The 115,343-nt window shown below is 57.7% G+C and carries 99 protein-coding genes and 2 tRNA genes (2 of these 101 cut by a window edge); 66 read left to right on the top strand and 35 right to left on the bottom strand.

Features of this window, described 5'->3' with window-relative positions:
* From serS to OXE05_11125, 4 genes are all read right to left on the bottom strand, one after another.
* Positions 1 to 741: the 5' portion of a serine--tRNA ligase gene (gene serS / locus OXE05_11140; protein MCY4437875.1), read on the bottom strand. The gene continues 543 nt to the left of window position 1, outside the view; 741 of the gene's 1,284 nt are visible here — the first part of the coding sequence; its start codon is at positions 739 to 741; its stop codon lies beyond the left edge, outside the window.
* Positions 741 to 2,252, bottom strand: a complete 1,512-nt coding sequence (gene lysS / locus OXE05_11135) for a lysine--tRNA ligase (protein MCY4437874.1) — start codon at positions 2,250 to 2,252, stop codon at positions 741 to 743. Before lysS ends, serS begins: the two co-directional genes overlap by 1 nt.
* Positions 2,249 to 2,713: a transcription elongation factor GreA gene (greA, locus tag OXE05_11130; protein MCY4437873.1), complete on the bottom strand. Its 465-nt coding sequence runs from the start codon at positions 2,711 to 2,713 to the stop codon at positions 2,249 to 2,251. Before greA ends, lysS begins: the two co-directional genes overlap by 4 nt.
* Positions 2,714 to 2,987: 274 nt before the next feature.
* A tRNA-Glu gene (locus OXE05_11125) sits at positions 2,988 to 3,060 on the bottom strand.
* A gap of 269 nt (positions 3,061 to 3,329) precedes the next feature.
* Here OXE05_11125 and OXE05_11120 point away from each other — a divergent pair.
* Complete coding sequence (locus OXE05_11120; GenBank protein MCY4437872.1) at positions 3,330 to 4,724, top strand: extracellular solute-binding protein; 1,395 nt, start codon at positions 3,330 to 3,332, stop codon at positions 4,722 to 4,724.
* 286 nt (positions 4,725 to 5,010) lie between these two features.
* Here the strand turns inward: OXE05_11120 and OXE05_11115 are convergent.
* Positions 5,011 to 5,086 (bottom strand) — tRNA-Glu (locus tag OXE05_11115).
* 343 nt (positions 5,087 to 5,429) lie between these two features.
* Here OXE05_11115 and OXE05_11110 point away from each other — a divergent pair.
* The 9 genes from OXE05_11110 to OXE05_11070 all read left to right on the top strand — a co-directional run bounded on the left by OXE05_11110 (position 5,430) and on the right by OXE05_11070 (position 17,628).
* On the top strand, positions 5,430 to 6,824 hold the full coding sequence (locus tag OXE05_11110; protein ID MCY4437871.1) for an extracellular solute-binding protein: 1,395 nt from the start codon (positions 5,430 to 5,432) through the stop codon (positions 6,822 to 6,824).
* Between the two features lie 92 nt (positions 6,825 to 6,916).
* Positions 6,917 to 8,185 carry a DegT/DnrJ/EryC1/StrS family aminotransferase gene (locus OXE05_11105; GenBank protein ID MCY4437870.1) on the top strand — a complete coding sequence of 423 codons (1,269 nt, stop codon included), beginning with the start codon at positions 6,917 to 6,919 and terminating at the stop codon, positions 8,183 to 8,185.
* 318 nt (positions 8,186 to 8,503) lie between these two features.
* Positions 8,504 to 9,409: a polysaccharide deacetylase family protein gene (locus tag OXE05_11100; protein MCY4437869.1), complete on the top strand. Its 906-nt coding sequence runs from the start codon at positions 8,504 to 8,506 to the stop codon at positions 9,407 to 9,409.
* A 168-nt stretch (positions 9,410 to 9,577) separates the two neighbouring features.
* Complete coding sequence (locus OXE05_11095) at positions 9,578 to 11,029, top strand: CehA/McbA family metallohydrolase (GenBank protein MCY4437868.1); 1,452 nt, start codon at positions 9,578 to 9,580, stop codon at positions 11,027 to 11,029.
* Positions 11,030 to 11,080: 51 nt separating this feature from the next.
* A complete protein-coding gene (locus OXE05_11090; protein ID MCY4437867.1) occupies positions 11,081 to 12,331 on the top strand; it encodes a pyridoxal-phosphate dependent enzyme in 1,251 nt (416 codons plus the stop codon).
* 19 nt (positions 12,332 to 12,350) lie between these two features.
* The gene (locus OXE05_11085) at positions 12,351 to 13,856 is read left to right on the top strand and encodes a M81 family metallopeptidase (protein MCY4437866.1); all 1,506 of its coding nucleotides are present in this window, start codon (positions 12,351 to 12,353) and stop codon (positions 13,854 to 13,856) included.
* Positions 13,857 to 13,876: 20 nt separating this feature from the next.
* Positions 13,877 to 15,283 carry an FAD-binding oxidoreductase gene (locus OXE05_11080; protein ID MCY4437865.1) on the top strand — a complete coding sequence of 469 codons (1,407 nt, stop codon included), beginning with the start codon at positions 13,877 to 13,879 and terminating at the stop codon, positions 15,281 to 15,283.
* Between the two features lie 296 nt (positions 15,284 to 15,579).
* The gene (locus OXE05_11075) at positions 15,580 to 16,239 is read left to right on the top strand and encodes a hypothetical protein (protein MCY4437864.1); all 660 of its coding nucleotides are present in this window, start codon (positions 15,580 to 15,582) and stop codon (positions 16,237 to 16,239) included.
* A gap of 111 nt (positions 16,240 to 16,350) precedes the next feature.
* Positions 16,351 to 17,628 carry an MFS transporter gene (locus OXE05_11070; protein MCY4437863.1) on the top strand — a complete coding sequence of 426 codons (1,278 nt, stop codon included), beginning with the start codon at positions 16,351 to 16,353 and terminating at the stop codon, positions 17,626 to 17,628.
* A gap of 180 nt (positions 17,629 to 17,808) precedes the next feature.
* Here the strand turns inward: OXE05_11070 and nuoF are convergent, their stop codons facing one another.
* The 6 genes from nuoF to OXE05_11040 form a co-directional block, all read right to left on the bottom strand.
* Positions 17,809 to 19,164 carry an NADH-quinone oxidoreductase subunit NuoF gene (nuoF, locus tag OXE05_11065; GenBank protein ID MCY4437862.1) on the bottom strand — a complete coding sequence of 452 codons (1,356 nt, stop codon included), beginning with the start codon at positions 19,162 to 19,164 and terminating at the stop codon, positions 17,809 to 17,811.
* Positions 19,165 to 19,203: 39 nt separating this feature from the next.
* Complete coding sequence (locus tag OXE05_11060; GenBank protein ID MCY4437861.1) at positions 19,204 to 19,698, bottom strand: NAD(P)H-dependent oxidoreductase subunit E; 495 nt, start codon at positions 19,696 to 19,698, stop codon at positions 19,204 to 19,206.
* Between the two features lie 33 nt (positions 19,699 to 19,731).
* Positions 19,732 to 20,769: an NAD(P)/FAD-dependent oxidoreductase gene (locus tag OXE05_11055; protein ID MCY4437860.1), complete on the bottom strand. Its 1,038-nt coding sequence runs from the start codon at positions 20,767 to 20,769 to the stop codon at positions 19,732 to 19,734.
* Positions 20,770 to 20,884: 115 nt separating this feature from the next.
* Positions 20,885 to 22,246 carry a (Fe-S)-binding protein gene (locus OXE05_11050; GenBank protein ID MCY4437859.1) on the bottom strand — a complete coding sequence of 454 codons (1,362 nt, stop codon included), beginning with the start codon at positions 22,244 to 22,246 and terminating at the stop codon, positions 20,885 to 20,887.
* Positions 22,247 to 22,281: 35 nt separating this feature from the next.
* The gene (locus tag OXE05_11045; GenBank protein MCY4437858.1) at positions 22,282 to 23,622 is read right to left on the bottom strand and encodes an FAD-binding oxidoreductase; all 1,341 of its coding nucleotides are present in this window, start codon (positions 23,620 to 23,622) and stop codon (positions 22,282 to 22,284) included.
* A gap of 14 nt (positions 23,623 to 23,636) precedes the next feature.
* Complete coding sequence (locus OXE05_11040; protein ID MCY4437857.1) at positions 23,637 to 25,088, bottom strand: FAD-binding protein; 1,452 nt, start codon at positions 25,086 to 25,088, stop codon at positions 23,637 to 23,639.
* Positions 25,089 to 25,423: 335 nt separating this feature from the next.
* Between OXE05_11040 and OXE05_11035 the strand changes: the two genes are divergently transcribed.
* The 3 genes from OXE05_11035 (at position 25,424) to OXE05_11025 (ending at position 28,061) form a co-directional block, all read left to right on the top strand.
* Positions 25,424 to 26,350, top strand: coding sequence for a hypothetical protein (locus OXE05_11035; GenBank protein ID MCY4437856.1), 927 nt, complete (start codon positions 25,424 to 25,426; stop codon positions 26,348 to 26,350).
* Between the two features lie 14 nt (positions 26,351 to 26,364).
* Positions 26,365 to 26,634 carry a DUF5069 domain-containing protein gene (locus OXE05_11030; protein MCY4437855.1) on the top strand — a complete coding sequence of 90 codons (270 nt, stop codon included), beginning with the start codon at positions 26,365 to 26,367 and terminating at the stop codon, positions 26,632 to 26,634.
* Between the two features lie 212 nt (positions 26,635 to 26,846).
* The gene (locus tag OXE05_11025; protein ID MCY4437854.1) at positions 26,847 to 28,061 is read left to right on the top strand and encodes a zinc-dependent metalloprotease; all 1,215 of its coding nucleotides are present in this window, start codon (positions 26,847 to 26,849) and stop codon (positions 28,059 to 28,061) included.
* 78 nt (positions 28,062 to 28,139) lie between these two features.
* Here OXE05_11025 and OXE05_11020 read toward each other — a convergent pair whose 3' ends face one another.
* The 3 genes from OXE05_11020 to OXE05_11010 form a co-directional block, all read right to left on the bottom strand.
* Positions 28,140 to 28,805, bottom strand: a complete 666-nt coding sequence (locus OXE05_11020; protein ID MCY4437853.1) for an HAD hydrolase-like protein — start codon at positions 28,803 to 28,805, stop codon at positions 28,140 to 28,142.
* Positions 28,806 to 28,826: 21 nt separating this feature from the next.
* Positions 28,827 to 30,446 carry a citramalate synthase gene (cimA, locus tag OXE05_11015; GenBank protein MCY4437852.1) on the bottom strand — a complete coding sequence of 540 codons (1,620 nt, stop codon included), beginning with the start codon at positions 30,444 to 30,446 and terminating at the stop codon, positions 28,827 to 28,829.
* Positions 30,447 to 30,557: 111 nt separating this feature from the next.
* Positions 30,558 to 31,253, bottom strand: a complete 696-nt coding sequence (locus tag OXE05_11010) for an aquaporin (GenBank protein ID MCY4437851.1) — start codon at positions 31,251 to 31,253, stop codon at positions 30,558 to 30,560.
* A gap of 545 nt (positions 31,254 to 31,798) precedes the next feature.
* Between OXE05_11010 and OXE05_11005 the strand changes: the two genes are divergently transcribed.
* The 7 genes from OXE05_11005 (at position 31,799) to OXE05_10975 (ending at position 42,622) form a co-directional block, all read left to right on the top strand.
* Positions 31,799 to 33,781: a DUF3604 domain-containing protein gene (locus OXE05_11005; GenBank protein ID MCY4437850.1), complete on the top strand. Its 1,983-nt coding sequence runs from the start codon at positions 31,799 to 31,801 to the stop codon at positions 33,779 to 33,781.
* Positions 33,782 to 33,966: 185 nt separating this feature from the next.
* Entirely contained in the window at positions 33,967 to 35,856 is a 1,890-nt protein-coding gene (locus tag OXE05_11000) for a CocE/NonD family hydrolase (protein ID MCY4437849.1), read from the top strand.
* A gap of 206 nt (positions 35,857 to 36,062) precedes the next feature.
* Entirely contained in the window at positions 36,063 to 37,958 is a 1,896-nt protein-coding gene (locus OXE05_10995; protein MCY4437848.1) for a CehA/McbA family metallohydrolase, read from the top strand.
* Positions 37,959 to 38,066: 108 nt separating this feature from the next.
* Positions 38,067 to 38,459 carry a glutaredoxin gene (locus OXE05_10990; GenBank protein ID MCY4437847.1) on the top strand — a complete coding sequence of 131 codons (393 nt, stop codon included), beginning with the start codon at positions 38,067 to 38,069 and terminating at the stop codon, positions 38,457 to 38,459.
* Positions 38,460 to 38,902: 443 nt separating this feature from the next.
* Positions 38,903 to 40,228: a uridine diphosphate-N-acetylglucosamine-binding protein YvcK gene (yvcK, locus tag OXE05_10985; GenBank protein MCY4437846.1), complete on the top strand. Its 1,326-nt coding sequence runs from the start codon at positions 38,903 to 38,905 to the stop codon at positions 40,226 to 40,228.
* Positions 40,229 to 40,302: 74 nt separating this feature from the next.
* Positions 40,303 to 41,322: a type I glyceraldehyde-3-phosphate dehydrogenase gene (gene gap / locus OXE05_10980; GenBank protein MCY4437845.1), complete on the top strand. Its 1,020-nt coding sequence runs from the start codon at positions 40,303 to 40,305 to the stop codon at positions 41,320 to 41,322.
* 118 nt (positions 41,323 to 41,440) lie between these two features.
* Positions 41,441 to 42,622: a phosphoglycerate kinase gene (locus OXE05_10975; protein ID MCY4437844.1), complete on the top strand. Its 1,182-nt coding sequence runs from the start codon at positions 41,441 to 41,443 to the stop codon at positions 42,620 to 42,622.
* A gap of 162 nt (positions 42,623 to 42,784) precedes the next feature.
* Here the strand turns inward: OXE05_10975 and OXE05_10970 are convergent, their stop codons facing one another.
* Both OXE05_10970 and OXE05_10965 read right to left on the bottom strand, forming a co-directional pair.
* Positions 42,785 to 43,750: a 3-hydroxyacyl-CoA dehydrogenase NAD-binding domain-containing protein gene (locus OXE05_10970; GenBank protein MCY4437843.1), complete on the bottom strand. Its 966-nt coding sequence runs from the start codon at positions 43,748 to 43,750 to the stop codon at positions 42,785 to 42,787.
* A 14-nt stretch (positions 43,751 to 43,764) separates the two neighbouring features.
* On the bottom strand, positions 43,765 to 45,864 hold the full coding sequence (locus OXE05_10965) for an AMP-binding protein (protein ID MCY4437842.1): 2,100 nt from the start codon (positions 45,862 to 45,864) through the stop codon (positions 43,765 to 43,767).
* A 93-nt stretch (positions 45,865 to 45,957) separates the two neighbouring features.
* Between OXE05_10965 and OXE05_10960 the strand changes: the two genes are divergently transcribed.
* Both OXE05_10960 and OXE05_10955 read left to right on the top strand, forming a co-directional pair.
* Positions 45,958 to 47,991: a GAF domain-containing protein gene (locus tag OXE05_10960; GenBank protein ID MCY4437841.1), complete on the top strand. Its 2,034-nt coding sequence runs from the start codon at positions 45,958 to 45,960 to the stop codon at positions 47,989 to 47,991.
* Positions 47,992 to 48,242: 251 nt separating this feature from the next.
* Positions 48,243 to 49,121, top strand: coding sequence for an MBL fold metallo-hydrolase (locus tag OXE05_10955; GenBank protein ID MCY4437840.1), 879 nt, complete (start codon positions 48,243 to 48,245; stop codon positions 49,119 to 49,121).
* A 134-nt stretch (positions 49,122 to 49,255) separates the two neighbouring features.
* Here OXE05_10955 and OXE05_10950 read toward each other — a convergent pair whose 3' ends face one another.
* Positions 49,256 to 50,038, bottom strand: coding sequence for an aldolase/citrate lyase family protein (locus OXE05_10950; GenBank protein MCY4437839.1), 783 nt, complete (start codon positions 50,036 to 50,038; stop codon positions 49,256 to 49,258).
* A 217-nt stretch (positions 50,039 to 50,255) separates the two neighbouring features.
* On the opposite strand from OXE05_10950, the gene OXE05_10945 reads away from it, so the two are divergent.
* Complete coding sequence (locus OXE05_10945) at positions 50,256 to 51,200, top strand: MoxR family ATPase (GenBank protein ID MCY4437838.1); 945 nt, start codon at positions 50,256 to 50,258, stop codon at positions 51,198 to 51,200.
* A gap of 137 nt (positions 51,201 to 51,337) precedes the next feature.
* Positions 51,338 to 51,850 carry a methylated-DNA--[protein]-cysteine S-methyltransferase gene (locus OXE05_10940; GenBank protein MCY4437837.1) on the top strand — a complete coding sequence of 171 codons (513 nt, stop codon included), beginning with the start codon at positions 51,338 to 51,340 and terminating at the stop codon, positions 51,848 to 51,850.
* Positions 51,851 to 51,875: 25 nt separating this feature from the next.
* Here OXE05_10940 and OXE05_10935 read toward each other — a convergent pair whose 3' ends face one another.
* From OXE05_10935 to nadB, 3 genes are read right to left on the bottom strand one after another with little or no spacing between them, the layout of a single operon-like run.
* On the bottom strand, positions 51,876 to 52,238 hold the full coding sequence (locus tag OXE05_10935; protein ID MCY4437836.1) for a hypothetical protein: 363 nt from the start codon (positions 52,236 to 52,238) through the stop codon (positions 51,876 to 51,878).
* A 4-nt stretch (positions 52,239 to 52,242) separates the two neighbouring features.
* A complete protein-coding gene (gene nadC / locus OXE05_10930) occupies positions 52,243 to 53,097 on the bottom strand; it encodes a carboxylating nicotinate-nucleotide diphosphorylase (protein MCY4437835.1) in 855 nt (284 codons plus the stop codon).
* Between the two features lie 54 nt (positions 53,098 to 53,151).
* Complete coding sequence (nadB, locus tag OXE05_10925) at positions 53,152 to 54,759, bottom strand: L-aspartate oxidase (GenBank protein ID MCY4437834.1); 1,608 nt, start codon at positions 54,757 to 54,759, stop codon at positions 53,152 to 53,154.
* A gap of 241 nt (positions 54,760 to 55,000) precedes the next feature.
* Between nadB and OXE05_10920 the strand changes: the two genes are divergently transcribed.
* Together OXE05_10920 and OXE05_10915 are read left to right on the top strand one after the other, a co-directional pair.
* Positions 55,001 to 55,198 (top strand): hypothetical protein, encoded by a 198-nt coding sequence (locus tag OXE05_10920; GenBank protein MCY4437833.1) that lies wholly within the window; start codon positions 55,001 to 55,003, stop codon positions 55,196 to 55,198.
* A gap of 136 nt (positions 55,199 to 55,334) precedes the next feature.
* The gene (locus tag OXE05_10915) at positions 55,335 to 55,775 is read left to right on the top strand and encodes a (2Fe-2S) ferredoxin domain-containing protein (protein ID MCY4437832.1); all 441 of its coding nucleotides are present in this window, start codon (positions 55,335 to 55,337) and stop codon (positions 55,773 to 55,775) included.
* 68 nt (positions 55,776 to 55,843) lie between these two features.
* Here OXE05_10915 and queG read toward each other — a convergent pair whose 3' ends face one another.
* Both queG and OXE05_10905 read right to left on the bottom strand, forming a co-directional pair.
* Positions 55,844 to 57,046, bottom strand: a complete 1,203-nt coding sequence (gene queG / locus OXE05_10910; protein ID MCY4437831.1) for a tRNA epoxyqueuosine(34) reductase QueG — start codon at positions 57,044 to 57,046, stop codon at positions 55,844 to 55,846.
* A gap of 47 nt (positions 57,047 to 57,093) precedes the next feature.
* On the bottom strand, positions 57,094 to 57,324 hold the full coding sequence (locus OXE05_10905; GenBank protein ID MCY4437830.1) for a hypothetical protein: 231 nt from the start codon (positions 57,322 to 57,324) through the stop codon (positions 57,094 to 57,096).
* 259 nt (positions 57,325 to 57,583) lie between these two features.
* Here OXE05_10905 and mraZ point away from each other — a divergent pair, with 259 nt between their 5' ends.
* The 10 genes from mraZ to ftsZ all read left to right on the top strand — a co-directional run bounded on the left by mraZ (position 57,584) and on the right by ftsZ (position 68,280).
* Positions 57,584 to 58,015 carry a division/cell wall cluster transcriptional repressor MraZ gene (gene mraZ / locus OXE05_10900; protein ID MCY4437829.1) on the top strand — a complete coding sequence of 144 codons (432 nt, stop codon included), beginning with the start codon at positions 57,584 to 57,586 and terminating at the stop codon, positions 58,013 to 58,015.
* Between the two features lie 85 nt (positions 58,016 to 58,100).
* Entirely contained in the window at positions 58,101 to 59,042 is a 942-nt protein-coding gene (gene rsmH, locus OXE05_10895) for a 16S rRNA (cytosine(1402)-N(4))-methyltransferase RsmH (protein MCY4437828.1), read from the top strand.
* A 17-nt stretch (positions 59,043 to 59,059) separates the two neighbouring features.
* A complete protein-coding gene (locus OXE05_10890; GenBank protein ID MCY4437827.1) occupies positions 59,060 to 59,533 on the top strand; it encodes a hypothetical protein in 474 nt (157 codons plus the stop codon).
* Complete coding sequence (locus tag OXE05_10885) at positions 59,523 to 61,280, top strand: penicillin-binding protein 2 (GenBank protein MCY4437826.1); 1,758 nt, start codon at positions 59,523 to 59,525, stop codon at positions 61,278 to 61,280. Before OXE05_10890 ends, OXE05_10885 begins: the two co-directional genes overlap by 11 nt.
* A gap of 5 nt (positions 61,281 to 61,285) precedes the next feature.
* Entirely contained in the window at positions 61,286 to 62,515 is a 1,230-nt protein-coding gene (gene ftsW, locus OXE05_10880; protein MCY4437825.1) for a putative lipid II flippase FtsW, read from the top strand.
* A 10-nt stretch (positions 62,516 to 62,525) separates the two neighbouring features.
* Positions 62,526 to 63,947, top strand: coding sequence for a UDP-N-acetylmuramate--L-alanine ligase (murC, locus tag OXE05_10875; protein ID MCY4437824.1), 1,422 nt, complete (start codon positions 62,526 to 62,528; stop codon positions 63,945 to 63,947).
* Positions 63,944 to 64,918, top strand: coding sequence for a UDP-N-acetylmuramate dehydrogenase (gene murB, locus OXE05_10870; GenBank protein ID MCY4437823.1), 975 nt, complete (start codon positions 63,944 to 63,946; stop codon positions 64,916 to 64,918). The genes murC and murB overlap by 4 nt, the downstream gene beginning before the upstream one ends.
* 4 nt (positions 64,919 to 64,922) lie before the next feature.
* Positions 64,923 to 65,720, top strand: a complete 798-nt coding sequence (locus OXE05_10865) for a hypothetical protein (protein ID MCY4437822.1) — start codon at positions 64,923 to 64,925, stop codon at positions 65,718 to 65,720.
* 110 nt (positions 65,721 to 65,830) lie between these two features.
* Positions 65,831 to 67,072: a cell division protein FtsA gene (ftsA, locus tag OXE05_10860; protein ID MCY4437821.1), complete on the top strand. Its 1,242-nt coding sequence runs from the start codon at positions 65,831 to 65,833 to the stop codon at positions 67,070 to 67,072.
* Between the two features lie 20 nt (positions 67,073 to 67,092).
* Positions 67,093 to 68,280 carry a cell division protein FtsZ gene (ftsZ, locus tag OXE05_10855; GenBank protein ID MCY4437820.1) on the top strand — a complete coding sequence of 396 codons (1,188 nt, stop codon included), beginning with the start codon at positions 67,093 to 67,095 and terminating at the stop codon, positions 68,278 to 68,280.
* A gap of 262 nt (positions 68,281 to 68,542) precedes the next feature.
* Here the strand turns inward: ftsZ and OXE05_10850 are convergent, their stop codons facing one another.
* The 3 genes from OXE05_10850 to OXE05_10840 all read right to left on the bottom strand — a co-directional run bounded on the left by OXE05_10850 (position 68,543) and on the right by OXE05_10840 (position 71,018).
* On the bottom strand, positions 68,543 to 70,216 hold the full coding sequence (locus OXE05_10850; protein ID MCY4437819.1) for a CocE/NonD family hydrolase: 1,674 nt from the start codon (positions 70,214 to 70,216) through the stop codon (positions 68,543 to 68,545).
* Positions 70,217 to 70,394: 178 nt separating this feature from the next.
* On the bottom strand, positions 70,395 to 70,727 hold the full coding sequence (locus OXE05_10845; protein MCY4437818.1) for a HigA family addiction module antitoxin: 333 nt from the start codon (positions 70,725 to 70,727) through the stop codon (positions 70,395 to 70,397).
* 9 nt (positions 70,728 to 70,736) lie between these two features.
* Positions 70,737 to 71,018: a type II toxin-antitoxin system RelE/ParE family toxin gene (locus OXE05_10840; GenBank protein ID MCY4437817.1), complete on the bottom strand. Its 282-nt coding sequence runs from the start codon at positions 71,016 to 71,018 to the stop codon at positions 70,737 to 70,739.
* A 340-nt stretch (positions 71,019 to 71,358) separates the two neighbouring features.
* Between OXE05_10840 and metG the strand changes: the two genes are divergently transcribed.
* The 11 genes from metG to OXE05_10785 all read left to right on the top strand — a co-directional run bounded on the left by metG (position 71,359) and on the right by OXE05_10785 (position 83,666).
* Positions 71,359 to 72,906: a methionine--tRNA ligase gene (gene metG, locus OXE05_10835; GenBank protein ID MCY4437816.1), complete on the top strand. Its 1,548-nt coding sequence runs from the start codon at positions 71,359 to 71,361 to the stop codon at positions 72,904 to 72,906.
* Between the two features lie 21 nt (positions 72,907 to 72,927).
* Positions 72,928 to 73,707 carry a TatD family hydrolase gene (locus OXE05_10830; protein MCY4437815.1) on the top strand — a complete coding sequence of 260 codons (780 nt, stop codon included), beginning with the start codon at positions 72,928 to 72,930 and terminating at the stop codon, positions 73,705 to 73,707.
* 34 nt (positions 73,708 to 73,741) lie between these two features.
* Complete coding sequence (locus OXE05_10825; GenBank protein ID MCY4437814.1) at positions 73,742 to 74,686, top strand: polyprenyl synthetase family protein; 945 nt, start codon at positions 73,742 to 73,744, stop codon at positions 74,684 to 74,686.
* A 31-nt stretch (positions 74,687 to 74,717) separates the two neighbouring features.
* A complete protein-coding gene (locus tag OXE05_10820; protein ID MCY4437813.1) occupies positions 74,718 to 76,187 on the top strand; it encodes a M81 family metallopeptidase in 1,470 nt (489 codons plus the stop codon).
* Positions 76,188 to 76,253: 66 nt separating this feature from the next.
* Positions 76,254 to 76,973, top strand: coding sequence for a bifunctional demethylmenaquinone methyltransferase/2-methoxy-6-polyprenyl-1,4-benzoquinol methylase UbiE (gene ubiE, locus OXE05_10815; GenBank protein ID MCY4437812.1), 720 nt, complete (start codon positions 76,254 to 76,256; stop codon positions 76,971 to 76,973).
* A 52-nt stretch (positions 76,974 to 77,025) separates the two neighbouring features.
* Entirely contained in the window at positions 77,026 to 78,198 is a 1,173-nt protein-coding gene (locus tag OXE05_10810) for a hypothetical protein (GenBank protein MCY4437811.1), read from the top strand.
* Positions 78,199 to 78,228: 30 nt separating this feature from the next.
* The gene (locus tag OXE05_10805) at positions 78,229 to 79,272 is read left to right on the top strand and encodes a peptidoglycan bridge formation glycyltransferase FemA/FemB family protein (GenBank protein MCY4437810.1); all 1,044 of its coding nucleotides are present in this window, start codon (positions 78,229 to 78,231) and stop codon (positions 79,270 to 79,272) included.
* 39 nt (positions 79,273 to 79,311) lie between these two features.
* The gene (locus OXE05_10800; GenBank protein ID MCY4437809.1) at positions 79,312 to 80,361 is read left to right on the top strand and encodes a peptidoglycan bridge formation glycyltransferase FemA/FemB family protein; all 1,050 of its coding nucleotides are present in this window, start codon (positions 79,312 to 79,314) and stop codon (positions 80,359 to 80,361) included.
* A gap of 95 nt (positions 80,362 to 80,456) precedes the next feature.
* Positions 80,457 to 81,827, top strand: a complete 1,371-nt coding sequence (gene melA / locus OXE05_10795) for an alpha-galactosidase (GenBank protein ID MCY4437808.1) — start codon at positions 80,457 to 80,459, stop codon at positions 81,825 to 81,827.
* A gap of 113 nt (positions 81,828 to 81,940) precedes the next feature.
* Positions 81,941 to 82,324 carry a hypothetical protein gene (locus OXE05_10790; protein ID MCY4437807.1) on the top strand — a complete coding sequence of 128 codons (384 nt, stop codon included), beginning with the start codon at positions 81,941 to 81,943 and terminating at the stop codon, positions 82,322 to 82,324.
* Between the two features lie 232 nt (positions 82,325 to 82,556).
* Positions 82,557 to 83,666: an ABC transporter ATP-binding protein gene (locus OXE05_10785; protein ID MCY4437806.1), complete on the top strand. Its 1,110-nt coding sequence runs from the start codon at positions 82,557 to 82,559 to the stop codon at positions 83,664 to 83,666.
* Between the two features lie 348 nt (positions 83,667 to 84,014).
* Here OXE05_10785 and OXE05_10780 read toward each other — a convergent pair whose 3' ends face one another.
* Both OXE05_10780 and htpX read right to left on the bottom strand, forming a co-directional pair.
* The gene (locus tag OXE05_10780) at positions 84,015 to 84,584 is read right to left on the bottom strand and encodes a hypothetical protein (GenBank protein ID MCY4437805.1); all 570 of its coding nucleotides are present in this window, start codon (positions 84,582 to 84,584) and stop codon (positions 84,015 to 84,017) included.
* The gene (htpX, locus tag OXE05_10775) at positions 84,584 to 85,486 is read right to left on the bottom strand and encodes a zinc metalloprotease HtpX (GenBank protein MCY4437804.1); all 903 of its coding nucleotides are present in this window, start codon (positions 85,484 to 85,486) and stop codon (positions 84,584 to 84,586) included. Before htpX ends, OXE05_10780 begins: the two co-directional genes overlap by 1 nt.
* Positions 85,487 to 85,780: 294 nt before the next feature.
* Here htpX and OXE05_10770 point away from each other — a divergent pair, with 294 nt between their 5' ends.
* Genes OXE05_10770 through hisS form a run of 4 tightly spaced genes read left to right on the top strand, consistent with a single transcriptional unit; the run spans position 85,781 to position 88,383 of the window.
* Positions 85,781 to 86,509 carry a YggS family pyridoxal phosphate-dependent enzyme gene (locus OXE05_10770; GenBank protein MCY4437803.1) on the top strand — a complete coding sequence of 243 codons (729 nt, stop codon included), beginning with the start codon at positions 85,781 to 85,783 and terminating at the stop codon, positions 86,507 to 86,509.
* A 17-nt stretch (positions 86,510 to 86,526) separates the two neighbouring features.
* Positions 86,527 to 86,787, top strand: coding sequence for a YggT family protein (locus OXE05_10765; protein MCY4437802.1), 261 nt, complete (start codon positions 86,527 to 86,529; stop codon positions 86,785 to 86,787).
* Positions 86,788 to 86,790: 3 nt separating this feature from the next.
* The gene (locus tag OXE05_10760; protein MCY4437801.1) at positions 86,791 to 87,105 is read left to right on the top strand and encodes a DUF167 domain-containing protein; all 315 of its coding nucleotides are present in this window, start codon (positions 86,791 to 86,793) and stop codon (positions 87,103 to 87,105) included.
* A 3-nt stretch (positions 87,106 to 87,108) separates the two neighbouring features.
* The gene (hisS, locus tag OXE05_10755) at positions 87,109 to 88,383 is read left to right on the top strand and encodes a histidine--tRNA ligase (GenBank protein ID MCY4437800.1); all 1,275 of its coding nucleotides are present in this window, start codon (positions 87,109 to 87,111) and stop codon (positions 88,381 to 88,383) included.
* A gap of 52 nt (positions 88,384 to 88,435) precedes the next feature.
* On the opposite strand, the gene OXE05_10750 is transcribed toward hisS, so the two are convergent.
* Together OXE05_10750 and chrA are read right to left on the bottom strand one after the other, a co-directional pair.
* The gene (locus tag OXE05_10750; protein MCY4437799.1) at positions 88,436 to 89,203 is read right to left on the bottom strand and encodes an aldo/keto reductase; all 768 of its coding nucleotides are present in this window, start codon (positions 89,201 to 89,203) and stop codon (positions 88,436 to 88,438) included.
* 77 nt (positions 89,204 to 89,280) lie between these two features.
* Complete coding sequence (chrA, locus tag OXE05_10745) at positions 89,281 to 90,513, bottom strand: chromate efflux transporter (protein MCY4437798.1); 1,233 nt, start codon at positions 90,511 to 90,513, stop codon at positions 89,281 to 89,283.
* A gap of 199 nt (positions 90,514 to 90,712) precedes the next feature.
* Here chrA and OXE05_10740 point away from each other — a divergent pair, with 199 nt between their 5' ends.
* Genes OXE05_10740 through OXE05_10725 form a run of 4 tightly spaced genes read left to right on the top strand, consistent with a single transcriptional unit; the run spans position 90,713 to position 95,379 of the window.
* Entirely contained in the window at positions 90,713 to 91,648 is a 936-nt protein-coding gene (locus OXE05_10740; GenBank protein ID MCY4437797.1) for a carbon-nitrogen hydrolase family protein, read from the top strand.
* Positions 91,649 to 91,654: 6 nt separating this feature from the next.
* The gene (locus OXE05_10735; protein MCY4437796.1) at positions 91,655 to 92,944 is read left to right on the top strand and encodes an aminotransferase class III-fold pyridoxal phosphate-dependent enzyme; all 1,290 of its coding nucleotides are present in this window, start codon (positions 91,655 to 91,657) and stop codon (positions 92,942 to 92,944) included.
* Positions 92,945 to 92,986: 42 nt separating this feature from the next.
* Complete coding sequence (gene lgt, locus OXE05_10730) at positions 92,987 to 93,796, top strand: prolipoprotein diacylglyceryl transferase (GenBank protein MCY4437795.1); 810 nt, start codon at positions 92,987 to 92,989, stop codon at positions 93,794 to 93,796.
* A gap of 38 nt (positions 93,797 to 93,834) precedes the next feature.
* Positions 93,835 to 95,379 carry a fused MFS/spermidine synthase gene (locus tag OXE05_10725; protein MCY4437794.1) on the top strand — a complete coding sequence of 515 codons (1,545 nt, stop codon included), beginning with the start codon at positions 93,835 to 93,837 and terminating at the stop codon, positions 95,377 to 95,379.
* 145 nt (positions 95,380 to 95,524) lie between these two features.
* Here OXE05_10725 and trxA read toward each other — a convergent pair whose 3' ends face one another.
* Positions 95,525 to 95,863, bottom strand: coding sequence for a thioredoxin (gene trxA / locus OXE05_10720; protein MCY4437793.1), 339 nt, complete (start codon positions 95,861 to 95,863; stop codon positions 95,525 to 95,527).
* A 369-nt stretch (positions 95,864 to 96,232) separates the two neighbouring features.
* Here trxA and dnaA point away from each other — a divergent pair, with 369 nt between their 5' ends.
* The 4 genes from dnaA to OXE05_10700 all read left to right on the top strand — a co-directional run bounded on the left by dnaA (position 96,233) and on the right by OXE05_10700 (position 100,719).
* Positions 96,233 to 97,621: a chromosomal replication initiator protein DnaA gene (gene dnaA, locus OXE05_10715; GenBank protein ID MCY4437792.1), complete on the top strand. Its 1,389-nt coding sequence runs from the start codon at positions 96,233 to 96,235 to the stop codon at positions 97,619 to 97,621.
* A gap of 361 nt (positions 97,622 to 97,982) precedes the next feature.
* On the top strand, positions 97,983 to 98,606 hold the full coding sequence (gene rdgB / locus OXE05_10710; protein MCY4437791.1) for an RdgB/HAM1 family non-canonical purine NTP pyrophosphatase: 624 nt from the start codon (positions 97,983 to 97,985) through the stop codon (positions 98,604 to 98,606).
* Positions 98,607 to 98,686: 80 nt separating this feature from the next.
* Positions 98,687 to 99,790 carry a M24 family metallopeptidase gene (locus OXE05_10705; GenBank protein ID MCY4437790.1) on the top strand — a complete coding sequence of 368 codons (1,104 nt, stop codon included), beginning with the start codon at positions 98,687 to 98,689 and terminating at the stop codon, positions 99,788 to 99,790.
* Between the two features lie 11 nt (positions 99,791 to 99,801).
* Positions 99,802 to 100,719: a CPBP family intramembrane metalloprotease gene (locus OXE05_10700; GenBank protein ID MCY4437789.1), complete on the top strand. Its 918-nt coding sequence runs from the start codon at positions 99,802 to 99,804 to the stop codon at positions 100,717 to 100,719.
* Between the two features lie 256 nt (positions 100,720 to 100,975).
* On the opposite strand, the gene OXE05_10695 is transcribed toward OXE05_10700, so the two are convergent.
* The 3 genes from OXE05_10695 to OXE05_10685 are packed head-to-tail and all read right to left on the bottom strand — an operon-like array spanning position 100,976 to position 105,050.
* Positions 100,976 to 102,817, bottom strand: coding sequence for an ABC transporter ATP-binding protein (locus OXE05_10695; GenBank protein ID MCY4437788.1), 1,842 nt, complete (start codon positions 102,815 to 102,817; stop codon positions 100,976 to 100,978).
* On the bottom strand, positions 102,810 to 104,600 hold the full coding sequence (locus OXE05_10690) for an ABC transporter ATP-binding protein (protein MCY4437787.1): 1,791 nt from the start codon (positions 104,598 to 104,600) through the stop codon (positions 102,810 to 102,812). The genes OXE05_10695 and OXE05_10690 overlap by 8 nt, the downstream gene beginning before the upstream one ends.
* 21 nt (positions 104,601 to 104,621) lie before the next feature.
* A complete protein-coding gene (locus OXE05_10685) occupies positions 104,622 to 105,050 on the bottom strand; it encodes a DUF2203 domain-containing protein (protein ID MCY4437786.1) in 429 nt (142 codons plus the stop codon).
* A gap of 130 nt (positions 105,051 to 105,180) precedes the next feature.
* Between OXE05_10685 and OXE05_10680 the strand changes: the two genes are divergently transcribed.
* The 3 genes from OXE05_10680 (at position 105,181) to OXE05_10670 (ending at position 107,831) form a co-directional block, all read left to right on the top strand.
* On the top strand, positions 105,181 to 106,476 hold the full coding sequence (locus OXE05_10680) for an AAA family ATPase (GenBank protein ID MCY4437785.1): 1,296 nt from the start codon (positions 105,181 to 105,183) through the stop codon (positions 106,474 to 106,476).
* The gene (locus OXE05_10675; GenBank protein ID MCY4437784.1) at positions 106,477 to 106,947 is read left to right on the top strand and encodes a hypothetical protein; all 471 of its coding nucleotides are present in this window, start codon (positions 106,477 to 106,479) and stop codon (positions 106,945 to 106,947) included.
* A gap of 71 nt (positions 106,948 to 107,018) precedes the next feature.
* A complete protein-coding gene (locus OXE05_10670) occupies positions 107,019 to 107,831 on the top strand; it encodes an ion transporter (GenBank protein ID MCY4437783.1) in 813 nt (270 codons plus the stop codon).
* A gap of 155 nt (positions 107,832 to 107,986) precedes the next feature.
* On the opposite strand, the gene OXE05_10665 is transcribed toward OXE05_10670, so the two are convergent.
* Entirely contained in the window at positions 107,987 to 108,517 is a 531-nt protein-coding gene (locus OXE05_10665; GenBank protein MCY4437782.1) for a gamma carbonic anhydrase family protein, read from the bottom strand.
* Between the two features lie 543 nt (positions 108,518 to 109,060).
* On the opposite strand from OXE05_10665, the gene OXE05_10660 reads away from it, so the two are divergent.
* The 4 genes from OXE05_10660 to OXE05_10645 all read left to right on the top strand — a co-directional run bounded on the left by OXE05_10660 (position 109,061) and on the right by OXE05_10645 (position 113,282).
* Positions 109,061 to 110,509, top strand: coding sequence for an aldehyde dehydrogenase family protein (locus OXE05_10660; GenBank protein MCY4437781.1), 1,449 nt, complete (start codon positions 109,061 to 109,063; stop codon positions 110,507 to 110,509).
* 416 nt (positions 110,510 to 110,925) lie between these two features.
* On the top strand, positions 110,926 to 112,524 hold the full coding sequence (locus OXE05_10655; GenBank protein ID MCY4437780.1) for a molybdopterin molybdotransferase MoeA: 1,599 nt from the start codon (positions 110,926 to 110,928) through the stop codon (positions 112,522 to 112,524).
* 148 nt (positions 112,525 to 112,672) lie between these two features.
* Positions 112,673 to 112,915: a DUF1640 domain-containing protein gene (locus OXE05_10650; GenBank protein MCY4437779.1), complete on the top strand. Its 243-nt coding sequence runs from the start codon at positions 112,673 to 112,675 to the stop codon at positions 112,913 to 112,915.
* A 205-nt stretch (positions 112,916 to 113,120) separates the two neighbouring features.
* Positions 113,121 to 113,282: a hypothetical protein gene (locus OXE05_10645; GenBank protein MCY4437778.1), complete on the top strand. Its 162-nt coding sequence runs from the start codon at positions 113,121 to 113,123 to the stop codon at positions 113,280 to 113,282.
* Between the two features lie 141 nt (positions 113,283 to 113,423).
* Here the strand turns inward: OXE05_10645 and OXE05_10640 are convergent, their stop codons facing one another.
* A protein-coding gene (locus OXE05_10640) for an ABC transporter substrate-binding protein (protein ID MCY4437777.1) crosses the window boundary here: on the bottom strand, positions 113,424 to 115,343 show its 3' portion. The gene runs 15 nt beyond the window's last position; 1,920 of the gene's 1,935 nt are visible here — the last part of the coding sequence; its start codon lies beyond the right edge, outside the window; it ends in the stop codon at positions 113,424 to 113,426.

Below are 115,343 nucleotides of genomic sequence, written 5' to 3'. Positions count from 1 at the left end.
CGCGGCGTCGAGGATCTCATCGCGGTGAATGTTCGTCACCGGCACCTCAGCCGTGGGCACGAGGAAGAGATCATCGGGATCGGTACGGTACATATCGTCTTCGAACTTGGGAAGCTGCCCGGTGCCCGTCATCACCTCGCGCCGCACCACAAACGGCGGCCAGACTTCCTGATACCCGTGCTTCTGGACGTGTAAGTCCAACATCCAATTCGCCAGCGACCGCAACAAGCGCGATCCATCACCCTTGAAGAGCGGAAATTGCGCCCCCGCAATCTTTGCGCCTCGCGGAAAATCGAGAATATCTAAGGCCGCGCCGATGTCCCAATGAGCCTTGGGCTCAAAGCCAAACTGCGGCCGGTCGCCCCACTCCGCATGCACGAGGTTCTCTTCTTCCGTTGTCCCGGAAGGCACACTGGTGTGCGGAACATTAGGTATCTCAAGCACCGCTGCCGAAATGCGCTGTTCGATTTCCGCCACGTCGCTATCGAGGCTCTTGATCCGCTGGCCGACCGCGCGCATCTGCTCTCGCAGCGCACTCATTGCTTCTCTATCCTTGGCGGCGCCAATAGTCTTAGACGTCCGATTGCGTTCCGCTTTCAAAGATTCGCTCTCTTGCAACAGCGCCCGGCGCTCGCCATCCCATGCCACAAGCTGATCGATGACGCTGGGATCTTCACCGCGCCGCGCAAGGCCGGACTTCACATCTTCTGTCTGCTCTCGTATGCGGCGAATGTTCAGCATCACTCAGCCTCCTGGGTGCGGACAGGTGGAAAGAGTATGACATCACGAATCGAGGCGCTGTTCGTAAAGAGCATGGCCATGCGGTCGATGCCGATACCGATGCCGCCGGTTGGGGGCATGCCGTACTCCAACGCCGTGAGAAAGTCTTCATCGAGGGGCTGCGCCTCTTCATCCCCGGCTGCGCGCTCCTTTACTTGCTCTTCAAGTCGCTGGCGTTGGTCAAGGGGATCGTTGAGTTCGCTAAAGGCATTGGCAATTTCCAGGCCGCCTACAAACGCCTCGAACCGCTCGACAAGGCGGGAATCGTCTTCTCTGCGCTTCGCCAGCGGCGAAAGCGCTACGGGATAATCCAGCAGCAAGGTTGGCTGCATGAGTGTCGGCTCCACACATTCGGCCAAGAGTTCATCTACAAGTGTAGACCACGTAACGCGCTCCGGCACGCCGATGCCGCGTGATTGTACCTGCGCAAGCAGCGCATCGGTATCGGGGTACGCGTATATGTCGATGCCGGTTGCGGACTCGATGGCCTCATGCAGTTTGATGCGCCGCCACGGCGGCGTGAAGTCCAGCGTTTCATCACCGTAAGGCATCTGCGGCGAACCATGGACGGCCAGGGCAACTCGGTAGTAGAGCTCTTCAAGGAGTGACATCATGTCGGAATAATCGGCATATGCCTGGTACGCTTCCAACATGGTGAACTCGGGGTTGTGGTCGCGGTCCATGCCCTCATTGCGAAACGTGCGGCCGATTTCATAGACGCGCTCGAACCCGCCTATGAGGCAGCGCTTGAGATAAAGCTCCGTGGCGATTCGCAGGTAGAAGTCCTGGTCGAGGGCGTTGTGGTGCGTGATGAACGGGCGGGCAAAAGCGCCGCCGTAGAGCGGCTGGAGCACCGGGGTTTCAACTTCCAGGTAGTCGCGCGCGTCAAAGAATGCGCGCACCTCCCGCACCACGTGGCTGCGCTGCGTGAACGCGTGCCGCACTTCAGGATTGGTGGCCAGGTCCAAATAGCGCTGGCGCAGGCGTGTCTCTGTATCCCGTAGACCATGATACTTTTCCGGCGGGTTCTGCAGTGCCTTGGCAAGCATGACGATGCGGTGGACCTCGAGGGTCGCCTCGCCGGTGCGGGTGCGGAACAGCACGCCTTCTGCGCCGATAATGTCGCCGAGGTCATACAGGTCTACGACCGTCTTGTACGATTCATCGCCAAGGATGTTGAGGCGGAGATAGAGCTGGATGCTGCCGGAAGCGTCGTTGATGTGAGCAAACGCCGCCTTACCCATCTTGCGCACCGTATGGATGCGACCCGCGAGGCGAACCGTTTCCTTTGAAGTAGAAAGCGCTTCAAAGGAGTCGAGTGCAGCGTGCGCCGTATGGGTGCGATGAAAGCGCAGGGGATACGGATCAATGCCCTTTTCGCGCAAGGCATTGAGCTTGCGGAGGCGGAAGTCAACTGGCGACTGGCGTGAGCGATCTGCGTCTTTGACGAAGTCTGACGATTCCGTAGCTATTTTACCTCTTGAATCGTATAAGTCAGCGTGCCGGCGGGCACTTCGACAGTTACCCGATCACCGATACGGTGACCCATCAAGGCATGGCCTACCGGGCTCTCATTAGATATGCGGTTTTCCAGGGGATCGGATTCCGGTGCACCGACAATGGTAAATGTCTCACTATTGCCGTCATCATCCGTGACGATGACCGTTGCTCCCAAATCAACCTCGGCACTGGCATGGTGTTCAGAGACTACCGCATCGCGGAGAATGTGCTCGATCTCTATGATGCGGCCTTCAACGAAGGCCTGCTCTTGCTTGGCCTCGTTGTATTCGCCCATATCGGAGAGATCTCCGCCAAATTCCATCGCCTCATGGATCCGCAGGACGATTTCAGGACGTCGTACGGTCCTAAGTTGCGTTAGCTCTTGGAGAAGCTTGTCTCTGCCTTCAGGCGTCAGCATATGCTGCTCCGCCATGACCGCACCCTCCTATAAAAGAATATGACGGAAAAGAGGCTATCCACTGGTCGCTCTTTTCCAGTCACCTCAATAATAGCAGGTTCAACTGTCGCCGGTCAACGGTTTGAGCGCGGCCGGTTAGCGGCGGACCATTTCCCAGAATCTACGTGCGGCCGTTTACATTACAGGCTGCGCGGTCACCGCTCGTAAAGAGGTATCGCATGGGACACGACGGTAGTGCTTGGCAATCAGGGGCCTGGAAACAACTGCGTTCCACAAAAGGCAAAAAAGGCGCCCCCAGAGGGAATCGAACCCTCGTTACAGGCTTGAAAGGCCTGCGTCCTGGTCCACTAGACGATGGGGGCGAGAGAGGCGCGTTTCACTCTCTCAGTATACCGCAAATCGAAGCTTCTGCGAAGATTAGCAGCGCCTCGAACGCCATTCGAGAGGCGAATTTCTCACTCACAGCTTCCGGCAATTGACCCCGGGCACGCCTGCTCTTGAAGCCATTACTGTTCCCACGTGGCACATCGCGATAATTCTGTGACACATGCCTTATCGCTAGGCTTGACAGAATCTATGATGAGAGGTACGATGCTGGCAATAGTATGTATTGGAAGGCAAGGAGACCGCAATGGATGCAGTTCGCAAGTTATCCCGCCGATCCATAATGACCGGCATGGCAAGTCTGGGCTTTGGCGCCGCGGCCCTGGCCGCCTGCGGTCAAGTAGCTACGGCTCCTGCAGATGCTCCACAACCAGAAGAGGAGGCACAGCCGGAGGCGACGGCAGCGCCGGAGGCGATGGAGCCCAATGTCATCAAATACATGCACTACACCACCCAGCAGCAGGTGTGGGACGACACATACGGCGCGGTCATCAGCCGTTACGAGGAGCGCAACCCGGACGTTAAGGTTGAGCTCGACCTCATTTCGGGCGCGCTGACGAACATGGCCGAGAAAGCCGTGTCATCCCACGCGGCGGGGATTCCGTACGACATGTACTACGGCTGGTTTGGCTATATCAGCCAGTTTGCCACCGCCGAAATCATTCAGCCGCTCGATGCTCTTGTCTCGAAAGATGCCGCTTTCGATCTATCGGAGTATTACGACTTTGCCTTGGAGCGGATCAACGGCAGGCTCTACGGCATTGCGTGGTTCATGGGGGCCCGCACGATTTGGTACAACGCCGACCTCATGACGAACGCAGGTGTCGATTCGCCAAGCAAGTTGGATGCCGAAGGGAAGTTCACCTGGGACGCGCTGGCGGAACTCTCCACGAAATTGACGACCCACGAAGGGGCAAACGTCTCCCAATGGGGCATCGCTTTTGGCGGCAATCGCACCGACCGCATCCTCATTGCGCTCAAGTCTTGGGGCGCGGACTGGTGGAACGAAGCATTCAGTGCCGCGGCAATCAACTCGGCCAGTGCCGGGGACGCAGTGCAGGCAGTGCTGGACCTCGTCGTCAAGCACCAGGTGCATCCCCCCATTAATCGCAAAGAGACCGACGTTGCGCCATCGTTCAATGAGCAGAAACTCGCAATGGTCCTAAATGGGCCCTGGTATACGCGTTCCATCAATCAGCAAATCTACGAAGGCGAAACGCCGTTCAACGTCGAGCTGGCTTCAGTGCCGGTCGGCCCTGGCGGCCGCGGCACGCCCATGCTCCTCAACGCGTTTTGGATTGCCAGCACCTCGCCGGATCCCGACACTACCTGGGATTTCTATAAGTACCTCATCAGCGAGGAAGTGCAGCCGGACTGGGCCAACCTGGGCGGCGGCCGTTTCCCAGCAAACCGCACCTACGCCCCAGTCGTGCAGTATCCCTTCGAGAGTGTGGAGACCTATCAGGCGATCGCGGAAGTTGGAGTCCCATTGCGGCAGGTGGTGAAGCAATCGGATGTCAACGGCGCGTGGAGCGAACTTTGGGGCCAATTGGAAGAGGGCCAGAAAACGGTTGCTGAATCTCTAGCCGAGATCCACCAAGTTGCCGATAACGCGTTGCAAGAGGGCGGCTGTATCTGCTAAATCAGCGCAGTGTGAGTCACGACTGGTCTCCGACTGAGCGCAGGGCGAACGGCACATAGGGCGCAGCCCGTTTGCCCCGCGCCAGCCACAGTTCACTAGTTTGGCCGCCTTGCGCCACGTTACAGAAAAGCGTATCTCCGCCTACGACGTTGTGGCGCAAGGCTGCGATAGCAGTCCTGACGGAGAGCCGGTTCTACCCAAATTTGGGGCCAATTTCCAGGCAACGAATGCTGCGGTTACGGTCCGTCGCATAGTGTTCACACCCTGCCCTGTTTGACTAGAGAGATGGCACCCCCAGAGGGAATCGAGCCCTCGTTACAGGCTTGAAAGGCCTGCGTCCTGGTCCACTAGACGATGGGGGCAAGAGAGGCGCGTTTCACTCTTTCAGAATACCGCAAATCGAACCTTCTGCGAAGATATCCAGCGCCCCGGGATTAGCCGAATGGTGCTCGGTGCCTACAGGATGAACCGCAAATACCTTCGGGCGAAATCTTCGCTTGACTTGGTCACTTTCACCATCCGATTACTCCCGTTCTCCGTTCTAGCCAACTAGAAGCGATACTCGTTCAGGTTGACCCGATTACTCGAAAGATGTGGCAAGCCGCAACACCTCTGCGAGACAAGCTCCTTGGCAAAGATTGACAGATTAGAGGGGGGGGTATATTATGCTGGGAATACTGTAAGTAGGTAGGCAAGGAGAGAGGTATGGAAGGTCTGGGTAGATTCTCCCGCCGATCGATTCTCGTCGGCATGGCAAGTCTGGGCGTAGGTGGCGCAGCTTTGGCTGCCTGTGGCCAAGTGGCGCCTGCTCCCGCTGATGCGCCCGAAACGAAAGAGGAGCCGGAACCGGAGCCCACGGCGGCGCCGGAGGCCATGGAGCCGACGGTCATCAAGTACATGCACTTCACCACACAACAGGAGGTGTGGGACAACACCTATGGCGCGGTCATCGACCGCTACGTAGAGCGCAATCCGGACGTGCAGGTTGAACTCGACATTGTAACGTGGCCTCTGACAGACGTGGCGGTGAAAGCGGTCGCGGCTAGCGCCGCCGGCATCTCATATGACATGTACTACGGTTGGTTCGGCTACATCAGCCAGTTCGCCACGGCAGACATCATCCAGCCGCTCGACCCCTTCATCGCGAAGGATGCCGACGTCGATCTATCCGAGTACTACGAAGGCGCCCTCGAGCGGATCGGCGGCAATTTGTATGGTATCGCCTGGTTCCTGGGCGCCCGGTCCATTTGGTACAACGACGATATCATGACCAACGAAGGACTGACGTCTCCGGCCGACCTGGATGCCGCGGGCAACCTGAATTGGGATTCCCTGACCGAGTTGGCAACGAAACTGACTACCCGCGAGGGCGCGAACGTGACACGCTGGGGACTGAGTTTCAATGGAAACGCCCATTCCAGCATCGTGATCGCGTTGAAGTCATGGGGCGCCGGCTGGTGGAATGAGGACTTTACCGCACCGGCCATTGATTCCCCCGCAGCAGCCGAGGCCGTGCAAACCGTGCTGGACCACGTTATCAAGCATCAGGTGCACCCGCCGCTCAACCGGAAGGAAACCGACGTTGCACCGAACTTTACCGAGCAGAAACTCGGCATGGTCCTGACCGGACCTTGGTATACGCGGACCATCAACCAAGAGATTGTTGAGGGGCAAACGCCATTCAACGTCGATCTGGCGAATGTGCCACTGGGTCCCGGCGGTCGCGGCACACCGTTGTTGATTAATGCCTTCTGGATCGCCAGGAGTTCGCCGCAGCCCGATGCGACGTGGGACTTCTACAAGTACCTCATCAGTGAAGAGGTGCAGCCGGACTGGGCGAACCTGGGCGGCGGCCGCTTCCCGCCCAACCGCACCTACACGCCGGCCGTGCAGTATCCTTTCGAGAATGTGGAGACGTACAAGGCGATTGCCGATGTCAGCATTCCTCTGCGCCAGGCGGTAAAACAGTCCGACATCAACGGCGCATGGTCAGAGCTTTGGGGACAGATGGAAGCGGGCGAAAAGACCGTTGCGGAGGCCGTAGCTGAGGCCCAACAGGTTTCCGCGATCGCGCTGCAAGAAGGCGGCTGCATCTGCTAAGCTGCCATCAGAAAATCTAAGTGACAAGTGTGGTGACAGGCGCCACGGTAGTGGGTGCCTGTCACCTGTATGGTCAAAAAGGAGCAGCAGCCATGGCAATTAAGACCCCCGTTGATACGCGGCTCGCAATTGAAGGCGGCACGCCGGTCCGGTCGGCGGACGACCCCCTGCCGGGAATCTTCCCCCGCGACGTGCCGCAAGAGTCCTATGACAACATTCGCGAAGTCCTGGAAAAGGGCTTGTCTTCCGGCTACTTGCCGCGCTTCGAGCAGGAATTCGCGGAAGTGAACGGCGCAAAATACTGTGTCGCTCTCGCCAACTGCACCGCTACCTTGCATACCATCATTGCGGCGATGGACATTGGGCCGGGTAAGGAAGTCATTGTGAACCCCATTACCGACCTTGGCTCGGTTGCCGGCATTATGGCACAAGGCGCGATTCCCATTTTCCCGGATGTAGACATCCGCACCGGCAACGTCACCGCCGAGACAATCGAGAAGGTCATCTCGGAACGTACGGCGGCCATCATCGCCGTTCACTGGTACGGGCTGCTCTGCCCCATGGACGACATCGTGGCGCTGGCCCAGAAGCACAACATCCTTTTGATTGAAGACGTGTGCCAGGCGCCGTTGGCAAAGTATAAGGGCCGCAACGCGGGCACCCTGGGCGACGTGGGCGCGTTCTCATTTGACGCCGAGAAGCATCTCTCAGGCGGCCACGGCGGCGCGCTGCTGACCGACAACAAAGACATCGCCGACCGGGTACACCTGTTTGGCGTTATGCGCGGCGGCGTGCCAGTGGAACGCTACGGGCGCAAGCACGTGCGCTTCGGCCTGAACATGCGCTTTGGCGAACTGGAAGCGGCATTTGTGCTCGGCATGCTCCATATACTGGAAGAGCAGAATCAACGCCGGCGCGAGACCACCGCTGCACTAAGCCAGCGGGTTGAAGAAGACATTCCCGGTCTGATCCCGCCCTACATCCCCGAGGGGGCCGACCACATCTACTGGTACTACTACCTACGCGTGGACCCCGATGCCTTTACCTGCGGCTTGTGGGACCTCTCCGACGCGCTCATGGCCGAGGGTCTGAAAGCTGAGCCCGGTCCCTGGCAACTGGTGCCCGACAGCCACACGTTCCTGCACACCAAGACAACCGTGGCCGGTGAATCCCACTGGCCGTGGGACCATCCCATGAACGAGTTTGCCAGGGACATCGAATACAGCGCCGACATGGTGCCCATCGCCAAGGAGCACGTAGACACGACCATTCGCTGGAATTGGACGGATAAATATACCGACCGGGATGTGGAGGACATGGCAACGATCCTGGCAAAGGTGACAGATCGCTACCGGGCGTAGAGTCAAGAGTTTCGAGTTCCGCGCTTTCTTGGACTGAGACTCGGCAGCCGTTCGTGCCGAGTGGGCTTCATGAAGCCCTGGTCGAAACATGAACGGCTGCCGGAAGCTTGCGAAAGACCTCAGATGAACCTGTTCCGTTCAGCCTTCGACAAGCTCAGGCCGAACGGAACAGTCATGTGGGCCCAGTAGCGGTCTTGTGGGTCCGGTAGCGGTCTTGAGGCCCCGGTAGCGGTCTTGCGGGTCCGGTAGCAGTTTTGTGGCTCCAGTAGACTGGAAAGCAACCAAGAACAGCCTGAGTTAGACAAGGGGCCAAGTCTCATGTATCCAAACGGCGCACAATTCTGTCTGAGCCTGACGTTCGATATCGAGATGTCCTATAACTTTCCCTACTGGACATCCGATTACGCTGACTACGGCGCCATCGATCCTCATGTGAAGCAATACGTCCACACCATGCTCGATGTCGCCAAGAAGTACGACGTCAAGTTACAGTTCTTTATCGTTGGCAGCGCCTTGGAAGACCCAGACGTGGACTACCTCAAGCGGTTGGTAGCAGAGGGGCATGCCCTCGACAATCACACGTATCGGCACGTGAACGTAAAAGCGAAGCGTGTTGAAGACCTGCATCAGTCGTATCGGCGTGCGCCCTGGCGGGCCGGAAGTCTCACCCCCCTCGAGTGCTTACGTCACGAGATTAGGCAGACCAGCAGGGGACTCCTCGAGCGGCTGGGTGTTGAAACGCGCGGCTTCCGCACACCCGGCGCATTTCCCAACGGCTTGGAGGACATCCCTGAAGTGCAGGCACTTCTCCAAGAGGAGGGGTTTCAGTTTGCCTCGGCGCACTACAAGTGTCCTACGGAACGCACATGGCATCCTCCCCGCACGGAAATGGAAGCCGCCGTACGTCTGAGCCTCGATTCCCTCCAGCCTTATCGCTATCCCAGCGGCCTACCCGAGATTCCAATGATGGGTCTGAGCGACGCCATTGCATTTCGTTCGTTGGACTTGGACCGCTGGGAGTACATTCACCATGCAACAATAGCGGTTGATCACGCGTACGAAAACGGCCAGATTCTGAGCCTCCTCGCGCATCCCTCGTACCTCGCGGCCCGCGATCCCCACTGTGATATGCTTGACACTGTGCTGCGCCGGGCGCTTGCTAAGCCCGGCGGTTGTTGGGTGGCAACAAACCGCGATATCAACCGGACAGTTTTGGCTGCCTAGCCCCAATCTGCGCGCACAGCAAGCTTCAGGTATCGAGTCGGTTTCGCCTATGCTGCTTCGGTCCTTTTCACCTTGCTTTCGGCAAGAAGGGCGCACGATGAGTACTTGCGCTACCGGCCGAAGTAGCTATCAGGTTGCCCGACAGGATTGAACCGAATTGCAGGGAACATGGGCTCCATCGCAGGCACAATCGTAGATGGGCAGAGCGGCAACAAACTTGCAGCCAAAGTCTCTGTGCAAGGCAACGGCGGACTCTTTCACGCCCCTGAAGGCTCAATTGCAACCGTTGGGACAACCAATCCCTACTTCTATGCTGATGGATCGTTTGCGGTTGACCTTCCTCGCGGCCAGGCGGACGTCCGCGTAGAACGCGGCACGGAGTATGCGCCCCTGCACGTGACGGTTTCGGTGCCGCTGAAAGGCACAGTGAACCTCTCGCTGCCGCTGCAGCGGTGGATCCGGCTGGATAGCCAGGGCTGGTACCCGGGCAACACCCATATCCACTACCGTGAATTCGAATCCCGGCCTGAGGAACGCCTCCGCTTTGACTCCGAAGTCGAAGACCTGACCGTTACCGTAATCAGCGTGCTCCAACAGCAAGAATTCGCGTACGCCACCAATCGCTACCCCGTGGGACGTATGGAACATCCAACCAGACCGCACTGGGTGCTGGACGTGGGGGAAGAGACGCGACACAACAAGATACTCGGCGATAGTAGCTCCGGCTACGGCCACGTGATGCTCGTGCGGCTGCAGGAGCAGGTTGATCCCTTGAGTCGCGGTGTGCTGGTGGATGACTCCGATCCCGACTACCCACCACTAATGGATGCGTGCGATTCGGCCCAGGCACAAGGCGGGGTGGTAATCTGGTGCCATAATGGCTGGGGCATGGAAGCGCCCATTGCGGCCTCGCTGCAGCGGATAGACGCGCTTAATCTCTTCGACCCGTATTGGCTCGACACCGAGTACGATCTTTGGTATCACTTATTGAATTGCGGCTTCAAGCTACCGGCCAGCACGGGCTCAGACTGGTTCATCTGTTCGGCAAACCGCGTGTACACACACCTGGAGCAGTCCTTTTCCTACGATGGCTGGCTGGAGACGCTCAAGGACGGTCGATCCTTCATTACGAACGGGCCGGTGCTGGAACTTACCGTTGAAGACCAGCCGCCGGGAACTCGTCTCGACCTTCGCGCAAGACATCCAAAACAGGTGCGTGTTGAGGTGCGGTGGCAGGCACATCGAACCATCGAAAGCGTCGAGATTGTCATGAATGGCAGCGTGGTAGCAGGTGAGCGCGACTCCAACGGCAGCAGAGAAGGGGTCTTGAGCGCGACATTGGCCGCGCCGCACGACGGCTGGATCGCGGCGCGCTGCTCCGGGAAGAGCCGGGATAGTTACGGCCATGCCCAATGGGCCCATACGAGCCCGGTGTACCTTAAAACCGGCAGTAGAGCCCCCGCCTCCAGAGAGTCGGCACAGTTCTTTGTCGCGCAGATCGAGCGGTCTCTCAAGTGGATCACGGAAGAGGCACGATTTGACGAGGTTTCCCACCGGCAGCGCATGCAGCAGCTCTTTCGCGATGGTCGAGAATCCTTCCTGCGCTTGGCGCGAGGGTAGTATCCTTGTAAGTGAAATTTGCGGCGAGGTGAGTGAAGAAAGGGCAATCGAGTGACGGCAGTTGGTACCGACGTTCAGTGGTTGCAGTGCGTGCGCTGCGATGAGCAACTTGCCATTGGGGCACATGTGTTCGGGTGCCCCCGCTGTTTTCAAGAGGGCCGGCAAGGCCCGCTAGACTTTAGAGTTAACGTAGCAGGTGGCATTCCTGCCAACTTTCAAGCGGCATGGGATGCGGGGCCGCAGCACAATATCTGGCGCTATGGGGATATGCTCCCGGTAGCAGAGCATCCCTTGAGCCTCGACGAAGGCGGCACGCCGCTGACTCACCTGGCTGAGTTGAGCGACGAGCTTGGCCTCAACGTGTACGTCAAGAACGAGACCATGAATCCTACGTGGTCGTTCAAGGACCGCCACGCTGCGGTAAACATCTCCATGGCGCGCCAACTTGGCTATTCCAAGGTGGTGGCTTCTTCCACCGGCAACGCCGGCCAAGCTGTGGCGGCGTACGCGGCGCTTGCCGGATTGCGGGCGTTGATCATTGGATACCCTACTTCATCCGAACTGTTGCGCCGGGTCATGCAAATTCACGGCGCGTCAGTAGTGACTATGCCAAAGCCGGAGATCGGTACGATGATGCGGCAGCTTGTGGAAGACCATGGCTGGCTGCCGGTCGGATCGTCCGATCCAAACCCGCTCGCCAGTCCCTACGGCGTGACAGGGTACAAGACAATCGGATATGAGGTCGCTAGCGCGCTCGGCGCGGCCCCGGACGCAATTCTGGTGCCCACTGGCGGTGGAGATAGCCTCTACGGCATCTGGCGCGGCTTGATCGACTTGCACGCAATGGGCCTCATTGCCCGCCTGCCGCGCATAGTGGGCTGTCAGACTGAGGCGACTCATCCGCTGCTCCATGCGCTTACGCACAATCGGACTGAAGTCGAAGTACAGCCCGAGCCCGACTCACTTGCAACGTCGATCATCGAGGGACGCTGTGGCATGCACGCTCTGGGCGCTCTCCGCGCATCGGGCGGTACCGCAACCGCGGTTTCAGAAGATGAGTTGCGCCTGGCAATCCGCCGCATGGCCAGTCGCGGGTACTTCTTCGAGAGCGCCTCGCTCGCAACTATCGCCAGTCTTGTGCGGCTCCACGGTGAAGGATACTTCAAAGCCGGTGAAACTGTCGTCTGCGTCATTACCGGCAGTGGGGTAAAGTGGCCTGACGTAATCAATCAACTTGTGCCTGCTGTGCCTCACTTGGAGCAGCCGAGCATTTCCGCTTTGGCGGATGTAATGGAATTGTGAGAGAACAGAGGAAACCACTATGAAGCAATCGCATCGGGTTGCCGTAGGCTCGATCTTGACCGAATGCAACCAGTTCGGCGGTAAGTTGATCGAGCGGGCCGAGTTCGCCCGCAGCCAACTCGCGCGCGGAAATGAAGTTATGTCAATCGCTGGCGGCGCTGTTGGCGGCATGTTGCAGACGCTACAGGAGCAGAACGCCGACATTGTGCCGCTTGTCGTGGCGAGCGCCTACCCCGGTGGGCCGATTGCGCACGATTGCTATGACCGGCTCAAGACAGACCTGCTGGAAGATCTCAGCAATGCCCTGCCCGTGGACGGCGTGCTGCTGGCGCTGCACGGGGCAGCGGTCTCGACGGAAGTCGATGACGTGGAGGGCGATCTCATCACAGCCGCGCGGAAGATCGTAGGGCCGGACGTGCCAATCGTCGGGACGCTTGACCTGCACGCCAACGTGACAACCCAGATGATGCGTCACGCCGACGGTCTCGTGGCGTGGGAGACATATCCACACGTTGACCCGTTTACTACCGGTGTGCGTGGGGCGCGGCTCTTACTTGGAACACTCGACGGCGCATTTCGTCCCGCCATGGCAATGGCCAAAGTGCCAATTTTTACCAGCGCCATCAATGCGAGCACGGTGGGTGACGGCCCCTTTGCCGACGTGATGCGCCTGGCAAAGTCATTTGAAGAGCAACCGGGAGTCTTGTCCACCAGCGCGTTCCACGCCCACGCGACAATTGATGTGCCGGAACTAGGTGGGGGCGGCCTGGTGATTACGGACGGCGATGAAGCGCGGGCAGTGGGCCTGGCTCTACAGATTGCCGACCTCATGTGGGAGAAGCGCTTCGCCCTGGAGCCGGATACGCTCGCTCCTGAGGAGGCGGTTGAAGCGGGGCTCAAGATTCCAGGCGGACCCGTCATTCTGATCGAGTGCGCTGACTGCGTCGGCGGCGGAGCTGCCGGAGACAGCGTGGCTACTATCCCTGTCCTTAAGAATCTCAGCGAAGGGTTTGCCATTGTTCCAGTGGTAGACCCCGAAGCGGCCGCGCTCTGTCATGAAGCCGGTGAAGGCCGCACGGTTACGGTGACGCTAGGGCACAAGGTCGATCCCCAGTGGGGCAGTCCGCAGATCATTTCCGGTGTCGTCAGATCCTTAAGTGATGGAAAGTTTCAGTATACCGGCGGCATCTGGGCAGGCGAGTGGGCGACCATGGGGCCATCGGCGGTACTGGAGTGTGGCAGTGCTCAAATCTTGATTACGACGTATGGCACGTATGAGTGGCGGGACGAGCAATTCCGCGCACTGGACATGGACATCGCAGGCGCAAAATTCATCGTCGCCAAGAATCCGATGAACTATAGCCAAACCTATGGTGAATTTGCGCAAGGCGAATTCGTCCTGGATACGTCCGGCGCCACACCGCCGACACTGCGGCACTTTACCTATCACAAGGCGCCGCGCCCGTATTTTCCAATCGCTACCGATATTCCAAACTTCGCCCCCACAGTCTTGCGCGGCAGCTAGCAAAAGGAGCACATGCACACATGTCCGGCGTCGACGTCAACGACATCCACTCACAACTCAATCCCACCACCGTTGATCGGGTCGTTCCTGTTGATTCGCTGCAAGCAATCCAGTCTGCCATCGCCACTGCGCAGAGGGAAGGGAAGTCGCTCTCTATTGCCGGTGGACGGCATGCTATGGGAGCGCAACAGTTCGGCAGCGACACAATCCTCATGGATACGGTGCCGCTGAATCGGGTGCTAGACTTCGACGCCGATGCAGGCTTAATCACAGTAGAAGCGGGCATCTACTGGCCGGAGCTCATCGCAGCCATTCGACAAGCAGCGCCGGCGCATCCGTCGCAATGGGCTATCGCTCAGAAGCAGACCGGGGGAGACCGGATGAGCATGGGCGGTGCGCTGGCAGCTAACGTGCACGGCCGGGGTCTCCGCATGCGACCGATAATCACTGACGTTGAATCGTTCGTTCTGGTTGATGCCAACGGGAATGCCTTGAATTGCAGCCGCACAGAAAACAGTGAGCTCTTTCGACTGGTAGTTGGAGGATACGGGCTTTTTGGCGTGGTATATAGCGTAACGCTGCGGCTTTTGCCGCGGCAGAAGCTCCAGCGCACTGTCACTGTAGTCGATATTGATGAACTCATGCCGGCATTTGCGCAACGGATCGAGGAAGGTTTCCTCTACGGCGACTTCCAATACTCAATTGATGATTCTTCTGAAGGCTATCTGACGAAAGGTGTGTTTTCCTGCTACCGTCCGGTCGCGCCGGATACGCCAATATCAGATGAGCAGCGGGAGCTTTCCGTTGACGATTGGCGGCGCTTGATTCTCTTTGCCCACGTGAATAAGCCGCAGGCATTTGAGCAGTACGTTACGCACTACCTCGCAACCAACGGCCAGATATATTGGTCGGACCTGCATCAGCTCGGCTACTACGAGGAAAACTACCACCGCATGCTCGACCAATACGTCGGCGCTGCGGCCCCGGCAACGGAAGTCATCACCGAAGTCTATGTGCCGCGCCAATCCCTGGCGGCTTTCATGCGTGACGTTCGCGAGGACTTCCGGCAACACAAGACTCAAGTCGTCTATGGCACCATCCGACTTGTGGTACGTGATGAGGAGAGCTTTCTGGCCTGGGCGCGAGAGAGCTTTGCCTGCGTCATCTTCAATCTACACGTGTCGCACACACCGGAAGGTCAGGCAAGCGCCGCGGCAGCCTTCCGCCGCCTGATCGACCGCGCGATCCAGTACGGCGGCAGCTACTACCTGACATACCACAAGCACGCCACCCGCGCGCAGGTGGAGGAGTGCTATCCACAGTTACCGGAGTTTCTCCAACTGAAGCGGCGTTACGATCCGGGCGAGCGGTTCCAAAGCGACTGGCATCGCCACTACGCCGCGATGTTTGCTGACTCGATGGGCTAAGTATTGTCACCTTTCACCAGTGGTTTAGGGTCGGAGGCGGCAGCAGAATCCGTCGACTGTTGTATGCGAGGACACTCCTAGCGTATTGTAGTCCGAAGACATTCACCACGTGGCACGCTTTCATGTAGTCATCGTCGAGTTACGGCGTGGCAATACTTACGTCTGCACGAGCGCTGCGTTTGACACTGTGAATGTTTACGGTGCTGATTTCCCAATTGGCGTTGGGTTCAAGATGCGTCCGGCTATGCGAACTAACGCCCAACGAGGAGTAATGCTCCATCAAGATCAATGAACCGATGACAGTCTTGACCGACTTGCTGCTTGCATTGTGCAATGCCAAGTGGGGTATCGCTCTGCTACGGCAAGGGATCTCGCAGCGCCAGTTCTCCCAGATCACATGGGGCATAGGATTCCTTGCCGCAGCAGTTGCGGCAGTGCTTGGCGGCACGTCGCATGCCGTGGGGGACCAGTCGCCTGCGTTGCGGCGCAAGCTGTGGAAAGGGACGACGCTGGCCACCGGGTTCACGAGCGCAGGCATGTTTGCGAGCACGGTGGTAGCGTCCACGTCGCAGCCGCTCAAGGGCAAACTGCTCGTGGGCACGCTACTAAAGCTGATGGCATACTGCGGTTGGATGGCATCCCGCGGCAAGTTTCTCTACGTAATCATCGACTACGGATCCGCTATGGCGGGTGTCGCGGCGTTTCATGTGCCTTACGTTTTCCGTAGAGGCGCCGGAGACTCACGGTACTTGCTGAGCGGAGTCTTCATTTCGCTGCTCGCCGCATTCGTTCAGATACGCAAGATCAAGCTTCACCGCCATTTCAATCACAATGACTTGTATCATGTCATCCAGATCGGCGCGTGCTATTTCTTCTACAGGGGCGGGCGGCTTCTGCAAGATCGCCGAGATGGGGAGATGGACGAGCGGGGCACCAAGACAATCGGCGTGCAGTAGAAGACATGCGCCAGTGTGCCGGTCGGTAGCGGCGAGGCGCGGTCACGGCAGGCAGAAATTCACTTTTGCAATACCAGTCCCTGCACACTTCGCCGCAATTGAGGAGAGGTAATGTCGCGTAGCAACCGAGAACGTGTTTCCCTACCGTACCTAGCCCGGATCAGTGTCTTTTGGCTGGGACTCTCAACTGTTTGGGCGGGTCTGAATGTAGTCTACCTGCCTGACCGCGTTGAAGCACTGGTGGGCCCGGCGCACAAGGGCACCTACCTGGGCGTCCTAGTTTCCGTCGGCCTCATGGTTGCCATTGTCGTCCAGCCAGTTATGGGCGCGGTGAGCGACCGCACGACTGCGCGATGGGGCCGCCGCAAGCCGTACATGCTCTTGGGCTCGCTCTTGAGCGCTCTCTTTCTCTTGCTGATGGCCGCGGTCAGCACCTATGCCCTGCTCTTTGCGGTGGTTGTCCTGCTACAGCTTTCGTCCAATAGCGCGCACGGGCCGTACCAGGGCATCATCCCCGATCTTGTGCCGCAGAACCAGCGGGGACGCGCATCGGGGTTTTTCGGCCTGGCTAACCAGCTTGGTGTCCTGCTAGGTGCGCTCGTTGCCGGACAATTCCTGGATCGCGGGCAACCGGGGAATTACCTCTTCGTCGCTGCCGGCGTACTCGTGATGGTGGCAGTGATCTCCACTCTCACCATCCGCGAGGAGCCGTTGGCGGAGAAACCGGAGTTTTCCGGGGTACTCAGCGAGTTTCGCACGCGCCTTGCGGAGTTGCGTTCGAGGCCGGGGTTCACTTGGATCCTGCTCTCCCGTTTGTTCTTTTTCATGGGACTGCTGGCTGCAGACCAGATTCTGCTCTTCTTCGTGCGCGAACGCCTTGGCATAAGCGAGAATGCCGGCCTCTCTGTGACCATGGCGCTTGGGGTGCTCATCGTAGTGGCGGGACTGGTCACAGTACCGGCTGGCTGGATTTCAGACCGCATAGACCGGCGCAGCCTGGTTTTCGCCGCCTGCAGTGTAGGGTTGGTTGCATCCTTGATTCTGCTCTTTACGACAAATTTCGCAACCCTTCTCGTTGGATTTGCCGTGCTCGGTGGGGCTGTTGGAATGTTCACTGCCGCGGATTGGGCTTTGGCGATTGACCTCATCCCCGATCCCAGAGCGCCCGGCCTGTACATGGGCCTCACCAACTTGGCGACTGCCGGTGGGGACGCGCTCGGCAGCCTCAGCGCGGGCGTCGTGCTGGACACCTTCAACGGCATTCAACCGCTGCTGGGCTACACCGCCGTCTTCATCATGATGGCGGGATTCTTCGCACTGAGCGCGGGAATTATTTTGAAGGTACCAAATGTCTTCGTAGCGGAGCAAGATGCAGAGACGGACGCGTAAAACCAGCGGGAATAGCCCTGCTCAGGAAAGAGTGCCGCGATCGCTAAATGGACATGTCCGCCCAGTTTATACCGAGGCACACAATTGCGATCAAGGCTGAGAAAGTCCAGGAAGCCAAGGCAAGGGGCAGCGCAAACAGTTCGAACTCTAATAGTGCCGGCTTAGAGACGTGACCCTGATCTATGCCAGCACTCCGCCCTTTTGCGCCACGAGCATCTCTTGGAGAGTGCGACGGTCGACGTGCTCGTTCGGCTCTGTGCCGTCCATGGGACACACGCCTGCCGGGCACACTTTTTCTATAATGTGAGCATCGTACTCTTGGCGGAAGTTACGTACGGTGCTCACCACCGGCCAAGGGGCAAACTGGCCGAGTCCGCAGAACGATGCGCCCATCATATCGGTGGAAGCATGTTCAATGAGGTCGATGGTATCGGGCGCAGCCACGCCGTGGCGGACACGCTCCACCAACATGCGGAGGACCCGGGTACCGTCGCGGCAAGGGAAGCAGAAGCCGCAGGACTCTTCCTCAAAAAACGTTGCATCCCGGATTGCCGCGTCGACAACGCAGGAGTGGTCGTCCATAACGATGACGCCCGCCGTACCCAGGATGGTTCCGGCCGCCTGCACCGGTTTGAAGTCGAGGACAAGATCGATCATATCGGCAGGCAAGATGGCGCTGGACGCTCCACCCGGCTTCCAAGCCTTGAGCGTTCGTCCCTGCCAAACTCCACCTGCATGTTCGTAAATCAGTTCCCGCGCGGTGGTTCCCATCGGCAGTTCGTAAACCCCCGGGCGCTCAACGTGGCCAGAAACGCAGTAGACATTTAAACCGGACCCCTCGTTTACTCCCAGGTTACTCCACCTCTCACCGCCATTGAGGACAATATCGGAGAGATTGGAGAGAGTCTCCACATTATTAATGAGCGTGGGTTTGCCGAAAAGACCTTCATTGGCAGGGAAGGGCGGTCGTGCGCGTGGGTAGCCTCTCTTCCCTTCAAGGGAGTTCATAATGGCGGTTTCTTCGCCGACGATGTACGCTCCCGCGCCACGCCGTAAGTACAATTCCACGGAGAAGTCGGTGCCGAGTATGTTCTTGCCGATGAGGCCGCGCTCGTAGGCCTGTTCTATGGCGTGCTTGACTCGTTCATATGCTAAGAAGTATTCACCCCGGATATAAATGAAGATGATGGAACATCCGGTAGCGTAGGCTGCCAGCAAACAGCCCTCCACCAAGAGATGGGGGTCTTCCTCGCCAATGACACGGTTGGAAAAAGTACCGGGTTCACTTTCATCGAAATTGCACAGGACGTACTTGGGCTCACCCCGAGCTCCCACCAGGAAATTCCACTTCATTGCCGTGGGAAACCCGGCCCCGCCACGACCACCCATGTTTGCGGCGCGCACCTCATCGTGCACGGCTGAAGGGGTCATCTCAGTCAGTGCTTTGCGCAGAGCGGCATAGCCATCATGCGCCATGTAAGACTCGATGTCCTGAGAATTCTCATTGTGTATTCGCCGCAGGCAGACCTGCTCCATGCTGTTCGCTCCTCGCGGCCGTCGGGCTACATCTGCGCACTAACCACTTTCACTGCTGGCTGCAACTTTAGCCTGAACCTTTTCGAGAGCTTCTGATCCAGTCACCTGCCCCACTGCAACCTCGTTGATCAATAGCGCCGGCGCCTGCTCACAAAGTCCCAGGCACATTACCTCTTCCACTTCAAATGCGTCTGGCTGCGCTGCGGCTGCCTCTTCCAACGTATGCAGCACCTCCTGCGCGCCGCGCAGGTGACACGAGAGATTCACGCACACGCGCGCGATAACGGGCGGCTTCGGCTCAAAGAAGAACATTGTGTAGAATGTCGCGACGCCATATAGCTGCGCCTTTGTCTGCCCCAGGGCCTCCGCCACCATGCCCACGGCTGTGGGCTCCAGATAACCAAATTGCCGTTGCACAGCATGAAGCATATCGAGCGTCGAGCCCGGCTCTTGCTTGCACTCCTCAATCTCGCGCGCTAATGCGGCGTATTTAGCGGCATCAACGCTTTCGACTTCTCTCGGTGGCGTAGCCAATGGCTGTCCTCCACTGTGTTCGCGTGGTGGCGGCTATGTCTCCGGCTTATCGCGTTTGGTAAAGATATCCATATCACTACTGTGACCCGGAGCGAGCCGAGCATCGGGGTTAATATACCGCACTGCTTGATTCACTGCCATAGCCGCCTCGGACGCTCCGCACGCAATCAGATTGATCTTCCCCTCGTAAGCGGCAATATCGCCTGCAGCATAGACACCGGGTCGGCTCGTAACCATCGTCGCGGGATCTACCTTGATGCCCTTCCTGCCTTCAAGGTCAACCCCCCACTTTCGTATGACAGTCGTATCCATCAGGAATCCAATGCAAATCAGGATTATGTCCACTTCAAGATCGAAAGTCTCTTTCGATGTGAGATTCGTGATGGTGACTCCCGTGAGCTTGCCGTCAGTTACGTGCAACTCACTGGCTTCATGCCGGGGGAAGTGCACGTCCACCTCCGAGTAAATGAGTTGGCGAACTGTCGCCTCGTGCGCCTGCCAGACCGGCAGGCGGTGAATGAGCGTCGCCATCTTTGCGACTTTCTCAAGTTCAAGCGCCCAGTCGAGTGCCGAGTCTCCCCCACCAATGATCAGCACACGCTTGTCGCGGAACGTTTCCAGGTTTTTGACAGTATAGAAGACCTGCTTGTCTTCCAGGGGCTCGATGCCGGGAATCTTCAATTTGCGCGGCGCCAGCGAGCCATTGCCGTTGGCAATGAGTACGGTCTTGCTCTTGAATTCCTGGCCGCTCTGCGAATGGAGCACGTAGACGCCGTCGCGCTCTTCAAGTTCCGTTATTTTCTGTGAAAGAAATATGGGATATTGCCACTGGTCCGCCTGCTCATGCAAAGCCGCAACCAGATCCTTGGCGAGGATCGCCGGGAAGCCAGCCATATCGTAGACGTTCTTCACCGCGTATAGGGCTGAAAGGGCGCCGCCTATTTCATCCATTGCTTCCACAAGCTGTGTATCGAGATGGCGCACTCCGGCGTAGAAAAGCCCAAACAACCCCGTAGGGCCACCTCCAATAATCGTAAGGTCCTTTACGCCATTTCCCCCGTTCTCCACCATTTCACAGTACTCCTTCCAGCAGTGTCTCTAACCCTCGGTAATTGCGCGCACCAACATTCGTGCATCCAGTATCACGTCGCTTCCGCTCCCCACAGCTATAGGATACAAGAATGGCTCATGCGTTAGAATTATCGTGCTCATTGCTCTCCGCTGCCTGATAGGCTTCTTCAAGCAGTTCCATTGTGTGAATTGATCGCGTTGTTTCTCCGCTTGCAGCCAGGGCGCTGTCCATTTGCAACATACAACCCGGATTGCCAACAACGACGAGTTCAGCGTCCGTTGCCGCGATATTCTTGACTTTCGGCGCTACAATGCGCTGCGCCATGTCGGCCTGCACAACGTTATATACGCCTGCGCTGCCGCAACAGTGATCGGAGTTCTTCATCTCTACAAATTCAAGTCCCGGTATTGCTTGCAGCAGGGCGCGCGGCTGTGCTCGCACCCGCTGTCCGTGCGCCAGGTGGCAAGCATCTTGATACGTTACGCGCTTGTTTACCGGCCCAAACGACGTGTCTACCTCAATATCGGCTAAGAATTCGCTAACGTCTTTCACCTTCTCTGAAAAGTCGCGGGCGCGGAGGGCATATTTGGGATCAAGCTCAAGCAGAATGTCGTACTCCTTGAGCGCAGTACCGCAGCCGGCCGCGTTGCTGATGATAACGTCCAAGTCATAGGGTTCAAAGGCGTCAATGTTCTGCCGGGCCAAGTCTTTGGCTGTCTCACGGTCCCCGGCATGGACACCTAAAGCGCCGCAGCAGCGTTGGCTCTTGGGTATCACCACCTCGCACCCATTGCGCGTAAGGACGCTTACGGTTGCCCGATTCGTTTCACCGAAAAAGTATGGCATGATGCAACCGGTCACAAACCCCACCCGGCGTTTCGTCTCACCACGAGCTGGGACTACCTCCACGTCGGGCGCGGCATAGAATTCGTCAGACAACTTTGGCAGCATCGTTTCGGCATGACCGAACTGCCCGAAGAGCTTCAAGACACCGCTGCCTCGCACTAACTTCTGCAAACCGGAGGATTGGTAGAAACGGAGGATGTTGGCAACCAGACTCAGTCTGCCGGGAAATGGAAATGTTTGTTTGAACACGAGCCAGCGCAGGAAGCGTGGGACCATCCCACCGGGCTTCGCTTGTGTCGCCTCGCCGCGCGCTGCCTCGATGATCTTGCCATACTGTACTCCCGATGGACAGGCAGTCTCGCAGGCCCGGCAATCCAAACAAAGGAATATGTGTTGCAGAAACGTCTCATTGATTGGAATGCGCTCTTCTTTGGCCGCTTTGACGAGATAGATGCGGCCCCGCGGACTCTCCATCTCGAGGCCCGTTTCCCGGTACGTGGGACACGCATTGAGACAAAGTCCGCAGTGCACGCATTGGGCAAGGTCCTCATCCGTAAGGCCTTCAAAGCGTACACGTTCATTGTCAGAATCTGGAATAACGAGCCCTGGCTTGCCGACATCGGTATTCACGTTGGACTTGCTCGCCTCTCTAAAGTGAGATGGTGCTAAATCTTCGCTACGAATCGGCCTGGATTAAGAATGTTGCGTGGATCGAAAGTCTGCTTGAGGCTGCGCATGACGCTTAGTCCCTGAGGACTCGGTCCCCAGACGTCAAAGGCGGTCTTGAGCGCCGGCGAGCCTCGTTGCAAGATCAAACTACCCCCATGTTCCTGGCTCACTGCTCGGGCATGCTGCAAGAAGCTGAGGAGTTTTGCCGATGTAGCCGAATGGACAGAGGGGTCTTGCTCTTGGCCGTCCGCCGAGCGAACTCCACACTTCAGTGAGCCGCTGAGAGGGTCGGATAAGACTCCCACCGCTCCCTCAAGAGGCTCTGCCGAGCGCAAGAGGTCTGCATAGACGTGCCTCACTTCTGTTGGTACCGCGCTCGCCTTTAGCAAGACATCTGCTGGGCCACCAACCGACCCCACGTCCACGCATGCTTGCCACAGGGACACCCCGTCCTTTTCGCAAACTACCTCAGCGTCATTCCCGCCCCCTGCAGTTCCTGCCGCCGAGGCGTCGCGGACCTGCCGAGCCACAGCTCCTTGTGCGCCCATGAAGCGGACAAGAAGCACATGGCCGCCACGAACTGCGCCAAACAAACACTGTTGAGCGACCGCATTGCCAACCACGGCCGCCGCCGGATGGTACGCGCGTATGGCGGATGCTGCCGCAAAGGCCGCGCCTGAATCTGCAAATGTGAGAATGAGGGTCTGATCAGCTTTCGGCAAAGGATACACCTTGAAAGTGGCTGTGGCGATAACCCCCAACGTACCGAGGGCGCCGACCTGCAGCTTGTGGAGACCGAACCCGGCCACGTTCTTTACCACCTCGCCGCCGCTTTTGACAAGGGTGCCGTCACCTTGGACGAATTGCATTCCCATAACCAGGTCCTTGGCAGTGCCGAATGTGTACCGCAAAGGCCCATGGGCGTTGACCGCCACCGCTCCGCCAATCGTGGCTCTCTCAGGGCGGGGCACCTCAAGCGGCAGAGTCTGACCATGTTCGCGCAAAGTCTCTTGCAAGACGGCCACGGCCACGCCCGCCTCTGCCGTCACAATGAGGTCGGCAGGTTCGTATCCCGCTATCGCATTGAGTCCCGCAGTGGAGAGTGCCACGCAGGTATCAGTTGGGGGCGCGCCAAGATCGAGCATGGTGCCGCCGCCTACGGGGGTGGTTGAAGCCCCGGCGGCGTCTAGTTCCCCAACGACCTCAGCCAATTCTGCAATAGCACGAGGCGCCACACACAACGACGGCTGCTTGCCGTCTATAGTAGGACTCTCGGTAGTGACCGCATCATGCGAGACGATCTGAGCGAGCTGGGTGTGGAGTGTCTCAGTCAGCAACGCGTATCTGCATCCTACTTCCAGACCGCAGTAGCAGTAGAGTGGACCGGAGACTTGCCAATGTGGATTTTCGCTGCATGCGGACCTTCACCGGTGGGGAATATTTTTGTGGGGTTGAACAGCCAATCTGGATCGAACGCGCGCTTGAGCTTGCGCATGGACTCCAAGTCTTCTTCGCTATAGAGCCAGTCCATGTACTCTTGCTTCTCGGTGCCGATGCCATGTTCCCCCGAGAGTGAGCCACCGGCGTCAATGCACGCGCGAATAATCTCCTCACCCGCTGCAATAACCCGTTGCACCTGGTCGCTATCGCGCACGTCAAAGAGCAGATTGGGATGCAGGTTACCGTCACCGGCATGAAATACATTGGCGATAATGATGTCGTAGCGTGCGGCCACGTCTTCAACAAAGCGCATTATCTCCGGTAGTTTCGTGCGGGGTACGACACAATCCTGGATGTAGTAGTTTGGCGCCAGCCGACCCAATGCGCCGATGGCCCCCTTGCGTCCCTTCCACACCGCCTCCCGCTCAGCGACGGTCTGCGCCACTCGGATTTCACGGGCACCTGCCTCACGGCAAAGGCTTAGGATTGCCTCACGCTGTTCGTCGAGTTCTTCCTGCATGCCGTCGATTTCGATGATAAGCACACTACCAGCGTCGGAGGGGTAGCCGACATGGTGCGCTTCTTCAATTGCTTGGGTGACGACCTGGTCCATAATCTCCAGTGCGGCAGGAATGATGCCATTGCCAATGATGGATGAAACTGCCTGGCAGGAGTCTGGGACACTCTCGAAAATCGCAAGATAGGTCTCTACTGCTTCCGGAATTGGCAGCAGCTTGACAAGGATCTTGGTCACCACACCCATGGTGCCTTCGGAGCCGATAATCGCGCATAGGAGGTCATAGCCCGGTGCGTCCGGCGCCTTGCCGCCAAGCCATGCCACTTCACCGCCCGGAAAGACCACCTCCAGGCCCATGACATGATTAATCGTGCAGCCATAGCGCAGGCAGTGGGCACCGCCGGAATTCTCGGCGACATTGCCCCCGAGTGTACACGCATATTGACTAGACGGGTCCGGAGCATAATAGAGCCCTAAGTGCTTAACTTCGTCGGAGAGTTCGAGGTTTACCACCCCAGGTTCCACGAGCGCGGTGCGATTCTCTTCGTCGATCTCAAGAATGTCCCGCATGCGGCTGACGGAAAGCAGTATGCCGTTTTCTTCCGGCACGGCGCCGCCAGAGAGGCCCGTTCCGGCGCCCTTCGGTACCACCGGTACCTTCAATTCATTAGCGACAACCAGTATCTCACTGACTTCAGTCGTGGTGCGTGGAAAAGCTACGGCGGCGGGAAGCTGGGCGTCAATTGATGCGTCGCGCTCGAAGACTATGAGGTCTTCCGGAAGATGAACAACGTGCTCCGGTCCAACAATGGCCTGCAAGCGCTCAACGAGTTCACGTGTGTCCATGGCGTACTACCTAAACTCGATTCGTGCCTATCCGCCTCCGACCCACCAATCACTGTGATGATACCATAGCCCAAATACTGCGAACAAAAACCTGGAAATTGCCTGCCTTAGCTTCCTGCCGCATCCAATGAGGCAGGGGATTCCCGGGAATCTCGTTTCGGCAATTACTACCGTCACACCTAAGCAAAGGACGTCTTGCAACTGTGCCAAGGGCTCTTGATTTTGACGCAATGCAACTGCACCTGGCCCAAATCGAGCCTCCAATTGGTCCGATTCGCTTGTTGCGTCCCGTTACCGGAGGTGGCGCTCAGGGAGCGCGAGTTTGGCAGGGAGTCTTGGCTTCGGGAACGCACGTTGCAATCAAGCAACATGCGCACCCCGGGGCGGGAGATGTTGAGTACGGTGTGCAGGAAATGCTCTACCGGCTTGGCGCCCCGGTTGCGCGCCCACTACTATGGCAACCGGAGGCGCGCACACTTATTACGGAGTGGACAGGGTCTCGCACACTTGCCGCGGCGATCCAGGAAACCGGCCAACTCCGCGAATCGCAGTCTCACGAATTGCGCCATTTGACCCAAAGCTTAGTTCAGGGCTGCACCGCTCTTGAGACTGCTTTTCAGGGGCTAGCCGCGCGGATGCCGTTTGGCTCAACAGGTGAGCAGGAACGCCGCCACACGGAGGTCCGGGCGAGGTGCCGTCACGCGCCTGAGACGTACGAGCGACTTGCGGACTTCTGCGGTCTCGCGATACCGCAGGGCTGGACATCAGCCCTGCGTAAAGCATGGACAGTAGTAGCAGAATCTATGTGCAGCGGCAAAACGACGTTCGGCGGTCGCGACTGCACGCCGCGCAACGTGCTTGTTGACGGTACCGAGATACGGTTTGTGGACTTTGCAGTCGTCGGCCTCGATTGGCCGGAAGCGCGGCTGGCGCAGTATGCCGCCGCTGTGGCGGCCGGCGCGACGACACAGCCGTTTCAGACCCTCTTGACCCATGGCGAAGCGCAGTGGTACGTTGATAGTGGGTGCATTGAAATCCCACAGTTGGACATGCATCACTTGTTAGTGTGGAGCGAGGTTTTGCGGTTGCTTCTCGACGGGAAGCTGGGAGTGCCAAGTTCCCCGAGCAACTTGCTGGGTCGAAAACTAGACCAGGCAGTGAAGTTGGCGCTCACTCCCTTGGCCCCCACGACACCCGGAGAGTTGGTACGCTCACTCGTCGCCACAGTCTTTGTACACGGGTCGATCTCTTTGAAGCGATGAGGAAGGATAAAACGATGGCAGAGGAATGGAAGCCGCGGGAACGCGAACTGGTAATTGATGGCCTGGAGTGGGTAGGTCGGATGGCCGATAAGGCACGTGCCCAGCATGGCGGCTACATCGGCGAGTACATCTACCCATGCCCCATGGATCAGCAGGTGCTGCGCGATCTGGGCATGAGCTCGGAAGAGTTCAAGCAGATCGCCGTCGAAGCTGGTACGGATAGCGAACTGGCAGCCAAGGTAAAGGCCGCTTCCGGCAAGGAGACCGTGGCAACACCCACGTGAACCGCAATCATTGTCGGGACTCTTAGCGCAGCGATCCGCCGAGTCTTGCCGGCCGGTCGCACCTAGAGGCGATGTTTGCAAGCAAACGTACATACCCGCGCTTGGCGCGGGTATGTTATATTCTTGGGAGCACAACAGAATAGGAGATCTTGATTGCAATCGAGTAACAAAGTCAACTGGCAAGTATTGCCCGCGCCGCTTGCGATCTGCCAGTGACGCGCGATCAAAAAAATGCTGCGCTATTCGGCGCCGTCCTCGGTCTTATTCTAAGCGGAGGGTATCTGGTTGCCCGCAGAGTTGCCACACGCGTGCAGCCGAACATCATCGACTGGCAGCGCACAGAGCGCATCGCCATGCGCATTGCCGCGCGCAACCCGGAGGGCGTTCTCCCAAGCGGAACGCGAGAATCTCTCCTCACAGACTATCAGGCGCTGGTGCAGCTCAGCCACGATCGGATTACACCCTTCATTCAGCTTGCCACTGCCCCCGGCAGCCATGAAGTAGAAGTGCTGGACCGTCCCCTATGGGTCCAACGCAATCTCACCACTGTGCAACGCCTGTTACAGCCCTTGGAAGACGTGTACCTAGAGAGTGTCGGGTCAAATAGCAACACGTTGTTCCGACTTGCGCACGGGAGCATGCAGCTCACTATGTCTGCGCAGATGGGTATCGTGTTGGGCTTTCTTTCGCGCAACGTATTAGGTCAATTCGACATGCCGTTCTTGACGCCGCCCGCCTCCAATGAGGGTGCGGCTCTTGATCAGTCAAGCAGAATCTACTTTGTTGAACCCAACATTCGCCGTCTGCAGCAACGTCTCGACATCCCGCCGGACGCGTTCCGGCTCTGGATCGCGCTTCATGAGACCACCCATGCCATACAATTTCAAGTAGCGCCATGGCTTGCAGGGCATCTCGGAAGCCTTATCGAGTCGTACGTCGAGAGCTTCCGCGAGTTACTCCGCGAGTCTTCCCATCCGTTGCGCGCGATGCTCTTGCCCGGGGCTGAAGCTACAGAGGATCGCGAGCGCCTCGGTGGGGTAGTCAGTCTCCTCACGACGCCGGAACAACGAGACATGCTTGCGCGCGTGCAAGGTGTGATGAGCCTTGTGGAGGGCTACAGCAACTACATCATGGACGCTTTGGGCGAGCAGCTCATTACCGGATTTCCCACCATGCGGAAACGGCTGGAAGAACGCAAACGCGGTTCGCTGGAGCGGGCCGTCATGCGGCTGCTTGGTTTTGACCTTAAGCTCGCGCAATATCGCCTCGGTGAGCGCTTTGTGCGCCAGGTTGTGGATAGTGAAAACATGGCCTTTCTCAACCGCGTCTGGGAATCAGAGCACGCCATGCCGACGCTGGATGAGATCAATGCGCCCGATGAGTGGGTGGCGCGCATGCAGGGAGTTCGTAGCGCACCGAACCCATAAGTGCGCGACTTGGAATCTTGGGGCTGTCAACCGGGCAGTAGTTCTGCACACGGCCGCACTTTCCAGCGTCACTACCTGCTAGTCCTCGCTCTTGCGCACGACGTCCCCTACCTCTGACGGCTGCGCAAATGCAAAGTCCGGCTTTTCCCCGAGCAACGCCTCTTGATCCACCGCCCCCCAGAGCGCAGCACCGGTGCTTACTCCTGCCAAGCGGCCGCACTGGATGTCAGTGTCACTCTCTCCAATGAGGAGCGCTTCTTGGGCGGATGCGCCACTCAATTCCAGGGCTTTAGTTGCGGCATCGGCAAAGGGCTTGGGCCGTTCTATATCGTCTTGGAAAACTACAGCGCTCACGAAAGGTGCCAGCCCGCTGGATTCCAAGTCCCTACTTCCTGCCGCCCGCGTGCTGCCGGAGAGGACAACGACGGTCGTTCCCAGATCAACCAGCGCGGCCAGCATTTCCGGGACGCCGGGAAACAGCACGATGGACTCATGCCGGCGGCCTTCCCAGTGCTCCAAGAAGACCCGGCGCAATTCATTTGCCACGGGCTCGCGTCCTTCGGCGGCGGCAACAAAGGGGTCTTCAAGCGGGCCAGAGAGCTGCTCGGCAAGACTTTCGCGAGAAAACTTGCCTGGAGCCCATTGTTCCAATGCGGCAAACGTGGCTTCGAGAACGGCGGGGCGGATGTCGACCAATGTGCCGACAAGATCAAATATGCAACACCGAATGGCTGCTGGCGCCATTAGCATGTCTCAACAGTCTGGCTACCTATCTGTCACGAGGATTGCGTACTCCAAGGAGTCCGCAAGCGCGGAGTAGCTGGCTTCGATGATGTTCGTGGAGCTACCCACCGTACTCCATTCGGAGTGGCCGTTGGTGCTTTCGATCATCACCCGCACGCCGGCCCTGGTAGCGCTGCTTTCATCGAGTACGCGCACCTTGTAGTCCATCAGCCGCACCCGTTCAAGCTGGGGATAGGCGGAAACGAGGGCCTTACGCATAGCCGTGTCCAGAGCGTTCACCGGCCCGTTCCCCTCGGCAGCCGTGTGCTGCACTTCATCGCCAACTTGGATCTTGACGGTGGCTTCCGAGAGAATACTCCTGCCGCCGCGCGTTTCGACTAGTACCAGAAAGTCCAACAGCGAAAATGGCGGCGTGTAATTGGGCTGGCGACGCTTGATGAGCAACTCAAATGAAGCTTCGGCGCCTTCGAATTGAAATCCGCGCTGCTCAAGGTCTTTGATCTCTTCCACCAAGCCGTGCAGGTCTTCACTCTGGCGGGAGAGGCGCAGACCCAAGCGCTCGGCCCGCGATAGCACGCTGCTGCGTCCGCTCAATTCTGAAATGAGCACCCGCATTTCGTTCCCCACAAGCGCGGGATCAATGTGTTGGTAGGCAATCTGACTCTTCGCCATGCCGTCGGCATGGTACCCGGCCTTGTGGGCAAATGCGGAGTGTCCCACATAGGGCATGAAGGGATTGAGCGCCATATTGGCAATCTCGCTCACGAACCGCGCCACGTCGGAAAGATGCTGCAATTGGTCTGACTTGATAGCCGAGTGGCCAAGCTTCAGCTGCAGGTTGGGAATCACGGTGCACAGGTTTGCATTGCCGCAGCGCTCGCCAACACCGTTTACCGTGCCCTGCACGTGTGACGCTCCACTCTCTACCGCTGTCAGGGTATTGGCAGTGGCAAGATCAGCATCGTTGTGCGCGTGGATGCCGATGGGCACGTCGAACTCGGCGACAACTCGCCGAGTCACGCTTCTAACGTCGTTCGGCACGCTACCGCCATTCGTATCGCACAGCACCAGGCAGTCAGCGCCGGCTTCCTGAGCAGCGCGCAGAGCAGCCATTGCGTACTCCGGACTTGCGCGATACCCATCGAAGAAGTGCTCCGCATCGAAGAACACCTCGAGACCATGGCGCTTGAGGTAGGCAATTGTCTCGCTGATCATTGCCAGGTTGTTTTCCAGCGTCGTGTCGAGAACGGCCGAAACGTGGTGGTCCCACGCCTTACCCACGATGCACACCGCGCGAGTGCCCGTGCCGATAAGCGCCTTCACGCCGGGATCGTTTTCAACACTCGTTGACTTGTGCCGGGTACTGCCAAACGCCGTAATGGTGATATTCTTCCAATCAATGTCCTGTGCCAAGCGGAAGAATTCTTGATCTTTAGGGTTTGAGCCCGGGTAGCCGCCTTCCACGTAATGCACACCCAGTTCATCTAGCCGACGGGCAATCTTGAGCTTGTCGGCGGCGGCGAAAGAAAGCCCTTCAGCCTGCGCACCGTCACGCAGCGTCGTGTCGTATATGACAATGCGTCGCTGTGCGCCCGCTTGCTGTGTAGGCGATACACTCTCCGCAGTAGCCTGAACTTCCATACGTTACCTCTGCCCCGAGACGCCAGCCGTTGCGTGGCCTTTGTGCAGCATTTCACAATACACTTTGACAGGGATTTTACCACATGGCGCACTTTATGTTCGTCCGGGAATTCAATCTGTCTTCGCTGCCATGAAGAAACGGCTATAAATGAGACTTGCGAGGATTGCGCCGCACAGTGGGCCGACCCAATAGACGAGATGGTTTTCCCAGAAGTTAGCCGCCACCGCGGGACCAAACGTGCGCGCCGGATTCATCGCCGCGCCGGTGAGCTCCCCACCCATGAGGATTGCCGCCGCAACGGTTAGGCCGATGGCAAGTCCCCCTGCTTTGCCGGCGGGCGCGTCCATGGCGGCGCCGAAGATGACGATGACGAGAATGAAGGCAAGAATGGCTTCCAAAAGAACGGCGGCGCCAATCGAAACGCCTGCGGTCACGGCGGGGGTACCGAGATTCGCGGCTTGCCAAATTGCGGTAGGAAAGACTGCGCGCAAGGCAAGACCTGCCAGCACCGCCGCCAGCAGTTGGGTCAGAATGTAGAGACCGGCGTGTACAGCGGTGATTTGGCGGCCGATCAACGCCGCTACCGTAACGGCTGGATTGAAGTGTGCCCCCGAAAAACCGCCGAATGCCGCAATCAAGGCGGCCAGCGCCAGACCATTGGCGAGCGCAATGCCCACGAGCCCCAACCCACCACCGCCGCGCGCGACCATGAATGCGTCGGCGACTACAGCTCCCGCGCCGATGAAGAAGAAGCAGAAAGTGCCGACGAATTCAGCGGCAAGCGCTTTTCGTGTATTTTGTCTCAGGGTCCACCTTTCCCTTAGGACCTATTTACGCTCGTCTTGTCTGCACCAGAAACGTTCGCCCCCGTATCACGTACGGGGCAAGCTCTAAGAGCTCCCATCTCTCGCAGGGCCTTGCGATTGTCACCCTGAACAGCGTGATGAGTTTAAGCTGTCTCCAGCCAAGCAACGTTGCTGCTCAGCGAGCACCTGAGATTCCGCGAACATTGTTCGACGCTCCGCTAAGAATGACCGCAGGCAGGCAGCCTCTCCGGAGGCATCTATCGGTAGATCCTGCCATCACTCGCGGCGCACCTTGTATGTAGGTACTTCGGTTGCTATTGTGCTATATACGCGGCAAGTGTCAAAAGAGTCGGGCCAGCACGCGCGAACCAGCCAATTGCAGAGCGCCTCTGGTGTGCCGTTGCGTTCGCGACCACGCGTCCACGTAATTCGACGTTTCCTTGCCGCCACTAAAACGCGGGAGAGCGCATGGGAGTACCGCAGACCTCCCCTTGCCTCATACGAGAGTTCAACCTGCCGCACCGGCTAATGGAAAGTAGAAACTCATGGCATCCTCTGAAGACTGTCAAGAACTCGGTACCGTATCTATCGCGCCGAACCACGGCCGTGCGGGAACTTGGGGTACGTGGATTGTAACGTATGTGGTAGGCAAAGACGGCGTTGCCGCGGGCGGTGGATTGCAGGTGGCGCTGCCGGAACGCTGGCACCAATGGTGGCGCAACTCCGGCCGCCGCCTGCAAAGCGTGGACCCCACCGCGCCGTTCTATGTAACGGCGCATACCGACCGGCCCGGCGTGCGCCTGCGCTACGAGGTACTGGATGCAACCGATGGTGAATTCGCAAAAGCGTACCGCCGCAATGTGGGCTATCCGCCCGGCAGTCGCTACTCGTGGACGGTGCAGGTGACAGTATCGGAAGGCACGCTGTGCGCCGGCGATACCATCAACGTTGTGTACGGCGACATGAGCCAAGGCGGCCGCGGCTTCACGCCGCCCTTGTGGACCGGTTCACCGGAGCGCGTGCGCGCGGCGGTTGACACGGCAGGAGACGGAGAATTCGCGCTCTTGCCGGATCCCGCCTTGCCGCTGCTCAGCAATGAGCCCGGTCCACCGGTGGAGCTCTTCATTGTGCTCGAGTCCCGGGCGGTCGTGGGCAGACCGGCCCGCGTACGCATGGTGGCGCTGGACGAATTCCACAATCCGGTCCCGGCGCCGGAAACCGCTATCTATCTTGTCGTCGAGACCGGCGCGGCCACGCTCCCATCGAATCCCATCAAGCTGAGCAACAACACAACGTGGGGCTGCCGGGAGCTTGAGATTACGCCCACGGCAGAAGGCGTTTTGCGCCTACGTGGGACCTCCAATGACGGGATACTCTACGGCCTTTCCAATCCTAGCAAAGTCGTTGCGGTTGCAGCCGAGGCGGATGGGACGCCTGTGGGCGGTCTCTATTGGGGAGACATTCACTCCCATAGCCAGTATTCTTGGGACGGCACGGGCACCCGCGACGACCACTTTCGCTACGCGCGCTACGTCTCTCTGCTCGACATCTACTGCGCTACCGACCACAACGACCGGCGCAGCATGAGCCAGGACGACTGGCAGATGAATGTTGCATACACAGAGAAGTGGAACGAGCCTGGCGCGTTCGTCACGATCTTGGGCTACGAAGCGAGTTTCGGCGCGCCCTACGGTCACCACAATGTCTACTATCGCGGCGGCGAAAGCCCGCTTCGTTACAACGACGAAGAGAACCTGGAAGAGATATGGCAACGAGGCGAGCGCGAAAACCTGGAAGGGAAAATGTTCACCATCCCCCACCATACCGGCGGCTTCGCCCGGCCCGGTAGCGGCGTGAAACATGATTGGAGCATCGATGACCCCCGCTTTCGCTCCACCATCGAAATCTATTCCTCCCACGGCCTCAGCGAAGAGTACGCGCCGGACCACCCCATCTCCATGGACGTTTCCGACTTCACCTTTAACGGCCCGGGGGATCCCGGCAACTATACCGTGGATGCCTGGCTGGCAGGGTTGAAGCTGGGGGTTATCGGCTCGTCAGACAATCACGGCGCACAACCCGGCATGGAGGGCTTTGGCACCATGGCAGTATGGGCGCCGGAACTCACCCGCGAGGCGGTATTTGACGCCATTCGCAATCGCCAAACCTACGGCACCACCGGTTCCCGCATCTACCTAGAGTTTACGGTGAACGGCGAACCGATGGGAGGTGAGACGAGTATTGCTGCCGGTCAGACATTGAACGTGTATGTAGAGGCGCTCGGCACCGGCCCCTTGCGCTGGATTCACGTTCTGCGCGCCGACCTCGACCGACCGGAGGCAGGCTTCTCCGTCGTCCATCAAGAGTGGTTCCCCGGCAGCAGCGCGCCGCTCGACTTCAGCCTCGACTGGATCGACGAGGCACCACCTTCCCACGCCATTTACTACGTCCGTGTTCGCCAACGCGACCTCGTCCACGGCCGCGTCGCCCAAGCCTGGAGCAGTCCCGTATGGGTGACGAGAGTCTAAGGGGAAGAACCCATCTAGGGACAGAGGGTTTCGTGAATTGGAGCCGACAGCCGGATTAAGGGTCAGTTTAGCTTTACTTCTTAGACCACCTCTTCTGGATTCTGGCACACTGTAGACCAAGGATTATTACGCGAAGTCTGGGCAGCATGGGCCAATTGACTGAATAGTGAGAAAGAGGTACTGACGTGACCGTTAACCGAGGTTCATCGCAACTTTACGGCATAGTGGTAGAGAAGAATGTGATGATGACCGCCAGAGACGGCGTCAAACTGGGCACTGACGTGTATCGTCCGGCACTGCCGGCGGTTGGCGGTCAAGGGAATGTCGGTCTAACCCAAAAGGGGTTGGCGGCAGATGAAGGGGAATTCCCTGTCATTCTCGAACGCACGCCGTATGACAAGACGGGACTTGGATTGCGGCGGAAGGGGCATTACTACGCGCGGCGGGGGTACGTGGTGGTGATCCAGGACGTGCGGGGGCGGTTTACGTCTGAGGGCGAGTGGTACGCCTTTGGCGACGAAGGGCCGGACGGCTACGACACCTGCGCCTGGATCGTAGAGCAGCCCTGGTCGAACGGCAAGATTGCCACCACGGGTTGCAGCTACGCTGGGTGCACGCAGAGCGCCCTCGCGTCGCTCAACCCGCCCGGCCTGGCCGGCATGTTCGTGGAGGAAGGGCCGTGGAACTACCACACCGCTTCCATGCGGCACAATGGCGCCTGCGAAATGCGCTTCATGATCTATGCCTTCCGCATGGCGACCACCAGCAAAGAGGCGCTCAGCGACCCGCGCCTGCGCCAGAGCCTGGATAGCGCCTTCGCCAACGTGGCGCAGTGGGTGGAAAATGCGCCCCTAAAGAAGGGCGTATCGCCCCTCGCCGAGCTGCCCAGCTACGAACAGTGGCACCTTGACGTGCTCACCCACGGCGATCTGGACGAATACTGGCGCCGTCCCGGCTACGGCCCGGAGCTCTTCTACGATGAACACGCCGACGTGCCGACAGTCTACTTCGGCGGCTGGTATGACTCCTACGCCCGTTCCACCTGCACGAATTATGTCGAGCTCAGCGAGCGCAAAGAATCGCCGCAGACGCTCATCATGGGCCCCTTCACCCACGGCACCGGCAGCGCCGAGGTCTCCCACGCAGGTGACGTCGACTTTGGCCGCGATGCCGCCATTTACGACATGAACGAACTGCGGCTGCATTGGTACGACTACTGGCTCAAGGGAAAAGAGACCGGCGTGGGGCAAACCAAGCCGGTGCAAATCTTCGTCATGGGCGGCGGCAGCGGCACGCGCAACAGCGACGGCCGCCTCGATCACGGCGGATACTGGCGCGCGGAAGACGAGTGGCCGCTCGCGCGCACCGCGTGGACTCCTTACTACTTGCACGCCGATGGCGGTCTGAGCTTAGATACACCCTCGCCGACCAAGCAGCAGAGGCAGAGTTCATTTACGTTCGACCCGGCCAATCCCGTTCCAACCATCGGCGGCAACCTCTCGGCGGGTGATCCAGTCCTTGTTGCGGGCGCTTACGACCAGCGCGGCGACGAGCGCTTTTTCGGGTACACCGGCAATCTGCCGCTCGCGGCCCGGCCTGACGTTCTGGTTTTCCAGACCCCGCCGCTTGAAGAAGACATAGAGGTGACCGGCCCGCTCACGGTGAAACTCTGGATCAAATCTACCGCCGTGGATACCGACTTTACGGTCAAGCTGCTCGATGTGCATCCGCCCAATGGCGACTACCCCCAGGGCTTTGCCATGAATATCACGGACAGCATTCAGCGTGCCCGCTACCGCAATAGCCGGGAACAGGCAGAAATGCTTGAGCCAAACGTGCCGACGGCGATTGCCATCGAGATGTATCCCACCAGCAATGTCTTTGCGCAGGGCCATCGCATCCGGCTGGATGTCTCCAGCAGTAACTTCCCGCGCTTCGACGTGAATCCCAACACCGGGGAACCACTGGGCCGCCACACGCGGCTGGAAGAGGCGCATAACACAGTCTTCCACGAGCCGGGGCGCCCCTCGCACATCGTGTTGCCAGTAATTCCCAGGTGTGAAGATCCCGAGTAAGCCAATCGCGCAAACAACCATGTGGGGAAATGCCTCCGGGCTTTGAAAGCACTGAGACTGGTGCTACTAACCGGTGTGTTGCCGAGTGGCGCGCCTGCATTCTTGGTGGAACAGTAGTGAAGAGTGCGTATTGGCCGCCGCATAGAGAGAGCGAGATCGACCTGAACAGTTGAGACTAGTACTGCAACAATGAAGAGAGTGATTCAGTGCAATCAGACTCCATTCATGAACAGGCCGCCGGACTAGCGCCGGCTGACTACACCGTGCACATTGATCCGGCTGGCCCCGTCACGGTTGGTCAGTACGGCACGTGGGATATCGTCGTGACCGTTGGCGCGCAGGGCATTGCCATCGGCGGCGGCGTGCGGATTGCCCCGCCGCACCGCGAGAAACAGCGGTGGGACGTAGGTAGTGTGGTTGCAACTACGGATGTTCCCGGCACAAGCGTGCAAGTAAACGTCGTAAACGGCCATCCGCTTTCCTATCACCACTCCCAGTATCCCGTAATCTATGCCGTGCTCCAAGGTAAGCCGTTGCGCGGCGGGGACACGCTCACCGTCACCTTGGGTCATGCGGGCAGCTACGTGTCCGGCTTTCGTCAACCGGCACAGGCGCAAGACATCGTCAGCGTAGACACGTTCTTTGAAGTGGGAGTGGATATAGAAGGAAACACCGACTATAGCAATCCGGATTACCCGGTGCGTGGCGGTGGCCGCCACTTTTCACTCCGGCGGCAACCGGCAATAGATGTCGTGCCCGCTGCGCCGGCGGCGCTCGGCCTGGTGGTGCCGCAGTTTGAGGCAGGCGAGGGTCCAGCGCAGGTCTTTGTCCATGCCAGGGACGCATTTGGCAACGTGTGCGATAGTTTTCAGGGGGCGCTCAAGCTTGAGACCGTCGGCGGCAGTGACGGCAAGTTGGAAGCTGAAGCGGATGCGACAACAAAAGAACGGGGACTAGCGGACGCAAGCATTAACGTCCCGGCGCGGGATGGAGTCTATCTTGTGCGGGCACGGGACGAAGCCAGCGGCATCATCGGCAAGAGCTGGCCGGTAGCTCCCCACTTTCGTCCGGCCGGATACAACATCTATTGGGGTGACATTCACAATCACACCAACCTCTCCGGAGACGGCGTGCGCGACATTGACGACGCCTACTGGTACGCACGGCATATCAGCGGGTTGGACTTCGTGGCGATTACCGACCATGAGGGCGGCAAGGACTGGGAGCGCAGCAAGCAATGCGCCAGGGAGTACTACGTGCCCGGTGAATTTGCGACGTTTCTTGCCTATGAGTACAGTAGGGCCGGGTCCCACGGACACCGCAACGTCTACTATCTAGACGACGACAGGCCCTGTCCCACACCCGATGATCCGAACGAACTATGGGACCAACTGCCGCCCGGTCGCGCACTGGTCATACCGCACCATCCGAACACGCACTCGGAAGGCGGGACGACCTTCGGCCGCTGGCAGCCGACAGACTGGGACGTGCACCACCCGGAGTTTCAACTGCACGTTGAGATATGCCAATTGCGCGGCTCGTTCGAGGTTGAAGAAGTGGGTGCGCCAGTAGTTTTGGGCGGCAATGGGTCGTCGGCGCGCAGCGCACTGGCGAAAGGGCTGCGCCTCGGCTTTGTCGGCGGCACCGACAACCACCGCGGCCATCCGGGCTCGAGTATGGATACCATGGGTGGCATCAACTTCCGCTTAAGGCCGGTAGGCGGTCTGACCGCGGTGCTGGCAAGCGAGTGCACACGTGAATCATTGTGGGAAGCTATGCTTGCCCGCCGCACATATGCCACAACCGGCCAACACATCCTGCTCGACGTTGCCGTCAATGGCGCGTGCATGGGCAGCACCACGGCATTGGCCACAGCATTCTCGCTAACGGTTGCGGTGATTGGCACGGACGAGATTGCCCGCGTTGACATCATCCGCGACGGCCAAGAGGTCTATTCCATCACCGGTGAAGGCACAGCTTGCGAGTTCACGTGGCGAGATCGCTCACCGGGGGCGCCATGCTATTACTACGTACGTGTCATTCAGAGGGACGGCAATGCGGCGTGGTCGAGCCCCGTCTGGATTGAGGATGCGGTGACGTAGACTCTTTTTCCTATGAGTGGCACTCAGCTACAATTTGCTGTATACTAAATTCGCACGCAGTTACCGGTACTATGGCAAAGAGTAATTGACGGTCTGAGGAGATAGGTGATGGCCCAAGCACAAGTGGAACCCCGAGACAGTAGCTCCGAGAACCCAGCCATAGTTGCCTGGATGAAGCCGTTTTGTGGTTGGAGCAACGGGGTACGCGCCGTGTTTCTAAAGTATGGCCTCACATTCGATGATCGCGACATTATCAATAACGCCACGCACTTTGCCGAAATGGTACAGCGCACCGGCCAGACGATGCAACCTTGTGTTGCGATCGATGACCACGTGTTGATCGATGTGTCCGGTGAGGATGTTGAAGCGTGGCTGATCGAACACAACTACGTCGAACAAAGTGACAAGGAACCAGACGTTCCAATTGATCGCGCTTGCGAAAACGAAGCGGAGCCGAAGCCGGTATCGCTTCAAATGAGACCGCGCTCGACTGCTCAATAGGGATAAGTCCTGACAGTCGTTTCCGCATTCAAGATATTGCATTATCCTAGCCTTAGTCCTTCTCGCAAACACACTGCATTCGTCCCCGATTGGTCCTAGTTGGCGGAGAACAGTTGCAAGCGCCAAGCGCACGTGCATATACCTCATGGTGAATTGCTAGTCTTGCAAGCATTCTTGGGTAGGATTGGTTCTCGTCAACGTACGATGAAAAACGAAATGAGCTCACGCTCTACATTTCCATGCTCTGCATTGCAGCATGGCAAGACTAACCCCCGTTCCTACTCCCCTTCCGGCTTCTTCTTGCTCCTCAGGGATCGCATCCCAGCAACAATCGCACCAGACTTGCCGCTGCCCTTATCAGCAGCGACGGGCCGTAGTCTCACCCATTGGCGCGAGGTCGTCGACTCTCTCGTGCCCCAGTTCTACTAAAGGCCAATAGCAAGATGTTTCCTTCACGTAAGTGGCTCTACCCTGGAATGCACGTAAAACGGTGGATTGTGCTACTGATCGCGGGGTTCATGGCTTTCGCTCTATCCGGCGCCATGGCGCTCGCCTGGATATACAGGAATGTCGCAGTTCCTGAGCCTTTCACCGATCCGGTGCAAGCCGTAACTCTTCAGTTCATACCCCATCCGTTTCGAGAACTCTTAGTAGGCTCCGTAGGCTTAGCTCTCATTGTCTTGGCAATTTGGAAACTCAATGCCTCGCTGATGGAGGTTGTTGCTGAGCCTCGCAGAAGTGAGAGGCTGGTAGACCTTGTGTACGCTCGTCGACTGCTCAAGACGGGTCCCAGGATCGTTACGATTGGGGGAGGCACCGGCCAAGCGGTGCTCTTGCGCGGTCTAAAGGAGTATACGAACAACCTTACGGCAATTGTGACGGTGGTTGATGACGGTGGATCGTCCGGTCGCCTGCGGCGCGAGTTTGGCGCCCTGCCACCGGGTGACGTGCGTCAATGCATCGGCGCGCTGGCTGTTGCAGAACCTCTGATGACGCGGATGCTCAATTACCGGTTTAGCAAGGGCAACGGCTTGGAAGGGCACAGCCTCGGCAACCTCATGATGCTTGCCATGGCCGACCTGACGGGAAACTTCGAATCGGGGATACGGGAACTCTCACGGGTGCTTGCCGTACGCGGCCAGATCCTGCCTTCAACGCTCGAGAGCGTCAAGCTTTGCGCCGAACTCGAAGATGGTCGCACCATTTCCGGTGAATCCGCAGTTGGCGACGCGGGATCGACCATCAAACGAGTCTATCTCGATCGGCAGCATCCCACTGCCTTCGGTGAAGCCAGCCAGGCAATCCTGGATGCAGACTACATTATTCTTGCCCCGGGCAGTCTCTATACGAGCCTGCTCCCCAACTTACTGGTGCCGGAGATCTCTCAGGCAGTCGCCAAGTCTAAGGCTCTGAAGCTCTACATCTGCAACGTTGCAACAGAGCCAGGGGAGACGAGCCACTATGGTGTGGCAGAGCACCTGGAGGCGCTCAAACAGCATGCGCCGTCCGATGTCTGTAAGCTCGTGCTCGCGAATGACCAGACGTCCATCCAATCGGCGAATGGTACCTATGAGCTTGTAAAACTACCCGCGGAAGAGCGCGAAATCGACGGGGTGTCGGTCATCACGGCCGACGTAATTGACGTAGAGATTCCCTATCAGCACAGTGCGGTGAAGCTCGCCCAGGCCGTGATGCAGGTGTATAGTGACTATGGGCCAACGAAGCGAGAACGCAAACGAGCTGAAGCAGAACCGATTGAGGTCTCCTAACAGGAGATACAGACATACGTTTCGCGCGCCCTATGGCTAATACACCCGGGAGCGGAGAGGGGAATAACGTACTTATGGCACGAGTGGCTATCAACGGATTTGGTCGCATAGGTAGACTGGCTCTGCGGGCAATTTTGGAGCGGGCGCCGGACTTAGACCCAGTTGCGGTGAACGACCTTGCAAGCGCGGAGACTAACGCGCATCTCTTCAAGTACGACAGTAACTACGGACGCTTCAACGGCGAGATTGACGCAAGCGACCAAGGTCTAACAATCGACGGGCGGCACCTTCACGCCCTTTCGCAACGTGACTGGACTGCTCTGCCGTGGGGTGACTTGGACGTCGATGTTGTCATCGAGGCAACAGGTGTCGGCACCGATCGCGCTTCTGCCGCAAAGCATCTAGCGGCGGGAGCAAAGAAAGTGATCATTTCGGCCCCGGCCAAGGAAGAAGACGTGACACTGGTCCTGGGCGTAAATGATGAAGCCTACGATCCGGCTGAACACCACATCGTATCCAATGCTTCCTGCACGACGAATTGCCTCGCGCCCGTGGTCAAAGTCCTTCACGATGCGTTCACCATCCGACAAGGGCTCATGAACACGATCCACTCGTATACCAACGACCAGCGCATTCTCGACCTTGAACAGAGCGACATGCGCCGAGCGCGCGCCGCTGCACTCAACATCATCCCCACAACTACGGGAGCGGCAAGGGCTGTAGTGCAAGTGATTCCCGATCTTAAGGGCAAGCTCGACGGGTTTGCACTTCGTGTGCCGACGCCCACCGTATCCGTCGTTGATTTCACGTGCGAAGTTGCCGATGACGTGACGGTTGAAGACGTGAATGACGCGTTCGAGGCAGCCGCCCAAGGAAGCTTGAACGGTATACTTGGATGCTCTAGCGAAGAGCTTGTCAGTATGGACTACAAGGGAGACTCCCGGAGTTCGATTATAGACTTACCGTCAACCCAGGTTTCCGGCAAGCTGGTGAAAGTGCTCTCCTGGTACGATAACGAGTGGGGTTATGCGTGCCGCATTGCCGACTTAACCGCCCGCGTCGCTCAAACAATCCCCCAAGAGGCGGCTGTCTAATTGTCCCGAAGATAGACTGACGTGCTGGCTTCGATGAAAGGGCCGTGGGTTGTGCACCCACGGTTTCTTTTATGTAAATTACGCACAAAGTACGCCACTTCGCTCCTCAGGAAGAGCATTGATGAAGAAGACAGTTTGCGACATTGACGTAGCAAACAAGACAGTGTTGGTACGTGTAGACTTCAACGTGCCCTTAGCACAAGGGACCGTTGCCGACGACACACGGCTGCGCGCAACAGTGCCCACAATAGACCTTCTGCGTGAGCGCGGGGCCAAGACAGTCCTCGTTTCCCATCTGGGTCGGCCAAAAGGTGTAACAGTAGACACACTTCGATTGGCACCGGTTGCCGCGCGCCTTTCAGATCTGCTAGACATTCCGGTTCACTCTCCTCCCGACTGTGTCGGCCCGGCAGCACAAGCAGCCGTAAAGGCATTGCAACCGGGAGGCGTGCTGCTCTTGGAGAACGTACGCTTTCACGCGGAGGAAGAAGAAAACGACCCGGGATTTGCATGGCAATTGGCATCACTCGCCGATGTATTCGTAAACGACGCCTTTGGCGCCGCCCACCGCGCCCATGCTTCAACGGTAGGGGTGACCGAGTTTCTGCCAAGCGTAGCCGGACTGCTTATGGAACAAGAGATTTCCACGCTTGCTCAGTTGCTGCAGTCACCGGAAAGGCCCTTCGCTGCACTGATCGGCGGCGCCAAAATCTCGACGAAGATTGGCGTGCTCACGCACCTCTTGCCCAGCATCGACGTCCTCATAGCCGGCGGCGGCATCGCAAATACACTCCTCAAAGCCCAAGGCAAGGCGGTCGGGAAGAGCCTGGTCGAGGATGCGCAGCTTTCGGTGGCCGAAGAGTTCCTGCAGCACGCAGAAGAATCCGGCGTGGATGTGCTATTGCCCACCGATGCCGTGACCGGAAACATAAGCAATTCCACGGGGGCGACTTACATTGTCAACATTGCAAACGTACCCCCGGACGCAATGATTGGCGACCTCGGCCCGGAGACTGTGAAGGCGATTGAAGCTGTCCTGGCATCAGCGCGGACAGTGCTTTGGAATGGGCCGCTCGGCCTCTTCGAGCAAGAACGCTTCGCCGGCAGCACCTTTGCCATAGCCCGCGCACTCGCAAAATCCCAGGCGGTGTCCATTGTTGGGGGAGGCGAAACGGTAGCTGCGATTGAGGCGTGCGGCGTGGCAGCCAAGATTACTCATGTGTCCACCGGGGGCGGTGCTACGCTTGAGTTCTTAGAGGGACGAACACTCCCAGGCGTCGCCGCGCTCGACGATGCATAGACCTGCGCATTTACCGAAATGTGTCGGCCTGTCGTTCTATTGACCTGAGTTTGCGACAGGCAAATTGATTCGGTGACTTTCAGTTTGCGGCAGGAGGATAGTCGTTTCACTCGGAAGCGACTCGGCCATCAGGTGGGCAACAGGCACATATTTGTGGGCAGGCTAACGATCAGTGTCGCCCAGAGTACGTTGGCGGTGCAGGATGTCTGCCAACAGCGCGCGCTCAACGTCGCGACGCTTAGCTTGAGGATCGGTCCCGCTCCAGTCATGGAAGCCGCGTCCTGACTCCAATCCTAGTGCTCCTTGCGCAACAAGCTCTTTCATGGCCTGTGGCGCGTCATCGAGCGTGCTGAGCGAAGGGTAGAGAGCGGCGGCAATTGCGACATTCATCAGCATGCCGCCCAAGTCTCGCTGCGCTAGCGGCCCGACCCGACCCAGGCGCAGACCAAAGCCGTTGACGACAACCGCGTCGATCTCCTCTGCAGAGGCCACCCCACTCGCCCAAAGTGATACTGCTTCACGGCTCAGCGCGTGCTGCAGCCGGTTGTGTATAAACCCTGGTATGTCTTTCTGCACCATTACCGGCTGCTTTCCTGCGCGTTGCCACAGGCCGTAGGTTGTCTGCATCGTGTCGTCATTCGTCTGGTCGCCGCGAACGACTTCCACCAGCGGAAGCACTGTCCCTGGCAAGATGAAGTGGCTGCCAACCACACGCTCCGGGCGTCCCGTAGCGGCAGCCATCGCTGTGATCGACAGGGAAGACGTGTTGCTGGTCAAAATCGCCTCTGGCGGCGCTTCAGCATCCAATGCGGCAAAGATCTCTTGCTTCAGTGAAAGGTCTTCCGGCACAGACTCGACGACGAATTCCGTGTGCTCCACCGCAGTTGCCCGGTTGGTTGTCCCGCTTACTATGCGGAGCGCCTCCTCGGCTTGTGCTTGTGTCGCCAGATGGCATTGAACGAGCGAATCCATGCTTGCACGCATGCGCGCTTGTGCAAGCTCTAATTGGCTTTCACATATGTCTACGAGCGTTACGGCAATACTTGCCATTGAGAGGACCACGGCGATGTCGGCGCCCATGAGACCGGCGCCAACCACGGTTGCCCTGCGAATTGCGTCAGCTTGCACTCCCCAGTTCTCCTCTAGTTATGTCTTGATTGAATTGCTACGAGCGCCTGCAGATTGTCGATCTTGGACAGGTCTCCCAAGGGCTCCCCTTCGTATGCTCGCTTGATCAATCCGCGCGGAGTCTTTGCCGCCAAGTTCCTCGGCAGGGCGTCAACCACATATATCTCGTCCGGTCTGCCGGCAATGTCATATGCGACGCCCACATGCTCCCACAAGTCCTGCGCGAAAGCCACCGGTTCAATCGCACCGAGGGGGCGTTCGAGCACCACAAAGCAAACAATGCGCTGACCAAGTTTATCGTCGTGCGGACCGATGGCTGCCGCCTCGATCACACGCGGGAAAGAAGGGTAAGCAAGCAAAGCCTGCTCGATCTTGCCGGGATCATGGTTGATGCTGCCGCGGATTATGAGGTCATCGCTGCGACCGAGAATGTACCACATACCATCGGCATCGACCTCGACACGGTCGGCATGGAGCCACAAGTCGTTGCCGCGTGAGAAGTAAGTTTCGAGGTATCGTTCCGGTTCCCCAAGGAAACCACGCGTCATGGACGGAAACGGCTGTCGGCACGCAAGGTTGCCCGGCCCACCGGAAACCGGACGACCCTCGTCGTCTACGATCGCCAGATCCATGCCCAGCCCTGCTCCGCCCAAGGTCCCGGGCTTTAGCGGCATTATCGGCAGCGGCGACAGCAGGCAGCCGATCACTTCGGTGCCCCCGGAAATGTTCATAAGTGGGCAACGGCCCTCACCGAAGATGCTGAAATACCAAGACCACGCCTGGTTATCTAGAATCTCTCCGGTCGACCCGAGGATACGCAAAGTCGACCTATCATGGATGGTGAAGTCTTCGTTGACGGCGGCAAGATGACGGATTGCGGTCGGTACCAGACCAAAGATCGTGATGCGATGCCTCTCTATCAATTCAAAGAGCCGGTGGGGCGTCGGGTAGACGTGCGTGCCTTCATAGAGCACTACCGTGCCGCCGAAGAAGAGCACGCCAATGAGTTCCCATGGCGCCATCATCCAGCCAAAATTCGTAAACCAAAAGAAGCGATCATCACTTTGGCAGTCGAAGGCATAGCCTACCTCTTTCGTGATCTGAGCCAGCGACCCGCCGTGGGTGTGCACGATGGCCTTCGACTTGCCGGTCGTGCCGGAGGTGAAAAGGATGAGGTTTGGATGCTCGGAATCTACCGGCACAGCCGCACAGACCGGTTGACGCTTCCCTAAGGCGACAAAGTCCGGCCACCGAAGCACGTCCTCCGCCAACTTGCTGGGTGTGTCGAGTCTTCGGATCAACACGACGTGTTCGAGCGTAGGCACGTCTTGTGCTACGGCGCGAAGCGTCGGCCGACAGTCGGTCCACTTTCCGGCGCGTGGATATGCATCGACCATAAAGAGAAGCTTGGCGCGTCCGCGATTGAGAGACTCTGCGACGTCCTGCGGCACCGCCCGCGCGGCGATTTGCATGCAGACTGCACCGATTTTCATGGCGGCAAACATGACGGACACAGATTCTGGCGAGACCGGTGCACACAAACCGACCACGTCGCCCGACTCGATGCCCATGCTCCGCATGGCAGCCGCCACCTGGCACACACTTTCGTGAAGTTCCTGGTACGTAAGAACTCGAGATTCGCCGGCATCGCTTTCCCATACGAGCGCCGTCTCCGTTCCACGTTGGTCCCGGACATGCCGATCTATGCAATTGTGGGTAACGTTCAGGGTGCCGCCTGGAAACCACTGAGTCCACGGCATGCCGTTGGAATCGTCGTATACAGTTTCATAGGGTGTTGTCCACTCGACGCCAAGATGATTCAATGCTGCGTCCCAGAACCACGCAATGTCCCGCTGCGAGCGTGCAATGAGCTCCTGCCACGTCGGGATGCCATGGCAGTCCATAAACTCTCGTACACGGGAGCGTGCGAGATAGTCACCATACGGTTCCCAGGCAAAGCCTCGATCCGACATACATCCCTCGACAACGTTGTGGAAGATGGCAGACTTGCCGCAGTACGTGCGTGACACCCCTGCCACGCACTGGCATGATAGTATCAGATTTGGGTGTTTCAGTGACGTTGACCGCCTGCCCTCTACGATCACGAGTGGCATTTAACCAGTGCTCATTCCCGCCGCTTGAGTTGTTCGCGGGCTTTTTCAGATGTGTTCGTTTTGAAGTTGCTTACCATCTTTGGGAAGCGTGAAATGGCATTGCAGTACCGGACAAGTGATCTCGTTCGCTGGCTCCTGGATGGCAAATCTGTGCTCTCCGACAAAGAGAAGGGCACAATTGCGCGGATAGTTTGCGAAGAGCCGGACCCGTTTGAATCGCTGCATATCGCTTCCTCTATTGATCGTCTCCGAGATCCTGCCGCGGTGACAAATGCATTGCAGACCATCGGCGGACGCATTTTACAGCTCGCTCCCCAATTCGCCCTGTATTCAGAGCACGACTCATCCAAGTTGCTCGATTTCTTGCAGAGAGTAAATGGCGCACTGTTGGCACGTCTACACGAGTGTTCGCAGGCGCAGGAAGTGTCCACGGCGGAAGAACTGCAGGTTCGGGTAGGCCATCTCACCGCAATCCAGCGGGTCAACAACGTCGTTAACTCCACGCTAGACCTCGAGCAAGTGTTGGACTTGACCGTGCGGGCAGTGACGGACGTGCTCAAGCTCGATGACTGCAGCATCTATCTGTTTGATGAGAGCTTGAATTCACTTACGTTGCGCGCCACCACAGGCCTTGACCCCCATGCAGTCGGACGCGTGCATTTCGATCTTGGGCAAGGTGTTGCCGGGTGGGCGGCGCAGCACGGCGAGCCCGTAGCACTGGAAAACGCGTGGGAGGACCCGCGATACCTTCATCATCCGGAGCTAGAGGACAAACCTTTTCGCGGAATGCTCACTGTTCCCATCATTCTCTACACGGTAAACAAGCTCATTGGCGTTCTCAGTTTGCTGACTCGCAACATTAGAAGATTTTCGAGCGAGGAAATTGGGTTCGCTGAGACTGTGTGCGGGCATGTTGCCATTGCGATTGAGAATGCCCGCCTCTATGAGCAAACTGACGAGAAATTGCGGGAGAAAGTGAGCCAGCTCACAACACTGCAGCGGGTCTCGGCTTCGATTGGTTCAAGTCTTGACCTCAGTCAGGTGCTCGACATGATTGCACGCCACGCCACGGAGCTTTCGAACGCTGATAAAGCGGCAATCTTCAAATTGGATGAAACGTCCTACGATCTTTTTGTCATCGCGGGATACAACCTAAGCGAACAGTACAAGACTATGCGGGTCAAAGTGGGTGAAGGCGCGATTGGACAATCCGTTGCCGAGAGTACACCGGTGGGAGTTGAGGATTTGCTCGAAGATCCTCACATGGCCACCGCGTATCCCCAACTCACCGCTGAAGGTGTCCGTTCCATGTTCTGCGTGCCGCTCATCGCTCGTGATCGGGTGCTCGGCGGCATTAGTGTGTTCGCCGTGGATCGGCGTGAGTTTAGCGAGGAGCAAATCCAGCTTGTTTCAACCTTTGCCTACGATGCCGCACTTGCAATTGAAAACGCACGCCTCTATCAGGAAGCACAGCGAGCGCTAGAAACGCAGGCCGTGCTCATGCGCGAAATGCAACACCGGGTAAAGAACAATCTCCAAACCGTAGCCTCCCTGCTCTCATTGCAGATGCGACGGGCAGAGTCTTCAGAAGCAGCCGGTCTTCTTGCCCTCAGCGCAGGGCGAGTCCAAAGCATCGCAGCCGTTCACGAACTCTTTTCGGAAGAGGATATTGGCCTGGCGACGGTAGGTGAGATTGCCAATCGCATTATGGATATTGTTTTGAGCGACCTCGTGCCACCTAGCTTGAAGATTGCCTTCACGATAGCTCCCGCGCCCATCAAACTCGGCTCCAAGCAAGCTACACTGTTCGCACTTGCTCTCAACGAGCTGGTTTCAAATGCCGTTACGCACGGCTTTGCTGACCGAGCCGAGGGCAGCATCCGAATCTCGGCAACCCAGGATGAAGAAATGATCGCAGTGGACGTTTGGGACAGCGGGAAAGGGATGCCGAAAGGCTTTGCTCTGCAGACGCATGCTGGGCTCGGCCTAAGTATCGTTGAGCAACTGGTCAGTCACGAGTTATCCGGCACTTTCCAGATTGAAAATGTGCCCAGCGGCGGCGTGACCGCGCGGGTTGCCTTTCCCGCCGAGCGGGACGACTTCTGGACTGTGTGGTGGAAGGACTGACCGAGGGAATTGGCCTTTTGCGCTCATTTCCAAGCGGGGACCACTTAGAATCACCAGCCAAGGGTACCTTCCACAAATTCGTCCTCACAGTATCTCCTTTTCGCCTGTTGTGACTGCACATATGTGCCAGCGCTCCGGCCCAATGAATTCCACGACTCAAACCAACAGGCCAAGGTAGGTTTTCTCCTACCGCTGTATAGCGACATGGGCGACATACAAGGAAGTAAGCAGGAGTTGCCAGGGAGGCTGGAATGCGATTGATGATATTGGGGTCAGGCACACCCGGCTTGAGCGCCACACAGTATGGCTCGTCATATGTGGCGAGCGTAGGCAATGAAAACTTCATGTTCGATTGCGGGCCGGCAACGACCTATAAACTACTCAAGATGGGAATGGCTCCTGCGGAGATCGGCTACCTCTTCTTCACCCATCATCATTACGATCACTCTGCAGACTATCCGGGATTTCTGCTCTCCCGCTGGGATACGGGTTACGGCAACGTAGCCAATTTACAAGTGTATGGCCCGAATGACACAGCGCAGTTTACGGCCCGGCTCATTGACCCCGATACCGGCGCATTTGCACCTGATATCAAGGCAAGAATGAACCATCCGGTGAGCGTACAGGGCTTTCAACAGCGCGGCGGAGTGCTGCCGCGCACGCCGCCCCAGGTAGATGTAAGGAATGTTGGGCCCGGACAGGTGTGCCGAAGCGACGAATGGGAGGTTGTCTGCGCCGCCACCAAGCACGTTCAGCCCTGGCTCAATTCGCTGGCTTACCGTCTCAACAGCAACGATGGCTCAATCGTCTTTACGGGCGATGCCGGACCGGGACGGAGCTTGATCGAGCTAGCCAAAGATGCAGACACCATGGTGGCCATGTGCCATATGGCTCGCTCGCAGGTGCGAGAGGAAGAGCGAGACTCGAATCTGGGGACGATCTCCGCAGGTCGCGTCGCTCAAGAAGCGCGAGTGAACCGCCTCGTCTTAGTGCATCATACACGTGCCATTGGCGCCGAAACTCTAGGTTATCCGGCGCCGGGGCAAGCGGAACGCGTTATCGCGGAAGTCGCCTCCCAGTTCAGCGGCGAAATCATTCTGGGCAGAGAGTTCATGCACGTGCAACTCTAAGCAGAATTGCGTACGGCCCACGAGGGACTTTCAAGTTAGACCGACCGCAACAGCCGCGCACCTTGATCAACTCAGGGCACAAGGAAGGAATTTCCAGCCTGCACGATCGTGAGCACCTTTCAGATTCTCGCTAACTACCCTTCTGCAGCGTCATCAATGGCGCGGCGCAGGTCGGTACAAGCGCGATAGAAGATGTTCGTGTCGCAGGAAACGGAGACCATCTTCACGCCGCGCTTGGCCCATTTGGCCGCATCCTCCGGCGTGTTTACGAACGTACCGACCACCTTGCCGTGCTGCCGGCAAAGGTTCACAGTTCGCTCGATAACGTCGACCACCTGAGGATGACCTGTTTGGCCGGCTACACCGAGAGATTGAGAGAGATCGTACGGTCCAATGAAAATCGAGTCATAGCCCGGCACCGCGGCAATAGCCTCCAGGTTCTCCACACCGCGCGTACCTTCAACCTGGAGCACAACGGCTTGATTCTCATTGCAAACTTGAAAATAGCCCTCTGCACCCAGCGCGCCGTACTGACCGCCGCGCAGGAAGATGTGCACGCCACGCTCCCCGTCCGGCGCAAATCGAGCGGCAGCAACCGCGGTTCTTGCCTCTTCCGCACTCGATACAAAAGGCACCTGCACACCGGACGAACCACAATCGAGCGCCGGGCCAATCAGCCAGGATGCCAGCGTGGGAATACGAACCAGGGAAGCAATGCCAAAGTGATCGCACGCGCTCACGAGATGCACGAGGCTCTCGGCGTTGATGTGGCCATGCTCCTGATCAAGAATGACAAAATCAAATCCTGCGATGGCAAGGGTCTCCACATGCGAAACGGTAGGCGCATCTACGAAGACTCCATAGAGTGTTTCATTTCGCGCGATTCTACCCCGCAGTCCGATTTGCGCAACGGTCACTGCCCTACTCCTTTGGCTTGTCTCAGGTTTTATTCAGCATAGTAGCTAGAATGAAGCTAGGCAAGCGAGATGTATTATCTGGGGGTACCGTGCCTTCCCGCCGCAGAACGGCGCACATTGCACCAGCAATCAGCTTGCGTCATTAGTGCAACGGGAGCAGCGTGTATACTTGAGTCATATTCTCCAGTAGCGGTCCGAGAAGGGTGAGGTCACCACTATGGAAGGAATCCAAGACTTTGCTGAACGCGTGATCGAGAACGTCGAGAGAGTCATCATTGGTAAGCATGCGGAAGTAGAGCTATCCCTCATTGCCCTGCTCTGTGGGGGACATGTCCTGGTTGAAGACGTGCCCGGCGTGGGCAAGACCTCGCTCGCCAAAGCCGTAGCGCGCTCGATTGGGTGCAGCTTCAAGCGACTCCAATTCACTCCCGACATGTTGCCCAGCGACATTACCGGTGTCTTCATTTACAACCAAAAGACGAACGAATTCGAGTTTCGGCCGGGACCGATCATGGCGCAGATCGTGCTCGCAGACGAGATTAATCGCGCCACGCCAAAGACGCAGTCAGCATTGCTCGAAGCCATGGAGGAGCACAACGTCACGGTTGAAGGTCAGACCTTTCCCCTGCCAAAGCCCTTCCTCGTTCTGGCAACGCAGAACCCAATCGAGTACGAAGGCACCTTCCCCTTGCCTGAAGCGCAGCTCGACCGCTTTCTCATGCGCATTGAGCTTGGCTACCCTCGTCGGGCCGACGAGATGACCGTTCTCGAAACACAACAGCGTGCCCAACCGCTCGATGAAATTAGCCAGGTCGTGGAAGTGCGCGAATTGGTCGAAATGCAACAACGCACGCGGGAAGTGTATGTCGATCGCCTCGTGCGCGAGTACATCGTGGAACTCGTGAACGCGACCCGTCAGCATCCTGATGTGTACTTGGGCGCAAGTCCGCGTGGCAGTTTGGCGCTCGACCACACAGCTCAGGCGCGAGCGACCCTTATGGGACGCGATTACGCCACGCCGGACGACGTGAAATACATGGCTGTACCAACTCTCGCTCACCGCTTGATCGTCAGTCCCGGAGCGGGAGTACGGAATACGAGTACTAACGACGTTGTCCTGGAACTCTTGGAGTCCGTGCCGGTGCCCGGAGCCAGGGTGTAGCGCCGGTCAAGAGTCCTCGTCTCATTGTCCTAAACAGAGTCATCCGGCCCGAAAGGACAGCAATGGCTCGTACCAGTGCGCAAGTACCCAAGAAGCGGAACTTGCTCCGTTCAACCCAAAGCAGGTGTGCGGTACGCTTGGCAGACGCCGGAGAGCAGTGGGGATGGTTTGCGGTTGCGGCGACGGCTACGGGCATCTGCGAGGCGACATTTGGGCACGAAAACATGCTGGAAGCAGGTAAGACACTGGAAGAGCGACTTGGCGCGCCCGTTGGAGCCAATGACGACGCTGAGCATATTGCCATAGCCGCCGAGCAAGAACTACATGCGTTCTTCGCGGGGGAAGGAATTTCGTTCAGCGTACCCGTCTCCCTGGCCGGTACGGCGTTCCAACGGGCCGTGTGGGAAGAGACGAGCGCCATCGCGTACGGAAAGCTCGCGACCTATCAGGAAATAGCAAGACGAATCGGCAAGCCCCAGGCGTATCGGGCGGTTGGCAATGCGCTGGGACAGAATCCACTGCCCGTCTTTGTTCCCTGCCATCGCGTGATTGCGAGCGACGGCAGCTACGGGGGGTACACGCGCGGCCTGCCGTGGAAAGAACGTCTGCTAGCGCTTGAGGGATCGGTCAATTTGGTGCAAGTCAAGTAGCTGCTCTTGACCTCACGAACGCCCCTCAGATTCCGTACGGCTTTGAGTCATCCATCTCTTGGCTTGGCGCGCTCTGCATCTCTTCTTCCCCACGCATGTGGCTGAACATGTCGTCGTTATAGAACCCGGCTTCTTCTCCCCGATAGACGGTTACCATTAGGTCTTCGCGCGGAACCTCGGCCGAATGGACGAGATGATTGTCGATTTCCTCGATAACGCCGAATTGCTCGTGCTCGGAGAGGTCTTGGAACAGGACCAAGGTACAATAGACGACCGTGTGCGCATAGTGAAGTTCAATCTGCGCAAGCTGCTCACCATTCTTGTGCACTCGATAGCCTTCAGATGAGGGAGTGCGGTACTGTCTTTCAAATACAAGCGCCGAGGTCATTTACCTATCCTTCAATATCAAGACTAATATCCAATGCCGCTGCCGAATGCGTAAGCATGCCCACTGAGATGAGGTCTACACCAGCGCAGGCCGCATCTCTCACCGACTCGAGCGTAATGCCACCTGAAGCCTCCGTGAATGCTTTGCCCCGCACTCGTGCAACCGCCTGTGCCATCTTCGCGGGCGGCATGTTGTCGAGCAGGATGCCATCCGCACCTGCCTCCAGTGCCTCGGCAACCTGCTTCAGGGTCTTGGCCTCAATCTGAATCTTTAGCAGATGATGAACTGAAGACCGCGCTCTCCTCACTGCCGCAGTTACTGAGCCGCACGCGGCGATGTGATTATCTTTGATGAGTACGCCGTCAAAGAGACCAATGCGATGGTTATGGCCGCCGCCAATGCGAACAGCGTACTTTTCCAGCAGTCGCAGGCCTGGCGTGGTCTTGCGGGTATCGACAATAGTGGCATCCGTGCCTGCCACAGCCTCGACGAAAGCCCTCGTCAACGTGGCCACACCCGAAAGGTGTCGGAGGATGTTGAGGGCGACACGCTCGCCTGTAAGAATTGCTTGCAACGGTCCCTCCACACGCAGGAAGGTCTCACCAGGCTTGAGGCATTCTCCGTCCGCGTGCAGCAATGTTGCGCGTACGGCATGATCCAGTTGAGTGAAGACCCTTGCGGCGATCGGATTTCCCGCCAGTACACCGGATTGCTTGGCATGAGCGACCGCCACACCTACTTGGCTTGCAGGGACAAGGGCTTGTGTTGTAACGTCGCCTGCGCCTACGTCTTCTGCTAGGGCTCGCCGGACGAAATCGTCGATGACATCTGATGAAATGGGCAATTGAGCACTATTCATGGCTGGTCCGTCAATTCGCCGCGATTACTTGCCAGAGACTGTTTCAGGGATATTTCACGTGCCCGGATAGATTACGATGCGATGGCGCCATGCATCACTCGATTCGGGATAGTCTTGGCGATAGTGCGCACCTCGGCTCTCTGTTCGCAAGCGAGCTGCAGTCGTCGTGAGCAGTCCCATCACCAACGATGAGCGGTATTCACATTGACGCCGCCTCCTGCCTACCGGCGTCCGCGCAAGCCATTCCTGCAACTGGCCTTCCGCCTCTCGCAGGCCCCGTTCCTCGCGCACGATGCCCGTATTGTGCCACATCAGTTGCTTGAGCGCTGGCAGGGAACTTCCTGCGCGCCTGCGGCCTGTCGACACGGGGGGAAGTGGGATGCGAACGTGTGAGTTCGGCGCGAGTGCCGGCTGATCCCTTGCCGGCATACCGTACTCCGGTACGGACACGCCTTGCGTGTCCAATACAATACGCCTCGCGAATACTAACGCTTCAAGCAGAGAGTTGCTCGCCAGACGATTAGCGCCATGTACACCACTGCACGCAACCTCCCCGCACGCATAAAGGCCGAGCAATGATGTCCGTCCATGAAGATCGGTGAGCACCCCACCCGTCATGTAGTGGGCCGCTGGAGCTACGGGAATGAGCTGGGACGTAATGTCAATACCATACCGTTGGCAACGTGAATAGATCGTGGGAAAGTGCGTCCGCGATTCCTCTGCATCCAAGTGCCGCATGTCCAAGTAGACGCAGCCACTCTTTGAACGGGCCATCTCCGTTACGGCGGCACGCGCGACCACGTCGCGAGGAGCTAGTTCGTCACGATCATGGTAGCGGCCCATGTACCGTTCACCGCAGCTATTGCGCAGATGCGCTCCCGCGCCGCGCACGGCCTCGGAGATCAAGAACGACGGCGCACCCGATTTTCGCAACGCGGTGGGATGAAATTGAAAGAACTCCATGTCCGCAATGCCCGCACCGGCCTGAAACGCCAGCGCAACGCCGTCCCCCGTAGCGATACTTGGGTTCGTGGTATAGGCGAAGAGTTGTCCGCCGCCACCGGAGCACAATACGACATTGCGGGAGCGAAATGTGTGGAATGTGCCGTCTCGCACATTTAGCGCCTCGACCCCGACACAGCGCTGGCCTTGCACAAGCAATTTCGTGGCGAGATGATTTTCGCGGATAGTTACCGCGGAGCGGCGCGTATAGCGCGAGAGGGCACTCTCGATCTCTGCGCCGGTCGCGTCACCGCGCGCATGAAGCACGCGGGGCACGGAGTGCGCCCCTTCTATAGCCAAGTTGATCTCACCATGCAAGGTGTCGAAGTTTACACCAAGGGTCATCAACTCGCGGACACAGGCGGGGCCCTCGGAGGCCATTGCCATCACGGCTTCCGGGTCGCACAACCCCGCGCCGGCAACCATAGTGTCTTCCCAGTGCAGTGCGGCGCTATCGTCAGAGGCAACTGCGGCCGCTACCCCGCCCTGCGCATATCGTGTATTTGATTGTGACAATCGACCCTTGGTCAAGATCAGCGCGGAACCAAATTGGCGTGCGTAGTGCGCGGCGTAGAGTCCGGCAATACCGCTGCCGATGATGATGTAGTCGTAGCTAACTATATTCTTACCGCCAAATTCGACTGCAGATGAATGCTGCACTCTAAGATACTTGACCCTGGTGCTGTCCTCAACTGAGAAAAGCAAAGCTTCAAACGTACGGAGAAATAGGAATTACTGTAGCCGCTTTGCCGAATGAGAAGAGGTGCGCTACAACCTCCATTCCGACTTAGATGGACTGTTTACAGAGCATTGGGTGCACCGTATACTAAATCCCAGCCTGTGCCCTTTGCTAGGGTACTGCATTACTAGAGTTCTTTTTTTTATGAGGATTCGCGTCGTTATGGGCAGAGAAGCGCAAGCATCGAAGGCTCGACCCACTACGGCAGGCATCGAGCGTTACTTGGAAGCAATCTACGCCTTGGGAGATGAAGGCCGCGATGACATCGTTCCCGGTGCGATAGCCACGGTCGCCCATATTGCGCCTTCTGCCGACGCTAGCGAGCTGTGCGTTGGCGATCAGACGGTCAGCATCAGCTAGCAAGCGGCGAACTGAATCTTCGTTCAACCTGCAGAGTAGCGTCACGCCAGCATGCGATAGAGCGGCAAGCTAGATCGCTTGTAGATTACGCTGGTTTAGCCGCAGCTCTAAAGGGACCACCAAAGGGCAGTGGGACATGCCGAAACGAGAATCGCGCAAGCGGAGAAAGTATCACGCAGCATCGAGAGGCAAAGGAACCTCGGGTGAGACGCGAGATACTCCTGCTGAACTCGATACAAGAATTGGGGACGCGGATAGTCGGCCACGGCGAGTCTTCGTGTGTATTGGCCCGTCCTGTTCCGACCAAAAGAGCCGCGGCATTTTGACCGAGCTTAAGAAACAGATCGAGCGACAAGACCTCACGAATCGCATACACGTATACACGGCGACGTGCCTCAGCCACTGCCTACGGGCGCCGGTTTTGCAAGTCTATCCCGAAGGAACGCTGTATTGCAACATCCTCCCGCGGGACGTGCGCACTATCGTGACCGAACACTTGGAAAAGGGACAGACGGTTGATCACTTTGCGTTTGATCCTTTCGCCACAGTTCGCTGGAACGATGAAATAGACTCTTGATTCAATGGGATGAGGCGGCCCATTACTTACGGTCGCCATGTGAATAGTCTATTCGCGACCTGGTTCCCTCACACAGTTGACGGCGAGATTGAAGTCTCTTCTGCCGCAGCGTGAGCGAAGTCGCCGGCGGCTTCTGACGACTTTCGACCTTGGAGAGCATCCTCAACTTCAACTCGCACCACAGGTGGAAGCAACTGCTCCAAGGCATGGCCCAAAGCCTCGCTTGCAGCCACCTCACTGAAGCAGCCTAGCGCCCAAGCCGCGTGCTCCCGCAGCATGGTGGGCTCACTTTCGTCCATGAGAATGCGACGAAGCGCGGGAATTGCCACCGGGTCGCCTGCATTGCCCAACGCAACGATGGCATTTCGCCTCAATCCCAGACGCTTCGTGCGCATGAGCGGCGTGCCCTGAAAGCGATCCTTGAACTCCTCATCGGTGATCTCCAGCAAGGGAAGCAGCGGCATGGTGGGCCCGACGCCGGGCCGCGGCAGGAAGTCGTCATCGGCATCGGCAGTCAGGTAGCGATTGACTGGGCACACATCCTGACAGATGTCACAGCCAAAGACACGTGTACCCATACGTGATCGGAGTTCACGAGGTATGCCGCCGCGATTCTCGATGGTGAGATAGGAAATACAGCGGCGTGAATCAACCTGGTAGGGAGCCACGATTGCGCCGGTGGGGCAGGCGTCAATGCACCGGGTACAACTCCCGCAATTCTTCTTTAGAGGCTCTGTGTATTGCAACTGCAGGTCGGTAATCACTTCGGCGAGAAAGACCCATGTACCTTGTTCCTCCGTCAAGATCATGGTGCTCTTGCCGTACCAGCCGACACCGGCGCGAAATGCTGCGGCGCGATCGAGGATAGGACCTGTGTCTGCGAAGAAGCGTGCAGAGGCGTGATTCGATTCCAGAAAAGACACCAGCTTTTTGAGCTTCTTCCGTAGCACGTTGTGGTAGTCCCTGCCCCACGCGTAGCGTGACACGACGCCGCTGGGACCGTGAGAGCGCGGCAAATCTGACCGCTGCTCGCCAACGTAATAGGGAAGAGCAAGCGAGATGATTGACCGTGCATTCGAGAGCAGCCAATCAGGCCGTGTGCCGCGCTCGACTCGTTCCGAGGTATACCAAGCCATACCATCGAGATAGCCGGCCTTCAGACGGGCACGGGCGGTAGCACGGGTCTCGGTGAATGGATGCGCCGGCGCGATGCCCACCGGGCGAAAGCCGAGCTTCTGCGCGAAGTTAGTGATTTCTTCCGTAGTCTTCATGTGCCTGGAAAGCACTGCTCGCTTCACTTTCACACTTCGCCAGTCATCTATACGTCTCTCCTGCCGCCTTGCTCTAGTGTAGCGCAGACGATCATGAGAATGCCGCCAGCCTTTCGCGCAATTCCGCGGCCTGCCAAACGTAGCTCCGCGTGGGCGCATGGGTTGATTCTACGAGAGGCGAAACTGCCCACGTGCTCCCCGAGCGAAAGTGCGCCCAGCACCACAATCGTGTCGCCATGCGCGGCAATCTCGGAAATCGTGCCGGACAGCCAGATCATAGTCTTGACAGCTAATCTGTATCACACGCGCCCAAGACTTGGCGCATGAGGATCCTAGAGAATTCTCAGGCATTTTTCTCGACCATAACTGAGCCAAATAAGCCCAAGAGCGCGCCGCACAGCCGAAAAAGTACACTTCAAGAACTTGACAGTTAGTCTTGACCTTCGCCAACAGCGACAGCTACAATTGTGCTTGTGGATAAATGTGGGGAGAAGTGGGGGGAAGTGTGGATAAGTCCCCTTTAGTGGGCAGGTAACTTTGTTCCTTGGCGAGTTCCAACACACGGTGGACCAGAAGGGACGTCTCGCTATTCCGGCGAAGTTTCGTGAAGAGCTTGCGGACGGCGCCGTGGTCACGCGCGGCCTTGATAAGTGCTTAGTCATCTACCCCCGCATTGAGTGGCAAGCACTTGCGGAGAAGGTCAGCCGGCTACCGCAAACCCAACCAAATGTGCGAACCCTGAGCCGCCTGCTCTTTTCGGGAGCTGTAGACCTGTCACTGGACGGTCAAGGCCGGACAATTCTTCCACAATACCTGCGCGAATATGCCGGAATCACAGCGAATGTGGCGGTTATCGGATTATACCAGCGCATTGAAGTCTGGTGTCTTGAGGATTGGAACGCGGTCAAGACCACAACTGAAGCTACAGGCGGCAGTCTCGCAGAACAACTGGCCGATCTCGGCATTTAACTTAATTATAAAGCTTCAAGCACCTACAACTCTATCCAGGTTATTCGGCTTTGCCTTTCGCATTTGAAACGTCAGGAACTGCCCCATGACCGCACAGACCGTTGCAATGCATGTGCCCGTCCTGCTACCCCAAGTATTGGAGGGTCTACGGGCGAGCAACGGTGGACGATTCATCGATTGCACCGTTAACGGAGGCGGCCACGCCGCAGGGATACTTTCTGAAAGCACTCCCGGTGGTCTCTTGCTAGGGTTGGACGTCGACCGCCAAGCACTAGTTCGCTGCACGGCACGACTACAGGGCTTCGGCAAACGGGCATTACTTAAGCAGTGCAACTTCGCCCATTTGCTTGCCGAGGCGGAACACAGCGGATTCTGCAAGGCGAACGGCATTCTCTTCGATCTCGGCATGTCGTCCCTGCAAATCGCAAATCCCCAACGTGGGTTTTCCTGGCAACAAGAAGGTCCCTTAGACATGCGCATGGACCCGACGCAAGGCCTCACCGCAGCCACAATAGTCAATACGTGGGATCAAGAGGCCCTGGGAAACCTGATCTGGGAGTTCGGCGAAGAGCGACATGCGCGGCGCATCGCGCGGCGCATTGTCGCCCAACGACGCGATCGTCCACTGACCGTGGTCAGCGACTTGGCAAGAATCGTGCAGGCTGCCTATGGGAGCGGAAGACACCGCATTCACCCAGCCACAAGGACATTCCAGGCCCTGCGCATCGCCGTAAACGGTGAATTGGAACACCTGCAGAGCGCTTTGGAGCAGGCCCGTGATCTCCTTGTTCGCGGCGGTCGCCTGGTAGTCATTGCTTTTCACAGCCTGGAGGACCGCATTGTGAAAGGGTTCCTGCAGCGCGCAGCGGGGCAGTGCATCTGTCCTGGAAACATTCCACAGTGTGTTTGCGGTCCGCGCGTTACGCTCCGCGTGCTGACACGGAAGCCCGTACGGGCTGACGAGGCGGAAATCGCGAAGAATCCACGCAGTCGCAGTGCGCGTCTTCGCATCGCAGAACGTGTTTGACTGCTTAGGAGCGGCAGATGGCACAACAAGACGCAATTCTCCCTCGACCGAACGCACGTGCGGACAGTCCTGAGCGCAAGCCGTGGTATTACGAACTTAGCCCGTTAGTAGCAGTGGACATGGGCATTCTCGTGCTATTTCTAGTCGGATTGCTCTATCTGATGCCCACGGGTCAAGTCGCTGACGCGGGCTTTCGAATTCAGGCATTGGAACGCACCATTGAGCAAGTCGAACGGGAAAACCAGCTCTTGAGGACTCAGATTGCCCAAGCCAGCGATCTGCGCACCATAGAATCTATCGCCAGAGGGCGGCTCGGCATGGTGCCGGCAAGCCGGGTGCATTTTGTGCAGGTGCCTGAACGAGCAAAGGAGCTGGTGCTGACTCAAGATGCGGAAGCAAGTGAGAAGAACTGGCCGTTCAGCACCCGATGGGACCTTGTTCGCGAGCAATTCAACGCGCTCTTCGGTGAGGAGTCTCTCAATGCCTGGTGAACCCATCAGTGCCGCGCGAATTCGCATAATCCAGGTTTTCTCGCTGATGGGGGCGTTCGTCATTGCTGGCGCGCTGATCTGGTTGCATGTCCTGGAAAGCGAAAGCCTGGCATCCCTCGCGCAGGAACAGTACCAGCGTGATACCCAGATCGTGCCCCAGCGCGGCAGCATACTTGACGCAAATCGTACACTACTGGCAACTGCAAAATACCTAAACGACGTGGAAGTAGCACCCAATGTCGTGCAGGGCAGTGGCATTTCGGCGAATGAAATCGCCAGTGAGTTGACGGAACTCCTCGGCATGCCTCAAGAAAAAATCGCCGCCCTGATTGATCAGCCTGACAAGCGATACGCTCTCTTGGCAAGGGGCGTAACTCCGGACACAAGCGAACGCATCGAGCAACTTGTGCGATCCGGCGAAGTACCCGGAATCACACTAAGCGCCGTTCCCTATCGCACGTATCCGCTCGGCATGCTTGCCGCCCACGTAGTGGGATTTTACAGCCAGAGCGGCAGCGGCCAATACGGAGTTGAAGGATACTACGAGGATTTGCTGCAAGGAGCTCCGGGACGACGGTTGAGCTCCAGCGCGCCATTCGGCGGTGAGGCAGGAGAGGCAACTTGGGTGCTGCAGCCCGCCGAACCCGGTGCAGACCTGGTCCTTACGCTGGACGGCACAGTGCAGCACATTGTAGAGAGAGAACTCGAAGCCGCATTAGAACGCTACGGCGCGTCGGCCGGCACGATTATTGTCATGGAACCGTATACCGGGGCCATTATTGCCATGGCGAGCCGCCCAACGTACGACTCCAACAAGTATCAGGAGTTTCACAGCCCGAATGAAGATGCGTACGCCAACCCCGCCATCAGCCTGTTGTATGAACCGGGTTCTACGTTCAAAGTCTTTACACTGGCCGGAGCTCTAGACGCCGGCATCATCACGCCTGAAGTCAAGTTCAACGATGTCGGAAGTATGGAGTACTGGGGCGTGGAGATAAAGAACTGGGATGAAAAGGGTCATGGCGAAAGCGATATGACCGATCTCATTGCTCGCTCTAGCAACGTTGGCGCCGTGTGGGTAGGAGACCAGTTGGGTAAAGACCTCTTCTACGAGTACGTCACCGCCTTTGGCTTTGGTGCGCCGACAGGCGTTGATCTTTGGGGCGAGGTGAATGGTCTTGTTCCTGATCCGAATTCGCGTTACTGGTATCCGTCTAGTCTTGCAACCAACGCATTCGGCCAAGGCATTGCCGTGACGCCACTCCAACTCATCACCGCCGTATCGGCCCTCATCAATGACGGCGTACTCATGCAGCCGTATGTCGTACAGGAAGTCCACACGGAAGCGGGTGTACAACGCATCGAGCCCAGAGCGGTGCGCCGCGTCGTGCGCAAGGACTCTGCTCGCACCCTCGTTTCGATGCTTGTGGAAGCGAGTAAGCGCTCAGAGAGCAAGATGCACATCGTTGATGGGTACGATGTTGCCGGAAAGACCGGCACTGCTTCAATTCCTCTAGAGACCGGTGGCTATCACGCAGAGTTGACCATCGCTTCATACGTAGGTTTTGGCCCTGTAGAGAGTCCCAGATTCGCGATCTTAGTCAAGATAGATCACCCGACCGTAGAGCCCTGGGGATCACTGGTCGCCGCGCCGGTGTTTCGCGAAGTTGCTTCCGAACTGTTCCGCTATTACCACATCCCGCGGTCAGCTCCCCAGCAGACCCTTGTGCAGGAAGGTTCAAGCTGACAGCAATGCTGCGAATTCTACCCGGGACTATTCCTGCGAACAGGGATGACGATGAACAACACGCGCGCTGGCCGGACGTTCCGCTGACCGTATTAATGCTGGCATTGCCTCTCATTGGATTGATTGCCATCTATAGTGCCAGTATTGCCGTTGCCTATGCAGAGACTGGTGATCCACACTTCTACTTTCGTCGCCAGCTCTTGTTCCTCGTCGTGGGCTTTGCGGCAGCATTCACCATGATGCGGATTGACTATCATTGGTTTGGCCGCATTCAATTTCTCGGAATCAACCTTTCCTTCTGGCTCCTGGCGGCCGCAGTCGCAGTACTGGTGTTAATGGCGGTGACAGACATTGGCCACTTGTCTCGGGGGTCCGTACGCTGGATTCGATGGGGACCGTTGAGCTTGCAACCCAGCGAATTAGTAAAGCCCGTAATTGCTCTCTATCTCGCCCAGGTCCTTGCTAGGCGCGATAAGGGAGCCAACAGGCTCGTGTACTTTCTGGCACCCACTCTGCTGGTGGGGCTCGTAGCCGCAATCATCGCTCAGCAACCGGACCTCGGCACTGCAATTATGATTTTGCTCATAGGCATGTCAATTCTCGTTGCGGCTCGCATTCCGCTTCTCTATCTTGCCGGCTTTCTTGTCGCCGGATCGTTCGCCGCTTGGTACGCTATTGTGCTGCATCCCTATCGGCTGCAACGGCTCACTGCGTACCTTGACCCCTTCAACCCTCAATATCAAGACAACGTCGCGCACCACAACGTCCAGGCCCTTTACGCCTTTGCATCGGGCAAGATAACCGGCGTTGGCCTTGGTCGGGGGATGCAGAAGTTCTTCTACATGCCCGAGCCCCACACCGACACAATCTTTGCCGTCATCGGCGAAGAGTTGGGCCTTATCGGGACACTGGCGGTGCTCTCTCTCTTTGTACTACTGGCTTGGCGAGGGTTTGGCGTTGCCGTCAGAGCGCCGGACTTGTTTGGACAGTTGCTCGCCCTAGGGCTGACGTGCGGACTCTTCGGCCAGGCGATCCTCAACATGGCAGTCGTAACCGGCATGCTGCCTTTTACCGGCATTCCACTCCCTTTCGTCAGTGCCGGCGGTTCGTCGCTTCTCGCCAGCTCAATTGCCATGGGCTTACTACTCAATATTTCGACTCAAACAACGCAAGTTACTAGGAATAAGAGCCGTCAAACCTGGCATTCCAGGCCCGACGGTGGTCGCCAAGTGTAAGGGTTACGGGGTGAATGCACACGAGTTACAGCAATTTCTGGGGACCCACCCTCGCAACGTCCACCTCATTGGGGTGGGCGGCGCCGCTATGTCTGGACTCGCGCGCATACTTACGATACAAGGGCATCAGATCAGCGGTTCAGATGTGGCTGCCTCCGACAACCTCGACACGCTGCGCGATTTGGGCGCTACTGTGCACGTTGGGCATGCGGCTGCCAATGTCGCCGGCTCCGATCTTACCGTGTTCAGCTCCGCAATTTTGCCCGACAACCCCGAGTTGGTTGCATCTGAGCAAGATGGTATACCTACGGTCAATCGTGCTGTGCTCCAAGGTGCGCTGTCACTTGAAAAGACCACAATCGCCGTCGCAGGTACCCACGGCAAGACAACGACAAGCACCATGATCACGCACGCGCTGCGCGCCAACAGGCAGGACCCTTCATACATGATTGGCGGTGACCCACAGAATTTCCCTCACAGCTCTCATTGGGGCACCGGATCGATCATGGTGATTGAGGCCGATGAGTTTGACCGCGCCTTCCTCGAACTATTCCCAAGTGTCGTCGTCATTACCGCGGTCGAAGCCGATCACCTCGATACATACGGTACGCTAGAGAACCTGGAAAGTGCATTCCGAGACCTTGTACACAAGCTGCCCGCTGACGGTACTGTTGCAACACACGCGGACAGCGTCACCTGCCGCCGCGTTGCCGCAGTAGCTGACAGTCGGCTGAGAACCTGGTCCTTGCGCGGTAGAGCCCAATGGGTCTCTTCAGAGCTCACGCCTCGCAAGGGCGACGGATATGAAGCGACGATTCAGAGTGTCACTGGGGAGCGTCTTAGCCTCTCGCTGCGCATTCCAGGTGTCCACAACGTCCTGAATGCCTTAGCCTGCGTGACGGCGCTCGATGCTGTGGGCGTTCCTGCAAGCTCGGTTGTAATGGCACTGAACCACTTTCAAGGGGTCAGGCGGCGATTTGAAGTGAGGGGACGAGAGAATGGGGTTACGTTGGTGGATGACTACGCCCACCATCCTACGGAAGTCCGGGCAACATTGCGCGCTGCAAGAGATTGGCACGAGGGCCGCATAGTCTGCGTCTTCCAACCGCACCTGCGCAGTCGAACTGCCGATCTCTTTGACGAGTTCGCCGAGGCATTTCGCGGCGCTGACGAGCTCATACTTGTCGAAATCTATCAGCCGACCGGGCGAGAAGACCCGCTGCCTCTCTCGAGTGCAGACCTTGCAGAGGCTGTAACCAGACCAGGAAATGCGCGGTACGCGGCAACACTGAGAGACGCCCTCACCCAAGTAATGCGATTGATCGAATCTGGCGATCTCATAATCGTCATGGGAGCGGGAGATATTACTGAGCTGTGCGATCCGCTTCTCGAGCATTTGCAGAATCGCATGCCAATGGAATCACCGTCGTGAGCCCTACTTCAATGCAATGCAAACGTCCGCCAACTGAGGAACCGGCTGCACAAGGATTGGCCGGTATTGCTGCCGTCGCCGTACGATCGCCGCTCAACTTGAAGCCGGCGTGGCACGAGCCTCTGGCAAGGCACACGTCGGTGCGCGTGGGCGGCCCGGCCGACCTCCTTATTCGTGTACGTTCCGAAGAGGCCCTGCGCGCATTGGCGGCAGTTGCTTACAAACAGTCTCTTCAATTTCGTGTGATTGGAGACGGGACGAATCTCATTGCCGCCGATGCCGGCATACGCGGGTTAGTGATCCGAAACCATGGCGGCAGTCCCAGTCAATGTGCTGACGGTGTTTCAATTTGGGCAGAAGCGGGGTGCTCTCTTATCAGCACAGCACGTTGGGCAGCGAGCTTGGGGCTATCAGGGCTTGAAGGCGCGGCAACAATTCCCGGAACAGTGGGTGGAGCGATAGTCAACAATGCCGGCGCGTATGGGTGGACAACAGCGGAATCAGTCACACGCATTAAGGTATTGGACCGCCATGGTGAACGCTGGATACCTGCCGATGAAATGCGTTATGGCTATCGAACCAGCATCATCAAAGAGTGTCCTGGATATGCCGTGGTGTTGGGAGCCGAAATGCGGTTGGCGCCGGGTGACGCAAGTCGAATTCTATCCACGATACAAGAGCGGTTGCAAACGCGGCAGCGCACACAACCCACTGCTCCAAGCTCCGGTTCGGTCTTCCGTAATCCTGACGGGCTTAGCGCCTGGAAGCTCATTGACGAGGCAGGAATGCGCGGACGGGAGAGCGGGGGTGCGCACGTCTCCCCGTTACACGCCAATTTTATCATCAACAGTGGCGCGGCAACCGCAGCAGAAGTTTTCGCCTTAATTCGAGAAATCGAAGAAGCGGTGAAGGCTCACCTGCACATTACATTGCAGCGGGAAATCGAATTCTTCGGCGCTTGGGAGCAATAAACCGATGTCAGCACGAGTGCAGAAACTTGAGACACCCGGCAAGGTCAGCAGTGTGGGAGGGCCCTTTCGCCTCATAGGTCGAGGGGTGCGCACATTCGGCCATCGCTGGTTCTCACTGATGATCCTATGTTCCGTTTCGATCGCACTGTGGGGAGCTCTCACCTCACCGGAGTTTCACGTGTCTATAGTTGCAATTCGGCGCATCACACCACCAACGCTTGCCGGGGATAACTCACTCGTGAAGATTCAGTCTTTTACGGGGCTCGTGGGACAATCCATCTTCTTGCTCGATCCTCATCAGGTAACGAATCAGATTACACAATTGCCTGCGGTGGCAGCCGCAAGGCTCTTTCTCGTTTTGCCGAGCCGAGCGATAGTCGAAATGGCAGAACGGCAACCGGAAGCGCGTTGGATTGCCAATGGCCATGTCTTCCTGATTTCGCGAGAGGGAGTAATCATAGGCAGCGGCGATGCTCCGGATCTCACGCTGACCTTCATCGACACCACCGGTGCGCCGCTCCATACCGGAGACCTTGTTGACGCCAGCGCCGTGGAGACGGCATTCCTCTTACAGGATCTCTTGTCGCGCTCCGGAATTAGCATCAATGCTTTCAGGTATTCAACTCGAGAGGGTCTGTCCGTCGAAGCAGCGGAGGGATGGATCGCACAATACGGCAGCGGAGATCGCATAGTTGAAAAGACTCAGGAACTACTGACAGTCCTCCAGGTTGCGCAAGAACAGCAACTCTTGCTAGACGTCATAGACCTGCAACCAAGCCGGAGTCCGACATTTAGAACATAACTGCAACAGTTGATAATGGTACTTGACAACCACCCGATTTGGGATTTGCTGAATGGCAGAATCCCAGGTATAATGTAACCATTCTCTTCCCGCAAGGTAGGTAAAGGGAATTGAGCAAGAATAATCTCATCGTCAGCCTTGACGTGGGAACGACCAAGACACGTGCGATCGCATGTGATACTGCGTCCGATGGTCTCCCGAGAATTGTGGGCTTAGGTATTGCGCCGACACACGGCCTGACTCGTGGCGCCGTGGTAGACATGGATGCCACCACCGGGTCAATCCGTACGTGCCTGGGGTATCTCCAACAGTCTCTCGGGCAAACACCACTCGCTACACATCTGAGCGTTAGTGGCTGCAATATCAGTTCGCAAATTGTGCGAGTTGAGACTGTGGTGAAGCAATCCAAAGGTGCGATTACCCATGCGGAAATCGACCATGTCTTGGAGTTGGCGCACAGGGCCTCGATACCAGAGGATCGTCAAATAGTCACGGCATTCCCCGTTGGGTTCATGCTTGACGGCACTGAAGGAATCCGTGATCCCATCGGCATGTATGGAAACGTGCTCGGCGCGGAAGTCCACATGATTACGGCCAGCGTGGGGCCAATTCGTAATCTGACGTCATGCGTCAATGCTGCAGAACTTGCTGTGGACGGAGAAATCACCGCCCAGGCCCTCGCCGCGGCAGAGGCCGTACTGTCGGACCAGGAAAAGCAGCTTGGCGTCGTCCTCGTCGACATTGGCGGCGGCACAACTGACATGGTGCTTTATACCGATGGCGTACCATGGCATACCGCAAGTATCCCGCTTGGCGGCATTAATATTACCAAGGACATCTCATATGGCCTAAAATTGCCCCAGGATGTTGCGGAAGAACTCAAGTTGCAGTACGCTACGGTAGTTGAAGAGGCACTTGACGACGAATCTGAAATCGATGCGCCTGGCTTCTATCCAGGTAAGTGGACGGTGCTCCAGCAGCGGGACATTACCATGATAGTAATGGCTCGCATGGAAGAGCTCTTAGAGTTAGTTAAGGATGAAATCCGTCGCACAGGATACTTCGACGTCTTGCCGGCCGGTGTTGTGTTTACAGGCGGCGGCTCAGATTTACACGGTCTTGAGGAGTTAGCATCAGCAGTTCTGGGTCTACCTGTGCGGCAGGGAGTAGTCCCCCTAATGCGGGGAATGAATGAGGACATTTGTCGACCGGAGTTTGCCACCAGTGTCGGCCAGATATTGTATGCCGCTAAACTTCAGCGGGCACGGGTGCGGCGCCCCATGAGCGCTGCACTTGGTATAGTGGCAGAGAGACTTGGGTCGCTCATGCGATCTCTTATTCCGATGAGTTAACTTTACGTAGGGTGGTACGCATGGCAAGTGGTGCAGAAAACCGCATTTCTCGACTTCCCTCAAGTTCGAGTGATGAATCGGGACGATTGGACCCAAGACAGCGCCAAGAATCCTGGGCCCACATCAAGGTTGTAGGCGCAGGCGGAGCAGGCGGCAATGCAGTAGACCGCATGATTCAGAGCGGTGTAAGTGGCGTTGAGTTTATTGCCGTGAACACCGATGCGCAGACTTTGATGAGTTCCCAGGCCGAAAGACGAATCCGCATTGGCGACAAACTCACGAAGGGTCTGGGAGCCGGCGGACAACCCTCAGTAGGCGAAAAGGCAGCGGAAGAAGCCTACGAAGAGTTGCAGGATGCGCTGCGCGGCTCGGACATGGTATTCATTGCCGTTGGCATGGGAGGTGGAACCGGTACTGGTTCTGCGCCCGTCATTGGCGAAATCTCCCGAAACATTGCAGCCCTTACGGTCGGTGTCGTGACACGACCGTTCACATGGGAAGGCGTACCGCGCAAACGCATAAGCGAAGAAGGCATTCGCAATATTCGAGAGCATGTAGACACGCTCATCACCATCCCGAATGATCGAATTCTAGAGATTGCCCCTAAGAATACGCCGATTACGGAAGCATTTCGTTTGGCAGATGAGGTGCTGCGCCAGGCTGTTCAGGGCATTTCAGATCTCATTACACAACCTGGACTCATTAACCTTGACTTCAATGACGTCAAGGCGATAATGCAGAATTCCGGTACTGCCTATATGGCAATTGGGTACGGAAGTGGTGAGAACCGCGCTGCGGACGCAATGCGAGACGCTTTGGCCAATCCGTTGCTTGAAATGTCCATAGACGGCGCTAAGGGCATTTTGCTCAACTTCACCGGCGGGCCGGATATGAGCCTGCACGAAGTCTCGCAAGCAGCCGAGATTATTTCCAATGCCGCCGATCCTGACGCCCAGATCATCTTCGGATCGGTTATCGAAGAATCTATGAGCTCCGACATTCAGATTACTGTCATTGCCACCGGCTTTGACGAGCAAGACATACGCCGCCCGGGTGTGCGGGGCGCTGTGGAGCCTCGTAGCCCAGATTCCGGGGATCGGCCTTCTGTCATTCCAATTGGAACAGAAGAAATCGACGAAGTCGATGCGGAGCACGACCTTGAGGTGCCGACTTTCTTGCGGAAACGCATGAACCGCCAGGACCGCTGACGGTTCTTCCGCACGCGCCACGAAAGCAGCAAAGAGGGCGGAGAGGTATTCTCTCCGCCCTCTTTGTTATTGTGCCTGCTACTTTCCCAATCCCCGGCCACACGCGTGGCGGTCTCGTTCTACCCAATCAGGCTCCCTCAGCGGGTCCCTTCTTCGTCTGCCCCGCATTGCCGAGAGGCGTCCCGCGCCGCCAATGCGCCAATCGGTCGAAGCGCACTCCATATCTTGAGTGTTCTGCGATTCCACGTCCGGGGCGGTCGCATCACGAGGTTGGGATGACGGGCAGTAAGATGTGGGAAGGATAAACCCGGTCATGGTGGACCGTCTGTCGCGCGACCTGCCAATTGTCCTCCAGACCATTGTTCTCTGCGCCGGTATTTAGGTTGCGGTCGAAGCGCGGAAAGTTACTTGATGAGATTTCCACGCGGATGCGATGACCGGCATGAAAGACGTTGCCAATGACCCAAAGATCGATCTCGTATTCGTAAACCTTCCCAGGCTGAAGGAGAGACGAGGTTTCCCGACCCTCACGGAATCGCGCGCGCACGATGCCGTCGCAGAGGCTCAGGGCACGGCCATCCGGGTGCACATCGACCAACTTAGCCGTCCAGTCGGTGTCCGGCTGGTCGGTGGCGGCATAGAGCGTCACCTTTATCGGTCCCGTTACCTCAAGTTCGCTCTGCAGCGGCTCGCTCGTGTAGCACAACACGTCCTGGCGCATCTCGATATTCTGCTGGTCGTAGGGCCCCCACGGCACAATGTGCGGCGAGCAGCAGTTGTTTCCGCCCAGTGTCGGTACCGGCGCGATGGGGTCATAGGTGAAGCCATCGGAGGGTTCATCTGTGGGCAGTTCTATGGAAAGTCCGCCGTCGCCGTTAAGCGTATTCGCAGCGCCCCGGGAATGGAAGTACCAAGGCTGCCAGTCGGTGCGGGCAAGCGGCCACTCATGCTCATTGCGCCACTCGTTGCGCCCCATGATGAAAAGCCGTAGCGGCGGTTCATCGAGGATTCCGTTTTGTTCTCCCTTCAACCAATAGTCGAACCAGCGCAGTTCCTCACCATCCAAGTCGACCATCGAATCCGCGCCAAAGTCTACTTGGCCCGTGACACGTGAAAGGGAAAGCGCATGCGGCCAGGGGCCCATAATAAGCTGGCTCTGCCGCGCCTCCGCGGAGCCCCCATGCAGCCGCAGCTCATTCCAATTGTCAAACGTGGCCTTGGAGTAGAGATCGAACCAGCCGCCCATGTTGTATGCGGGAGCGCTTATATCCTGCCACTTTCCGCTGTTGCCGGATTGCTCCCAATACTCATCGTAGTGAGGATGGCGAACCCAGTCTTTCCAAAAGTCTAGGTCGCGCCCGATCGCGCTGGGGATCTTATCCACCGGTAACGTACGAAACACGCGGCCCCAGTCTTCATACTCGATGTTCTGGGCAGTGCGACCGTGCGTACGCGAGCCCCATGTCGCCAGCACACCGACTTGGAGAGCGCCCTGGGTATATCCGGGCGAGTCGTAGAAGTCGCACGGGGCGACGCGCGGCACGATACTGGTCAGATGCGGGCTGCCACGCCACGCGGCCGTCCACTGCGTAATGCCCAAGTAAGACCCACCTGCCATACCGATCTTGCCGGTGCTCCACGGCTGCTCCGCAATCCACTCCACCGTGTCGTGTCCGTCATCGGCTTCATTCACCACTGGATAGTAGGCGCCGTCAGAGTCCCACCTGCCGCGCACGTCCTGAATGACGGCGGCGTAGCCCCTGGCCGCGAGGTACCGACCCTTTTCGATCAAGAGGTCGGTGTTGTTGCCGTACGGTGTGCGTACGAGAACGGTGGGCGCAGGCCCTGTACGTGCAGGCAGGAAAACATCTGCGGACAAAGCCACGCCATCCCGCATCGGCACTTTGGCATCAACCAGGGTCCGAACAATTGACACAATGCGTACCTCCTCGAATTCAATAAAATTGTCGCTTTAGTGCGAAGATTTGAGGTCTGAAGCGATGTTCTTCTGGCAGTTTAACATAGGACGTAGTTTCTATTGTGCGTTCACCGGACGCCCCGCTCCCGGAGTGAGCACGCCATGCTGAGCCCGTATTGCTTGCTCTGGCTCATGTTTACCTCACGGTCGTCGCGGCACCGGCGATTCTCTCATGGTCGCGAGGCTGTACGCTTGCTGATATATCCTCGCCTGATTCAATCTCGGCTACACGCAATTCAAAGGCTTGCTGCAGATTCAACCAGAACTGCGGCGTGGTGCCGAAATAGCGGGACAAGCGTAGCGCCGTATCGGCAGACATCCCTCTTTGACCATTCAAAATTGCCGTAATTCGGTTAGTAGGAACTCCGAGTGCATTCGCCAAAGCGTTGGCCGACAGGCCGAGCTCCTGGAGTTCTTCACCCAACACTTCGCCCGGGTGAACTGGTCTCATTCCATTGCTTGTACTCATTAGGACTCCTCAGCGGTGGTAGTCCACAATCTCTACATCAAACGGTCCATTATCCCCCCAGCGAAAGCAAATTCGCCATTGGCGACTAATCCTAATACTGTACTGACCCGCCCGGTCACCGGAGAGCAGTTCCAGCCTGTTGCTAGGAAGAACGGCTAGGTCGCGCAAAGAAACTGCGCTATCCAACACGGTAAGCCTGCGGGTCGCTTGTTCGGCAAATCCCTGAAAAGCGCGAACATTCCTCCCTTCGAAGAAATGCAGCGTTCTTCGATCCCTAAACCCTTGAATCATTATAACGCTTTACGTAAACAGTAAACTACAGAGGCCCCGCTATTGTAGGGATAGTTACTATGGCAAATGAAAAGACATCCGTTTCCAGCTACTAATTGGCCGGACATCTGGTCCAGCGATCACTTGACCGCGAGAGTATTGGTTATCCATCTTATATGGCCAACTGCCTCTATTCTATGGTCATTAGCAACCGTGATCGCGTGCCGCAATTTGCGGGTCAAGACTTTCGTGATGGATAGGCAGTAAAGTTGGGGCTTGCCAAACTGCATGGTATGATGGTGGAACGGAAACCACAGGATCAGATCTTCCCGATATTCCATTGACCAAGTTCAACTTACCCATGGCAACCTACTATCTAACAACCCCCATTTACTACCCCAATGCCAAGCCCCATATTGGCACGGCATTTTGTACTATCGGCTGTGACGTACAGGCGCGCTATCGCCGCTTGAAGGGCTACGATACGTTCTTTCTCACGGGTCTCGATGAGAACAGCCTCAATGTGGAGCGCCAGGCCAGAAGCCAGGGCAAGGATCCGCAGGACTATTGCGACGAAATGGCGGAGTTCTTCCGCGATCTTTGGGACAAGCTAAACATCTCCTATGACGGCTTCATCCGCACGACTGAAGAGCACCACAAGCACGCGGCACGACTCTTATTGCAGAAGTGCTACGACGCCGGCGACATCTACAAAGGGACCTATGCCGGGTGGTACTGCCTCCCTTGCGAGGCCTTCTACGCCGATGACGACTTGGTAGACGGCAAGTGCCCTGTGCACGATGCCGAGCCGGAGTGGACGGAAGAAGACAACTACTTCTTTGCCCTCTCCAAGTACCAGGACCGGTTGCTGGCATTCTATGACGAGCATCCGGAGTCGGTTTTGCCAGACTTTCGGCGCAATGAAGTCGTGAATATGGTGCGCGGCGAACTGCGGGACTTCAGCATTTCCCGTGCCAACAAGACGTGGGGAATTCCCGTACCCTTTGACGAAGAGCAGGTCATCTACGTTTGGTTCGATGCGCTCACTAACTACATCACCGGCGTTGGCTATGGGCAAGATGACGAATTGTTTGCCCGCTACTGGCCGGCGGATGTGCACGTGATCGGCAAAGACATCATTCGCTTTCACTGCGTCTACTGGCCGGCGATGCTGATGTCTGCCGGGGTGCAATTGCCGAAGACGGTTTGGGCGCACGGCTGGATCATGTTCCGAGGCCTGAAGATGAGCAAGTCCCGCGGCACAGGCGTAGACCCCTTCGAGATGGTGGACGAGTTTGGAGCCGACGCGGTGCGCTACTACCTGGTGCGGGAAATCCCGTTCGACCAGGACGGCGTATTCTCTTGGGAGAGTTTCTATAACCGATACAACGCCGACTTGGCGAACGATCTTGGCAACCTTGTGCAACGCACCACATCTATGGTTTCGCGTTACTTTGACGGGGTGCTGCCGGCCCCCGGAGACGCAACCTCACTCGACGAATCCTTAAGGGAAGTGGCGCAGCAAGCAGTTGAAGGTGCGGAGCGCGGGCTTGAGTCATGGGACCTCGACGCGGCATTAGATAGTGTCTGGACGCTTGTTACTCGTGCGAACCAATACATTGAGGAAAACGCGCCCTGGGTACTTGCCAAAGACGCCGACCAGCGGGAGCGTCTTGGATCCGTGCTTTACAACGTGACCGAAGCCGTGCGCATCCTGGCCGTTTTGCTCGGTCCGTATGTCCCGCAGACGGCGGATACCATACTGGAGCGCCTTGGCGAACCTCCGCTTGACGCCGGTGCCTGGGAGCGCGGCCTTGGGTGGGGGGGCTTAACCTCAGACCGAAGCATATCTACCGGCAAGCCGCTCTTTCCCCGCCTAGAAGTTCCCGAGTTCTCGGAAAGCACGTAGCAGGCTGCTGCTGGTTCGCCCATGACGGATACCCACGCCCATATCAACTCGCCGCGCTTTGCTGAGGACCTATCCGCAGTTGTCGACCGTGCAAGCGCAGCCAATGTTACTGCCATTGTCGTCGTCGGGGTGGACATTGCCTCGAGCCATGCGGCCGTAGCCATTGCCGAGCGCTATCCAAATTGCTGGGCGACGGTTGGCGTGCACCCACACGAAGCCGATTCCTGTACTCCGGCTACCTGGCGCGACTTGGAAGCGCTTGCGCAGGCGCCGAGGGTAGTGGCTATCGGTGAGACCGGCCTTGATTACTATCGCAAAAACGCCTCCAGGCGTGCCCAGCAGGATGCCTTTACCAAACAACTCGCACTCGCGTCGCAGTCCCAATTACCCATAGTGGTTCACATGCGGGATGCTTACGCTGACGTGCACCGTATGCTCACGCAAGCTTCGCCCATGCAGCAAGCGGTGATGCATTGCTTCTCCGGTGATAGCGTGCAAGCGACAGCACTCCTTAATCTCGGGTGCATGATATCCCTTGCGGGCCCGGTGACGTTTCGCTCTGCGGCAAAGTTGCATCAAGTTGCAAAGATGGTACCATCGGATAGGCTATTGATCGAGACCGATTGCCCCTACCTTGCGCCCGTGCCGTACCGGGGCAAGCGGAATGAGCCAGCTTACGTACGTTGCACATTGGAGTCCATTGCCCGGAGGCGCAGCATCGCGCCAGAGGACCTGGAAGAAATAACTGATAGGAATGCCCAGACGTTCTTCAAACTCCCCACCCACGACGCAACCAATTGAGGAACAGGCCTCAATTGGTCGAATAAGTGCGCCTGTGGCGGACGAGCTGGCTCAAGTTGAGGAGTTTCTCGCGTCCGTGTGGGAAGAGACGCCAAACCCAGCGCTCTCGCGCCTGGTGCGCCACATCCTCGCGGCCGGCGGTAAGAAGCTCCGACCACTGCTCACGCTGCTGTGCGCGTCAGTACATTCACCCGTGGACTCGCGTGCGGTGAAAGTGGCCGCTGCCATTGAGATTCTGCACGCGGCAACGCTCATCCACGATGATGTTATCGACCACGCGTACGTACGACGAGGCCTGCCTACGGCCAATTCAATGTGGTCCAACAACCTTGCCGTGCTCTCTGGCGACTACCTCTTTGCCAAGTGCTCCCACGTCGTGGCACAGTTGGGCGATCCGGCATTGGTGCGCATTCTGGCACGTACGGTAATGCGCATGGTGGCGAGTGAAACGACACAATTCTCGGACGTTGCGTACGTTGAGCGGCTGGAAGACGAATATTACCGGAAAGTGCAAGGCAAGACGGCGTCTCTGCTCGAGCTGTGCTGCGACGGCGGGGGCCTGGTTGGAGGCGCTTCTGAGGAAGAACAGCGTGCTCTGCGCACGTACGGTGAGAACCTGGGTGTTGCTTTTCAAATCGTCGACGACATACTCGACATTGCAGGCACCGAGGCGGAGCTGGGAAAACCCGTCGGCGGGGACCTGCGTGAAGGAACTATAACGCTCCCCATCGTTTTTTTCTTGCGAAGCAACCCAAAGCATGCCGCCTTGACCACATTGCTGAAACAAGAAGCCGACAATGACACAATTGTGTGGGAAGCAGTTGAAGCAATACGCACGTCCGGCGCGATAGACCTGGCGTATTCCAAGGCCAGGCAGTTTGGCCAACAGGCGCGCTCCGCGCTCATTGACTTGCCGTCCGGTGTTAGTCGCGATTCTCTCGACATGCTCATTGACTACGTGGTAGAACGACGACAGTGAACCAACAACGCCCAGAGTGAAAGGCTTTCACATGGCGCGCGTGCTGATCGCGGAACTCCAGCAAGAGACGGCGACATTCAATCCGCATCTTACCCAATATGAGGACTTTCGCGTCGTGCGCGGCGCCGCAATCCTGGAAGAACTACAGGGCACGAATACCGAGATTGCAGGTGCGCTCGATATCTTCGCGGAATACGGCGACGTCGAATTAGTCCCAACTATGGCGGCCTGGGCCGTGCCCCATGGGCCGGTAGCCGATGCCGTACTCGATCGGCTGATCCAGGAAATCATCAACGAAGTGAAGCAGAATAGCGATGTAGACGCCGTGTTCCTCGTGCTGCACGGCGCCATGGCCGGCGAGACTGAATTCGATCCGGAAGGCAGGCTATTGGAAGAGGTGCGGGCGTGCGTGGGAGCTATTCCTATTGTCGCTTCTCTGGACTTCCATGCAGTCATCACCGATCGCATGCTTCAAACGGCCGACATTATGGTTGGCTACCATACTTACCCACATACGGATTTTTACGAGACGGGAGTGCGAGCGGCACGAAACCTCATGCGCCTGTTGAAAGAGAACGCCGTCCCGACCACCGCCCGAGTGAAGATTCCGCTGATGGCCCGGGGCGATGAACTGCTTACGGACTCCGGCCGCTTTGGCGATGCCATTCGCATGTGCCAGGCGCTCGAAGACTCACCGGGGGGACTAGTGGGCAACATTTACCTTTCCAATCCCTTCACCGACGTGCCCGATCTTCAGTCTTACGTCATAGTGTCAACGGACAACGATGAGGCGCGGGCCAAAGCGGAAGCCGAACGAATAGCCGCATTTATGTGGGAAAATCGAGAATTGTGGACGGCTGAACTGACGCCGCTTCCCGAAGCGGTTGCCCAAGCACAGGAAACTCCCGGCCTCACCGTATTTTCCGATGCCGCCGACGCGACGTCCTCCGGCGCGCCGGGTGACAGCAATGCCGTGCTGAGAGAGTTGCTGGCACAAAACTACGATAGACGGGCTCTCATACCGCTGATAGACGCGCCCGCCGTGGCCGTCGCATTCGAAGCCGGGGTCGGGAGCACCGTTACCCTTCAATTGGGTGGAACCATGGATCCCGGACGCCACACACCGTTTGCGGTTTCAGTTTATGTAAAGAGCTTGCATGACGGTGAGTTCGCCTATGAAAACGGTGTAGTCGAGCAAGCCGGCCGCACGGCGGTGCTCGCTATTGGTAACATCGTCGTGCTCACCACGGAACGTCTGATTTTATTTGTAGGCCGCAGAGTCTTTCAAGCGTTCGGCCTGGAACCGCAAGATTTCTCACTGATCGTTGCAAAGTCCCCCAATGGGTTCCGCACGTGGTATGAATCGATTGCATCCCGCATTGTTCACCTAGACACACCCGGTTCCGCGAGCCTCAATCTCGAGTCGCTGCCCTACGAACACTGCGTGCGCCCCATCTATCCCTTGGACGAGAACGTGGTCGCCACCTTGCGCGCCGGCTAGCTCGCCGGAGGGCGGTCCTGCATCTCTTGCGGGGCCCAATTTGCGCACAATGCACGTCAAGGAACTATGGATTCACAACAAGAAAAACCGAAGTACGTGCGGCGCATGTTCGACGCCATTGCGCCCACGTATGATTTCATGAACACGGTCATGACCGCGGGCGCGCATCATCTGTGGAGACGTACCACGGCACGCCAAATCGTCGCGGATGACCCTCGGATTGTCCTGGACCTCGCATGCGGCACCGGCGACCTAAGCTTCGCAGTGATGCAGGAAGCCATGGCGCCCTGTACGATTCTGGGCGCTGACTTTTCTCCGCCAATGCTGTCGCTGGCACAAGAAAAGCACGAGCAACTTACTGAGCATCGCTTCCCAATAGCGTTCATGCGAGCGGACGTGCTTGCCTTACCGTTGCCCGACTCCAGCGTTGACGTTGTTACCAATGCGTTCTTGCTGCGCAACCTCATAAACCTTGGCGAGTTCTTCGCCGAGTGCCACCGCGTGCTGCGTCCGGGCGGACGTTTTATCACACTGGAAATCACACACCCACCATACCCTGGGTTTCGCGGCGCCTTTGAATTGTACTTCAACAATGTCGTTCCGCTGCTAGGAAAACTGCTAGTGCGTCACCAAGAGGCGTACACCTATTTGCCTACGTCGCTACAGGCATTCCCCGATGCGCCGACTCTGGCCCTAGCCTTGCAAGAGTCCGGATTTTCGGAGGTTTCCTATCGCTATCTAGGGTTCGGCACGGTAGCAGTGCACAGTGCTAATAAGGTACCCTAATAACAACGGTAGCGGAGTGATCGCCCCCCTGTCCACAAGGAGAAGCTTTCAAATGAAACAACGTCTTGGTCTTGCGTTCATGCTCGCGTTCATGCTTACGCTTCTCGGTGTATCTACCGCCTCCGCGGCTGACTTTCGCACCGACACCACAATCACGATAGGTGCAGGCGAAGTCATCGAAGACGATCTCTACCTGTTGGGCACGACAATCATAATCGACGGCACGGTCAACGGTGATGTCCTCGCCGCTGGGAACACAATTAAAATAAACGGCACCGTGAATGGAAACGTGCATCTTGCCGGTCAGGACGTCACAATCAGCGGCACGGTCTCGCAAGGCGCGCGGGTGGTCGCCAACAACTTCTTCTTGATGTCGGGTTCGGTGGATGAAGATCTCTTGATCATAGGCAATTCAATTGCCATCAGCAGTGACGGAGTAGTTGGCCGCGACTTGATATTGACAATATCCACATTGACACTTGACGGAACCGTGGAACGTCGCGTTGCCGGTGTTGCCGAAAAGGTCACACACAACGGAATAATTGGCGCAGAGGTTGACATCAGTGTAGAGGATTTAGTTATCACCGATGACGCAAGCATCGGCGGGGATCTCATCTATCGTTCCGAGAAAGCAGCTGAGATTGCTAGTGGCGCCGAAATTGGTGGCGAAATAGCAGGCGAGATGGTTGAAGAGGCGATCGATATCGATCTCGGCGTTGCGTTTGACCCGATTATTGTAGGAATAGTCGGCCTCATCACGGCCGCCATCTATGGAACTGTGCTGCTGCTCGCATTCCCCCGGCTAACGGTCACAGCGTCCAATCAACTCCTTCAGAACCCGTTCATGAGTATCGCAATGGGAATTGTCTTCCTGGTAGTCGTACCGATTGCTGCCATTCTCGTGATGATCACGGTCGTTGGCATTCCACTCGGGCTGATTTCACTCCTGCTCTACGGCATCGCACTCTTTTCAGCTCAGGTGTTCGTCAGCTTGACTATCGGCCGGCTAATCCTAAGCTTCATTGCCGACGGTAATCGACGCCTCGTTCAATTCTTTGGGCTGCTAATCGGGTTGCTCATTCTCTTTGGTTTCTCGTTCATTCCTTACGCCGGGCCTTGGGTACCCCTTGTCGTGGTGATTCTTGGTTTTGGCGGATTGATGATGGCGATAGGTCGGCTGCGGCATGAGCCGGTACGTGGCACATCGCAGCCTGCTGAGGGATAGTCAGTGCGGAATGGAGGAGTCGCCGCGTCTGTGACGAAGTCAGCAGATTCTACGGTGACTGATGTGGGTTTTGCGACTCCGTCAACGCAAAGCGAGTGGGACACGCCGGTAATTGCTTGGGGTGGAGAGTTACTCCAAAGCTGGGCTTGGGGAGACTTTAAGTCACGCACAGGTTGGGAAACATCTCGTCTACTCTGCCTGCGTAATGGTCAACCCATCACCGCCGCTCAATGGTTGCTGCGACGTGTGCCACTGTTGGGTTCACTTGCTTATGTGCCGCGGGGGCCGGTTGGAGCGAGTTGTAATCGAGAAGCGTCACTCGCCCTGATCCGGCGAGTTGCGGAGGAAGCACGCCGCGCAGGCGCATTTGCGCTCTGGGTAGAGCCTCCCTGGGGAGCGGGCCAAGGTCCGGCGCTTCCCGCCGCATTCGCCGCCACACCAGACTACATTCAGCCGCCTGCAACCGGTCTCATAGACCTTCGTCCGCCGAGCGAGGATGTGCTCGCCGGATTCCAAAGCAGTATGCGGCGCAACATCCGCTTGGCCGATCGTCGGGGTCTCGTAGTACGCCAAGGGCGGACGGAAGCAGATTGGCGGGCTTTCTATGCGCTGCTCACCGAGACCGCGGCCCGGGACAACTTTGGCATTCACACCTGGCCGTACTTTGCAGAGATGCGCGCTACCCTCGAGGCCACAGGTGTTGCTGCGCTGTTTGTGGCCGAATTCGGTGGCAAGCCGGTAGGGGGCCTTCTACTCACTTCGTACGGCGGTACAGCCTCTTACCTCTTCGGCGCTAGCGCTACACAGGAACGGGACCTGCGCATCGGGCACGGACTGCAGTGGCACGCTATGTGCTGGGCGAAGGACAATGGCTGCCACACCTACGACCTGTGGGGAATGCCGGCTACACCGAGCCCAACCGACCCCCTGGCAGGGGTCTACAGATTCAAGCGAGGGTTTGCGCCAAGAGTTGTCAGCTACGCGCCCACAGTGGTGGCGGCGCTGGATTCCCGCCGCTTTTGGATCTGGCGGCAACTGGCGCCACTGGCACGCAGACTCTTGCCCGGATTCTGAGATCATCTCGTACACAATGCCATTGGCAGGTGGGGTGCATTGTCATCAGTTGCCCTAAACTGCATCTCGAATGTCTCGCACGCAGCCTGGTCGCAGGCATTGCAGGCATTGCAGGCGTTGCCGGGTCAGCACTTTCTCCAAACCTGGGAGTGGGGCGAGCTCAAGGAGCGGTTTGGCTGGCAAGCCCAGCGTTACCTGTGTGAGCAAGACGGTCAGACTGTGGCTGCTTTCACCTTGCTGACCCGGCGCATTCCTTCGTTGCCGTGGGCCATTGGCTATGTCCCAAAGGGTCCCTTGCTTGCTTATGCAGATACGTCGTTGTTTGGCGCTGTGTTAGATGAAATCGTCACTGCTGCGAGAGCATCACTTGCAATTTATGTAAAGATCGATCCTGACTTTTCCGAGGAGAACGAATGCGTGGCGCAGACCTACAACGAGCACGGATGGCACGCTAGTGATGAGCAGATCCAGTTTCCCCACACCGCCACGCTTGACTTAGGTCTGGGGCAAGATGCGCTGCTCGCGGCAATGAAGCCAAAGACCCGCTATAACATTCGCCTCGCGGCCCGCCGCGGGGTCGAAGTACAACAGACAACCGACTGGCAGACCCTGTTCAATCTCTATGGGGAGACTGCGAGTCGTGACGGCTTCCCAATCCGGGAAGCAGGCTACTATCATGCCCTGTGGTCTTCATTTCAACAGTCCGGCCAGGGTGAAGGCTTCTTGGCGTGTGTCGACAGTGAGCCCGTGGCAGGGCTTTTCCTCATGCACACCGGCAACACGGGCTGGTTCTACACCGGCGCTTCCTCGCAGCGGCATCGCGACAAAATGCCCAATTACCTCCTGCAATGGCACGCAATCCAATGGCTGATCGATCGCGGCTATCGCTGGTACGACCTGTGGGGTGCGCCTACCGTGATGGACGAGCGAGACCCGCTGTGGGGAGTGTACCGATTCAAGAGCGGTTTCGGCGCGGGCTATGTGCGCCGTCTCGGAGCGTATGACCACGTACTCAACCGCCCCGGATACGACGTGCTCACCCGCATCATTCCCCGTATCCGGCAGCTTCGCCGCAGTCTCGCCCGCTAAATCCCCCTGTGCGCAGCCATCACTGCTTGACCGCTCGTGCGGGGTAAATTACCATGCGCGCAAAGACATAGGAAGTGGTCGAGGAGCAGATACACATGGCAAGAATCGCCTTCATCGGCGCAGGGAGCGTGACATTCGCACGCCGCATTCTCACCGACATCCTGACGTGGCCCGAGCACAGCGAGAGTTCGCTGGCCCTGATGGACATCGATGGCGAAACGCTACAAATAACCGGCAAATTCGTGAAGCGGCTCATCGCAGAGCAGGGGCTCGGCGCCACCGTCACCGCCACGCAAGACCGGCAAGAGGCGCTCGCCGGTGCGGACTATGTCATCACGGCGATAGACGTCGGCGGGCAGCCGCTCCGCATGAACGACTGGCAGATTCCCGCCCAGTTCGGCGTCTATCAAACGGTGGCCGATACGATTGGACCGGGCGGAGTCTTTCGAGGTCTGCGCACTGCTCCTGCACTCGCGGCTATCGCACATGACATGGAGTCCCTTTGCCCCGATGCCCTGCTCATCAACTATGCCAACCCCATGAATATCAACATGTGGCTGATTGGCGCTACAAGCAACATACGCGCTGTTGGCCTGTGCCATAGCGTTCAAGGCACGGCCGCAAGACTGGCCCAGTATTTAGGCATGGAGCCGGACGACGTGTCCTATTGGGTGGCCGGCATCAACCATCAAGCGTGGTTTCTTCAGTTCCACCACAACACATTTCGTGGGCAGGACCTGTACCCACGACTGCGGGCGGCAATGGATGACCCCGAAACCTACGCCAGAGACAACGTTCGCTTCGAGGTCTTACGCCACTTCGACTACTTTGTCACCGAGTCGAGCCACCACATGTCGGAGTACACGCCGTGGTTTCGCCGTACCGCGGCCGACCGCGCGCGTTACATGCCTGAACACTTGAAGCGCTGGGCGGAGGAGAACAACGTCGAGCGAGACGACAAGGGGCAGATTTTGGATGAAGAAGCGCAGATTCGGGAGTCCTTCATGTACGCCCGACAGGAGCGGCGCGAAGACTACTTTGCGAACCAACAGAAAGATTTGGAAAGCCCCGACCCACTTCCCTTCAATCGCACGCACGAATACTGCTCGTACATTCTCCATGCTGTCGAAACAAATACACCTTATCGCTTCAACGGCAACGTGCCGAACACCGACTTGATTTCCAATCTTCAATCCGGCTGCAACGTAGAAGTGCCGATCCTGGTGGACAGCGCGGGCCTTCATCCCTGCTATGTCGGCAAGTTGCCTGCTCAGTGCGCAGGCATAAACCGGACAAACATCAACGTCCAGGAACTCACTGTTCAGGCGATTTTGGAGCAAGATCGGCGCCACGTGCACGAGGCAATCGCATTGGACCCGCTCACGACAACCCGGTGTTCGCTGGAGGACGTGCGCGCCATGACTGATGAGCTCTTCGCCGCCAGCGAGGCGTATTTGACAATCTAGCTACGATGCGGGGGAGAGATCATTGCCAGCTTGTATTGCATTAGAGACAATCGAGCGAGAAGCTAGAACCAAATCATCTCAGAGCATGAAGGCCAAGGGGTATTGGGCACGTCATGAGTGACGATCGCAGCTTGTCCTCGCCAGAAGAAGCGCAGCGGCAGCAAGATGACGCGTTAGAGGCAGCTTCAACCATTGATGAAACTCCAGAAGGATTCCCAATCTGCCAGTGGTGCGGGGGCGCTATTACGGAGAAGGAAGACCTGGTCGTCGCAGTAGATGACATGGGCGCTCCCACCCAGATTGCGCCGGTAGGATATACTGCCCCGCGCACCTATGCCGCCTTTCACCGTGAATGCCATATCGAGTTTTCAGAAGAACCACCCCCAGAGCAAGACGCGGATACCGCTGGGTTTTGGACGCCGGTAAATCTGCTGATCGTCGGAGTGAGTGTGATTGCGATCCTTATCGTGCTGGCCTTTGCCGTTCTCCCGCAATAGCACGTCGCCAGACGTACGTGAATTTTAGCGAAACCGGGGAGTGGCAGATGAGCAGGGCACACTTGACGACCACTCACCTATGACGTAGACTTCATCTGTACTATGCGATGCATGGGTAGGGGTAGTTTATCGTTGAACCATGCGCGCAATTGTAGTAGAGTAAGTTCAGTCGTGTGGTCATGCCACACAAAGCTGGTGAAAGTAGCGAATTACACAGAAGGAGTTGCTGCAAGTGGCTAGTGTAACTCTTGAATCCGTCTCTAAGCGCTTTGGCGAGGTTGTTGCGGTAAGCAACATGAACCTGGAAGTCAAGGACAAGGAATTCCTCGTCCTCGTTGGGCCTTCCGGCTGTGGCAAGTCGACGACATTGCGCATGATTGCCGGCCTGGAGGAGATTACGGAAGGTAGTCTCTTCATCGGTGACCGGTTGGTCAACGACGTGCCGCCGAAGGACCGAGACATCGCCATGGTGTTCCAGTCCTACGCGCTCTATCCGCACATGTCAGTATATGACAACTTGGCGTTTGGTTTGCGCCTGCGCCGTACTCCTAAGAAAGAGATCGACCGCCGCGTGCGCGAGAGTGCGGAGATGCTTGGCATTGGCGAGCTCCTCAACCGCAAGCCGCGGCAGCTCTCCGGTGGCCAGCGGCAGCGCGTTGCACTGGGACGCGCCATTGTACGCGACCCCGCCGTCTTCCTAATGGATGAGCCCCTTTCAAACCTGGACGCCAAGCTGCGCGTTACGACGCGCGCCGAGCTCATCAAGCTGCACCGGCGCTTGGAAACCACTACCATCTACGTGACTCACGACCAAGTAGAGGCCATGACGATGGGTCACCGCATTGCGGTGATGCGAGACGGGGTTCTGCAGCAACTCGATACGCCGCAGAACATCTACGACCATCCTTCCAACATGTTCGTGGCCGGTTTCATCGGCAGCCCAGCCATGAACTTCCAAGAGGCCACGCTCTCCGGCGATGCTGACGAGATGTGGGTAGAAACCGGCGGTTTCAAGCTCCGCTGGCCTCCTGACAAGGCAGCCGCACTGGCAAAGGTCGACACGGACAAGATCTACTTCGGCTGGCGGCCTGAGGATATGTTCGACCCACGCTTCCGCCCCGCCGCCCTGGACGTGTCGCAAGGCAACTCCATGACTGCCCGCGTCGACGTGGTTGAGACCCTCGGTTCTGAAATGTACGTCTACTGCCTCGCTGGCGACATCGACTTTGTTGCCCGGCTCGACCCGCGCGCTGAGGCGATCGTTGGCCGCGACATCGAGATGGTGGTTGACGTGGATAATTGCCACGCCTTCGACATGCGGACGCAAGAGTCGATCTTCTAGAGAGACGCTATTAGTCCCGCAGAAATGCTCCCTTAATCGGGAATGTCCGGAAGAAATTTGAAAGAGGAGCCAGGAGAAATTCTGGCTCCTCTTTGGATTCAGGTGCTGTTTGTGCTGACTAATCTATCAGATGGCAGCGACGTGGTCATGCAATTAGGAGCGAAGGGCCGCGAAGAGTTTCTCGCAGTGGTGCCCCGTACGGAAACGCTGCACAGCCTTTCCGATGCGAGCAGGACTTGAGAGTGCCCAGCCATAGACCGGCAGCACGTGACAGCAGGGTTGGAGGGGTGGGCGAACCCGAAGCTGGCTACCGTCAGCGCGGCATTCCTAGTGGAGCAAAGACGAGGGCTAGACTGGCAATTCCCACAGCGCGTACCACTTGGACTGGTCGGCTTCCAATGGCAGTTCGCGATCAGCCACCGCCTGCATGCGTAATTCAAGCGCATTGTCCCGCGTGCGGGAGCCGTTAGGAGCAAACGGATAGAAGGATCCACGCTTATAGTTGTAGATCCAATACATCCCCGTGCCCGTCATATCCTCGAAGTGAAACGCTGCCGCCAGGAGCTGATCTCGGAAGCCATGTTCGGAAAGTGTCAAGCTGACCATGTGAATGGTGGTGACCAAGTCCTCGAAGTCGGGGTCTTCGAGCACGACCCAATGATAGCCAAACGAGTCTTCCTTGATCAGGGTATCCGTGCCGGTCTCCTTGCCGCTCACCGCCAGCAGTTCGGAGAGTTCACGCTGAAGGCTTGAGAATTGGCTTGACGATAGAGAGCGAAAGCAAATACCGGCGCTGCCCTTGCTCTGTAAGCCATTGGATGCGGCAAAGGCCAGCGCAGCGGTGGAAATGCTCATCAGACGTTCCAAGTGGGAGCGAACCGGGCGACTGCGGCCCAGCAGCGCGTCCAGGAACTTCACTACGCTTGCTCCATCTGCTGCTCCAGCGCAGCGAGACGCTTGAGGCGATTCTCAAGGGAGGGGTGGGTTGAGACCAGTTCCATCAGCGAATTCTTGCCTACGGCAGGCATGATGAAGAATGCATTCGCACCTTCCACCTGACGCAAATCATCTTTCGGAATACGTTGCATGCGACCGCTGATCTTCAGCAGAGCAGATGAAAGATGCGATGGAGAGCCCGTAAGCACAGCGGCGCCGCGGTCAGCGGAGTATTCGCGATAGCGAGATAGCGCCCGGATCAATAGAAAGCTAACGATCCAGACGAGCACAGCCACGAAATATACAAGGATGATCGCGCTTCCCTGGTTGTCCCGGCCCCGGCCGCCAAAACCGCCAAAGAGACCCATATACATGCCAAACCGCATGATCATAAACGCCAGAGTGGAAAAGAAGCTCGCCAGCGTAATCACCATGACATCACGGTTCTTAACGTGGCTGAGTTCGTGGGCCAGCACGGCCTCCAATTCGTCGCGATTCAGTTGGTGGATCAGGCCGGTCGTCACCGCCACGACGGCGTGCTTGGGGTCCCTGCCGGTAGCAAAGGCATTCGCCATGGAGTGTTCAACCATCGCGATGCGCGGTTTTGGCATATCCGCCATAGCCGCCAAGCGTTCTACCATGGCGTGAAGATCCGGCGCTTGTTCCGGAGTCACGTCCTTTGCACCCATGGACCACAGAATCATCTTGTCGCTGAAAAAGTACTGCGCTGCCATCATGGCGCCGGCGAAAGCGAGCATAGTCATGGCACCCGCACCCAGCGACCAAAGCGCCGCCAAGAAGAAGACGTAGACGGCGCCAAGGAGGAGGATCGTAATGAGCATGCGAATCTGCAGTCCACCATCCCCGATCCACTTTTGCTTCATCAAGAATCTCCTTAAGAATGTTGTGAATTCTTACTTGAGTCTTTCAAATTTCGAATGGCCATAGCCAGACGTAGGGAGGTCAGGAAACGATGTGCGACGATACGTAAGTTTCGTTTCATCATTAAGTATACTCCAGGCATTGCTCCTTGACTACGGCAACGAGCCATGGCGCGCACCGGCCAAGCCCCGTCCGGCAGCCAGTATGCACAGTTGCTGGGAATTTGCTACAGTAGAAGCGTTGAGACAATCTTCGCGTGGCTTTTGTTAGTGCTGAGAGCGCAAGAACCTGCCATCATGAGCATTGCAGACAACATAGTTCACGTTTGCCGGCGCATCGCAGAGGCGGCGGAGAGAACAGGGCGGGAGCCGTCTGACGTTACCTTGGTAGCGGTCTCAAAGGGCTTTGGCATTGAGACCATCGAGCAGGCAGCCGCTGCCGGACTCTCAGTCTTTGGCGAAAACCGCGTGCAGGAGGCGGCAGAGAAGATTTCAGTGCTTCCTTCGTCCCTGGAATGGCACATGCTCGGGCACGTGCAATCCAACAAGGCCAAGCAAGCTGAAGCGCTTTTCGACCGCATTCACTCCGTGGATAGTGTCCGGTTAGCCAACGCGCTCGCACGGCACGCAGCAGACCAAGGCCGCTGCATACGGATACTCATCCAAGTAAACGTAACCGGGAAGGAAAGCCAGTTTGGGCTCCCTCCCACCGACGTACCGGCGGTTGCCCGCAGCATCGCGGCGTGTACGGGCATTCGAATTGACGGCCTGATGGCAATTGCGTCCTTTACCGAAGATGAGGTAACGCTGCGCGCGGAATTTCGCGCGCTGCGGCAACTTCGCGACACGCTTGAGTCTATCGTCCCCGACCACCCGTGCCGAGAGCTCTCGATGGGCATGACAAACGACTATCCGATTGCCATCGAAGAGGGGGCTACAATCGTGCGAGTTGGGCGGGCCATTTTCGGTGAACGTCCGCTGCCTCAGTCGCGGTACGAACCAAAGAAAGTTTTGCAGGGAACGTAGTTGGGAATTCAGATCGTATGACCCCGATAGTTTGCACCTTCATAGAGTTCCTCACCTTAGCGCTGATCTTTGCGATCATCGCGCGGGCGCTCGCATCATGGTTCGTTCAGGATTCGAGCAACCCCATTGTTGCGATGCTCCACGACATTACCGAGCCGATTGTCGGGCCGATACGGCGGCTCATGCCAAGTACCGGCATGATTGACTTGTCTCCGTTGATTGCCCTGATCCTGCTTCAAATTCTGCAGCGAGTCTTGGTCTCTTTGATTTGCCCTTGACGGATGTCGCCCCCGATTCTGGACATAAGAGATTCCTCTCGTGGCTGCCGGCTGGCTGTACTTGCCAAACCACGAGCGCGCCGCACGGAGATCGCAGGTATTCACGACGGTGCGCTATGCGTTCGCTTGCAGGCCCCTCCGGTGGACGGCAAAGCTAACGAAGAGTTGCTGCGGTTTCTCGCTGACAAGTTTGGGGTGCCAAAGGCTGCCGTCACACTTCGCCAGGGAGTTTCGTCGCGACGCAAGGTGGTAGCTGTAGAAGGCGTTAGGGCTGCTACTATATCGCGCTGTATCAACGCATTACAGACGGGAGAGTAAGACGTGCTGCAGACCCCGCGAGGCACAACCGATGTCCTTCCCAGCGACCAAGCGTACTGGAGCTACGTAACCGCTCACTTCAAGAGCATCTGCAACTCCTACGGCTATGGCGAAATCCGCACGCCGGTCTTCGAGGACACGCGGCTCTTCCAAAGGACCGTGGGGGAAGGCACGGATATCGTTGAGAAAGAGATGTACACGTTCTCAGATCGGGGCGGCGACAGTCTCACCTTACGTCCCGAGGGTACGGCGCCGGTGGTGCGGGCCTACCTGGAACACGGCATGCATCGCTTGCCCCAACCCGTAAAGCTTAGTTACATTGCGTCGATTTTCCGCTACGATCGTCCCCAGGCGGGACGATTGCGGCAGCACCACCAGTTCGGCGTGGAGGCGCTGGGAGAAGAGTCCGCCGCCATCGACGCCGAAGTCATCAGCTTGCTCTTGAGTCTCTACCGCAGCGTTGGGCTGACCGAAGTTTCACTCCAACTAAACAGTATTGGCGATGCGGCTTGCCGCCCGCAGTACATCGCAGACCTCGCGGCATACTACCGCTCGCACGTGCATGCTCTGTGCGAAAACTGCCAGACCCGCTTGGAACGTAATCCGCTACGCCTCTTGGACTGCAAGGAAGACTCTTGCCAACCCTTCATCGCAGAGGCGCCGCACACCTTGGATAGTCTCTGTACAGACTGCGACACCCACTTTGGCGCCCTGAAGCGGTCACTGGAGGCTATGAAGATCAGCTACACACTGAATCACACGCTCGTGCGGGGTCTTGACTACTACACGCGCACAGTCTTTGAGGTCTGGCCGGAAATGGTGGGCCGGCAGAGCGCCTTGGGGGGCGGCGGCCGCTACGATGGCTTGGCGAGACAAATCGGCAAGCGCGACCTGCCCGGCATCGGCTTTGGCACCGGCATCGAGCGGATAATTCTCAACCTGCAGCGCCAGGGCATAGCACCAACGGACGAAAAGCAATTCAGTGTCTATGTGGCAACACTTGGCGAGCAGGCCGGAACCTACGGCACCGGCTTGGTTGACGACTTGCGGCAGCGGGGAATTCGCGCGCTCACATCCTATAAGCCGCGCAGCCTCAAGGCCCAGCTCCGCCAAGCGGGAAACTTTCAAGCAGAGTATGCCGTGATAGTCGGCGACGATGAGCTGGCGGAAGGTCAGATCTTGCTGCGGGACCTGGGGGCGAGCTCGCAAGAAAACATAGCAGCACCGGACGTCGTAGCAACGCTTGAGCGGCTACGCGCTAACGGAAATTCCAGCTAAGTAGGTGTCTTTGGAGTTGCCTAGCCGGCACTTGCAGTCGGCAGGCCGCCCGTCAAACGGGAACGCCGGCGAGCTCTTCGACGAGCTCGACATTCTCGTCAACCTCTGCCTTATTTTCCATGCCCAGCACAACCGCGTCTACGCTGGGAAGATCGAGCACGTACCCAAGCGCCCGTCGCCGATCGTGCAGGAGCTTGCCTGCCCCGTAGACTTTCATGCCGTAGATGCCTTTGCCGCGCGCAGACATCTCGTCCATGACGGGAATCACCTCTTCGGGTGACGCATCCATAGACACGCCGTCATAGTTGATCCGGGCAAGCACAACTTCTACCCACGGCGAAACTGCTGCGAGCCTAAAGGCTGCGAAGTCGTGGCACGAGACGCCGACTGCCCGCACCATGCCTTGCTCCCGGCACTTGCTGAGCGCCTCCATGGAGTCCGCATAGCGCGTCGTCCAGTCGTGCTCCGTAAGGCAGTGCAGCAGCACGATGTCAGCATAGTCAGTGCCCAATTCGCGCAGAAAGCGCTCCACGTCGCTCCTAACCCCATCCGGGGTTCGCGACGTGGTCTTTGTCGTAACGACCACCTGATCGCGAGGCAGCACGCGCAAAGCCTCACGGACGTGGGGATGGGAACCGTACTGATCGGCCGTGTCCCAAAACCGGACGCCGGAGTCATAGGCATAGCAGAGGAGGTCTATCAACCCTTCCGAGCCAAGCTGCCGCGTCTGATTCGACGAACCATTCCAGCCTACCGTCCCAGTGCCGATGCATAGCCGGGAGACTTCGATTCCGGAATTTCCGAGCACAACTTGCTGCATGATAGTCAACTCCTCTCTTAATGCGAATTCGCATCCATTCTACCACCCAATGCCTTTCGCTGCTTTACTGCCGGCGCCTACGGTACGACGTATGGCAGCGCCAATTGCACCACAATGCCGAACGACGCCCCACCGACAATTAGCCAGATTGAGTTGATCTTCGTGCGCCACAGCAGCACCAGGGCGAGGCCCGCAGCGGCGACGGTGGGAATGTCAATGAGTGCCGCCTGCCCGAGGAAAACTGCCACGGCGGCCATGAGTCCCATCGCCGCACTGACGACACCGTCGAGGACGGAGCTAAAGAACAACGATTCTCGCAGTCGCGGAATCCAGGGGTTAACTGCCGCTACGAACAGAAATGAAGGCAGGAATATGCCCACGGTAGCCAGTCCACCCGCCAACAGCGCCCCTTGGATGGAGCCAAGATACTCAAGTCCAACGACATACCCAATAAAGGAGGCGGTCGTGAAGAGCGGGCCGGGCGTGAGCTGTCCTACAGCCACGGCATCGAGCAACTGCTCCTCACTCAGCCAGCCGAGACCCTCGACAAAGTCGCCATGTAGGAACGCCAGCAGCACGTAACCACTGCCGTACAACACGGCGCCGATCTTGAGAAACGTGAGGAAGAGCTGAACGAGACCGAACGGCGCCGCAACCGGGGCGAGCACCAAGCTTGGGAATGCCAGAAGAGGCTTAGCAAATGGCGAGGCCGCGCCGAGAGCAGCGAATGGTACCGCGATCTGACCGAATCTGCCTCTGATGCTCGGCAGTCTGCGCTGCGTTGAAACAACAATTGCCGCCAGCACGCCGCACCCAAAAAGCACGAGAAGCTCGTTTATGCCAAACAGCGCGAGCGCCCCCGCGGCCAGCCCAAGCGCCCCCAGCGGTATGCTGCGCCATGCTGTGCCTAAGAGACCAATCAACGCGTGGATGACGATCGCAATGACAACCGGCTTGACCCCATAGAGAATCCATGACGCCTGCGGCAAGTGGCCGAATGTCGTGTATCCCCACGCCAGAGCGGTTACCATGGCCGCCGCCGGCAGGATGAAGGCGATGCCGCCGCCAATGAGACCGCGCCAGCCTCCGCGGAGCGAAGAGATGTGGATCGCCATCTCAGTGGAATTAGGTCCGGGGATGAGGTTCGTGGCCGCCCACAGGTCAACAAACTGTTGCTCCGTGAGCCATTGCTTGCGTTCCACTAACTCGCGGTGCATCAGCGCCACATGCGCGGCCGGCCCGCCAAAGGCAACGCACCCGAGCACGAAGAAGTAGGACACTACCTCACGCAGACGTCTCTCTTTGCTCACCAAACGGCGCTACCTAACTTTTTATGTCAATTCTTCACGGGGTTGATTTCCGGCTGAGTAGATAGGACGATGGTGACAAACGGCCAGCCAGTCGTCAAGCAAACTGAAGCCCACTATTGCGAACGGAGGCAGAAGGTGACAAGTATGGCGCTCTCTAGTAGTGTAGATGAGTGCATGCACAGTTTTCCGGGAGACTTGGATGTCGCGAAATGTCCGAGTGGCTGTCTGTTCTACGCCACTCCGCGTGCCTGACGGCTCTGACGCCGAGAAGCTCGCGTACAACCTCGACACTGCAGAAGAACTCATCGTCCGCGCAGCAGAGCGTCAGGCTGATATTGCCTGCCTTCCCGAAGTCTTCCATGTGAAAGGCATCAGTAGGGCCGGTGAGGCCGGGAAGTGGTTTGAGGACGTGCCGGGTGGCCCAACTTTCAGCCGCATGTCCCAGATAGCTCAGCGGTACAACATCAACGTCGTAGCGCCCATCTTGGCCATCGAGGAGGGTGAACGCCGTAACTTGGCGATGGTCTTTGACCGAACAGGTGCATACGTCGGCGGGTACCAAAAAGTGCATCTCACAGAAGTTGAGAGTGACGAGTGGGGCATCATACCGGGACGCGATTGGCCGGTATTCGATCTTGACTTCGGCAAGATTGGGATCACGATTTGCTATGACGTGAACTTCCCTGAGGGATTTCGCATTCTTGCCCTGCAGGGCGCCGAGATCATCTTTCATCCTACCGTCTACGGCATGTATGGCGAGGTCGGTTGGGAAGCGGTCATCAAGGCACGTGCAATAGACAACTGTGTGTACGTATGTCCCGTAAACAACGGCATTGAAGATGACGCGCCCTGGATGCCCGGCATGTGCCTGAATCGGAGCAGTGTCATTGGGCCGGACGGCGTTTTTCTGGCGGACTTGGGCCGCTATTGGGGCATGGCGGTAGCCGAGATTGACTTGGACCGACCACGCATTGTTCGGAGCATGGGGGCGTCCGGTGAAGCAAATTTCCGGGAGAAGATGTGGGAACACCGTCGGCCCGAGACTTACGGAAAACTCTCAGAACACGGCCATTGGGTAGAGAACGGTTACCCGCGCGAGACAGCCGCTGTTGTCCAAGCAACGGATAAGGAGTAGTCGGTCATGGCACAACAAACTGCAGTACAGTTCACAGAATCCCTGGACCTCTTTGCCCGCGCCCAGGACGTAATTGCCGGAGGCTCTCAGACGGCAAGTAAGCGGCCGGGCGCATATGCCTATGGCTCCTATCCAATTTACGCATCGCGCGCTCGCGGCTCCCACATTTGGGACGTTGACGGCAACGAATACATTGACTTCGTAAATGGGCTCGGCCCCATTGTTCTGGGATACTGCTACCCGGAAGTAGACGCCGCCATCGCCGAGCAACTCAACAAAGGCATCATCTACGGATTGCTGTCCCCACTGGAAGTGGCAGTAGCTGATAGCCTTATCGATGCCGTTCCTGCCGCGGAGGTAGTCCGCTTTCTCAAAGGCGGCGCCGAGGCGAACAACGCTGCTGCACGGATCGCCCGCGCGCACACCAAGCGCGAGATCATCCTCAACAACGGCTATCGCGGCTGGTCGGACGGTTGGAATGCCGATCGCAATGATGGCGGTATTCCAGTCGCGCTGGAGCCGTACGTGAAGTCATTCCGCTACAACGATCTCAACCACCTCGCGGATCTCTTTCTGGCTTACGACAACAAGGTGGCGGCAGTTGTCTTGGATGCGGCCTCCCTCGGCAAAGAGCCTGAGCCCGGTTATCTGCAGGGGCTAAACGACTTGGCCCACAGCAATGGCGCACTCGTCATCTATGATGAGATCGTGACCGGTTTTCGCCTTGCCATGGGTGGAGCGCAAGAGTACTTTGGCGTTACGCCGGATCTGGCTACTTTTGCGAAAGCCATGGCGAACGGCATGCCGCTCGCTGCTGTGGTCGGCAGCAGAGAGGTAATGCAAACGGCGGCGGACTGCATGATTAGCATTACCTACGGCGGCGAAGCGCTGTCGCTCGCCGGGGCGATGGCGACAATGAATGTCATGCGTGAAAAGAATGTGCACGAGCATCTCTACCGGACCGGCGAGCTGCTGCGAGACGGCATAAACGAAGCAGCACGACGCGCCGGCGTGGCCCTGGAAGCCTACGGTCTGGCCCCTATCGGCGGCGAGAGATTTCTCGACGCCAAAGACGCTGAAGAAGATGCACTCATGTGGCATTTCCTCCTCGCCGGTTGCGCCCAACGCGGCTTACTTATTCGTCGCGGCGGCGTAAACTTCATAACGTATTCTCACACTGAAGACGACGTTGCGCAGTCAGTTGCCGCGGTCGAGGATACCTTGCACGAGCTGCGCCGCGCGCGCGAGGGCGGCTCTCTGGCACGTGCCGCAAGCGAAGCTGCTGCCACGTCGTGATGGAACCCAAACTCAGTCAACGCTTAACCTGATTGGACCACCATGCTGATACCCTCGGTCATCACCATCCACATGGATCCCGTATTGGTCCAGCTTGGCCCCATCGCGCTCCGCTGGTATGGCTTGATGTACGTGCTGGGGATCATGGCAGGTGTCTGGATCATTCGCAAGTACGCCAATCAGTGCGGTATCAATGACGATCAGATCAATACGCTCTTCTGGCCGGCGGCTATCGCAGGATTTCTGGGTGGGCGAATCTACTATGTCATCCAGCAACCCCTCGGCCCGTATCTGCAGCAACCTTGGCGCATCCTTGCCACCTGGGAAGGCGGCATGGCGTTTTATGGCTGCATCTTTGGTGTGGTGCTAGCGCTCTTGATTACATGCTGGCGGACCAAAATCCCACACTGGCGCGTACTCGATGCCGCCGCGCTGCTGGCGCTTCCCGCGCAAGGAATCGGCCGCATCGGCAACATCGTCAACGGTGATGTGATAGGCTATCCGGCGGAGTTACCTTGGGCCGTTCAATACACGCATCCGGCAACGTTTGCACCTAGTACTTCAGTTACTTACCATCCTGCAGCCATTTATGAGTTGCTGGGCAATGTGCTGATTTTCGCAATTCTCTGGCCGCTGCGGCATCGTCTCCGCACGCCCGGGATGGTATTCGCCCTCTATCTGGTGGGATATTCCATCGCACAGATCATCATTTTCATTTGGCGGCTGAATGAGATCGTCATTTGGGAACTGAAGCAAGCACAGGTAACCGGCATCATCGTCGCCGCCGCCGGCATCTTGCTGGCAATTTGGCTACGTCAGGAAAGTCGGAATAGAGACGCGCAAACAGCTTAATTCTGGCCTGCGGCCAGGGAGGAGCCACAAACGCAGACATGTCGAGAACTTCACGCACTCTTCTTATCCTCATTGTCTTTGTGGGCGGCATTTCAAGTTTAGGGACGGAGATTGCTTTGTCCCGGCTCATCGCCCCGTTCTTCGGCACATCGCTCTTCGTTTGGGCAAACGTCATCGGGTTTACGCTTCTTTACCTGACATTAGGCTACTACCTCGGCGGCCGTTTGGCCGACCGCTATCCCCGGGAGGAAGTGCTCTACCAGTTGACAGCGGTGGCAGCGGTACTGATTGGTGTGCTGCCGTTTGTCTCCCGCCCCATCCTGCAATACTCCCAGGTTGCATTCGCCACCTACTCTCTTGGCGTCTTTTGGGGTTCACTCTTAGTGGTGTTGCTCCTGCTGGCGGTCCCCATTACGTTGCTCGGTTGTGTTTCGCCCTTTGCGATCCGGTTGTCCCTGGAAGATGGAGACGTGCGGCAATCAGGCAGCGTGGCCGGCCAGCTCTATGCAATCTCGACCGTCGGCAGTTTGCTCGGCGCATTCTTGCCCACGCTCGTGCTGGTCCCAAACATCGGCACGCGCAACACGTTTCTCGCGTTTGCCTTCACGCTGCTCATCCTCTCAATCATCGCCTTAGGTAGAAGGAGACTCTATCCGCTTATCTTCGTGCTCGTGCTTGTGGGGCTGGCAATTGTGCCTCAAGTGACGATCAAGCCTGCGGAGGAAGGAGTCGTCATTGAAGAAACGGAGTCGGCGTACAACTACATTCGCGTGATCGAGCTCGCAGACAGCACGCGCTTGCTCGAGCTGAATGAAGGGCAGGCGACGCACTCGATTTATCATCCTGAGCAACTGCTTACGGGCGGACCCTGGGACTACTACTTGGTCGCGCCGTACTTTGCACCCAACGTCGCACCCGCCGACCTGCAGCACGTTCTCATGATTGGGCTTGGCGCGGGCACGGTGCCCAAGCAAATGACGCAGATCTACGGGCCGATTAAGATTGTCGGCGTTGAGATCGACCCCGAAATCGTGGAGATCGGGCGCAAGTTCTTTGACATGACGGAACCAAACCTCGAAGTGGTGGCGCAGGACGGCCGCTACTTTCTCATGACGGATGACCGCAAATACGACCTGATCGGCACCGATGCCTACCAGCAGCCGTACATCCCGTTTCAAATGACTACGAAAGAGTACTTCGAACATGTGCGGGACCGGCTGACTCCGAACGGGGTAGCCGTTATCAATGTCGGGCGCACGTCGACAGACTTTCGTTTGGTGCACACAATTGCCGGTACGATGAAGGCGGTCTTCCCAAACGTCTATATAATCGACATTCCGGGGACAATCAACAGCATTGTAGTTGCCACGAATCAGGCAAGCTCGCCGCAAGACTACCTGGAAAACATACAGCCCCTTCTTGTCAGCCAGGACGTGGACGACCGGCTGCGCATAGTACTCTCAGTGGCATCCGAGCATTACCGCGAACTCACGACGGTAGATACCCAGACGTTCACCGACGATTTGGCTCCGGTCGAGCAATTGATCCACACCATGATCCTCGACGTTGCACAGGGTGAGTAAAAAAACAGCTTAGCGCGCATCAGTTTCTCTATGCGACCAAGCAGAGTCAAGTTTTCCCGCCGTGCCACTGAATCAAAGAAGCCAGTTGACAAATGCGAGTCAACCGGCTTCTTCCTATTCGGTGCATCTCTTGCGAGTAGCTTACCTAAGAAGCAGTCTGCAAGAGGTCGGCTTCGATAGCCTTGAGCAATTGCGCTTTGGGGCGAAAGCCCACGACCCTCCCAACCTCTTGGCCGCCGCTGAAGAAGATGAGAGTTGGTATTCCTTGAACGCCTAGCCGCGTTGGCGTTTCCAAATTGTCGTCCGTGTTGACCTTGGCAAAGACTACCTTGCCTTCAAGCTCATTTGCCAACTCTTTGACGATCGGTTCAACCATCTTGCAGGGACCGCACCAGGATGCCCAAAAGTCTACGACTACAGGCAGAGCGGACTCTGTAACGTCACTTGTAAAGCTATCATCCGTCACGGTAATTGGCTCAGCCATTGCTTCCTCTTTCTTGTCTCGTCTAGGACCGCAGTTGCTATTCCACTAGTTTCACTATGACAGAGACCATAGAGAATTTCAACCTGTGTATGTTCGCACCGAGCATGTACTCCGGTACCAATTGTGTGCCCGGTTGAAGACGTTGGACATGCAGAGTACAAACTGCATCCACGGTTGCCTGTGAGCTAAATGGTCACGCTCCGTTCATCCCACACGTAGCAGGAGGTGGTCGTACGTCAGGCAACAGAGTCCACGCGCTTTCGCTACGACGACGGAAAAGATGCAGCTTGACGTTTGCTTGCCCCTACACAGCAGATTTGGTAGCATTGTGAGCTAGAAATACAACCCCCCTTCCTCTCTCCCAGCTCAATGTCCACCTTAGACTCACGAACCCTTTGGCAAACTGTTCTCGGGGAACTTGAACTCGAAGTGCCCCGCGGTCAGTTCACTGCCTGGCTCCGAAATACGCATCTCATCGATGCCAATAGCTCTCCAGTTAGAGTTGGTGTGCCGCATACCTTTGCCAAAGAGGTGGTAGAGCGGAATTACCACGCTCTGGTGCAGCAGATACTGGCACGCCTTTGCAACCGGGAGGTCACGGTCGTGTACGAGGTGTCCTCATCCGTACCGGAGGCCATGGGTCAAGACACTCCTGCAGCCAGTGTGACGGCTGCTACGCCAGACTCCCAGGAATTAGAGCAGACACAACTGCGGCGAGGTAGCGGCACACAAAGCATGGTGAACGAGAGATTTACGTTCGACCGCTTTGTTATCGGCGCGGGGAATCGATTGGCCGCCGCCGGAGCGCAGGCCGTGGCGGAACGTCCGGCGGATGCATACAATCCGCTCTTTCTCTACGGTGGCGCAGGTCTGGGGAAGACCCACCTGCTCCATGCTATTAGCAATTATGTAATGCACTCGCAGACTGAACGCCACATCGTCTACGTCACGTGCGAGACCTTTACGAACGAGTTCATCCGGGCGATTCAAAACAAACGCATCGATGAATTTCGCGACCGCTACCGCAGCGCCGACATTATCCTGATTGACGACGTACAATTCCTCGCCGGCAAAGAGCAGACCCAAGAAGAATTCTTCCATACATTCAACGCTTACCATGAATTCGGCAAGCAGATTGTGCTTTCGAGCGATAGGCCGCCAAAGAGCATCGAGACTCTCACCGAACGCTTGCGGAGCCGCTTTGTGTGGGGTCTCATTGCTGACATCCAGCCCCCAGACCTGGAAACCCGCATTGCAATCCTCAGCGAGAGAGCCGAGGAAGAACATGTGAAAGTGTCGGATGATGTCCTTGAGTTCTTAGCCAACCACCTCGTGAGCAACGTTAGAGAGTTGGAGGGCTCGCTGACCCGCCTCTTGGCGTTTGCGAAGTTAAACGAACAAGAGCCAACGCGGGACTTGGCGATGGAAGTCCTGGACGGTCTACTCTTCAATGTCCGGAAAGACGCCTTTACACCTGAACAGATCCTCGATGCCGTTGCTACGCACTACCGGGTACCGGTGACGGACCTCGTCGGTCCCAAGCGCGACAAGACGATTGTCCGTCCGCGCCAGATTGCAATGTATATAATGCGGGAAGAAACCAAGCTTTCGTTGCCGGAAGTCGGCAGAGTACTTGGCGGCCGGGATCACACCACCGTGATGTACGGCTGCGACAAAATTGGCAAAGAACTCGAACAGAGCACTGAACTGGAGCAAGAGATAGCGAGCGTGTGGCATATCTTGCGGCCCGCTCGGTAAAGTGCTGCTGTGCCGGCGAGTCCGATTACTGCCGTTTCCATTCCTGAAGCAATGACACGACCGGGTTATCCTCGATGGCGGGGCTTCTCAGCAGCAATTCTTCCTAGCCAGGCAACCGGACCCTGCCCGAGACTGTCCCCGTCCTCTCCTATATGTCGCCATCCCCGAAAACCGGTGCGAAGCAATTCCTCCACCCGGGCAGTCTGCCGTTGTCACGGCGGCGAGCCCTCATCGATCCACGGTGCCACGATTGCAGCCCTGGAAAAGTCCGATCTCACCTGCAATGACTCAAGGCGAATCTAGATCCAAGCTATCGGCCCTCTGCAACAGGCTCCATCAATCCGCAAGGCGAGGCAAGTCTTTGAACCCCAAACCCCCACTCCTAGTTCTTGCGACCGGGAACCCCAATAAGGTTGTTGAACTCCGGCACCTCCTGCAGGACGTCTTCATATCGCCCGTAACCGCCACCGACCTGGGACTAGCATTGCCTGCGGAGGAACCGTACGCAACCTTTCGGGAAAACGCAGCGCACAAAGCGCTGTCTGTCGCGCGGCAGACAGACCTCCTCGTGCTGGGTGAGGATTCAGGGCTCGAAGTTGACGCGCTCGATGGAAGACCCGGTGTACACTCAAAGCGCTACAGCGGCCCCCAAGGAGATGCAAGAGCCAACAACGACAAGTTGCTGGACGACCTCAGAAACGTACCCTGGCCACAGCGCAAGGCCCGCTTCCGGTGTGTCCTGGCGCTGGCATCTGCCGATAAGGTACTGTTTACTGCGACCGGGGAGTGTGCAGGGATAATCGCGAACGAGTCCCGCGGCAGCGGAGGCTTTGGCTACGACCCACTGTTTTACTTGCCGGAACGGAACCGGACCATGGCCGAACTCTCGGCCAACGACAAGAATCGGATCAGCCACCGTTCCCGTGCCCTTGTGAAAGCACGGGCATTCATACGACAATATGCTGTAGAAGCCGAGGCGCCGTGAGGGATTCCCATGCGGGCGGCCGGGCCGGACACACGGAGCTAACGCAAGCCGCAGAAAGACTTCGACCGAGAGGAAAAACAATGTCAGAAGAGTTAGAAGCCAAACATGAGCGCATCGCCCAATTTCTCGCGGGACAGAGTCTCGACGCTCTCGTCCTCGGGCGTGTGGCGAACTTTGCCTGGGCGACAGGCGGACGCGACGGCTTCATCATGGTTGCCACCGAACATGCCGCGGCGCACCTGATCTACACTGCCGATGAGAAAGCCCTGGTGGCGGATCGCATTGAGATGCCGCGATTTCAAGGCGAAGAAGGTCTCATGCCACCTGAGTGGACGCCGATAGCACCCTACTGGCACGCCGACCGGGCCCAAATGGTCCACTGGAACACGGTGGCCCAAGGCAAGCGTACCGGCGCCGACTCCGACATCCCGGGCGCGCAGAAGCTCCCCGGTGACATCGCGCGACTGCGCTATCAACTGCTGCCTGAAGAGATCAAGCGTTATCGCGCGCTGGGCCGGGCTGCCGCGCACGTGCTCGAGTTAGTTGCCCACGAGATCGCGCCCGGCATGTCAGAACATGCGATTGCCGGCGCAATTGCCGGTAAAGCCATCGCTCAGGGTCTCCAGGCGGCATTAACGCTCGTGGCGACCGATGAGCGCATCTTCAATTACCGGCACCCCATCCCTACGGCAAAGTCGCTGGATAAGTACGCCATGCTTGTGCTGTGCGCGCGCCAACACGGCCTCATCTGTTCAGTGACGCGCTTTGTGCACTTTGGGGAAATTCCCGAGGAGATTCGGACAAAGTCAGCCGCCTGCGCGCAGGTAGACGCAGCCTTTATCCTCGGTTCGGTGCCGGGCCGCCCGGCGCGCGACGTCTTTGCCGAGGCCGTGAACGAGTACACCAAGGCCGGATATGCGGACGAATGGCGGTATCACCACCAGGGTGGGGCGTGCGGCTACGAGTCACGCGACTACAAGGCGTCGCCTGTGAGCCAAGAGGTAATTCTTGAGAATCAAGCCTTTGCGTGGAACCCGAGCATCGCGGGCGTAAAGAGCGAGGACACAACCCTCGTAACCGCGAGCGGGATCGACGTCCTCACCGCCGCTTCTGCCGATTGGCCGATGATTTCAGTGGAGTGGCAAGGCAAGACGATTGAACGGCCTGCCATCCTCCAACGATAGGACGCGACGCATTGCAGTCAACACCGCCTTCTTTGCAGCAGTCTGAGCACGACACTCCCAAGCCCCCGCTGGAGTGGCGCGGCATTGGGGTTTTCTTGGGTTGTGCTTTCGGTGTGACGTGGGGAGTGTGGGGGATCGTCTTCCTGCTGGGCGGCCTTGAGAACTTGCTTGTCTTTACGGTGGGGTCTCTGCTTGCGATGTGGGGACCGGGCGTAGCCGCCATATTCTGCAGCCGGTACATCACGCCCATGTCCAAGCGCGACCTCGGCCTGCAGCGCGGCTACCTGGAGCGCTACGTCAGCATCTACTTCTTCGTAATTCTCTTTCTCGTTGCCGCGATGGGCCTTAGTGTTGGACTGGGCCTTCAGGAGGTCAATGCCACCCTTGAACCGCTGAGCAGCGAAATTGCAGACCAACAGTACCCCTTCAACGATCCGATTCTGGTGGTGTTCATCAACATCATAACCGCCTTTACGCTGGCAGCAATGATCAACAGCCTCTTTGCGCTCGGTGAGGAACTTGGCTGGCGCGGCTACTTGCTGGCAAAGTTGGCGCCGCTCGGCATGAGCCGCGCGAGTTTACTTATCGGCGTCATCTGGGGAGTGTGGCATGCGCCGGCCATCTTCATGGGCTACAACTATCCCGGTCACCCGCTGTTGGGCGCCCTCTTCATGGTCTGGTTCGCGATTGGGTGGAGCGTCATCTTTACATGGCTCCGCCAGGTGACACACAGCGTGCTGGCTGCCGCTTTCGGTCACGGCCTCCTCAACGCCGTCGCCGGACTTCCACTGCTCCTTCTGCTAGACACAGATTCTCTCATTCGGGCGCCGCTTGGCATCACCGGCCTCGTGCCGCTGACATTGCTGGCAGTGCTGGTCTTCGGGCTGCTGCGAAGACAAGAACGCGAGGGTGTGGAATCGGCGGCGTGAGCTCCCCGGGAATGGGAAATGGAATTGCGAGCCGCAAGGCAAAAGACTTCACGATTCGCGCCACGGTCTATGCCAACGCCCATTGCGGTTATCCGGTTCACTCTTCGAACTTCGGAAGGGTTGAGACTGATCCCTCTGACGCTTCGAATGGCGTATCCGCTGCAGTCGAGAGAACACCAAGTCACCCGAAACTTCCGCGCGGTTCCAGCAATGACCTTGCGCTAGGACACTGCCCAGAATACCTCGCATAATTCGCTTACGCCTGGTCGGCAAACTGCATTGTATACAGTTTGAAGTAGCTGCCTCTCCGCCGTAGCAATTCCTCGTGGGTGCCTTGCTCTACAATCTTGCCCCTATCCATTACGATCACCTGGCTGGCATTCTGGATGGTGGACAAGCGGTGGGCGATTACGAAACTCGTCCGTCCGCGCATAAGCACTTTCAAGGCTTCCTGTATCTGCTGCTCCGTTTCGGTATCCACGTTGGACGTAGCCTCATCGAGCACGAGAATGCGTGGGTCGGCGAGGAGTGCCCGCGCAAACGAGAGCAATTGCCGCTGACCGATGGAGAGTTGCGTGCCGCGTTCGCCAACCATCGTTTCATAGCGGAAGGGCTGCGCCTCTAGAAAGTCATGGAGACGCACCGCTTTGGCAACCGCTACGATCTCCTCATCGGTAGCATCGAGCTTACCGTAACGGATATTCTCACTAACGGTGCCCGAAAACAGAAACGGCTCCTGCAGAACGAGTCCAATCTGGTCGCGCAAGCTCTCGACGGTGACGCTGCCAATATTGAAGCCGTCGACGGTCACCGTGCCCGACCGAATGTCATAGAAGCGGCAGAGAACATTGATAATGGACGTCTTCCCCGCGCCGGTGTGTCCGACGATGGCGAAGATCTCTCCCGGTTTCGCGTCCAGCGATATGCCGTGCAGCACAGGCGTACCCTCGACGTATTCAAAGGCAACGTTTTCGAAGCGGACGTGGCCGCGCACTGCCGGCAGGGCCCGGGCATCCGGCGCGTTCACAATGTCCGGCTTCTGGTCCAGCAGTGCAAATACCCGCTCGCTGGCAGCCATAGCCGACTGCATCTGGTTGAAGCGCGCAGAGATGCTCTGCAGGGGCTGGAAGAACCGCTGCACATAACTCAGGAAGGCAACAAGGATCCCGAGTGTGAGGGTGCCCTGGACGACTGCCACGCCGCCAAACCAGATGATGATTACGATAGCGACCGAATTTATGATGCTTACGGTTGGCGAAAAAGCCGCGGCGAGTCCGTTTGCCTCTAACGTAGATCTCACGTACCGATCGCTCAAACCCGTGAACCTGCGCAAATTCTCAACTTGACGAGAGTACGCTTGGGTCACGCGTACGCCCAGGATGCTCTCCGCAAAATACCCATTCATTACGCTGCGTTCTTCACGGGCCTCGCGCCACGCGTTGCGAGTCTTGCCTTTGAAAAAGAAAGCCACGGCAATGAGGCCGGGGAAGACAATGAACGTGAAGAGTGCCAGTTGCCAGTGCATGTATAACATGACAAAAAGGATGCCCACCAAGATGAAGAGATCCGTAGCGGTGTTCACGATGCCTTCCGTAACGAGACGGTTGATGTCCCGCACGTCGCTTGTTACACGTGTGATGATCCGCCCGGCGCGGTTGCGGTCGTAGAAGCCCAGCGAGAGACGTTGGAGGTGCTCAAAGAGGCCCTGGCGCAGTGAGAAGAGCAACTGCTGGCCCAGCCAGCTTATGATCCAGCCGCGCGCTCCCATGGCGCCAAAGAGCACTAGTCCGGCGGCGAGATAGAGTACGGCGAGAATATCAAGTCCGCGCAAATCGCCACTGGCGAGCGGACCGTCGATGGCCAGCTTGAGCAAGAAGGGACGTAGCACGCTCGCTACCGTATAGATGAAAGTGACGATAACCCCGCCTGCTATTTGCCAGCGGAATCCTGCCGTGTAACCGAAGAGGCGGGCAATGATCTTGAAGTCGATCTCACCCTTAACCTGCTCCTCCTCGTCCACCGGCTCTGCAGAGGGCTTGTTGGGCGCCTTGCGGTTTTCGTTCGCGGAAGGCGGCGGCTGTTTGGCACGCTCAGTCATGTGCTGTCCCGTCATCACTCTGGACCCAGCCGGCCTCGCGTGCAAGCGCGGCCATGCGCTCTTGATCCTTGAGCTGGATATCATAAATGCGCGCGTAGAATCCCTCTCGTTGGATGAGTTCCTCGTGCGTGCCTCGGTCGACAATACGGCCATCCTCTATGACGAGGATGAGGTCCGCATCCTTGATCGTGGAGATGCGTTGCGCCACTACGAACATCGTGCAGTCTTTGGCGTATTCCTTTAGGCCCTCATATATCCGGTATTCCGTCTCCGTGTCGACGCTGGCGGTGGCGTCGTCCAAGATGAGAATCGGCCGCCGCAGCAGCAGCGTACGCGCGAGCGCGGTACGTTGCCGCTGACCGCCGGACAGGCCGGCCCCACGCTCGCCAACGCGGTGTTGATAGCCTTCTGCAAACTCAGTGATAAAATCATGGGCTTGGGCGGCTGTGGCCGCAGCCACGATCTCATCCATGCTGGCATCGGGCCGGCCGTACGCGATGTTGTTCGCCAGCGTGTCCGCATAGAGGAGTGGCTCTTGGAGCGCGATCCCAATCTGCTCCCTCAGGGACTCCTGCGTAACGTCGCGCACGTCGTGGCCGTCAACTTTGACCGCACCCTCCTGCACGTCGTAGAACCGCGCAATCAGGTAAAGGAGCGTACTCTTGCCACTGCCGGTGGGTCCCACGATGGCAATCATCTTGCCTGACGCGGCTTCAAGATTGACTTCATGCAGCACGGAGTGGCCGCGCTCATATGCGAATGAGACATCTTCCAGCGTTACTTGCCCGTTGATTGGCGGAAGTTCATGGGCACCGGTCAAGTCCCGCACGGGCGAACGTGTGTCGATCACGCCAAAAAGGCGCTCTCCGCTCGTCATACTGGAAGCGATACTATCCATGATGCCGGGGAGTTGCTGGGTCGGCTGCACAAGCATCTGAAAGTAGGTGATGAATGCCACGAGCGCGCCAATTGACAGTTCGCCTCCAATGACGAGCCGACCGCCAAGCCATAGGACGATGACAATACCGGAAACCGCAACCATATTCATGAGCGGGCCGAACGTCGAATTGAGATTAACTGCCCGCATCATGAGACGCACCAGTTCGCGCCCCTCCCGCTCAAACTTCGCCTTTTCGTGCGATTCTCGCGCAAAGGCCTTTACCACGCGCGCGCCGTTGATAGCTTCTTCCAACGTTACAACGACACGCTCACGCTGTTGCCGAATCCAACCGTAAGCGGGACGCACACGCTTGTGGTAGACCCACGCGGTCACGCTCAAGATGGGGAGAAGCGGCAGCGACCAGAGAGCAAGCTCGCCACTGAGCCAGAACATGATAGAGAGCACAATTGCATAGCGCAGGAAGGTATCGAGGATATTTATGATGGCTTGGGTGCCGAATCCCTGCACCAGTTCGATATCGCTCAAGGCGACGGATATCATCTCACCTGCCTGAATCTTGTCGTGAAAACCAAATGAAAGATGTTGCAGGTGGTCGTAGAGCTGCGAGCGCAGATCATACCCCGTCTTTTGGGAGGTGGCGGCGGTGAAGAATGCCTTGCCAAAGAGAAAGAGCGCCGCAAGTATCGCCACTGAAATTATTGCGCCGCTCATGACCCCAATGAATTGTAGGTCTTTCTTTACCAGGCCATTGTCGATGACTTCCTTGAAGAGCGTAGGTGCGACCAAGCTCAGCGCCGTACTTATGAGCCACGAGCCATACGCCAGGAAGGCAAAGCCACGGTGGCGGAACGATGCAGCGATGAGTCTACGGAGAATCTCCATATGGCGGCCTATGCCATCTTTCTAAAGGGGTTGTCTGCCTGCAAAGCCGGTATGCAATTCATGCCAGAAGCGTATGTCGTCCTCGCCCTGCTTCCAGCAAAGATAGACGACCCGTCCATCGCGCTCCGCGGGGAAGTCCACCAGACCTTGCTCGACGTCCTTCAGCACTGCGCCCGTTCCCACGATCTCCTTGATCAACGACTCGGCCTCATCCCGCAAGGCTTGGATTTCGCGCAAGTGCGGCAAAGACGATGCAGACTTCGACCTGGGATGTCCGTTGCTGCGCTGCAGCGAGGGAGGATATTCCTCTCCCTCGGCATACTGTCTGAATTGAGCGTAGATCTCTTGCAGACGGGCGACAGCTTCGCTCACGCGCGGCAAGATGGCATTGGCTTCTTGCAGCGTGAAGAGCTTGAGCGGCGGGTCGGCAGGCGTCTCTTGAAACGACATTGACAAAGGGAGGGAATTGCAAACACTAAAGGGGACGCCTACTATCGTTGCATAGCGACTCGTCAAGGTCAAGGCTGCTATTCTTACTACGAACCTTGTTAGACTGTCGCACGATTGCTAGAATCCAACTATGGATCGCATCACGCTTGAAAACTATCGCTGCTTCAGAGAGAAGCAGTCAGCGCGCCTCGCTCCCCTAACCTTCCTCGTTGGCAATAACAGCACGGGTAAGACGTCCTTCTTAGCGCTCATTCGCGCGCTATGGGACACTGCCTTCTTGGATAGATTGCCGGACTTCCGCGAGGACCCCTTCGATCTCGGCACATTTCAGGACATTGCTCATAATCGTGGTGGGAGAGGTAGTCAAGCCGCCAGTTTTGCAGCAGGTTTCGAGTATCGCAAAGGAATATCCCGCACCAAGGGAAGGCTCCACTTTTCCTTCGAAGTCAGTTTCGTTGAATGCAATGCAGTCCCGTCTCCGGAATTTAGATCAATGTTTGGGGACAATGTAGAACTCCGGGAATCTAGACAGAAAGATGGGAGCTATCTGTTCCATTTGAGTGCGCCGGACTTTAGCAATGAGGCACCCTTCGAATTGCCGAATAGCTTGAGGGATGAAATGGCTCTATTTCCCCTCAAGCATATTGTAGAGGAATGGGGACGTAGGGAGACTAAGGGTAAATCCCGAGAAATTGCCAAGACTCTCTATGATTCTCTGTGGTCCGTGTTCGAGGGACAGCGCCCCGTAGCCAGCGCGCCAATACGTTCTCGACCACAGCGTACTTACGACCCAACTCGGCCATCGCGCGATCCAGAAGGTGAATACGTACCAACATATCTTGCAGGCATCTCCAGTAGAAGTAATGAGGAGTGGGCTCGCCTCCGAAAGGCTCTTGAAGCATTTGGCCAAGAGTCAGGACTCTTCGATGAGATAGATATCAAGCTGCTTGGCAAGACTGAGGGTTCTCCTTTCCAAGTGCGAATTCGCAAGTTTGGCCATCGACTGAAAGGTGTTAAGAGAAATCTTATCGATGTGGGCTACGGGGTCAGCCAAGTTTTGCCGCTACTCACTGAATTACTACGTAAAGATGCGCCATCAATGTACTTACTGCAACAACCGGAGATTCATCTCCATCCCAGTGCCCAAGCAGCCCTAGGTAGCCTTTTTTGCAAGATTGCCGGTCCAAATCGTCAGCTAATTGTCGAAACCCACAGCAACTACATTCTTGATCGTGTCCGAATGGATATTCGTGACAAGAAGTCTGATCTGAAGCCAGAGGACATTTCAATTCTATTTTTTGAACCTGGCGAGCTTGATGTGACCATTCATTCACTGCGTATAGACCAAGACGGCAATGTCTTGGATGCGCCGCCGGGATACGGGCAGTTCTTTATTGATGAGACAAGACGTTCCATCGGAATCTAAATGTGTGCCATAATCGACGCCAACGTTAGAGATCAAGTCTTTGGAGTAAAACAGCCGCAAGCGGGAGAGTTCCTCTTCAACTGGTTAAACAGTGACAAAGGGACCGTCAAGCTTGTCGTAGGCGGTAAGCTCCTTCGGGAACTAAGCGATTCTAAGGCATTCAACACTTGGCTTCAGACCGCATTGCTGTTTGGCAGGGCGCAGAGGATTCCCGACGATAAAGTGGAAATCGCGACTAAAGAGTTGCAGGATCAGCAGATTTGCAAATCCGATGATGAGCATGTCCTTGCTCTTGCGAAGCTAAGTGGAGCACGTTTGCTCTTTACTAACGACAAGCCCCTGCAGAAAGACTTTGGCAATCGACAGATTCTTGGAGGCATCCAAGGGAAAGTCTACACGACTGTGAAGTACGAACACGTCACAAGTACGCATAAGGCACTTCTCAGACGTACCGACCTTTGTGGCACTTAGTGCCAAGCGATGAACAGGCGCTTGTTATCATCAAGACGAGAACAGTAAACCTCTAGGGAAACAGCTTAACCGTGAAACGCATTCAGCAAAGAATCTACGAACTTCTGGAGGTCGCCCACCCTGACGACACCGCCAGCCGTTTCACCGACCTCTTTCTGTTTATATTGATTGCCCTAAACGTCATCGCGGTGATTGTGGAGACCGTTGATGACGTGAAGACTCAATACGCTACCGTCTTCCTGTACTTCGAGGTCTTCTCCGTCGCGGTGTTTACGGTGGAGTATGTGTTGCGCCTTTGGACGTGTGTCACGGACCGCAGGTATGCCCAACCAGTCTTAGGACGCCTCCGCTTTGCCGGTTCGTGGCATGCCGTAATCGATCTGTTGGCAGTCTTGCCGTTCTTTCTCCCAATGTTCCTGCCCATTGACTTACGAATCTTGCGTGCCCTGCGCTTCTTCCGCCTCCTGCGTTTCTTGAAGCTGAGCCGCTATTCCGAATCGATGCGCATTTTTGGCAAAGTCCTGCGCAGCGAACGCGCCGAATTGATGGTGGCGCTATTCGTCGCAGGCGTGCTGCTCATCATCGGCTCCAGCTTTCTCTATCTTGTGGAACACGATGCGCAGCCGGACGTGTTTTCCAGCATTCCGGCAGCCATGTGGTGGGGCGTAGCCACCCTGACGACCGTCGGTTACGGTGACGTCTACCCTGTGACCCCAATTGGCCGCTTTCTCGGCGCGATCGTGGCCATCATGGGTGTCGGCATGTTCGCCCTGCCAGCCGGCATTCTGGCATCCGGCTTCGCACGAGAAATGGGGAAACGTCGTGCAGAGCCGGAAGTCTGCCCTCACTGTGGCGAACCCATCCACGAAGCTGAAACAGAATAGAATGCTTGAGGAATTGCCCGACGTACAGTTGTTAGCATCAGGCGCGAAATTGGTACGAGACTTTCATGGATTTTCCACCGCCTCACGGCGCAGGTGCTAACGCGTCCGTACGGGATTCAGGGCAACCGGATAGAGCTAGGCATCAATGCCGGTTCTCAGTCATCCTCGTATTCACCGCGTGCCACCAAGTACTCCCGCGCGTAACCCAAGTATGTTTCCGCGTTGCTATAAATGCGTTCAATCTCCTGCTCGGTAACCTCGCGCAGCACTTTGCCCGGGACACCAAGAATCAGCGATCGCGGCGCGAACTCCTTCCCCTCCGCGAGCACCGCTCCCGCGCCGACGATGCTTTCCGGTCCCACAGTTGCACCGTTGAGCAGCAGCGCGCCCATGCCGACGATGCAGTGGTCGCCTACGCTCGCCCCGTGAATGACGGCGGTGTGGCCCGTCGTGACGTGCGACCCAACCGTAGATGGAAAGTTGTGGTCGGTGTGCACGACGCAATTCTCTTGAATGCTGGTGTGCGAGCCAATGACAATCGGCGCAAAGTCGCCGCGCAACACGGCTCCATACCACACGCTGGCATAGTCGTGGATCTCCACGTCGCCAATGACGTAGGCGTTCTCCGCAATGAACACGTTCTTGCCAACGCGGGGCATCACGCCCTTGTATGACAGCAGTGGCACTGTTCAATTCCTCTCTCGTATTCGCTTCAGATCTGGCAGTTACTCGAACGGACAATATCCTTGATCTTGTACGCCATTGCAGCACATCGTCACTGCCCATAATAGCATTCGTTCTCAAACGCACGAGAGAGGCCACACATTGGAGAGCGTGGTTAGACCCATGTCCGATGCCGGCATGCCACTTTCCACTGGCGAACTCTGCCCAACCCGGTACTTTTAGGAGAAAACGGGTACCTCACCTTGGAGAGATGACCGAAGAGAGAGGCAGCCTGCGCCGCACCAGCCCAATCCCACCTGAGTGTCAGAGATTCCCAGTGCTCGCTTCTTACCCCGAGATGGAGGTCTCCTTCTGAAGAGGGACTGGGTGAGGGAATAACACTTGCCTACCGCGGAATGTCCGAGGTATTGGTAGCGACTGCGAGACCGCAGTTACAACATGACATGGCTCTGTGGCATGTCACGACATGCGTGTACGAATACTAATGCCTATGCTATGGTGATATAAATTGCACATGAAACAACTGAGACAAGGAGATTGAAATAATGGCGGTTTCAACGGAACCGAAGCACTTCGGACTGCTCATTGACGGAGAGTGGATCGAACGGCGCGACGGCAAGCTGTTAGAGGTACGCAGCCCTAATGACGGTCAGGTATTTGCCACACTGCCGGAGGCGACGCAAGCGGATTTAGACGCGGCAATCGAAGCGGCGCAACGCGCCTTCGACAAACAAGAGCTTTCAGCCTACCAGCGTTATGAAATTCTTTACAAGGCATCTCAGCTTCTTACGGAGCGCGTCGAAGATATCGCCTACCACATGAGCATGGAAGGCGGTAAGCCGATCAAAGAGGCGAGGATGGAGGTAGCGCGCGCAGCCAGCACAATTCTCGTTGCAGCCGAAGAGGCTAAGCGTATCCACGGCGAGCAGATTCCAGTGGAAGCTGCCGTGGGCTCGGAGAAGCGCTTGGCGTTCACGTTGCGCCAGCCCATCGGCGTAATCTGCTGCATCTCGCCCTTCAACTTTCCCGCCATTCTCGTTGCGCACAAGATCGCGCCGGCCATTGCTGCCGGCAATACCGTGGTACTCAAGCCCGCCAGCGCCACACCGGTCACGGCGGCGAAAATTTGCCAGGCGTTCCTGGATGCCGGGCTGCCGGCGGGTCACCTCAACCTGGTGGTCGGTGGCGGCGCAACAGTCGGCGAGTGGCTGATTCAGGACGAGCGCTTCGCCATGTATTCGTTCACCGGCTCACCGGAGGTCGGCAGACATCTGCGCAATAGCATCGGTCTCCGCCGCGCCACGCTGGAGTTGGGCGCCAACTCACCCGTGATCGTGGATAAGACCGCTGACGTGCAAGCGGCCGCGGAAGGTGTGGCCCAAGGCGGCTACATGAACGCCGGTCAGGTGTGCACATCCGCCCAGCGCATCCTGGTACATCGCGACGTCGAAGCGGAGTTCATCGCAGCACTGGTGCCGCACGTTGAGAAGATGCACGTCGGGCCATCCTACGAAGACAGTACCGATGTTGGCCCCATGGTCACACTGAGCGCCGCCGAGCGCGTGGAAGCATGGCTCAAGGAAGCGGCTGCGGACGGCGCGAACGTGCTCTGCGGCGGCGAGCGCGATGGGCAATTCGTGACGCCTGCCGTGCTGAGTGGCGTGCGCTCTGATATGCGCATTTTCAAGGAAGAGCTTTTCGGTCCCGCGGTCACCGTGACAGTATTCGACGACATCGACGAGGCGATTGCCCTGGCGAACGAATCGCGCTACGGACTGCAGGGCGGCATCTTCACCAACGACCTGGAGACCGCCTGGAAAGCCGCCAAGCAGGTGCACATCGGCGCCCTCATGATCAACGATACCTCACGCTACCGCGCCGACCAGATGCCGTTCGGCGGCGTGAAAGAAAGCGGCATGGGTCGCGAAGGTCCCAAGTTCGTCATCGAGGAAATGACCGACCTGAAGCTGGTAGTCTTCAACCTGCAAGGATAGGCTGTATCCCTGCGCACTCAGTGACAGCCAACGCAAGAGCCTGGTTGACCTCGAATGAGGCCATCCTGACGAGCCTGTCTTCAGTAGCGCGGGGGCTTGTCCTCCGCCTGCTTGGAGGCTAATTCGTAGCACTGGAGCTAGACCCTTTCGGTCCGAATGCATAGTCGTAGCGCGGGGGCTTGTCCCCCGCCTGCTTGGAGGCTGCTTCGTAGCATTGGAGCTAGACCTTTTCGGTCTGGGTGCATAGCCGTAGCGCGGAGGCTTGTCCCCCGCCGCTTGGTATTGGCGACCCTAAGGATTCACTCACGTGATCGCACTTTGGCCGAGAGCGCTAAGTACCAAGCGTCATGCAGAGAAGAGGCACTCTGAGATACTCCTACACACTCAGCCTAAGCGAGACTAGGTAAGCAATCATCATGCCCAAAGACCGCATGCTCAGCGTAGAAGAAGCGTTCGCGCGCATCGTCTCCCAGTTCTCCGCACTTGCATCGGAGACAGTGCCCCTGATGGACACCCTCGGCCGCGTGCTGGCGGAGGACGTGGTGAGCGCCGAAGACGTGCCCGCGTTCGATAACTCGGCCATGGACGGCTACGCCGTGCGCTTTGCCGACACGCAGGCGGCGAGCGAGGCGCAGCCGGTCCATTTGCGCGTGGTTGGCGACCTGGCCGCCGGTTCAGTTCCTTCTAACCCGCTGGGGGCTGGCGAGGCCGTGCGCATCATGACCGGCGCGCCGGTACCGCCGGGGAGCGACGCTGTGGTGCCTTTTGAGGATACCGATCGCACCGACTGGGCGAAATTCGGCACGCCCCCCGGCGCAAGCGGCGATCCTGCCACCGTCGGCATCCTGCTGGCTCCGGAGTACCAGGACAACGTGCGTTTTCGCGCGGAAGACATCAAAGCCGGCGAGACCGTGCTCTTGCAAGGACAACGCCTGCGTCCTGCCGAAATTGGTGTGATGGCCTCTTTGGGAAAGTCACAGGTCGCAGTATACCGGCGGCCCGTGGTGGCCGTGATCCCCACCGGCGACGAGGTGATCGAGATTGACCAGCCTTTGCAGCCGGGGCAAGTTCGCAATAGCGCGGCCCACGCCCTGGAAGCGCTTGTCACTCGCTATGGCGGCATTCCTCGACGACTGCCCGTGGTCGGTGACACAGTTGAAGAGACCCGCGCGGCGCTGCTCTCCTGCCTCGATTGTGACCTGATCGTGACAATCGGCGGGGTCTCCATGGGCGACTATGACCTCGTGCGCAACGTGCTGGGCGCGGAAGGCGAAATAGATTTCTGGCGCATCCGCATGCGCCCCGGCAAGCCGCTGGCTTTCGGACACATTGAGGGACCAGCACGTGCCGCTGAGGCCAGCGCGCAACCCGACAAAGAAACGGACACATCCGTCATTCCGGCGCAAGCCGGAATCCAGTCTTCGCCCTGCTCACCAGAAGACCCGGTCGCATCCGCCAAGCCCACGAGCGCAACCGAAGAGTATGCAGGTACGTCCGACACTCCCGCGCAATCGGGAATACTTCCCTCTCCTGGGGGAGAGGGTCAGGGTGAGGGGTCCATTCCCGCGGAGGTTTCGGGTCCCATCACTCCCGCGAATGCCTCAGATTCCGTCATTCCCGCGAAAGCGGGAATCCATCTTACTTCCGATGCTCCCAGCCGCCGCGTCCCCGTGGTCGGCCTGCCCGGCAATCCAGTCTCGGCTTATGTCACCTTCGAGGAATTCGTCCGCCCGGCGCTTCTCGTCATGCAGGGCCACACACACCTACACAAGACCACCGTCACGGCCCGTTTCCTGGACGGCATGGAGAACCACGGCCGCCGCCAGTTCGTGCGCGTCATCGTCGAGCGCGACGACCACGGCTACACCGCGCGGCTCACCGGCGAGCAGGGGTCGCAGCTTCTCACGTCCCTCGCCAAAGCCAACGGCCTCGCCATCATCTCCGAGCACACCACTTATGTCGAGCCCGGCAGCGACGTCACCGTGCAAATGCTCGACTGGCCGGAAGAGGCGTGACAATGCAAGAGTGGGAGTGTTCCATCGCGCAATCGTACAAGTATCAAAACTCTATGGAAGCTTTCTCCCCCGGCAATTGTCTCCAAGTCTGCCATTTGGTACACTTGGTTTAGGCTATTGAAGTCCTCCCGAATGAAGGAGCATGGCGTTGGCAGTTTTCGATACACACAAGGCCTATGAGGCGCTTACTGCGGGAGGATTCACGGATTCTCAGGCAAAGACATTACTGGATACCCTCGGTGATTCCAACGAGGCGCTTGCCACCAAAACAGACATAGGCACGGTAAAGACCGACCTTCGCGAACTAGAATTGCGTATGAGATTGAATCTCTATGGCGTAGCCATCGTAGTCATTGGCGTCTTAGCCGCCTTGGAACTGCTGCCTCGGTAGACTCACTCCAGCAAATTCGTCGAGATGCCTGTCACCTGCTAGCGATTGTCCCTTGTCCGCTGCTCTGCTACACTCTAGCCAACAATGCGGGACAATGTCATTTGATGCAGATTTGCACTCCACTTAGCGGTGTCGTTCTGGACAATGCCGATGATTGAACTTGAGTCACCGCTACTCTAGCCCGCGTCGCCAGAGGAAGCTACTCATGTTGATCCAGTGGATGTCAACGCTCAGCACGGCAGACACCGTGCTCTTCTTCATCTCGCTCGTCGTGATCTTCCTCATGCTCGCCATCCCCTTCGCCCTGCTCTTCTCCGTCGCCATCATCGACGAAATCCTCTCCAACCGCTTCAGCAGCTTGGATTAGAGCTGGTGACAATCATCTGATCCAATTTGGTATTCGTGCGAGTCATTGTCCAAGAGTAGACTAAGCCCCCCAAATTCTTGGGGGGCCTTTCAGTCTGCAGGGCCAGTGACCGGTTCAAGCAACTCTATTAGGCGATGCCTGCTATTGATCCAACCGGTACAGATACCGAATATCCCACAGCCCATACAGCGTCGGTGTCGTATTGCCGAACACGTTGCGGGTGGCGGTGAGGCGTTCGGACTGGGTGGTGTAGATGATGGGGAGGTTTTCGGCGATGACTTCTTGGGCGTAGTGGTAGAGTTCCACGCGCATTTCGTGGTCGAGTTCCTGGGCGGCCCGGATATAGAGATCATCGATCTCGGCTTCCCATTCCGTGGCGGGTTCCGGCTGGTTAGGGTACCAGAGGTGGAAGGCCTCGCTGCTATGCCAGAAGCTGATGCCGCTGTAGGGGTCCGAGCCGCCGGAGAAGCCGACGACCATGGCCTCCCACGCATACGAAGCGGTCAACCGGGCCACCAGATCGCCAAACTCGATTGACTCATAGTCCGCCTTGACGCCGATCTCCTTCATCCCGTCCGCGATGTGCTGCGTGACGGCCCCGCGCACGGAGTTGTCGCCGTTGGTCACCAGCGTAAACTCAATGGTGTTGCCGTCTTCATCCTCGCGAATGCCGTCGCCGTTGGTATCCACCCAGCCGAGGCTATCCAAGATGGCGTTGGCCTGGGCGATGTCGTAGGGATAGCGGCGCACATCCGGATTATGAAAATCGCCGGCCGCCGGGCTGATGGAGGCCCACTGCGGGTAGCCGAGCCCGTGCAGGATGTCCCTGACGATAGCGTCCTTATCGATGCTGTGAGCGACGGCTTGGCGGAACTGCGTATTCTGGAACCAGGCCAGCTTCTCCGGCGCCACGAAGGGCGCGCCGGTCTCCGCATTCGCGCCGGGGTTCAGGTTGAAGCCGAGGAACGTGGTGCCGAACGCCGGGCCCCGGCGGTGAATGGTGAAGTTGCCCTCCGCTTCCAAGGGCTTCAGGTCCGCGTACTCTTCGCCCAAGACGCCGTGCACGTCCGTCTCACCGGCCTTGAACATGGCAAGCTCGGTCTCCAAGCCATCCACGATGTGATAGACGATAGTATCCAAGTACGGCAGGCTGTTGCCCGCGGCGTCGTTGAGCCAGTAGTTGGGATTGCGCCGCAGGATCAGGCGCTCATTGTCGTCATAGCGCTCGATGGTGAAGGGGCCGGTGCCGATGACTTCCCGCGGGTCCGTCTCTATGTCCCACAGGGAAGCGAACGTGCCGTCGTTCACGTGGGGTTCCAGGATGTGCTTGGGATAGATCGCCGTGCCCATAGAACGCAGAAACGGCGCAAACGAGACCGGCAGTACGCACTCGATGGTGTATTCATCCAGCGCGCGCACGGTCATGCGGCCTTCCGTCCATGCGCCGCTCTCTGCATCTATGTAACGGAAGGTGAAAGCGGCGCGCGTCGTGGTGGGAATGTCATCGTTGTAGATGATGCGGTTGAAGGTGAAGTCCACATCGTGAGCCGTGAAGGGCTTCCCGTCGTGCCAGCTCACGTCTTTGCGCAGGTGAAAAGTCCAGGTCAGACCGTCTGCAGAATGCTCCCACGAATCCGCCAGCAACGGTTCAACCTGATCGGTCAGCCAGGAGGTTTCGGTGAGACCCTCGAAGAGGTAGCTCAAATAGCCCGATGAGGAAGAATCATTGGCAAGGGCCAGGTTGAAGGTCAGCGGTTCGCCGATGGTGGAGTACGTGATCTGCCCGCCGTGCGTGCCGATGGCATACTCAAATGCCTTGGCACTCTCCTTGAGTTCGGCGACGATGGTCTCATAATCGTGATCGTCAATTGTCTCGACTTGATCGGGCTGCTCGGTAGGCTCAACTGTGGTGTAGACGCCGCACGAAGATACGATCAGCACCGCGACGAGCGCCAACAAGGCGATCACGAAACCTCGCGGTCGTAGCCTTGCTTGCACAATTCCGCCTGCCTGCCTCGCTGGAATGCCGTGCCTGCATTGCACCGCCCTGGTTGCAGGAAT

Source organism: Chloroflexota bacterium, from assembly GCA_026710945.1.
Taxonomy (GTDB): Bacteria; Chloroflexota; UBA11872; order VXOZ01; family VXOZ01; genus VXOZ01.
Note: the sequence above shows the minus strand (reverse complement) of the source record. Positions and strands in the feature narration are given on the sequence as shown.

Bases quoted from the DNA above. Each gene is read 5' to 3' on its own strand.
- OXE05_10830 (MCY4437815.1), top strand. From the start codon at position 72,928: ATGACGGATACCCACGCCCATATCAACTCGCCGCGCTTTGCTGAGGAC.
- greA (MCY4437873.1), bottom strand. From the start codon at position 2,713: ATGGCGGAGCAGCATATGCTGACGCCTGAAGGCAGAGACAAGCTTCTC.
- OXE05_10865 (MCY4437822.1), top strand. From the start codon at position 64,923: ATGTCAGCACGAGTGCAGAAACTTGAGACACCCGGCAAGGTCAGCAGT.
- yvcK (MCY4437846.1), top strand. From the start codon at position 38,903: ATGTTTCCTTCACGTAAGTGGCTCTACCCTGGAATGCACGTAAAACGG.
- ubiE (MCY4437812.1), top strand. From the start codon at position 76,254: ATGGATTCACAACAAGAAAAACCGAAGTACGTGCGGCGCATGTTCGAC.
- OXE05_11040 (MCY4437857.1), bottom strand. From the start codon at position 25,088: ATGGACACACGTGAACTCGTTGAGCGCTTGCAGGCCATTGTTGGACCG.
- queG (MCY4437831.1), bottom strand. From the start codon at position 57,046: ATGAAGACTACGGAAGAAATCACTAACTTCGCGCAGAAGCTCGGCTTT.
- htpX (MCY4437804.1), bottom strand. From the start codon at position 85,486: ATGAAGCAAAAGTGGATCGGGGATGGTGGACTGCAGATTCGCATGCTC.
- OXE05_10695 (MCY4437788.1), bottom strand. From the start codon at position 102,817: ATGACTGAGCGTGCCAAACAGCCGCCGCCTTCCGCGAACGAAAACCGC.
- OXE05_11110 (MCY4437871.1), top strand. From the start codon at position 5,430: ATGGAAGGTCTGGGTAGATTCTCCCGCCGATCGATTCTCGTCGGCATG.
- OXE05_10960 (MCY4437841.1), top strand. From the start codon at position 45,958: ATGGCATTGCAGTACCGGACAAGTGATCTCGTTCGCTGGCTCCTGGAT.
- OXE05_10885 (MCY4437826.1), top strand. From the start codon at position 59,523: ATGCCTGGTGAACCCATCAGTGCCGCGCGAATTCGCATAATCCAGGTT.
- ftsW (MCY4437825.1), top strand. From the start codon at position 61,286: ATGCTGCGAATTCTACCCGGGACTATTCCTGCGAACAGGGATGACGAT.
- OXE05_10935 (MCY4437836.1), bottom strand. From the start codon at position 52,238: ATGACCTCGGCGCTTGTATTTGAAAGACAGTACCGCACTCCCTCATCT.
- OXE05_10990 (MCY4437847.1), top strand. From the start codon at position 38,067: ATGGCCCAAGCACAAGTGGAACCCCGAGACAGTAGCTCCGAGAACCCA.
- lgt (MCY4437795.1), top strand. From the start codon at position 92,987: ATGCTGATACCCTCGGTCATCACCATCCACATGGATCCCGTATTGGTC.
- OXE05_10945 (MCY4437838.1), top strand. From the start codon at position 50,256: ATGGAAGGAATCCAAGACTTTGCTGAACGCGTGATCGAGAACGTCGAG.
- OXE05_10840 (MCY4437817.1), bottom strand. From the start codon at position 71,018: ATGATTCAAGGGTTTAGGGATCGAAGAACGCTGCATTTCTTCGAAGGG.
- metG (MCY4437816.1), top strand. From the start codon at position 71,359: ATGGCAACCTACTATCTAACAACCCCCATTTACTACCCCAATGCCAAG.
- OXE05_11005 (MCY4437850.1), top strand. From the start codon at position 31,799: ATGGCATCCTCTGAAGACTGTCAAGAACTCGGTACCGTATCTATCGCG.
- OXE05_10905 (MCY4437830.1), bottom strand. From the start codon at position 57,324: ATGATCTGGCTGTCCGGCACGATTTCCGAGATTGCCGCGCATGGCGAC.
- ftsZ (MCY4437820.1), top strand. From the start codon at position 67,093: ATGGCAAGTGGTGCAGAAAACCGCATTTCTCGACTTCCCTCAAGTTCG.
- OXE05_11075 (MCY4437864.1), top strand. From the start codon at position 15,580: ATGACAGTCTTGACCGACTTGCTGCTTGCATTGTGCAATGCCAAGTGG.
- OXE05_10965 (MCY4437842.1), bottom strand. From the start codon at position 45,864: ATGCCACTCGTGATCGTAGAGGGCAGGCGGTCAACGTCACTGAAACAC.
- OXE05_11100 (MCY4437869.1), top strand. From the start codon at position 8,504: ATGTATCCAAACGGCGCACAATTCTGTCTGAGCCTGACGTTCGATATC.
- OXE05_10770 (MCY4437803.1), top strand. From the start codon at position 85,781: ATGAGCATTGCAGACAACATAGTTCACGTTTGCCGGCGCATCGCAGAG.
- OXE05_11105 (MCY4437870.1), top strand. From the start codon at position 6,917: ATGGCAATTAAGACCCCCGTTGATACGCGGCTCGCAATTGAAGGCGGC.
- OXE05_10675 (MCY4437784.1), top strand. From the start codon at position 106,477: ATGTGTGCCATAATCGACGCCAACGTTAGAGATCAAGTCTTTGGAGTA.
- OXE05_10760 (MCY4437801.1), top strand. From the start codon at position 86,791: ATGTCGCCCCCGATTCTGGACATAAGAGATTCCTCTCGTGGCTGCCGG.
- OXE05_11085 (MCY4437866.1), top strand. From the start codon at position 12,351: ATGAAGCAATCGCATCGGGTTGCCGTAGGCTCGATCTTGACCGAATGC.
- OXE05_10820 (MCY4437813.1), top strand. From the start codon at position 74,718: ATGGCGCGCGTGCTGATCGCGGAACTCCAGCAAGAGACGGCGACATTC.
- OXE05_11070 (MCY4437863.1), top strand. From the start codon at position 16,351: ATGTCGCGTAGCAACCGAGAACGTGTTTCCCTACCGTACCTAGCCCGG.
- OXE05_11055 (MCY4437860.1), bottom strand. From the start codon at position 20,769: ATGGTGGAGAACGGGGGAAATGGCGTAAAGGACCTTACGATTATTGGA.
- cimA (MCY4437852.1), bottom strand. From the start codon at position 30,446: ATGGAAGTTCAGGCTACTGCGGAGAGTGTATCGCCTACACAGCAAGCG.
- OXE05_10955 (MCY4437840.1), top strand. From the start codon at position 48,243: ATGCGATTGATGATATTGGGGTCAGGCACACCCGGCTTGAGCGCCACA.
- OXE05_10680 (MCY4437785.1), top strand. From the start codon at position 105,181: ATGGATCGCATCACGCTTGAAAACTATCGCTGCTTCAGAGAGAAGCAG.
- OXE05_11120 (MCY4437872.1), top strand. From the start codon at position 3,330: ATGGATGCAGTTCGCAAGTTATCCCGCCGATCCATAATGACCGGCATG.
- melA (MCY4437808.1), top strand. From the start codon at position 80,457: ATGGCAAGAATCGCCTTCATCGGCGCAGGGAGCGTGACATTCGCACGC.
- OXE05_11080 (MCY4437865.1), top strand. From the start codon at position 13,877: ATGTCCGGCGTCGACGTCAACGACATCCACTCACAACTCAATCCCACC.
- nuoF (MCY4437862.1), bottom strand. From the start codon at position 19,164: ATGGAGCAGGTCTGCCTGCGGCGAATACACAATGAGAATTCTCAGGAC.
- OXE05_10645 (MCY4437778.1), top strand. From the start codon at position 113,121: ATGTTGATCCAGTGGATGTCAACGCTCAGCACGGCAGACACCGTGCTC.
- dnaA (MCY4437792.1), top strand. From the start codon at position 96,233: ATGTCCACCTTAGACTCACGAACCCTTTGGCAAACTGTTCTCGGGGAA.
- OXE05_10660 (MCY4437781.1), top strand. From the start codon at position 109,061: ATGGCGGTTTCAACGGAACCGAAGCACTTCGGACTGCTCATTGACGGA.
- OXE05_10915 (MCY4437832.1), top strand. From the start codon at position 55,335: ATGCCGAAACGAGAATCGCGCAAGCGGAGAAAGTATCACGCAGCATCG.
- OXE05_10810 (MCY4437811.1), top strand. From the start codon at position 77,026: ATGAAACAACGTCTTGGTCTTGCGTTCATGCTCGCGTTCATGCTTACG.
- OXE05_11020 (MCY4437853.1), bottom strand. From the start codon at position 28,805: ATGGCGCCAGCAGCCATTCGGTGTTGCATATTTGATCTTGTCGGCACA.
- OXE05_10765 (MCY4437802.1), top strand. From the start codon at position 86,527: ATGACCCCGATAGTTTGCACCTTCATAGAGTTCCTCACCTTAGCGCTG.
- OXE05_10890 (MCY4437827.1), top strand. From the start codon at position 59,060: ATGGCACAACAAGACGCAATTCTCCCTCGACCGAACGCACGTGCGGAC.
- nadC (MCY4437835.1), bottom strand. From the start codon at position 53,097: ATGAATAGTGCTCAATTGCCCATTTCATCAGATGTCATCGACGATTTC.
- OXE05_10690 (MCY4437787.1), bottom strand. From the start codon at position 104,600: ATGGAGATTCTCCGTAGACTCATCGCTGCATCGTTCCGCCACCGTGGC.
- OXE05_10790 (MCY4437807.1), top strand. From the start codon at position 81,941: ATGAGTGACGATCGCAGCTTGTCCTCGCCAGAAGAAGCGCAGCGGCAG.
- OXE05_10725 (MCY4437794.1), top strand. From the start codon at position 93,835: ATGTCGAGAACTTCACGCACTCTTCTTATCCTCATTGTCTTTGTGGGC.
- trxA (MCY4437793.1), bottom strand. From the start codon at position 95,863: ATGGCTGAGCCAATTACCGTGACGGATGATAGCTTTACAAGTGACGTT.
- OXE05_11030 (MCY4437855.1), top strand. From the start codon at position 26,365: ATGGCAGAGGAATGGAAGCCGCGGGAACGCGAACTGGTAATTGATGGC.
- OXE05_10740 (MCY4437797.1), top strand. From the start codon at position 90,713: ATGTCGCGAAATGTCCGAGTGGCTGTCTGTTCTACGCCACTCCGCGTG.
- OXE05_10735 (MCY4437796.1), top strand. From the start codon at position 91,655: ATGGCACAACAAACTGCAGTACAGTTCACAGAATCCCTGGACCTCTTT.
- OXE05_10920 (MCY4437833.1), top strand. From the start codon at position 55,001: ATGGGCAGAGAAGCGCAAGCATCGAAGGCTCGACCCACTACGGCAGGC.
- OXE05_10845 (MCY4437818.1), bottom strand. From the start codon at position 70,727: ATGAGTACAAGCAATGGAATGAGACCAGTTCACCCGGGCGAAGTGTTG.
- OXE05_10750 (MCY4437799.1), bottom strand. From the start codon at position 89,203: ATGCAGCAAGTTGTGCTCGGAAATTCCGGAATCGAAGTCTCCCGGCTA.
- OXE05_10685 (MCY4437786.1), bottom strand. From the start codon at position 105,050: ATGTCGTTTCAAGAGACGCCTGCCGACCCGCCGCTCAAGCTCTTCACG.
- OXE05_11095 (MCY4437868.1), top strand. From the start codon at position 9,578: ATGGGCTCCATCGCAGGCACAATCGTAGATGGGCAGAGCGGCAACAAA.
- gap (MCY4437845.1), top strand. From the start codon at position 40,303: ATGGCACGAGTGGCTATCAACGGATTTGGTCGCATAGGTAGACTGGCT.
- rsmH (MCY4437828.1), top strand. From the start codon at position 58,101: ATGACCGCACAGACCGTTGCAATGCATGTGCCCGTCCTGCTACCCCAA.
- OXE05_10655 (MCY4437780.1), top strand. From the start codon at position 110,926: ATGCCCAAAGACCGCATGCTCAGCGTAGAAGAAGCGTTCGCGCGCATC.
- OXE05_10705 (MCY4437790.1), top strand. From the start codon at position 98,687: ATGTCAGAAGAGTTAGAAGCCAAACATGAGCGCATCGCCCAATTTCTC.